The sequence below is a fragment of the Pseudomonas sp. IT-232MI5 genome, from assembly GCF_949767845.1.
Taxonomy (GTDB): domain Bacteria; phylum Pseudomonadota; class Gammaproteobacteria; order Pseudomonadales; family Pseudomonadaceae; genus Aquipseudomonas.
Genome location: NZ_CATKQE010000001.1, coordinates 227,359 through 308,603, shown reverse-complemented (window position 1 = coordinate 308,603; position 81,245 = coordinate 227,359). Strand labels below are relative to the sequence as shown.

71 protein-coding genes and 1 tRNA gene (1 of these 72 running past the window's edge) are annotated in these 81,245 nt (G+C 58.8%); 41 read left to right on the top strand and 31 right to left on the bottom strand.

Annotation, left to right across the window (positions count from 1 at the left end):
* Positions 1-116: 116 nt before the first annotated feature.
* A complete protein-coding gene (gene tyrS / locus ACM6JQ_RS01410; RefSeq protein ID WP_007918909.1) occupies positions 117-1,316 on the bottom strand; it encodes a tyrosine--tRNA ligase in 1,200 nt (399 codons plus the stop codon).
* A gap of 212 nt (positions 1,317-1,528) precedes the next feature.
* On the opposite strand from tyrS, the gene ACM6JQ_RS01405 reads away from it, so the two are divergent.
* Together ACM6JQ_RS01405 and ACM6JQ_RS01400 are read left to right on the top strand one after the other, a co-directional pair.
* A complete protein-coding gene (locus tag ACM6JQ_RS01405) occupies positions 1,529-2,947 on the top strand; it encodes a peptidoglycan DD-metalloendopeptidase family protein (RefSeq protein ID WP_095112694.1) in 1,419 nt (472 codons plus the stop codon).
* 3 nt (positions 2,948-2,950) lie between these two features.
* On the top strand, positions 2,951-4,042 hold the full coding sequence (locus ACM6JQ_RS01400; protein ID WP_095112695.1) for an anhydro-N-acetylmuramic acid kinase: 1,092 nt from the start codon (positions 2,951-2,953) through the stop codon (positions 4,040-4,042).
* A 73-nt stretch (positions 4,043-4,115) separates the two neighbouring features.
* Here ACM6JQ_RS01400 and erpA read toward each other — a convergent pair whose 3' ends face one another.
* Together erpA and argC are read right to left on the bottom strand one after the other, a co-directional pair.
* On the bottom strand, positions 4,116-4,466 hold the full coding sequence (erpA, locus tag ACM6JQ_RS01395; RefSeq protein ID WP_007918905.1) for an iron-sulfur cluster insertion protein ErpA: 351 nt from the start codon (positions 4,464-4,466) through the stop codon (positions 4,116-4,118).
* A gap of 168 nt (positions 4,467-4,634) precedes the next feature.
* Positions 4,635-5,669, bottom strand: a complete 1,035-nt coding sequence (argC, locus tag ACM6JQ_RS01390; protein ID WP_007918900.1) for an N-acetyl-gamma-glutamyl-phosphate reductase — start codon at positions 5,667-5,669, stop codon at positions 4,635-4,637.
* Between the two features lie 133 nt (positions 5,670-5,802).
* Here argC and hemJ point away from each other — a divergent pair, with 133 nt between their 5' ends.
* The 6 genes from hemJ to coq7 all read left to right on the top strand — a co-directional run bounded on the left by hemJ (position 5,803) and on the right by coq7 (position 10,380).
* Positions 5,803-6,231, top strand: a complete 429-nt coding sequence (gene hemJ / locus ACM6JQ_RS01385; protein WP_007918898.1) for a protoporphyrinogen oxidase HemJ — start codon at positions 5,803-5,805, stop codon at positions 6,229-6,231.
* A 33-nt stretch (positions 6,232-6,264) separates the two neighbouring features.
* The gene (locus tag ACM6JQ_RS01380; protein WP_095112696.1) at positions 6,265-7,233 is read left to right on the top strand and encodes an NAD(P)H-dependent flavin oxidoreductase; all 969 of its coding nucleotides are present in this window, start codon (positions 6,265-6,267) and stop codon (positions 7,231-7,233) included.
* 78 nt (positions 7,234-7,311) lie between these two features.
* Positions 7,312-8,262 carry a DUF805 domain-containing protein gene (locus ACM6JQ_RS01375; RefSeq protein ID WP_007918894.1) on the top strand — a complete coding sequence of 317 codons (951 nt, stop codon included), beginning with the start codon at positions 7,312-7,314 and terminating at the stop codon, positions 8,260-8,262.
* Positions 8,263-8,323: 61 nt separating this feature from the next.
* Entirely contained in the window at positions 8,324-9,112 is a 789-nt protein-coding gene (locus ACM6JQ_RS01370; protein WP_042704868.1) for an SDR family NAD(P)-dependent oxidoreductase, read from the top strand.
* 81 nt (positions 9,113-9,193) lie between these two features.
* Positions 9,194-9,532: a histidine triad nucleotide-binding protein gene (locus ACM6JQ_RS01365; protein WP_003228789.1), complete on the top strand. Its 339-nt coding sequence runs from the start codon at positions 9,194-9,196 to the stop codon at positions 9,530-9,532.
* A gap of 200 nt (positions 9,533-9,732) precedes the next feature.
* Positions 9,733-10,380 (top strand): 2-polyprenyl-3-methyl-6-methoxy-1,4-benzoquinone monooxygenase, encoded by a 648-nt coding sequence (gene coq7 / locus ACM6JQ_RS01360; RefSeq protein WP_414893114.1) that lies wholly within the window; start codon positions 9,733-9,735, stop codon positions 10,378-10,380.
* A gap of 110 nt (positions 10,381-10,490) precedes the next feature.
* On the opposite strand, the gene speD is transcribed toward coq7, so the two are convergent.
* Together speD and ACM6JQ_RS01350 are read right to left on the bottom strand one after the other, a co-directional pair.
* Positions 10,491-11,285 (bottom strand): adenosylmethionine decarboxylase, encoded by a 795-nt coding sequence (gene speD, locus ACM6JQ_RS01355; protein ID WP_007918883.1) that lies wholly within the window; start codon positions 11,283-11,285, stop codon positions 10,491-10,493.
* 237 nt (positions 11,286-11,522) lie between these two features.
* Positions 11,523-11,945 carry an OsmC family protein gene (locus ACM6JQ_RS01350; protein WP_003228794.1) on the bottom strand — a complete coding sequence of 141 codons (423 nt, stop codon included), beginning with the start codon at positions 11,943-11,945 and terminating at the stop codon, positions 11,523-11,525.
* Between the two features lie 236 nt (positions 11,946-12,181).
* On the opposite strand from ACM6JQ_RS01350, the gene crp reads away from it, so the two are divergent.
* Positions 12,182-12,826: a cAMP-activated global transcriptional regulator CRP gene (gene crp, locus ACM6JQ_RS01345; RefSeq protein WP_007918881.1), complete on the top strand. Its 645-nt coding sequence runs from the start codon at positions 12,182-12,184 to the stop codon at positions 12,824-12,826.
* 9 nt (positions 12,827-12,835) lie between these two features.
* Here crp and ACM6JQ_RS01340 read toward each other — a convergent pair whose 3' ends face one another.
* The 4 genes from ACM6JQ_RS01340 to ACM6JQ_RS01325 form a co-directional block, all read right to left on the bottom strand.
* Positions 12,836-13,537 carry a biotin/lipoate A/B protein ligase family protein gene (locus tag ACM6JQ_RS01340; protein ID WP_414893113.1) on the bottom strand — a complete coding sequence of 234 codons (702 nt, stop codon included), beginning with the start codon at positions 13,535-13,537 and terminating at the stop codon, positions 12,836-12,838.
* Between the two features lie 135 nt (positions 13,538-13,672).
* Entirely contained in the window at positions 13,673-14,509 is an 837-nt protein-coding gene (gene trpC / locus ACM6JQ_RS01335; protein ID WP_095112700.1) for an indole-3-glycerol phosphate synthase TrpC, read from the bottom strand.
* Entirely contained in the window at positions 14,506-15,555 is a 1,050-nt protein-coding gene (trpD, locus tag ACM6JQ_RS01330) for an anthranilate phosphoribosyltransferase (protein WP_007918805.1), read from the bottom strand. Before trpD ends, trpC begins: the two co-directional genes overlap by 4 nt.
* A gap of 9 nt (positions 15,556-15,564) precedes the next feature.
* Positions 15,565-16,158: an aminodeoxychorismate/anthranilate synthase component II gene (locus ACM6JQ_RS01325; RefSeq protein WP_007918806.1), complete on the bottom strand. Its 594-nt coding sequence runs from the start codon at positions 16,156-16,158 to the stop codon at positions 15,565-15,567.
* A 408-nt stretch (positions 16,159-16,566) separates the two neighbouring features.
* Here ACM6JQ_RS01325 and estP point away from each other — a divergent pair, with 408 nt between their 5' ends.
* Positions 16,567-18,474 carry an esterase EstP gene (estP, locus tag ACM6JQ_RS01320; protein WP_414893112.1) on the top strand — a complete coding sequence of 636 codons (1,908 nt, stop codon included), beginning with the start codon at positions 16,567-16,569 and terminating at the stop codon, positions 18,472-18,474.
* A 173-nt stretch (positions 18,475-18,647) separates the two neighbouring features.
* Here the strand turns inward: estP and trpE are convergent, their stop codons facing one another.
* From trpE to ACM6JQ_RS01270, 10 genes are all read right to left on the bottom strand, one after another.
* Positions 18,648-20,129, bottom strand: coding sequence for an anthranilate synthase component I (gene trpE, locus ACM6JQ_RS01315; protein WP_414893111.1), 1,482 nt, complete (start codon positions 20,127-20,129; stop codon positions 18,648-18,650).
* Positions 20,130-20,200: 71 nt separating this feature from the next.
* Positions 20,201-21,019, bottom strand: coding sequence for a phosphoglycolate phosphatase (locus tag ACM6JQ_RS01310; protein ID WP_095112703.1), 819 nt, complete (start codon positions 21,017-21,019; stop codon positions 20,201-20,203).
* Complete coding sequence (gene rpe / locus ACM6JQ_RS01305; RefSeq protein ID WP_258603886.1) at positions 21,016-21,690, bottom strand: ribulose-phosphate 3-epimerase; 675 nt, start codon at positions 21,688-21,690, stop codon at positions 21,016-21,018. The genes ACM6JQ_RS01310 and rpe overlap by 4 nt, the downstream gene beginning before the upstream one ends.
* A gap of 114 nt (positions 21,691-21,804) precedes the next feature.
* Positions 21,805-22,953, bottom strand: a complete 1,149-nt coding sequence (locus ACM6JQ_RS01300) for an iron-containing alcohol dehydrogenase (protein ID WP_007918817.1) — start codon at positions 22,951-22,953, stop codon at positions 21,805-21,807.
* Between the two features lie 294 nt (positions 22,954-23,247).
* Positions 23,248-24,072: an ABC transporter permease gene (locus ACM6JQ_RS01295; protein WP_007910157.1), complete on the bottom strand. Its 825-nt coding sequence runs from the start codon at positions 24,070-24,072 to the stop codon at positions 23,248-23,250.
* 12 nt (positions 24,073-24,084) lie between these two features.
* Positions 24,085-25,332: an ABC transporter permease gene (locus ACM6JQ_RS01290; protein ID WP_007910155.1), complete on the bottom strand. Its 1,248-nt coding sequence runs from the start codon at positions 25,330-25,332 to the stop codon at positions 24,085-24,087.
* A 200-nt stretch (positions 25,333-25,532) separates the two neighbouring features.
* Positions 25,533-26,576 (bottom strand): ABC transporter substrate-binding protein, encoded by a 1,044-nt coding sequence (locus tag ACM6JQ_RS01285; protein WP_038363355.1) that lies wholly within the window; start codon positions 26,574-26,576, stop codon positions 25,533-25,535.
* A gap of 48 nt (positions 26,577-26,624) precedes the next feature.
* Entirely contained in the window at positions 26,625-27,749 is a 1,125-nt protein-coding gene (locus tag ACM6JQ_RS01280; protein WP_007910151.1) for an ABC transporter ATP-binding protein, read from the bottom strand.
* 352 nt (positions 27,750-28,101) lie between these two features.
* Positions 28,102-28,731 (bottom strand): response regulator transcription factor, encoded by a 630-nt coding sequence (locus ACM6JQ_RS01275; RefSeq protein WP_007910149.1) that lies wholly within the window; start codon positions 28,729-28,731, stop codon positions 28,102-28,104.
* 84 nt (positions 28,732-28,815) lie between these two features.
* Entirely contained in the window at positions 28,816-31,212 is a 2,397-nt protein-coding gene (locus ACM6JQ_RS01270) for a PAS domain S-box protein (RefSeq protein WP_414893110.1), read from the bottom strand.
* A 73-nt stretch (positions 31,213-31,285) separates the two neighbouring features.
* Between ACM6JQ_RS01270 and ACM6JQ_RS01265 the strand changes: the two genes are divergently transcribed.
* Positions 31,286-32,275, top strand: a complete 990-nt coding sequence (locus ACM6JQ_RS01265; RefSeq protein ID WP_095112707.1) for an alpha/beta hydrolase family protein — start codon at positions 31,286-31,288, stop codon at positions 32,273-32,275.
* A gap of 122 nt (positions 32,276-32,397) precedes the next feature.
* On the opposite strand, the gene ACM6JQ_RS01260 is transcribed toward ACM6JQ_RS01265, so the two are convergent.
* From ACM6JQ_RS01260 to ACM6JQ_RS01250, 3 genes are read right to left on the bottom strand one after another with little or no spacing between them, the layout of a single operon-like run.
* Positions 32,398-33,165 (bottom strand): TerB family tellurite resistance protein, encoded by a 768-nt coding sequence (locus ACM6JQ_RS01260; protein WP_414893109.1) that lies wholly within the window; start codon positions 33,163-33,165, stop codon positions 32,398-32,400.
* Between the two features lies 1 nt (position 33,166).
* Entirely contained in the window at positions 33,167-33,838 is a 672-nt protein-coding gene (gene murU, locus ACM6JQ_RS01255; protein ID WP_007910138.1) for an N-acetylmuramate alpha-1-phosphate uridylyltransferase MurU, read from the bottom strand.
* Positions 33,835-34,854, bottom strand: coding sequence for an aminoglycoside phosphotransferase family protein (locus ACM6JQ_RS01250; protein WP_414893108.1), 1,020 nt, complete (start codon positions 34,852-34,854; stop codon positions 33,835-33,837). Before ACM6JQ_RS01250 ends, murU begins: the two co-directional genes overlap by 4 nt.
* Positions 34,855-34,984: 130 nt before the next feature.
* Between ACM6JQ_RS01250 and ACM6JQ_RS01245 the strand changes: the two genes are divergently transcribed.
* The 11 genes from ACM6JQ_RS01245 (at position 34,985) to ACM6JQ_RS01195 (ending at position 49,099) form a co-directional block, all read left to right on the top strand.
* Complete coding sequence (locus tag ACM6JQ_RS01245) at positions 34,985-37,804, top strand: LPS-assembly protein LptD (RefSeq protein ID WP_414893107.1); 2,820 nt, start codon at positions 34,985-34,987, stop codon at positions 37,802-37,804.
* Complete coding sequence (gene surA / locus ACM6JQ_RS01240; protein ID WP_045121567.1) at positions 37,785-39,101, top strand: peptidylprolyl isomerase SurA; 1,317 nt, start codon at positions 37,785-37,787, stop codon at positions 39,099-39,101. Before ACM6JQ_RS01245 ends, surA begins: the two co-directional genes overlap by 20 nt.
* Complete coding sequence (gene pdxA / locus ACM6JQ_RS01235; RefSeq protein ID WP_414893106.1) at positions 39,098-40,087, top strand: 4-hydroxythreonine-4-phosphate dehydrogenase PdxA; 990 nt, start codon at positions 39,098-39,100, stop codon at positions 40,085-40,087. Before surA ends, pdxA begins: the two co-directional genes overlap by 4 nt.
* Positions 40,084-40,902, top strand: a complete 819-nt coding sequence (gene rsmA / locus ACM6JQ_RS01230) for a 16S rRNA (adenine(1518)-N(6)/adenine(1519)-N(6))-dimethyltransferase RsmA (RefSeq protein WP_007910128.1) — start codon at positions 40,084-40,086, stop codon at positions 40,900-40,902. Before pdxA ends, rsmA begins: the two co-directional genes overlap by 4 nt.
* Positions 40,903-41,015: 113 nt before the next feature.
* Positions 41,016-41,396, top strand: coding sequence for a Co2+/Mg2+ efflux protein ApaG (gene apaG / locus ACM6JQ_RS01225; RefSeq protein WP_007910127.1), 381 nt, complete (start codon positions 41,016-41,018; stop codon positions 41,394-41,396).
* Entirely contained in the window at positions 41,396-42,277 is an 882-nt protein-coding gene (locus ACM6JQ_RS01220; RefSeq protein ID WP_007910125.1) for a symmetrical bis(5'-nucleosyl)-tetraphosphatase, read from the top strand. Before apaG ends, ACM6JQ_RS01220 begins: the two co-directional genes overlap by 1 nt.
* 33 nt (positions 42,278-42,310) lie before the next feature.
* Positions 42,311-42,640, top strand: a complete 330-nt coding sequence (glpE, locus tag ACM6JQ_RS01215; RefSeq protein ID WP_016983139.1) for a thiosulfate sulfurtransferase GlpE — start codon at positions 42,311-42,313, stop codon at positions 42,638-42,640.
* A gap of 297 nt (positions 42,641-42,937) precedes the next feature.
* Positions 42,938-44,860 (top strand): PrkA family serine protein kinase, encoded by a 1,923-nt coding sequence (locus ACM6JQ_RS01210; RefSeq protein WP_007910115.1) that lies wholly within the window; start codon positions 42,938-42,940, stop codon positions 44,858-44,860.
* Positions 44,861-44,981: 121 nt separating this feature from the next.
* Entirely contained in the window at positions 44,982-46,253 is a 1,272-nt protein-coding gene (locus ACM6JQ_RS01205; protein WP_414893105.1) for a YeaH/YhbH family protein, read from the top strand.
* Entirely contained in the window at positions 46,250-47,812 is a 1,563-nt protein-coding gene (locus tag ACM6JQ_RS01200) for a SpoVR family protein (protein WP_007910113.1), read from the top strand. Before ACM6JQ_RS01205 ends, ACM6JQ_RS01200 begins: the two co-directional genes overlap by 4 nt.
* Positions 47,813-47,875: 63 nt before the next feature.
* Entirely contained in the window at positions 47,876-49,099 is a 1,224-nt protein-coding gene (locus ACM6JQ_RS01195; protein ID WP_095112711.1) for a multifunctional CCA addition/repair protein, read from the top strand.
* A gap of 89 nt (positions 49,100-49,188) precedes the next feature.
* Here the strand turns inward: ACM6JQ_RS01195 and folK are convergent, their stop codons facing one another.
* Both folK and folB read right to left on the bottom strand, forming a co-directional pair.
* Positions 49,189-49,704, bottom strand: coding sequence for a 2-amino-4-hydroxy-6-hydroxymethyldihydropteridine diphosphokinase (gene folK, locus ACM6JQ_RS01190; RefSeq protein ID WP_007910111.1), 516 nt, complete (start codon positions 49,702-49,704; stop codon positions 49,189-49,191).
* On the bottom strand, positions 49,695-50,051 hold the full coding sequence (gene folB / locus ACM6JQ_RS01185) for a dihydroneopterin aldolase (protein ID WP_007910104.1): 357 nt from the start codon (positions 50,049-50,051) through the stop codon (positions 49,695-49,697). The genes folK and folB overlap by 10 nt, the downstream gene beginning before the upstream one ends.
* A gap of 74 nt (positions 50,052-50,125) precedes the next feature.
* On the opposite strand from folB, the gene plsY reads away from it, so the two are divergent.
* A complete protein-coding gene (plsY, locus tag ACM6JQ_RS01180) occupies positions 50,126-50,695 on the top strand; it encodes a glycerol-3-phosphate 1-O-acyltransferase PlsY (protein WP_007910103.1) in 570 nt (189 codons plus the stop codon).
* A gap of 23 nt (positions 50,696-50,718) precedes the next feature.
* On the opposite strand, the gene tsaD is transcribed toward plsY, so the two are convergent.
* Positions 50,719-51,744, bottom strand: a complete 1,026-nt coding sequence (gene tsaD / locus ACM6JQ_RS01175; RefSeq protein WP_007910097.1) for a tRNA (adenosine(37)-N6)-threonylcarbamoyltransferase complex transferase subunit TsaD — start codon at positions 51,742-51,744, stop codon at positions 50,719-50,721.
* Positions 51,745-51,943: 199 nt separating this feature from the next.
* Here tsaD and rpsU point away from each other — a divergent pair, with 199 nt between their 5' ends.
* From rpsU to ACM6JQ_RS01090, 17 genes are all read left to right on the top strand, one after another.
* The gene (rpsU, locus tag ACM6JQ_RS01170; RefSeq protein ID WP_002551877.1) at positions 51,944-52,159 is read left to right on the top strand and encodes a 30S ribosomal protein S21; all 216 of its coding nucleotides are present in this window, start codon (positions 51,944-51,946) and stop codon (positions 52,157-52,159) included.
* A 485-nt stretch (positions 52,160-52,644) separates the two neighbouring features.
* Positions 52,645-54,609 (top strand): DNA primase, encoded by a 1,965-nt coding sequence (gene dnaG, locus ACM6JQ_RS01165; RefSeq protein WP_095112712.1) that lies wholly within the window; start codon positions 52,645-52,647, stop codon positions 54,607-54,609.
* 67 nt (positions 54,610-54,676) lie between these two features.
* Entirely contained in the window at positions 54,677-56,521 is a 1,845-nt protein-coding gene (gene rpoD, locus ACM6JQ_RS01160) for an RNA polymerase sigma factor RpoD (protein WP_007949604.1), read from the top strand.
* 126 nt (positions 56,522-56,647) lie between these two features.
* Positions 56,648-60,394 carry a bifunctional diguanylate cyclase/phosphodiesterase gene (locus ACM6JQ_RS01155; RefSeq protein ID WP_007910089.1) on the top strand — a complete coding sequence of 1,249 codons (3,747 nt, stop codon included), beginning with the start codon at positions 56,648-56,650 and terminating at the stop codon, positions 60,392-60,394.
* A 15-nt stretch (positions 60,395-60,409) separates the two neighbouring features.
* Positions 60,410-60,486: transfer RNA gene (locus tag ACM6JQ_RS01150), tRNA-Ile, on the top strand.
* 231 nt (positions 60,487-60,717) lie between these two features.
* Positions 60,718-61,818, top strand: a complete 1,101-nt coding sequence (locus tag ACM6JQ_RS01145) for an acyltransferase family protein (protein WP_414893104.1) — start codon at positions 60,718-60,720, stop codon at positions 61,816-61,818.
* A gap of 176 nt (positions 61,819-61,994) precedes the next feature.
* Positions 61,995-63,089, top strand: a complete 1,095-nt coding sequence (locus tag ACM6JQ_RS01140; protein ID WP_414893103.1) for a pyridoxal phosphate-dependent aminotransferase — start codon at positions 61,995-61,997, stop codon at positions 63,087-63,089.
* A 145-nt stretch (positions 63,090-63,234) separates the two neighbouring features.
* On the top strand, positions 63,235-63,696 hold the full coding sequence (locus tag ACM6JQ_RS01135) for an Lrp/AsnC family transcriptional regulator (RefSeq protein WP_007910086.1): 462 nt from the start codon (positions 63,235-63,237) through the stop codon (positions 63,694-63,696).
* 223 nt (positions 63,697-63,919) lie between these two features.
* Positions 63,920-65,602 (top strand): flavin monoamine oxidase family protein, encoded by a 1,683-nt coding sequence (locus ACM6JQ_RS01130; protein WP_414893102.1) that lies wholly within the window; start codon positions 63,920-63,922, stop codon positions 65,600-65,602.
* A gap of 12 nt (positions 65,603-65,614) precedes the next feature.
* Entirely contained in the window at positions 65,615-66,409 is a 795-nt protein-coding gene (locus ACM6JQ_RS01125; RefSeq protein WP_007910081.1) for a carbon-nitrogen hydrolase family protein, read from the top strand.
* A gap of 38 nt (positions 66,410-66,447) precedes the next feature.
* Positions 66,448-68,862, top strand: a complete 2,415-nt coding sequence (gene pqqF / locus ACM6JQ_RS01120) for a pyrroloquinoline quinone biosynthesis protein PqqF (protein ID WP_414893101.1) — start codon at positions 66,448-66,450, stop codon at positions 68,860-68,862.
* A gap of 156 nt (positions 68,863-69,018) precedes the next feature.
* Entirely contained in the window at positions 69,019-69,093 is a 75-nt protein-coding gene (gene pqqA / locus ACM6JQ_RS01115; protein ID WP_003422658.1) for a pyrroloquinoline quinone precursor peptide PqqA, read from the top strand.
* A gap of 81 nt (positions 69,094-69,174) precedes the next feature.
* A complete protein-coding gene (pqqB, locus tag ACM6JQ_RS01110; RefSeq protein ID WP_077574781.1) occupies positions 69,175-70,086 on the top strand; it encodes a pyrroloquinoline quinone biosynthesis protein PqqB in 912 nt (303 codons plus the stop codon).
* 134 nt (positions 70,087-70,220) lie between these two features.
* The gene (gene pqqC / locus ACM6JQ_RS01105) at positions 70,221-70,973 is read left to right on the top strand and encodes a pyrroloquinoline-quinone synthase PqqC (RefSeq protein ID WP_007949605.1); all 753 of its coding nucleotides are present in this window, start codon (positions 70,221-70,223) and stop codon (positions 70,971-70,973) included.
* Positions 70,970-71,245, top strand: a complete 276-nt coding sequence (pqqD, locus tag ACM6JQ_RS01100; RefSeq protein WP_007910068.1) for a pyrroloquinoline quinone biosynthesis peptide chaperone PqqD — start codon at positions 70,970-70,972, stop codon at positions 71,243-71,245. Before pqqC ends, pqqD begins: the two co-directional genes overlap by 4 nt.
* Positions 71,238-72,377: a pyrroloquinoline quinone biosynthesis protein PqqE gene (pqqE, locus tag ACM6JQ_RS01095; RefSeq protein WP_409212656.1), complete on the top strand. Its 1,140-nt coding sequence runs from the start codon at positions 71,238-71,240 to the stop codon at positions 72,375-72,377. Before pqqD ends, pqqE begins: the two co-directional genes overlap by 8 nt.
* Positions 72,343-74,154, top strand: coding sequence for a prolyl oligopeptidase family serine peptidase (locus tag ACM6JQ_RS01090; RefSeq protein WP_414893100.1), 1,812 nt, complete (start codon positions 72,343-72,345; stop codon positions 74,152-74,154). Before pqqE ends, ACM6JQ_RS01090 begins: the two co-directional genes overlap by 35 nt.
* 111 nt (positions 74,155-74,265) lie before the next feature.
* Here the strand turns inward: ACM6JQ_RS01090 and ACM6JQ_RS01085 are convergent, their stop codons facing one another.
* The 4 genes from ACM6JQ_RS01085 to ACM6JQ_RS01070 form a co-directional block, all read right to left on the bottom strand.
* A complete protein-coding gene (locus tag ACM6JQ_RS01085) occupies positions 74,266-74,424 on the bottom strand; it encodes a YqaE/Pmp3 family membrane protein (RefSeq protein WP_003228885.1) in 159 nt (52 codons plus the stop codon).
* 108 nt (positions 74,425-74,532) lie between these two features.
* A complete protein-coding gene (locus ACM6JQ_RS01080) occupies positions 74,533-74,853 on the bottom strand; it encodes a helix-turn-helix domain-containing protein (RefSeq protein ID WP_007910062.1) in 321 nt (106 codons plus the stop codon).
* Positions 74,846-75,202, bottom strand: coding sequence for a type II toxin-antitoxin system RelE/ParE family toxin (locus ACM6JQ_RS01075; protein WP_095112718.1), 357 nt, complete (start codon positions 75,200-75,202; stop codon positions 74,846-74,848). The genes ACM6JQ_RS01080 and ACM6JQ_RS01075 overlap by 8 nt, the downstream gene beginning before the upstream one ends.
* A gap of 253 nt (positions 75,203-75,455) precedes the next feature.
* Entirely contained in the window at positions 75,456-76,739 is a 1,284-nt protein-coding gene (locus ACM6JQ_RS01070) for an aspartate aminotransferase family protein (protein ID WP_095112719.1), read from the bottom strand.
* A 169-nt stretch (positions 76,740-76,908) separates the two neighbouring features.
* Here ACM6JQ_RS01070 and ACM6JQ_RS01065 point away from each other — a divergent pair, with 169 nt between their 5' ends.
* Complete coding sequence (locus ACM6JQ_RS01065) at positions 76,909-77,823, top strand: LysR family transcriptional regulator (RefSeq protein WP_007910057.1); 915 nt, start codon at positions 76,909-76,911, stop codon at positions 77,821-77,823.
* A gap of 227 nt (positions 77,824-78,050) precedes the next feature.
* Here ACM6JQ_RS01065 and ACM6JQ_RS01060 read toward each other — a convergent pair whose 3' ends face one another.
* On the bottom strand, positions 78,051-79,829 hold the full coding sequence (locus ACM6JQ_RS01060; RefSeq protein ID WP_007910055.1) for an acyl-CoA dehydrogenase C-terminal domain-containing protein: 1,779 nt from the start codon (positions 79,827-79,829) through the stop codon (positions 78,051-78,053).
* A 196-nt stretch (positions 79,830-80,025) separates the two neighbouring features.
* Positions 80,026-81,245: the 3' portion of an acyl-CoA dehydrogenase C-terminal domain-containing protein gene (locus tag ACM6JQ_RS01055; RefSeq protein ID WP_414893099.1), read on the bottom strand. Its footprint extends 577 nt past the window's final position; 1,220 of the gene's 1,797 nt are visible here — the last part of the coding sequence; the start codon falls outside the window, past its right edge; its stop codon occupies positions 80,026-80,028.

The following is an 81,245-nucleotide window of genomic DNA, read 5'->3' as shown; positions in this document are numbered from 1 at the left end:
CTGCTGCCGAAACCTACATAACTCATTGAATCTCAAGGAGTTTTCCGTTTCGACTGCGCCGGAAGTGGGGCGAATTATAGACATCTAAAATTCGCCGTCAACACTTATTTTCAGAATCACTCAGATTTCAGAGTGATGCGTGCAAATGCCTTCTTGCCTGCCTGGCAAACGTGGGTCGCGCCCAGTACATATATAAAGGAGCGATCAACCACTTCACCATCGATGCGCACCCCACCAGACGCCAGCAGATCGCGCGCCGCCGCCGAGTTCTTCACCAGGCCTGCCTTATTAAGGACAGCCGCGATCGGCATATCTTCAGTAGAAGCCAGTTCGACCTCCGGCAGATCATCCGGCAACTCTCCATCCTTCATACGGTTACCCGCCGCACGATGAGCGTTGGCCGCTGCCTCTTCACCATGGAAGCGCGCAACGATCTCTTCAGCCAGCTTGATTTTGACGTCGCGCGGATTGGCGCCCGCTTCTACATCGGCACGTAACGCATTGATCTCATCCATCGAGCGGAAGCTGAGCAGCTCGAAGTAACGCCACATCAACGCATCCGGAATCGAAACCAGCTTGCTGTACATGACGCCCGGCGCTTCCTGAATGCCGACGTAGTTGCCCAATGACTTGGACATCTTCTTCACGCCATCCAGCCCCTCAAGCAGCGGCATGGTCAGAATGCATTGAGCCTCTTGACCATAACCGCGCTGCAGCTCGCGCCCCATCAGCAAGTTGAACTTCTGATCAGTGCCACCCAACTCCACATCCGCGCGCAGGGCCACCGAGTCGTAACCCTGAACCAGCGGATAGAGAAACTCGTGAATCGCGATTGGCTGGTTAGTCGTGTAGCGCTTGTCGAAGTCATCACGCTCAAGCATGCGCGCGACGGTGTACTGTGAAGTCAGACGAATGAAGTCCGCCGGCCCCATCTGATCCATCCAGGTGGAGTTGAATGCAACTTCAGTTTTCGCCGGATCAAGAATCTTGAACACCTGAGTCTTGTAGGTCTCGGCGTTTTCCAGAACCTGCTCACGAGTCAGCGGAGGACGAGTGGCGCTCTTGCCGCTCGGATCACCGATCATCCCGGTGAAGTCACCTATAAGGAAGATTACCTGATGCCCCAGCTCCTGGAACTGGCGCAGCTTATTAATAAGCACGGTATGACCCAGGTGCAGATCCGGAGCGGTCGGGTCAAAACCAGCCTTGATCCGCAGCGGCTGGCCGCGTTTGAGCTTCTCGATCAGCTCGGACTCGACCAACAGTTCTTCCGCACCACGTTTAATCAGCGCTAGCTGCTCTTCAACCGACTTCATAACAGACCCGCAAGGCTCAGATTCAAAGGGAACCAACCATACAAGATCGCGCACCAATTACAAGTTTTGCCCGGCGCACGGACACCAATCCACAGACGTGCTGTCTGTAGACTTGCTTCAGAGATGATTTGGTTATATTTTATACAGTTATTTCATCTTCATCATGTCATTCATCTTTTCCAATTCATCATTTTTCAAAGTCAAAATTACCTATGACCACAGAACCGTCTAAAGCGCCTCCGCTTTACCCGAAGACCCACCTGCTCGCCGCAAGTGGAATCGCCGCCCTTCTCAGCCTGGCTCTCCTGGTATTTCCTTCCAGTGATGTAGAAGCCAAAAAGACGACCCTGAGCCTTGAACTGGAAAGTCCTGCTGAACAACTGACACAAGATCAAGACGCAGCTGATGCGACTCAAGCCACAAATGAGCCAGTAACTTCGCCGTTTGCTCAAATCGAAAACAGTAACGAAAACACCCCGCAAACCGCCGAAGCAGCACCTGCGCCAGCCGCCGAAAAGCCAAAGTCACCTGGCCACCGTGAAGTCATCGTTGCCAAGGGCGATACGCTGTCGACCCTGTTCGAAAAGGTCGGCCTGCCTGCCGCCTCCGTTCACGAAGTCCTGGCCAGCGACAAGCAAGCCAAACAATTCAGCCAGCTTAAACACGGCCAAAAACTCGAATTCGAATTGAACCCTGAAGGACAGCTGACCAGCTTGCACAGCAAGGTCAGCGACGTCGAAACCATTACCCTGACCAAGAATGACAAGGGTTATGCCTTCAACCGGGTTACCGCAAAACCAACCGTTCGTACCGCTTACGTGCACGGCGTCATCAATAGCTCACTCTCGCAATCAGCGGCCCGTGCCGGCCTCTCGCACAGCCTGACCATGGATATGGCCAGTGTCTTCGGCTACGACGTCGACTTCGCTCAGGACATCCGTCAGGGTGACGAATTCGACGTGATCTACGAGCAGAAAGTGGTCAACGGCAAAGCCGTCGGCACTGGCCCCATCCTGTCCGCACGCTTCACCAACCGCGGCAAGACTTACACCGCCGTGCGTTACACCAACAAGCAAGGCAACAGCAGCTACTACACCGCTGATGGCAACAGCATGCGCAAGGCGTTCATCCGTACGCCGGTGGACTTCGCCCGCATCAGCTCGAAGTTCTCCATGGGCCGCAAGCACCCGATCCTCAACAAGATCCGCGCCCACAAAGGTGTCGACTACGCAGCGCCACGCGGCACGCCGATCAAGGCTGCCGGCGACGGTAAAGTACTGCTGGCCGGCCGCCGTGGCGGTTACGGCAACACCGTGATCATTCAGCACGGCAACACTTACCGTACCCTCTACGGCCACATGCAAGGCTTCGCCAAAGGCGTGAAAACCGGCGGTACCGTCAAGCAAGGCCAAGTGATCGGTTACATCGGCACTACCGGCCTGTCCACCGGCCCGCACTTGCATTACGAATTCCAGGTCAATGGCGTTCACGTCGATCCACTGGGCCAGAAACTGCCAATGGCCGATCCGATCGCCAAAGCCGAACGCGCTCGCTTCCTCGCACAGAGCCAACCGCTCATGGCACGCATGGATCAAGAGAAGGCCACCATGCTGGCTTCGAGCAAGCGTTAAGTCATGGCCCTGTATATCGGCGTAATGTCCGGAACCAGCCTCGACGGTCTGGACATTGCCCTGATCGAACAGTCCTCGGCGATCAACTTGATCGCCACGCACTACATTCCCATGCCTGAATCCCTGCGCGCCGAGCTGCTCGGCTTGTGCGCCAGCGGCCCTGACGAAATCGCCCGCTCGGCGATTGCCCAACAGAACTGGGTGACGCTCGCTGCGCAGGGCATTCACACCCTCCTCGCTCAGCAACAACTCAAACCCCAAGACATTCGAGCGATTGGCAGCCACGGCCAGACCATTCGCCACGAACCGGCGCGCGGCTTCACCGTGCAGATCGGCAACCCGGCCCTGCTGACCGAACTGACCGATATCACTGTCGTCAGCGACTTCCGCAGCCGCGATGTCGCAGCTGGCGGCCAAGGTGCTCCGTTGGTTCCTGCATTCCATGAAGCTTTGTTCAAAGAGCGTACCGGCAATCAGGCCGTCTTGAATGTCGGCGGTTTCAGCAATTTGAGTCTGATAGAGCCGACCAAGCCTGTAGCCGGTTTCGACTGCGGCCCTGGGAATGTGCTGATGGACGCCTGGATTCAGCAGCAGCGTGGTGAAAACTATGATCGTAATGGCGAATGGGCAAAAACCGGTACGGTAGAACCGATGTTGCTGGAAGCACTGCTCAGCGATCCGTTCTTTATTACCAAGGGCCCAAAAAGTACCGGCCGCGAAGTATTCAACCTGCCATGGCTGGAGCAACATCTGTCACGGCTCCCAGCCTTCGCTGCGGAAAACGTGCAGGCCACGTTGCTTGAGCTGACTGCGCTGACCATCGTCGAGTCGCTGCACAGCGCTCAATCCGACACCCAAGAGTTGTTGGTCTGCGGCGGCGGCGCACACAACAGCACACTGATGAAACGCTTGGCCGAACTGCTACCCAACACGACGGTAGCCAGCACCCAGACTCACGGCGTTGATCCGGACTGGGTAGAAGCGATGGCTTTCGCATGGCTGGCCCATTGCTGCCTCGAAGGGATCGCCGCCAACCGCCCAAGCGTCACCGGCGCACGCGGTCTGCGGATACTTGGCGCCATCTATCCAGCCTGATCAACTCGCACACAGCAAAACGCCGCAGAACCGTAAGGCTCTGCGGCGTTTTGTTGTCTGTAACGAAGAGCGATCAGATCGAGAACGAAGACCCGCAACCACAGGTTGTGGTGGCATTCGGGTTCTTGATCACGAAGCGCGAACCTTCCAGACCTTCCTGGTAATCCACTTCAGCACCGGCCAGGTACTGGAAGCTCATCGGATCAACCACCAGACTCACGCCTTCGCGCTCAACGATCGTGTCGTCATCGGCCACGTCTTCATCGAAGGTGAAACCATATTGAAACCCTGAACAACCGCCGCCCGTAACGAATACGCGCAGCTTCAAGCGATCATTCCCCTCTTCATCGACCAGGCTCTTCACCTTGTGCGCAGCACCTTGAGTGAATTGCAAAGCCGTGGGGGTGAAGGATTCGACGCTCATGCTGACTATCTCCCGGCGTTACGCCGCCATAATGCGTGATGACGCGCATTATCCGCTTGTCCTAGAAAATCGGTCAACTATTGTTACGGTATATCAATAAAGCCGACGAGCTGTTCACAATGCAAAAAGGCCCGCTTGACGGGCCTTTTCGCTGTGCGGCTTAAAGTGTTACGGCAGCATACCGGCGTGGGACAGGCCGAAACGCTCGTCCAGCCCGAACAGAATGTTCATGTTCTGCACCGCCTGACCCGACGCGCCTTTGACCAGGTTGTCGATCACCGACAGTACGACCACAAGATCGCCATCCTGCGGACGGTGAACGGCGATACGGCAAACGTTGGCACCACGCACGCTACGGGTTTCCGGATGGCTGCCGGCAGGCATTACATCGACGAACGGTTCGTTGGCATAACGCTTTTCGAACAGCGCCTGCAGATCCACCGAGCGATCAACCACGGTCGCGTAGAGCGTCGAGTGAATGCCACGGATCATCGGGGTCAGGTGCGGAACGAAGGTCAGGCCAACGTCCTTACTCGCTGCGCGACGCAGACCTTGGCGAATTTCCGGCAAGTGACGGTGACCCTTTACCGCATAGGCCTTCATGCTTTCCGACGTCTCGGAGTACAACGAGCCTACAGCCGCACCACGACCGGCACCACTGACACCGGATTTGCAGTCGGCGATCAGACGCGAAGTATCGGCCAGTCCAGCTTCAAGCAGCGGTAGGAAACCCAGCTGCGTCGCGGTTGGATAGCAACCTGGCACAGCGATCAGGCGAGCTTTCTTGATCTGCTCGCGATTGACTTCCGGCAGGCCATAAACCGCCTCGTCCAGCAATTCAGGCGCGCCGTGCGGCTGGCCGTACCATTTGGCCCACTCTTCAGCGTCTTGCAGACGGAAGTCTGCCGACAGGTCGATGACCTTGGTGCCCGCCGCCAGCAATTCACCGGCCAATGCGTGAGCCACACCGTGCGGCGTGGCGAAGAACACCACGTCGCAAGCGCCGAGGGTCTTGATGTCCGGCACGCTGAAGGCCAGGCCGTCGTAGTGACCGCGCAGGTTCGGGTACATGTCAGCCACGGCCAGCCCGGCCTCGGATCGGGAAGTGATCACAACCACTTCTGCTTGCGGATGCTGCGCCAACAGACGCAGCAGTTCGACACCGGTGTACCCCGTGCCGCCGACAATACCGACCTTGACCATAACCTGCCCTCAAAGAACCCACTGGAAAGCCGTCGATAATAGGGGCCGCGCACGTCTGCGACAACCGTCAAGGTGACGTGCGGACGCTCAAGCCTCTACTATCCGGCTTACCGTGAATTAGGAATAACTAAAAATGCTCTATCTGTGGGTAAAAGCGTTTCACATTGTCAGCGTCGTTTGCTGGTTTGCCGGGCTGTTCTACTTGCCGCGTCTGTTCGTGTATCACGCGCAAAGCGAAGACACGATCAGCAAAGAGCGCTTCAGTGTCATGGAGCGCAAGCTGTATCGCGGCATCATGGGCCCGGCGATGATCGCCACGCTGATCTTCGGCGGCTGGCTGATCTATCTGAACCCGAGCCTCTTCAGCATGGGCGGCTGGATTCACGCCAAGCTGACCCTTGTCGTCTTGCTGATCGGCTACCACCACATGTGCGGCGCGCAGGTAAAACGTTTTGCCCGTGGCGAGAACACCCGCAGCCATGTCTTTTATCGCTGGTTCAATGAAGTACCGGTTCTGATATTGCTGGCTATCGTAATTCTGGTCGTGGTCAAGCCGTTCTAACTTCAACAACTACAGATCTTTGGGGTATCCATAATGTCGCTGCCCGCTTTGCTCGAACAACGTCTGCGTCTGCCCGTGGTGGCCGCGCCGATGTTTCTGATTTCCAACCCGGAACTGGTACTCGCCTGCTGCCGTAATGGCGTCGTTGGCAGCTTCCCGGCGCTGAACCAGCGTGAAAGTAGCGGGTTCAAGGCCTGGCTGGAACAGATCGAAGCGGGACTGGCGACACTGGAGAGTCCGGCCCCCTATGCAGTGAACCTTATCGTGCACAACAGCAACCCGCGCTTGCAGGCGGACCTGAATATCTGCGTCGAACATAAAGTGCCGATCGTCATCACCAGCCTCGGCGCGGTAAAGGAATTGGTCGATGCGGTACACAGCTACGGCGGTCTGGTCTTCCATGACGTCACCACTCGCCGGCATGCAGAGAAAGCGGCCGAGGCCGGTGTCGACGGCTTGATCGCCGTTGCTGCGGGCGCCGGGGGCCATGCCGGGACCTGGAGCCCATTCGCGCTGATCGCGGAGATCCGCCAGTTCTTCGATAAAACCCTGTTGCTTGCAGGATGTCTTAACCACGGTCATGAGATTCTCGCCGCGCAACTGCTCGGCGCGGATTTGGCCTACTTCGGTACGCGATTTATCGGCACCACCGAAAGTCATGCGCCTGACGCCTACAAGGAGATGCTGCTGACAGCCAAGGCTGCAGACATCATCCATACTCCAGCGGTGTCGGGGGTACCGGCGAGTTTTATGCGCCAGAGTCTGGAGGCGGCCGGCTTCGATATGGCGGCTCTGCAAGGCAAAGGCGAAGTGAATTTTGGTGACAAGCTCAAGCCGATCAGTGATGAAGCCAAAGCCTGGAAAACCGTGTGGTCTGCCGGTCAAGGCGTAGGGCAGATCGATGATCTGCCGAGCGTGGATGATTTGATCGCACGACTGGATGCCGAGTATCGCCAGGCACAGGAACGCGCGGCACAATTGCCGAAACGCTGGCCACGCTAAGAAAAACCAGGCCGGCCGCAATGGACTGGCCTTACACTGCTGACCTTTCAATTCATTCGCGACAAGGATGCCTCGGCCATGAGCGAACCCCGTTACAAGATCGTGTTCGACGGTGCTCTACAGCCCGGTGTCGATATCACCACTGCCAAACTCAATCTGGCGGATCTGTTCAAAAGCGATGTGACCGCGATTGAGCGCCTTTTTAACGGCAGCGTCGTCGCACTCAAGCGCGAACTCTCCCACAGTGATGCTCAAACGTACCTGCAGGCTCTGAACAAAACCGGGATTGCTGCGCGAATCGAAACGGAAACAGCCATTGAGCTGAATCTGGCCGATGTCCATGAGCAGGCTCAGGTTGTTGCCGAACCTGACTCGCCTTACGCGGCACCTCGCGCCAACGTCGGTGAAAATCTGCCGGAGTTCGCCACGCTCAAGCCGTTCAGCGTCGAAGGGCGGATCGGACGCCTGCGTTTTCTGGCCTGGACAATGGTGCTGAGTCTGGTGACATTGCCCATTGTCGGCGTGTTCGCCCTGTTGGCTCTGGGGCTGGTCAGCGGTGATTCCACTACCGGCCTGATCATCGGCGGGATCTTCGCGTTTTTCCTGTTTATCGCTTTCCTGATTGTCAGCATTCTGTTCAGCGTTCAGCGTCTGCACGATATCGGCTGGTCGGGCTGGCTCTGGCTATTGAACCTTGTACCCTTTGTGGGCAGCTTCTTCCCGCTGGTGATCATGGTCGTACCGGGCAACACCGGCGCCAATCGCTATGGCCCTCCCCCTCCGGCAAACAGTACCGCAGTAAAAGTGCTGTGCTCCCTGTGGATTGTGTTCTTCGCGCTGATTTTTGCGGGTGGAATGCTGGGCGGGATCTCGGCGATCCAGCAGGAATACGAAAGCAACCTGGAAAGCAGCTACGAAAGTGGCTCGGTGACCACCGATGAAGTCGAAGTAGAAGTCGAATCACCCGTGGATTCCGCCGACGAAGCAGCCGAAGCGGCGCAGGCCCCTGTAGACTCTGCGAAAGAATGAACAGCGCTCCCCGCCGTGACACCCGCGTCGCTGGCGCGGAGCTGTTGCGATGGAGAATTGCATGACCCGTTACGCACTGATCACCGGCGCTTCCAGCGGCATTGGCTTGGCCATGGCCGAAGCGCTGGCCCGGCGCGGCCGCAGCCTGATTCTGGTGGCCCGACAGCGTGATCAGCTGGAAAGCATTGCGATCGAACTGACCCAGCGTTTTGGCGTCGAGGTGCTGTTCCGCGCCTGCGATCTGGGCGAGCCGCTGCGCTTGTCCGGTTTCTTGCTGGAGCTGGAAGAAGGCGACCGGCAGATCGACTTGCTGGTGAACTGTGCAGGCATTGGCACCTGCGGCCCGTTTCTCGCGCAGGACTGGATGACCGAGCAGGACCTGATCGAAGTGAACATCCTCGCCCTCACCCGCCTGTGCCACGCGATCGGCAACAGCATGGCGCTGCAGGGTGGCGGGCAGATTCTCAACGTTGCTTCGGTGGCCGCGTTCAATCCCGGCCCGTGGATGAGCACTTATTACGCCAGCAAAGCCTATGTTCTGCACTTCTCCGAAGCCTTGCGAGTAGAACTCAAGCAAAGTGCTGTGAAGGTTTCGGTGCTTTGCCCCGGCCCGACGCGCACGGCATTTTTCCGCACGGCGCAACTCAACAGCGACAAAATCAAAGACAGCAAATTGCTGATGAGCCCGGAGGAAGTTGCGCTGTACACCGTGCGCGCCCTCGACAAGAACCGGGCGATCATCATCCCGGGGCGCCGCAACCGCTGGTTCGCCTTTTTGCCGCGACTCGGTTCGCGCTGGCTCAATCGCACCATTGTCGGCATGGTCAACAAGGCTTACTGCCCGCGCTGAAATGCCCTACAGGTAAAACACTGGGCGGGATAAGCCGCCCTGCGTACACTCAGACCAGCCCAAACAACGGAGAAAACAGCAGTGGATACTCTGTTCACCAAGATCATCAACCGGGAGATCCCGGCCAAGATCATTTACGAAGACGACCAGGTTCTGGCGTTTCACGACATCGCCCCTCAGGCACCGGTGCATTTCCTGGTGATCCCGAAGAAACCGGTGCGCACCCTCAATGACCTGACCGAAGACGACAAGGCACTGGCCGGGCATATTCTGTTCACTGCACAGCGTCTGGCGCTGGAGCTGGGTTGCGAAGAAGGTTTCCGCGTGGTGATGAACTGCAACGAGAAGGGTGGCCAGACGGTCTACCACATTCATATGCACGTCCTCGGTCAGCGTCAGATGAACTGGCCACCGGGCTAATACCCAGCAAACCTGTGTAGGAGCTGCCGAAGGCTGCGATCTTTTGATCTTCGAGTATCAAAAACAAGATCAAAAGATCGCAGCCTTCGGCGGCTCCTACATAAAGCAAAAAGCACATCCAGTGTGACTGATGACCCAGCGCAAACCTTCCTCGGCCGATTCGGTTAAACTGGTCGCCGAGATTCTTCCCGGAGGTCAGCATGACTACCCAACGTCACTACTCGCCGATTGACCGTATTCTGCTGCAAGCCGATGCCGCGATGCGTACCCTGCTGCCCTTCAGCGGCCAGCCGTACCGTCCGTCGCCAGCCATTCTGCAGCCGGATACGCAAATGAGCGACGAAGACACCCGCCACGTCGCCGGTCTGATGCGCATCAACCATACCGGTGAAGTCTGCGCCCAGGCGCTGTATCAGGGGCAGGCGCTGACCGCCAAGCTACCGCAGGTGCGCGCAGCCATGGAGCACGCGGCCGAAGAAGAGATTGATCATCTGGTGTGGTGCGAACAGCGCATTCATCAGTTGGGCAGCCATACCAGCGTTTTGAATCCACTGTTTTACGGTCTGTCGTTCGGTATTGGCGCGGTAGCCGGGTTGATCAGCGACAAGGTCAGCCTCGGGTTTGTCGCGGCGACCGAGCATCAGGTGTGCAAACATCTGAATGAACATCTGGAACAACTGCCGGCCGAGGACGAGAAATCCCGGGCGATTCTCGAGCAGATGCGCATTGATGAAGAACATCATGCCGAAAGTGCTTTGGAGGCTGGTGGGTTCCGTTTTCCGGCACCGGTGAAATTCGGGATGAGTATTCTGGCCAAGGTGATGACCAAGAGTACTTATCGGATCTGAGAACGGTATTGCTGCAGAGGGCACCTTCGCGAGCAGGCTCGCTCCCACAGGGGTTCGTGCCAGGAATGAAAAAGGCGACCGAAAGGTCGCCTTTTTTGTGCCCGGGAATCTTAGGTCGGCATGTTGCGCGCGTAGAAGATTTCGAGCATTTCGTGTTTCACCCGGTCGGTCACCTGAGCGCGTTGCTCCGCAGACAGGTTGCTGGTGGCGTCGCCAAACAGGTAGTTATCCAGTTCGAAGTTCTTCAGCAGCATTTTGGTGTGGAACAGGTTTTCCTGGTACACGTTCACGTCGGTCATCTGGTACGCGTCGCGAGTGTCTTCGGACAAGTAGTTCTGGATCGAATTGATCTCGTGGTCGATGAAGTGCTTGTTGCCTTCAACGTCACGGGTGAAGCCGCGCACACGGTAATCCACAGTCACGATGTCCGAATCGAACTGGTGAATGAGGAAATTGAGCGCTTTCAGCGGTGAAATGACACCACAAGTCGACACATCGATGTCCACACGGAAAGTTGCAATACCGTCGTCCGGATGGATTTCCGGGTAGGTGTGCACCGTGATATGACTCTTGTCGAGGTGGGCCAGGATAATTTCGGGCAACGGGCCCGGCGATTCTTCGATCTGGCTTTCAGTCGGGGTTACCGGCTCTTCAGAAATCAGAATCGTGACGCTGGCGCCCTGAGGTTCATAGTCCTGACTGGCAATATTCAGGATGTTGGCACCAATGATCTCGACAACTTCTGTGAGAATCTGCGTCAGGCGTTTCGCGTTGTACTCTTGATTGATGTACTCAACGTAAGCCTGCTGGTCTTGCGGGGTTTCCGCGTAGCAGATGTCATAGATGTTGAAGCTCAAGGTCTTTGTCAGGTTATTGAACCCGTGGAGCTTGAGTTTGCTTTTCACCGTTAAAAACTCTCTATGTATGCGGCCCGGCCGCGTGATCAAGCATGCCCGTCAAGTGCGAACAACGCACCTGCGTAGGACGGTTAACACCTCTTCGCGATGGCGATTTTGGTTATCTGTTCAGGCGGCTGATCCGTCGGCTGACCGATCACTGCCCTGAAAAAAGTGGCGCATTATGCAGACGTCAGCGAGGGATCGCCAGAGTCTGCACTGCTTTTATGATAGTTGAATGTCGGTTCAACCGAGTTCGACGATTTCGTAATCGTGAGTGATTGCCACGCCAGCGGCGCCGAGCATGATCGAGGCCGAGCAATACTTCTCGGCGGACAGCTCGATCGCGCGTTTGACCTGGGCTTCTTTCAGACCACGACCCTTGACCACGAAATGCATGTGGATCTTGGTGAACACCTTCGGATCTTCGGTCGCGCGCTCTGCTTCGAGAAAGGCTTCGCAGCTTTCAACAGCCTGGCGGGACTTCTTCAGAATGCTGACCACGTCGAAGTTACTGCAACCGCCCACGCCCAGCAGGAGCATTTCCATCGGGCGAACACCCAGATTACGACCACCGGCGTCCGGCGGACCGTCCATCACCACGACATGACCGCTACCGGATTCGCCGAGGAACATGGCTTCGCCAGCCCATTGGATGCGTGCCTTCATCGCCCAGACTCCACTGTAAAAAAAGGGTCGCCAGCTTAGCACAGGGCTTTGCCCGGACAGCGAGCCACGTTCCTAGGACAGATGCTTCTGCCCTGTAGGTAATTTCTCGAATTTGCGACGAAGTGTCTGTTAAGCTGGCGCCAATTCGCTGGCGCCCATGCCGGCTGTGTAGCGACCGCCTTCAGCGCCTCATAAAAAAATCAAACATCACCGTGCAGTCTTTTCGGGATACAACCATGGTTGCTATTACCCCCACACCCAAAATCAAGAACCTCGACAAGCTGTTGATGCATTGTCAGCGCCGTCGCCATGCGGCCAAAAGCAATATCATCTGTGCGGGCGATCGCTCGGACACGCTGTACTTCATCATCAAGGGCTCGGTGACAATCCTGATCGAGGATGACGACGGCCGCGAGATGATCATCGCTTACCTTAATGCCGGGGATTTCTTTGGCGAATTGGGCCTGTTCGAGCAGGCGGGACAGGAACAGGAACGCAGCGCCTGGGTGCGGGCCAAGGTTGAATGCGAAACTGCAGAAATCAGCTACGCCAAGTTCCGCGAATTGTCGCAGCAAGACCCGGACATTCTTTACGTGCTTAGCGGACAAATCGCACAACGCCTGCGCAACACCACGCGCAAGGTTGGCGACTTGGCGTTCTTCGACGTGACCGGTCGTGTAGCCCGCTGCCTATTGGAGTTGTGCAAGCAGCCGGACGCGATGACGCACCCGGACGGCATGCAGATCAAGGTGACCCGTCAGGAAATCGGCCGGATTGTCGGTTGTTCGCGGGAGATGGTCGGTCGCGTGCTCAAGGATCTTGAGGAACGCAACCTGGTCGATGTGAAAGGCAAGACCATGGTGGTCTACGGTACGCGGTAAGCCCGAATATCAGGCGCTGTAGATCTGCGCCAGCATCAGACGAAACAACTCATCGAGACGCGCCAAGGCCTGTGGCGCGTTGAATTTCTCATGCAGGGCAATGTGGCTTTCAGCCCGCACCCGTTGCTCCAGGCCGCATGCTTCGTTGAAGCGATTGACCGCCGCAACCATCGACTCGCGCTCGTTATCCATCAGCATCGCACCGTGTACCAGACCGACCGGACGCTGTCCGCCCTGGCTTTGGCGCCAGCGCTGGGCCGTGCCGACCATTTTGCGGCCATCGAGGTTGACGTTGAAGCGACCGTCGCAGAATGCGCCATCGATTTCGCCCAATGATGATGCGCCACCCAACTCGTCGAGCAACTGGCAGATCGGATCGCAGAGACGGTGGTAGCCGGTTTCGATGCGGTTCAGATCGCCTTCTCTGCGCGGTGGCGCATAGACGAGTGCGATATTGATTGTGGCGGCGGATTGCGGGACGGGCTCGCCGCCAGTTTCGCGCAAGAGCACCGGCCAGCCAGCGGCGGCAGAGACTTCGCAGGCACGGTCGAAACCGGGAAGACGATTGAGGCGGCGCGGCATGACCAGGGCGCGATCGCGGGGTTGCCAGAACAGCAGGCCGAATTCAGAGTCGCCGGCGCAGACCGAGGCCAGCAAATCCTGTTCGGCTTGCAGGCCGGCTTCGATGGTCAGGGGGGTTGGCAGCGACATGGAAGGCTCCGGCAGATCTGGAATCTTTGGGGTTTTCAAGTACCTCATCGCGAGCAGGCTCACTCCTACAATTGGAACGCGTTCCCCTGTAGGAGTGAGCCTGCTCGCGATGGCGTCGACTCGGTCTGGAGCGAATCAGTCGAGGGTCGAACCGCTGATGGAAGTGCCACGCTCCGGGAAGAACAGTCGCTGCAGTTCAGTGCCCGGATTTTCCGCGCGCATGAACGCTTCACCGACGAGGAACGAATAGACGTCGCTGATTTCCATCAATTCGACATCGGCGCGATTGAGAATACCGCTCTCGGTAATGACCAGACGATCGCGCGGAATGCGCGGCAGCAGGTCGAGGGTGGTTTCCAGGCTGACGTCGAAGGTGTGCAGATTGCGGTTGTTGACCCCGACCAGTGGTGTGTCGAGGGTTTTCAACGCGCGCTCCAGCTCATCGCCATCGTGTACTTCGACCAGCACATCGAGACCGACGCTTTTGGCGACGGCGGCCAGCTCGGCCATTTTCACGTCATCCAGTGCGGAGACGATCAACAGCACACAGTCGGCGCCCAGCGCACGGGCTTCAACGATCTGGTAAGGATCAATCATGAAGTCCTTGCGGATCACCGGCAGGCTGCACGCGGCACGAGCCTGTTGCAGGTACGCATCGGCGCCCTGGAAGTAATCGATATCGGTCAGTACGGAAAGACAGGTCGCCCCACCCTTCTCGTAGCTTTTGGCGATGTCGGCCGGAACGAAGTTCTCGCGAATCACGCCTTTGCTCGGCGAGGCCTTTTTGATTTCGGCAATCACCGCAGGCTGCTTCTTCTTCGCCTGCGCCAGCAATGCCTGGGCGAAACCACGGGGTGCATCGGCCGCCTTGGCCAGACTTTCCAGCTCGCTCAGGCTGACGCGAGCGCTACGCTCGGCGACTTCCTGGACTTTACGCGCCAGAATGTTTTCCAGAACCGTCGGTACACTCATCCCTCATTCTCCACTCTGAATACCGCGGTAAAGGCACCCAGCTCCTCAAGTTTTTCCCGAGCGAGACCGGTGTGCAAGGCGTCGTGCGCAAGCTCGACGCCCTGTTTCAAACTACTCGCCACGTCGGCGGCGTACAGCGCGGCACCGGCGTTGAGCACAATCATTTCGGCGGCTTTCTGACCGTTTTCGGTCTTGCGCTTGCCGAGAGCATCGCGGATCAGTGCCAGCGACGCCTCCGGGCCTTCGACCGACAGACCGTGCAGGCTCTGGCTCTTCATGCCGAGATCTTCTGGCTCGACCCAATACTCGGTGATTTCGTTGTTCTTCAGTTCCGCCACAAAGGTTGGTGCGGCGAGACTGAACTCGTCCAGGCCGTCCTTCGAATGCACCACCAGCACATGCTTGCTGCCCAAGCGTTGCAAGACTTCGGCCAATGGCCGGCACAGTGCCTGGGTGAACACGCCCACCACCTGATGTTTCACCCCGGCCGGATTCGTAAGCGGGCCGAGCATGTTGAACAGCGTACGCAGGCCGAGATCGCGGCGCGGGCCGGCGGCGTACTTCATGGCTTTGTGATGGGTCTGGGCGAACATGAAACCGATACCGACGTTGTCGATGCAACGCGCTACCTGAACCGGAGTCAGGTTCAGATAGATGCCGGCAGCTTCGAGCAAGTCGGCGCTGCCGCTCTTGCCCGAGACTGCGCGGTTGCCGTGCTTGGCGACAGTGCAACCGGCAGCGGCAACAACAAACGAAGAAGCCGTCGACACGTTGAAGATATTGGCACCGTCACCGCCGGTACCGACCACATCGACCACGCCGTCGAGGGTCTTCAGTTCAACCTGATCGGCCAGCTCACGCATCACCGACACCGCGCCAACGATCTCGTCGATGCTCTCGCTCTTCATGCGCATGGCCATCATGAACGCGCCTATCTGCGCGTCAGTGCATTGGCCGGTCATGATTTCGCGCATCACATCGCGCATCTCATCGGTGCTGAGGTCGAGGTGATCGACGATACGGCTCAGGGCTGTCTTGATATTCATGGGAAGTCCTTAGCGCGTGCCGCCGGTTTGTTTGAGGAAGTTGGCAAACAGTTCATGACCCTGCTCGGTCAGGATCGACTCGGGGTGGAACTGTACGCCCTCAATGTTCAGGGTCTTGTGACGCAGGCCCATGATTTCGTCGACCGAACCGTCATCGTGCTGGGTCCATGCGGTCAGTTCCAGGCAATCGGGCAACGTGTCGTGCTTGACGATCAGCGAGTGGTAACGGGTGACCGTCAGCGGATGGTTCAGGCCAGCGAAAACGCCCTTGTCCTCGTGGAATACCGGACTAGTCTTACCGTGCATTACCTGACGCGCGCGCACTACATCGCCGCCAAAAGCCTGGCCGATGGACTGGTGACCCAGGCAGACGCCGAGGATTGGCAGTTTGCCGGCAAAGTGCTTGATGGCTTCGATGGAGATACCGGCCTCGGTCGGCGTGCACGGGCCTGGGGACACCACGATGCGCTCAGGCTTGAGTGCTTCGATTTCGGCGACGGTCAATTCGTCGTTGCGCACGACTTTGACGTCGGCACCCAATTCGCCAAGGTATTGCACAACGTTGTAAGTAAAGGAGTCGTAGTTGTCGATCATCAGCAACATGGCGTTTCGAACCTCTTGAATTCTGATTTGAAAACAGCCTTCAGATCACTTGCCCGCAGGGCGCTGCACGATGTCGGACGCAGATAGACGCGGCGGCACAGCGGCATTTCAAACAGGCAAGGAAGGCAAAGCGATACAGATCCGGCGGGGCCGGCAGAAAAGATTCAGGCGCGCCAACGCCAGCGGGCGTGTGCCTTGATGACTTGATCCAGAAGTTTGCTGGTGATCAACACGGGGAAGGTCTCGTTCATACGTTCCAGCACAGTAACTTAGCTGGGCGGGGCGTGCAATATGGCCGGGGCTTTGGGGAATAAATCCAGGGGAGGATTCGCGACCGATGGCAAAACGCCGGGAGTTTTTGGTACTGTCGTTTCGTTCACCTACAACAATAAATAAACGGACTTGCTCATGATCAAACAGACGTTGTTTGTACCGCTGGCCGGCTGCCTGCTCGCACTGGCCTGCACCCAGGCCAACGCAGCGCCCAATCCTTATTCCAGTTTCATTGTGTTTGGCGACAGCCTCAATGATGCCGGCACCTTCACCGACACTGGCGGACCGGCCGGCTCCACCGAGCGTTACACCAACCGGACCGGGCCGGTGTATCAGGATGGCAGCGGGGAACTGTATTCATTGAACTCCACGCAGTTGCTCGGCGGACGCCTTGGCTTTTCGCCAGACCAGACAGCCTCTTCCAGCTCCGCCGTGCGCGCCGAAAACGGCCAGCCGGACGGCAACAACTGGGCGGTTGGCGGTTATCGCACCGACCAGATCCTCGACTCGATCACGACGCAATCCGCCACCGGTGAACGCACCCGTGCCGGTTACCTGCCCTCAAACGGCTTCCGCGCCGACCCGAATGCGCTGTATTACATTTCCGGCGGCGGTAACGACTTCCTGCAAGGACGAATTCTCAGCCTGCCGCAAGCCAACGCCGCCGCCGACCGGCTGGCCGACAGCGTGCAAACCCTGCAAACCGCCGGTGCCAAATACGTGATGGTCTGGCTGTTGCCTGATGTTGGCCTGACGCCAGCGATCAACGGTACGCCACTGCAAACCTTCAGCAGTCAACTCGCCACCCAGTTCAACAGTCAGTTGGTCACACGCCTGCAAGGCATCAACGCCGAAATCATTCCGCTGAACATTCCGGTACTGCTCTCGGAAGTGTTCGCCGATCCTGGGCGCTTTGGCCTCGCGACCGATCAGAACCTGACCGCGACCTGCTTCAGCGGCAATAGCTGCACCGAGAACGCCCGTTACGGGATCAACAGCGCGACACCCGATCCGAGCAAGCTGATCTACAACGACGGCGTGCATCCAACCGAGGCCGGACAAAAACTGATCTCCGATTACGCCTACTCCCTGCTCGCCGCGCCGTGGGAACTGACGCTGCTACCAGAAATGGCCCACGCCACAGTGCGCGCGCATCAGGATGAACTGCGCAACCAATGGCAGGCGGATTGGGAGAATTGGCAAGCGGTCGGTCAATGGCGCGCCATTGTCTCGGCGGGCGGCCAGCATCTGGATGTCGACAGCCAAAGCAGCGGCGCCAGCGCTGATGGCAGCGGATACAACCTCAACGTCGGTGGCAGCTATCGCTTGAATGAAGCCTGGCGCGTTGGTGTGGCGGGCGGTTTCTACCGGCAGAATCTGGAGGCCGGTCATAACGATTCGGACTACAAACTCAACAGCTACATGGCCACGGCATTTGCCCAGTACCAGCAAAACCGCTGGTGGGCTGACGCGGCGTTGACCGGTGGCAAACTCGACTACGACAACCTCAAGCGCAAGTTTGATCTGGGCGCCAGCGAAGGTGCGGAGAAAGGCGACACTGACGGCAGCCTCTGGGCCTTCAGCGCGCGTGTCGGTTACGACATTGCCCAGCCGGGCAGCGAGTGGCACCTGTCACCATTCGTCAGCGCCGATTACGCCAGCGTTGATGTCGATGGCTACTCCGAGAAGAGCAATCGCGCCACGGCGCTGACCTTCGATGATCAGACCCGCGACTCGAAACGCCTGGGGCTGGGCTTGCAGGGCAAGTACAACATTACTCCGCAAACCCAAGTGTTCGGCGAATACGCCCACGAGCGTGAATACGAAGATGACGTACAAAAGGTCAACATCGCGCTCAATACCTTGCCGGCCAACGACTTCACACTTGAGGGCTATACGCCGCAAAGTCATTTGAACCGCTTGAGTCTGGGTGTGAGCCACAAACTCACGGCGGATCTGGCGCTGCGTGGCGGTTATTCGTTGCGCAAGGATGATGATTTTACCCAGCAGGGCGTTAACGTCGGGGTAGTGCTGGACTTTTAAACCCCTGGCACAAAAAAAGCGGCGCCCTCGCAGGCGCCGCTTTTTTATTGCCGAACACAGATCAAAATGCAGGAGTGAGCCTGCTCGCGATTGCGGTGATTCACTCAACAAATCCGTTGAATGTTAATCCGCTATCGCGAGCAGGCTCACTCCTACAAGGGTTTTGTGTTGGCTCAGCTTTCCGGGGTTTGCTCGGCCAGGGCGACGGCGCGGAACATCGCACGGCGTTTGTTCAGGGTTTCTTCCCATTCCAGCGCCGGCACCGAGTCGGCAACGATGCCGCCACCGGCCTGCACGTGCAGCTCGCCGTTCTTGATCACCGCCGTGCGAATCGCGATTGCAGTGTCCATGTTGCCGTTCCAGGCGAAATAACCGACCGCGCCACCGTACACACCACGCTTGACCGGCTCCAGTTCGTCGATGATTTCCATCGCGCGAATCTTCGGCGCACCCGACAAGGTGCCCGCCGGCAGAATCGCCCGCAGTGCGTCCATCGCCGTCAACCCGGCCTTCAACTGGCCGGTAACGTTGGAGACGATGTGCATCACATTGGAATAACGTTCGATGACCATTTTCTCGGTGAGCTTCACCGAGCCGATTTCCGAAACACGACCGGTATCGTTACGGCCCAGATCGATCAGCATCAAGTGCTCGGCGATCTCTTTGTCGTCCGACAGCAGATCTTCTTCCAGCGCCACATCGGCTTCTTCGGTGGCGCCACGTGGGCGAGTACCGGCAATCGGGCGCACGGTGATCAGATTGTCTTCAACCCGCACCAGCACTTCCGGCGAACTGCCAACGACGTGGAAGTCGCCGAAATTGAAGAAGTACATGTAAGGCGTCGGGTTGAAGCAACGCAGGGCGCGGTACAGATCGATGGGTGCAGCCTTGAAGTCGATCGACATGCGTTGCGACGGCACGACCTGCATGCAGTCACCGGCCAGGATGTATTCCTTGATGGTGTCGACGGCTTTTTCGTAATCGTCCTGAGTGAAACTGGAACGGAATACCGGATCAGCCGCCTGCTGCTTGCTGAAATCCAGGCCACGGCGCGGGGTGATCGGCTGACGCAGTTTTTCCAGCAATGCCTGCAATTGCGCCTGACCTTGTTCGAAGGCATCCGCCTGCGCAGGGTCGGCCAGGACGATCGCGTGCATCTTGCCGGCGAGGTTATCGAACACCACGACCGCGTCGGAGACCATCAGCAGAATGTCCGGCACACCCAGCGGATCCGGGTTCGGGCATTTGCCCAAGCGCTTCTCGACATAACGTACGCAGTCATAACCGAAGTAACCGACCAGACCACCGTTGAAACGCGGCAGACCGGCGATGGTCGGCACGTTGTAGCGCGCTTTGAAGGTTTCAACGAAGGCCAGCGGGTCTTCAACATCGTGGCTTTCGGTTTCAACGCCATCAACGGTGATGCTGACGTGATGGTCGTGAACCCGCAGCACGGTGCGGCACGGCAGGCCGATGATCGAGTAACGGCCCCACTTCTCGCCGCCCTGCACCGATTCAAGCAGGTAGGAGTTGGGCTGGTCGGCCAGTTTCAGGTAGATCGACAGCGGCGTGTCGAAGTCGGCCAGGGTTTCGCAGGCCAACGGAATGCGGTTGTAGCCGTCAGCGGCCAAGCGCAGGAATTCTTCGCGGATCATAAGGTGCCTCGTGGTGTGAGGGGCAAATCAGTCAGGTATGCAAACGCGCCGGCAGGCCGGCCAGGAACAAGTCAGGCGCGCCAACGCCAGCGGGCCAGGGCCTTGATGACTTTCATCCAGAGTTTGCGAGTGACCACCACGATGGCGTTTCCAGAATGGGATTGAGCAGCGTCGGGCAACGTTATCTCAGCGGCCGAACCGAGGCAACCGGGAATTAGCTTGCGCAGATCGTCGATCACCAGCGCCGGCGATTCTTCGGCAATCGGTCGGCCATGGTTGTAGCCGTAACTCAACGCCACGCATTTGACCCCCGCCGCTTTCGCTGCCAGTACATCGCTGCGCGAGTCACCGACGAACAACGATTGCGAGGCCGGGATGTTGGCCATTTTCATTACAAAAAACAGCGCGGCTGGATCCGGTTTCTTCTGCGGCAAGGTATCGCCGCCAATGATCCACTTGAAGTAGCGGCCGATTTTCATCTGATCCAGCAACGGCGCGACGAAGCGCTCCGGCTTGTTGGTGATCAGCGCCATGGCCACGCCCTGCTTGTGCAGCCATTTGAGGGTGTCGCGCACGCCGGGATAGACCACGGTCAGCTCATGGCTGGCGCCGTAGGCTTGCATGAACACTTCCAGTGCATGCTCGGCCTCAACGTCATCCACCGCCGAATGATCGATGCCACCGGCCAACGCACGGCGCACCAGTACCGGCGCGCCGTTGCCCACCCACTCGCGCACCGATTCGATGCCCGCAGGTTGGCGGCCAAGTGAGAGCAGCATGGTGTCCACCGCCGCTGCCAGGTCTGGAACCGAGTCGATCAGTGTGCCATCCAGATCGAACATCACCAGCCGTGGCAGTTTCCCCGGGAACAGCTGCTCAAACCCGCTCATAGGCGCGCCAGCGCCAGTTCGGAGCGCATCTTGTCGATGACTTCCTGATAGTTCGGCGCATTGAAGATCGCCGAGCCGGCAACAAAGGTGTCAGCGCCCGCAGCGGCGATTTCGCGGATGTTGTTGACGTTGACGCCGCCGTCGATTTCCAGACGGATGTCACGGCCCGAGGCATCGATGATCGCTCGCGCTTCGCGCAGTTTGTCGAGGGTGCCGGGAATGAATTTCTGCCCGCCGAAGCCTGGGTTGACGCTCATCAGCAAGACCATATCGACCTTGTCGATCACGTACTTGAGCACGTCCAGCGGCGTCGCCGGGTTGAACACCAGACCGGATTTGCAGCCGCCTTCACGGATCAGTTGCAGCGAACGATCAACGTGCAGCGTGGCTTCCGGGTGGAAGGTGATGTAGGTGGCGCCGGCTTCGATGAAGTCGCCAACGATACGATCCACCGGGCTGACCATCAGGTGCGCATCGATCGGCGCGGTGACGCCGTACTTGCGCAATGCCGCGCAGACCATCGGACCGATGGTCAGGTTTGGCACGTAGTGGTTGTCCATGACGTCGAAGTGGACGAAGTCGGCGCCAGCGGCAAGAACGTTGTCTACTTCCTCGCCGAGGCGGGCGAAGTCGGCGGAGAGAATCGACGGAGCAATTACGAAGGGCTGCATGACGCACCTTTTCTGAGCTAAATCACGATGGCGCGCATTGTATACCTCAAGTTTCCAAGCGCGCACCGTGACCGCGATGATTGGGTTGTGCCATGACGGAGGACGGGCGCTGACTCAATACGCCGCGCGGTAGATCTTCTCGATGTCCCCAGCGCTGAGTTTGCGCGGATTGTTGCGCATCAGCCGCTCAATGCCCGCCGCTTCCACGGCCATCGCCGGGATCGCTTCTTCCGGCACGCCGAAACTACGCAGCCCGGCCGGGATTTCCACGGCTGCGCACAGATCGCTCATCGCCTGCACGGCTTTGTCCGCTGCTTCGGCGGCACTCAGATGAGCGGTCTTCACCCCCATGGCTTCGGCGATATCCTGCATGCGTTCAACGCAGGCCATTTTGTTCCAGGTCATGACATACGGCAGCAGCAAGGCATTGCTGACGCCATGGGCAATATTGAAACGCCCGCCCAGCGGATACGCCAGCGCATGCACCGCGCCGACCCCGGCATTGCCGAACGCCATGCCGGCCATCAGGCTGGCGGTGGCCATGTCTTCGCGGGCTTGCAGGTTGGTGCCGTTGGCGTAGGCCTTGGGCAACGCGTTGGCGATCAGCTTGATGGCGCCGATGGCCAGCGAGTCGGTGATCGGCGAGGCATTCACCGACAGATAGGATTCGATGGCGTGCACCAGCGCGTCGACACCACTGGCGGCGGTGACGCTGCGTGGACAGGTCAAGGTCATCTGCGGGCTGACCAGCGCCACGTCCGGTAATAGAAAGTCGCTGACGATGCCTTTCTTCAACTGCGCGACTTTGTCCGAGAGGATCGCGACGTTGGTAACTTCGGAACCGGTGCCGGCGGTGGTCGGGATGGCGATCAGCGGCGGGCCTTTGCGCGGCACCTGGTCGACGCCGAACAGGTCCTCCAGCGCGCCGTGGTAACCGGCGTAGGCGGCGACGCTTTTGGCGATGTCGATGGCACTGCCACCACCGAGACCGATCAAGCCGTCATGCCCGCCCTCACGGTAAACGCGCATGCAGTCTTCGACGATGGCAATTTCCGGGTCTGGCAAAACGCGGTCAAAAATCTCGTAGTCGCGACCACCGAGTTGCACCAGCGCCAGCTCTACCGTGCCGGATTTGACCAGCGCGGCATCGGTGACGATCAATGGGTTGTCGATGTCGAGGCGTGTGAGTTCGGCGGCCAGTTGCTCGATGGCAGCGGCGCCGGTGATCAGTTTGTGAGCGATTTTGAACTGGGACAGACTCATCGTGCGCAGCCTCTTATAGATGTGGGAGCTGGGCACAAGATTAGCTGGGGATTTGGGGTTGTCTGCTATTCATCTGGTGAATGTCCCCTCGCAGGCGAGAGCAAGAGCAAGAGCCCCTCACCCTAGCCCTCTCCCCGAGGGAGAGGGGACTGACCGCGTTGTAATCTCGAAGTACACCGACCTGAAATACCGAGTCGAACTCAGGCCTCGAAAGCCATGAAGATCTGCTCCCTTTCCCCCTCGCCCCCCTGGGGGAGAGGGCTGGGGTGAGGGGGTAAGCTTTTGATCTGGCCCTTAAACCTGAGCAGTCCGCAGTTTTTCGCTACGACCACGCAGCCATTCCAGGGTCAGCAACAAGATGACCGAGAAAGCAATCAGCAACGTAGCAGCAGCCGCAATCGTCGGGCTGAGGTTCTCGCGAATCCCGCTGAACATTTGCCGAGGCAACGTCGCCTGCTCAGGTCCCGCAAGAAACAGCGTCACCACCACCTCATCAAACGACGTCGCAAAGGCAAACAGCGCCCCGGAAATCACCCCCGGCGCAATCAGCGGCAAGGTCACCCGACGGAACGCGGTCAAGGGCGATGCACCGAGACTCGCCGCCGCCCGCACCAGATTGTGATTAAACCCCTGCAACGTCGCCGACACCGTGATGATCACAAACGGCACACCCAACACCGCGTGCACCACGATCAGCGAGAAGAAGCTGTTACCCAAACCCAGCGGCGCAAAAAACAGATAACTCGCCACACCAATGATCACCACCGGCACCACCATCGGCGAAATCACCAGCGCCATCACCAGCGCTTTACCGGGGAAGTCACCGCGAGTAAGACCGATCGCCGCCAGCGTACCGAAGACCATCGCCAGTACCGTCGCCGCCGGGGCAACAATGATGCTGTTCTTCAGTGCGCGCATCCATTCCGCCGAGGCGAAGAAGTCGTGGTACCACTGCAGCGAGAAACCCTGCAGCGGATAGACCAGAAAACTCCCCGAGTTGAACGACAGCGGAATGATCACCAGCACCGGCAGAATCAGGAACAACAGAATCAAGCCGCAGAGAATCCGCAGGCTGTAGAACCACACCCGTTCGATGGGCGACATGTAAGGACTCAGCATTTCGAATTCCCCTTAGCTCAGGCGCAGGCGACTGGCGCCGACCAGCCAGCTGTAAATCAGATAAAGCACCACAGTCGCCAGCAGCAACAGCCCGCCCAGCGCAGTAGCCATGCCCCAGTTGATGCTGGTGTTGGTGTAAAAGGCGACGAAGTAGCTGACCATTTGATCGTTCGGGCTGCCGAGCAGCGCCGGGGTGATGTAGTAACCAATGGCAAGGATGAACACCAACAGGCAACCGGCGCCAACACCGGCGTAGGTCTGCGGGAAGTACACCCGCCAGAAACTGGCGAACGGATGGCAGCCGAGGGAAATCGCCGCGCGCATGTAGGTCGGCGAGATGCCTTTCATCACGCTGTAGATCGGCAGAATCATGAACGGCAGCAGAATGTGCACCATCGAGATGTACACGCCGGTGCGGTTGAACACCAGTTCCAGTGGTTTATCGATGATGCCCATGGCCATCAGGCCGCTGTTGATCAGCCCGCCGGATTGCAGAAGCACGATCCACGCGGCGACGCGCACCAGGATCGAGGTCCAGAACGGCAGCAGCACCAGAATCATCAGCAGGTTGCTTTGCCGCGATGGCAGGTTCGCCAACAGGTAGGCCAGTGGATACGCGAGCACCAGACAGATCACGGTGATGACCAGGCCCATCCAGAACGTGCGGGCGAAGATGTCGAGATAGATCGCCTGATCCGGCGTGGCCGGGGCGATTTCGCCGAGGTCGTCGATGCGGTGATCGACTGCCGCCAGCAGGTAATACGGGGTGATGCTGCTGGTGTTGCGTTTGACCGCTTGCCAGTAGGCCGGGTCGCCCCAACGTTCGTCGAGTGCTTCCAGCGCTTCTTTATAAGAGGCCGGTTCGCTGGCGAACGGCAGCGCCCGAGCGGTTTTGGTCAGCAGGCTGCGATAGCCGGCCAACTCCATGTTCAAGCGCTTGGACAGATCGCCCAGCGTCTGGTTTTTGCGCGCTTCGGCGAGGTCTTCGCCGGCGGCTTTGTAGACCGGTTCAGCGGGCAGGCCGCGGCCGTCCCAACTGGCGATGGCCGCCACGGTGCGCGGCATGCCGCCGACCACTTCGGGGTTGCCGACGCTTTTGTAGAGCAGCGCCACGATCGGCACCAGAAACACCAGCAACAGAAACAGCACCAGCGGCGCAATCAGCGCTTGAGCCTTCCAGCGGTTGACCCGCTCGGCGCGCTTGAGCTTCTGCTTCAAGGTGGGGCTGTTGCCCTCGTTCAGGGGAACGGCGATGGCCATGACGTACTCCGCAAATCTTTGATCGTTACAGAGGTGGTGAATACCACCTCGAACTTTTGCTACTGATCGTTCCCACGCTCTGCGTGGGAATGAATCCAGTGACGCTCTGCGTCACACGGGGACGCGGAGCGTCCCGGGCGGCGTTCCCACGCAGAGCGTGGGAACGATCATCCGGAAAGCCGTCGGCCCGTATGCTCGGGTTACTTCGCAGCCCAGGAGTTGAAGCGCTGCTCCAGTTGCTCGCCGTTGTCAGCCCAGAAGCTGACGTCGATCTGCACCTGGTTGGCGATGTTTTCCGGGGTGGTCGGCATGTCTTTGAGGACGTCCTTGGCCAGCAGCGGTACGGCTTGGGTGTTAGCCGGGCCATAGGCGATGTTTTCCGAGTAGGTCTTCTGCTGCTGCGGCTGTACCGAGAAGGCGATGAACTTCTTCGCCGCTTCCGCGCGTTTGGCGTCCAGACCTTTCGGGATGGCCCAGGCGTCGAAGTCGTAGATACCGCCGTTCCACACCACTTTCAGGTTGGATTCCTTCTGCACCGCCGCGATGCGACCGTTGTAAGCCGAGCTCATCACCACGTCACCGGAAGCGAGGTATTGCGGCGGTTGCGCGCCGGCTTCCCACCACTGAATGCTTGGCTTCAGCTCATCAAGCTTCTTGAACGCGCGATCCTGGCCGCCCTTGCTCGCCAGCTCTTTGTAGACGTCTTTCGGCGCTACGCCATCGGCCATCAAAGCGAATTCGAGGGTGTATTTGGCGCCTTTGCGCAGGCCACGTTTACCCGGGAATTTCTTGGTGTCCCAGAAATCCGCCCAACTGGTCGGCGCGGTTTTCAGCTTGTCGGCGTTGTAAGCCAGTACGGTCGACCAAACGAAGAAGCCCACGCCGCACGGCTGAATCGCGCCTTTGACGTAATCTTCAGTCTTGCCGAACAGCGCCGGGTCGAGTTGTTCGAACATGTCTTCGTCGCAGCCACGGGACAGCTCTGGCGATTCAACTTCGACCAAGTCCCACGACACGCTCTTGGTGTCGACCATGGCTTTGACCTTGGCCATTTCGCCGTTGTACTCGCCAGCGACGATCTTGCCGTTGCCCGCCGCTTCCCACGGTGCATAGAAGGCTTTGACTTGCGCGGCCTTGTTCGCCCCGCCAAACGACACCACGGTCAAATCCGGGCCGGCGGCCATCGCGCTGGCCGCACCCATCAGGCCCAGGGTCAGGGCGGTGAACTTCAGGGATCTCAACATTTATTGTTCTCTCCACGTGCAGGGTTGGTGTTGGTATTGCCGGGGCGATCAGTTCGCCTCTAGAAGAGGATCGAGTGCGCGTACGTGCTCGACCTGCCAGCCAAGCGGAACCACGTCACCGACCGCGAGCGCTGGATCGAGCTCGGCAATCGGCTGTTTCACGAAGAAGTCGGTCTTGCCGCAGACTTCCAGGCGCACCCGGACGTGGTCGCCCAGATAGATGAATTCCGCCACCCTCCCTGAGAAGCGGTTAACGCATTGATCACTGGAACCGTTGAGACTGATGCGCTCCGGACGGATCGACAAAGTCACCGGTTCGCCGGTCTGGCCGACGTTGACCGCCAGCGCCTCGACCTTTTCGCCACGGCCCAACTCGACCACGCAACGCTCGCCGTTCTGGCTCAACAGGCGACCGTTAAGGCGGTTGTTTTCACCGATGAAGTTGGCAACAAAGGTATTTTTCGGTTCTTCGTAAAGTGTGCGCGGCGGGGCGATCTGCTGGATTTCGCCCTGATGGAATACCGCAACGCGATCGGACATGGTCAGCGCTTCGCCCTGATCGTGGGTCACGTAGACCACGGTTACGCCGAGGCGCTGGTGCAGGTGTTTGATTTCCATCTGCATGTGTTCACGCAGTTGCTTGTCGAGGGCACCGAGGGGTTCGTCCATCAGCACCAGTTGCGGTTCGAACACCAGCGCGCGGGCCAGCGCCACACGCTGCTGCTGACCACCGGACAACTGCGCCGGGTAGCGCGAGGCAAACGCATCGAGCTGGACCATGCTGAGGACTTTCTTGACCTTGTCGTTGACGTCGCTCTTATTCAGGCCACGCACGCTCAGCGGAAACGCAAGGTTTTCGGCGACGGTCATGTGCGGGAACAGCGCGTAGTTCTGGAACACCATGCCGATGTCACGCTTGTGTGGCGGCACGTTGTTGATCGAACGCCCGGCCAGGAGGATCTCGCCAGCGGTCGGCGTTTCGAAACCGGCGAGCATCATCAGGCTGGTGGTCTTGCCGGAACCGGACGGCCCGAGCAGGGTGAGAAATTCGCCTTTGCGAATGTCCAGGTTGAGGTCTTTGACGATCAGGTTCTCGCCGTCGTAGCTCTTCTGCACTCCACGAAAGCTGACCAGCACATCACTGGCCCCTGCGTTTGTATCGACCTGGCTCATACCCACACCTTTGTTGTTGATGACTGCTTGTGGGTTAAGCCTAGTGGCTGCTGACAGCCACGCAAATCGGGGCGCAGGAGAGAATCGCCTCAGCCGGATGGAAGGTTGGGGGTAGGGATTGCCCTACAAGGATGGCGCTAATGGATAAGGCAGTGGCGAGGGTTGAGCTGCAAGCTGCAAGAACAAGCAAAAGCGCCTGTCGCTCATGGATATGTCCATAATCCCGAAGGCTGCGCAGCCCCCCTGTAGGAGTGAGCCTGCTCGCGATGGCGTCTGCTCAGTCAACACTGCAGTGACAGATCTACCGCTATCGCGAGCAGGCTCACTCCTACAATTTTGATCACGGTGACTGTTAGAGGAGTTTGTGTTCCATCGCGTATTTGACCAGTTCGGCCAGCGAGGTGATGTTGAGCTTCTGCATCAGCCGCGCCTTGTGGGTGCTGATGGTTTTGCTGCTCAGCGCCAGTTGCTGGGCGATGTCGTTGACGTTGGCGCCCTGGGCCAGGCGTTCGAACACCGAGAACTCGCGTTCGGACAGCAACGAATGCAGGGGCCGTGCATCGGTCAGGCCGACTTCAAACACCATGCGATCCGCCAGATCCGGATCAATGTATCGCCCACCCGCCGCGACTTTACGAATGGCGGTGAGCAACAGCGCCGGGTCACTGTCCTTGGTCGCATACCCGGCGGCGCCGACCTTCAGCGCCCGCGCAGCCATCTGCGCTTCGTCGTGCATAGATAGCACCAGGATCGCCGGTGGATTGTTCAGCGCGCGGATTCGCGGGATCGCCTCCAGGCCATTGACACCGGGCATGGAGATGTCCAGCAGCACCACTTCGCATGGCACGCTGCGCAGGGCCTCAAGCAATTGCTCGCCATTGCTCGCCTCGCCCACTACTTGCAGATCCTTGGCCAGGCCGATCAATTGCTTGATGCCTTCACGGACGATGGTGTGGTCTTCGGCTACCAGTACACGGATCACGTTTTTCTCCAGATTTCAGGTACACAGCAATCCCTGTGGGAGGGAGCCTGCTCGCGAAAGCGTCAGCCCAAACACCACATATCTTCAAACCTCACTCACCGGCACCCAAACATTCAGACTGGTGCCCTCCCCCGGCTCACTCTCCAGCACCAACCGCCCGCCCATGATCAGCACCCGCTCACGCATGCCGACCAGGCCAAACGAAGTCGGTCGACCGCTGGCGGGAACAAATCCTACGCCATCATCACTGACCGTCAGACATAACTCATCGCCTTCCAGCGCCAACGTCAGTTCCACAGTATGCGCCTGAGCATGGCGCATCACATTGGTCAGCGCCTCCTGCAAGATCCGGAACAAGCCAATTGCCTTGGCATCACTGAGTACCGGCAGATTATCCGGTACCTGCACCAGACACGGGATCTGCGTGCGCGCCTCGAAGCGCCGCGCCTGCCACTCGATCGCCGAGGCAATCCCGGCATCGAGAATCGGCGGTCGCAGCGCCGTGGCCACGTCGCGCACCAACTGGAACAACTGAGCGATCAGGCGTTTCATGCTGTTCAACCGCTCGTTCAACCCCGGATCGAGTTGCGCGTAGGCTAACTCGCACATCGATGTTTCCAGCTTCAGCACGGTCAACATCTGCCCCAGTTCATCGTGAACCTCGCGGGCAATGCGCGCCTTCTCTTCTTCACGCACGCTCTCAAGGTGCGCCGACAGTTCGCGCAGTTGCTCACGGGAGGCCGCCAACTCCAGCTCGATACGCTTGCTCTCGGTGATGTCCCAGACGATGCCGTCCCAGACATAGGCGCCATCCTCCAGTTGCCGGGTGATCGCCTTGATCTCGGCCCAGCGCTGCTGGCCTTGACGCGTGAGGATCCGGCCCTGCCACGACCAGTCACTGTCGGTGTCCAGCGCCTGATCCTGAGTGCGGTGATAACTCGCCTTATCGTCGGGATGCACCAGGCTGCGCAGACCCATGTCGCGATGGGCTATGGTGGCCGGGGCGTAACCGACCAGGCTTTCGCTGCCCTCGCTGATGTAGGCAAAGTCGATCTGCCCGGTCACCGGCGCGCGCTCCAGACGAAACACCAATCCCGGCACGTTGGCGGCGATGCCTTGCAGACGCGCCTCGCTTTCCTGCAACGCGGCGAGGGCGCGACGGCGCTCGGTGACGTCGGTGAGGTACACCACCAGGTATTCACTGTCGCGAAAGCGCAGGAAACTCAGCGAGACATCCGCCGGCAAAATACTGCCGTCAGCCCGCACGCAACTGGTTTCGAAACTCAGCGGACCTTCTTCACTGGCCCGCGCGCGCTTCCACAGATTGAGCCAGCGGTCCATGTGCAGACCCGGTTCGAAGTCGATCAATGGCCGTTCGATCAGTCCGCCCGAGGGATAACCGAGCATGATTTCCGCCGCGCGATTGGCGTAGCGCACATGGCTGTCCCAGTTGACCCAAAGGATGCCGACGGTGCTTTGGTCGATGGAGAACTGCGTCAACCGCAGCGCTTCTTCGTTGGCCGCGCGCAAGGCGATGTCTTCCCGGGCGGCCAGCAATCGCTGTTCGAGGCTGTGCTGTTGGCGACGCTGCCAGAACACGATCGCGACACAACTGAGCAGCATCACTGCAAACAACAAGCTGAGGTTTTGCCAGAACCCCGGCGACTCCGAGAGTCGCGGATATTTCGGTTGCAGCCACTGGTTGTGTAACTGCTCCAGATCCTTGGCCGGGATGGCACGCAGCGCACTTTGAAGGATGCCGGCCAACTCAGGCCAATCGCGGCGCGAGCCGACGCGCAGCAGTTGTGGCAGGCCGATATCGCCGACCACCACCAGCCCGGCGAACTCAGGCTCTACCGACAAGCGCCCGAGTTGCGCCTCATCGACCACGGCGTAGGCGGCCTGCTGACTCAACAGCAACTGCAACGCCTGACGCTCCAGTGGTACACCTTGCAGATTCAGATGGGGGTAGTTGCCGCGCAGGTAATCAGCCGTGCTGCTGGGCATGCGCACGGCGACGCGGATCTGGCTGTCGAGCTTCTCCAGATCGACCACACCACTGGCCTTCTGGTCGCTGACCACCAGTTGCGGCACGCGCATGTACGGATCAGAGAACTGCCACAGACGCAGGGCACTCGGGGTCTGGCTCAGGCCCGGAGCGATATCGATCTCGCCCTCGCGCATGGCGGCGTCCAATTGCGCGAGATCCTGAAAGTTGCGCCAGCTCAGTTCGACATTGAGCACCTTGGCCAGCAACTTCATCAGCTCGACGTTGGCCCCCGACAGCCGTTGCAAGCGCCGGTCGTATTGCGCATACGGGGCTTGCAACACCAGGCCGACGCGCAATTCATTGTGTTGCGCCAGCCATTGCTGCTGGCTTGCCGACAACTGTGCGAGATGAGAAGGCGGCGCAGGCGCCGCCCAGCCCATCAAGGGAAACCACAAACAGCCGATAACCCACAGGCAGCAAAATCGCTTCATTGAAGTCTCATACACTGACAAATTCTGACCAACCCATTAGGCTGCCGGGATACTTTCTGGCCTGGAATAACCGATGCCCTCTGTCTACCGCCTGGCAATGCCAGCATTGTGCCTGTCGCTGCTCCTGCCTTGTGCGTTTTCCGTCGAAGCCGCCGATCCGGCACCCGCCGCCACAGCGGAAAAACCGGCCGAAGAAAAACCGGCCGAACGCCAGCCACTGCTTGAGCGTAGTCAGGAAGAGGCCGCCGCACTGGAACGTAAAGTCCCGGCGCAAGAACAGCAACAGTTGCAGGCCGGTACCGACACCTTCCTCGCCCTGTGGAAACCGGCCAACACTGCCGAACCGAAAGGCGCAGTGATCATCGTCCCCGGCACAGGCGAAACCGCTGACTGGCCGCAGGCAATCGGCCCGTTGCGGCGCAAACTGCCGGATGCAAAATGGAGCAGCCTGAGTATTACGCTGCCCGACTTGCAAAGCGACGCCTTTGCACCGCGCGTGGTCGAGGCACCCGCTGTGCCGAAAGCCCCGGAGTCCGGCAGCAAGGACTCCACCACCGCGCAGCCGATCGAGCAAGCCGCTGGCGGTGAAGCAGAAGTGGCGGATCAGGTGGTCGCCGAAACCACTGAAGAGCAATCCAAGGCCGACGCCGAACGCATCTTCGCGCGCATCGACGCCGCGATTGCTTACGCCGAGCAGCAGAGCGCGCGCAGCATTGTCGTGCTTGGGCACGGCACTGGCGCCTATTGGGCCGCGCGATACCTGAGCGAGAAACAAACGGCGCAGGTAGAAAAGTTCGTCATGGTCGATGCGCAGATGCCAGCCAAGGCCAAACCGCCACTGGCCGAAGTGACGCCGACACTGAAGCTGCCGACCGCCGATATTTTCTATATGGACAAGCCGCTGGATCGCAACGCCGCGCTGGAGCGCATGCAGGCGAGCAAGCGTTTGAAGACCTCGGCGTTCAGCCAGGTCGCGCTCAAGGCTTTGCCGGATAACAAGGCTGAACAGGAACAGTTGTTCCGCCGGGTGCGTGGCTGGCTGAACCCGCAGAACACGGACTGACAGAAAGACCGAGTCGCCCCCTTCGCGAGCAGGCTCGCTCCCACATGGATCTGCGTACACAGTCCATGGTGGGAGCGAGCCTGCTCGCGAAGAGGCCAGCGCAGTCGCTACACATCTAACGGTTAGCGAAAATCCCGCCGCTCACGAATCAACGTGTAGGCGTTGTGCAGCTCACGGGTTTTTTCGGTGGCTTCACGCACCTGCACTGGCGTCGCCCCCGACCCGGCAATCTTGTCCGGATGATGACGACTGAGCAGGCGCCGATAGGCGCGCTTGATCTGCGCCGGTTCACTGGACGCCGACACGCCCAATAAACGCATCGCCTCCTGATAACTCACAGCAGCGCTGACGATCGGTCGTTTGCCCGGTTCGTAATCATTGGCCAGTGCCTGCACCTGATGCGTCGTCCAGCCCAGCCACTTGCCCCATTGCGCCAGCAGTTCACGCTCACTGACACCCGCGCGACCATCGGCCCAGACCATCCGCCAACAGGCGCGCAACACACCTTCGGCGGCATGCGGCTGCGCACTCAGGCGCCGTAGATAACCGCGCAGATTGTCGCTGCCGGACTTGCCGCGATTGAACGCGGCAATCGCCCGACGCGTCGCCGGCTCACTCATTTCCAGCGCACGCATTTCGTTACGCGCCTGCTGGATATGCCCGTCAGTGACCCGACCGTCACTTTTGGCCAGACGCCCGAGCAGCACAAACAACAGTTCGTCGTTGCGCAGCATCGGCCGCCCGCCGAGTTTTTCCCGCAGATGTCCAAAGCTTTGCAGGTTCAGACGCCGATCCAGCGCCTGTCCCAACAATGCCCCAAGCATGGCCCCCGGAATGCTGGCAATCGCAAAACCCGCTCCGGCTCCAATCAGAGTCCCTGGCCACAACATGTCAGCGACTCGCTTCTATCAATGCTTCAGCTTCGGCCAGACGCTCGTGCGTGCCGACGTCCACCCAGTGACCTTTCAGACGTTCGCCCGTGACTTCGCCAGCCGCCATGGCGTTACGCAACAGCGGCGCCAGTTTGAAGGCACCGTCGGTACAGCCGTCGAACAGTTGCGGATGCAATACGGCAATGCCGCTGTAAGTCAGGGTCGCAGCGTCCGGCTGACCGTCGTGCACTTCGCCGTCGACCAGTGTGAAATCACCGCGCGGGTGGTGCGCCGGATTGTCCGCCAGTACCAGATGCGCGAGCCCGTTGATCGGCTGGTGCAGGACGCTGAAGTCGTAATCGGTCCAGATATCGCCGTTCACCACCAGAAACGCATCATCGCCGAGCAACGGCAGCGCACGGAAAATCCCGCCGCCGGTTTCCAGTGGCTCACCTTCCGGCGAATACTGAATGCTCACGCCAAATTGCGAGCCGTCGCCCAGATAATCTTCGATCTGCTGACCGAGCCAGGCGTGATTGATCACGATCTCGTTGAACCCTGCGGCAGCGAGAGCCCGCAGGTGATATTCGATCAGTGGGACACCGCCGGCACGCACCAGTGGTTTCGGCGTAGTCAGGGTCAGCGGGCGCATGCGCTCGCCTTTGCCTGCCGCCAGAATCATTGCCTTCATGCTGTTGCTCCACCCCGCAGGCTGGTGAACAGCGCTTGCAGTTCTGCCAATTCAGGACGACGCGCAATCACCGCCTCTATATAAGAGAAGAAACGCGGTACGTCGGCCAGATAACGCGGCTTGCCATCACGATGACAAATGCGCGCGAAGATGCCGATGACCTTCAGGTGGCGCTGTACGCCCATCAGGTCACTGGCGCGCAGGAAGTCTTCGAAGTCCGGCTGCACCGGGATATTCAGTGCCGAGGCTTGCTGCCAGTAGCTTTCCAGCCAGCCGCGCACACGCTCTTCAGGCCAGCTGAGAAAGGCATCCTTGAACAGACAGGTCACGTCGTAGGTCACCGGGCCGTAGACCGCATCCTGGAAATCCAGCACACCGGGGTTCGGCTCGCTGAGCATCAGGTTGCGCGGCATGTAGTCGCGGTGCACCAGCACTTTGGGCTGCGCGAGTGCGCTGTCGATCAGCAGATCGCTGACCTGCTGCCACTGCTGTTGCTGGGTCGCGTCGAATTCGACACCGAGTTCACGCTTCACGTACCACTCGGGGAACAGTTCCAGCTCTCGGCGCAGCAAGGCAACGTCGTAGCTCGGTAACGGTGCGACCATCGGCAATTGCTGAAAAGCCAGCAGCGCTTGCAGGGCATCACTGAATAATGCGTCGGCATTTTCGCCATCGATCACGTCGAGATAGGTCTTGTTACCCAGGTCATTGAGCAAAAGAAATCCACGCTCAAGGTCCTCGGCATAAATTTTCGGCACATTTATTCCGGATTTCGCCAGCAAAAAAGCGATATCCACGAACGGTTTGCAGTTTTCCTGGGGCGGCGGCGCGTCCATCACGACGAAGCTGCGACCCTCGCCTTCCCAACGGAAGTAGCGGCGGAAACTCGCGTCGCTGCTGGCCGCGGTCAACGTGGCCGGGGGCACGGTGCCCCAGCCCTGATCTGCAAACAGGATTGCCAACTGCTCATTGAGCCAAACTTTCAGGTGTTGCAAGCGTACATCTTGGTCAGGCATTGCAAGGGTCTCCGACGGCGCTAGCCGTCAAGCGGGTCATGCTTTATTATCCAGCATCTTTTTCAGACCATCGAGAGGCGTGCGGCCCACACCGCGGGCAGATGGCACGCAGGAAGCCCGGACTAATAAGATGGCATTGAAATCCCCCGCGTTTCGTAAAAAATTTCCGTTGTTGGTAACCGGCAGTCTGCTGGCTATGCAACCTCTGGCCAGTCAATTCGTTGTTGCCGCCGAGCAGTATGACTGCTCCGTCTCGGCTTCGGGTGGTTGGGCCTGTGCGCCCAAATCAACCGCTGCTGCGTTGCCGCCGCGCCCAGTGCATGACGGCAGTGCCGTCAGTGCCGCTGGCGAAGCGCCAACCGAGAACGGTTCGACCAGCGACACTGGCCCTAAAACCGTACTGGTTACCGAAGCCAAGGGCCGCGGTCTGAAATCCCGTAGCGAAGACTTCAGTCACCTCGACTGGGTTCCGCGCGAGAAGCTCACCGCCGCCCAATTGGCCGAGACCGGGCCTTACTGCTCTGGTGCCTATATCGAACCGATTCGTCCTGGCATGAATGACAAGACGAATAAAAGCGATGCACCGACCTTTATCGGCGCAAAAGCCTCGCGCTATAACACCGATGATCAAGTCGGTACGCTGGCCGGCGATGTCGTCCTGCGTCAGGGCAGCATGCAGGTCGAATCCGACGAGGCCAGCCTGTATCAGGCCGAGAGCCGCGCCGAACTCAATGGCGATGTACGCATCCGCGACAACGGTGCGCTGATCGTCGGCGACCACGCCGACGTGCAGCTCGACACCGGTGAAGCGAAAGTCGACAACGCCGAATACGTGATGCACAAATCGCGTATCCGCGGTAATGCGCTGTACGCCAAACGTGCCGAGAACGCGATCATTCGCTTGAAGGACGGCACGTACACCACGTGCGAACCGAACAGCAATGCCTGGCAGCTCAAGGGCAACAACATCACCTTGAACCCGGCCACCGGTTTCGGTACCGCGACCAACGTGACGTTGCGCGTTAAAGACATTCCGATTCTGTACACGCCGTACATCTATTTCCCGATCGACGACCGTCGTCAGTCGGGCTTCCTGCCGCCGACCATCGGCAGCGGCAGCGATACCGGCTTCATGCTGGTCACGCCGTACTACTTCAACCTGGCGCCGAACTACGACGCCACGTTGTACCCGCGTTACATGAGCAAGCGCGGCATGCTGGTGGAAGGCGAATTCCGTTACCTGACCAAGTCGAGTGAAGGTCAGTTCGGTGCCGCGTATCTGAACGATGACGATACCGAGCGCAGCAAGCAGACCGACTACGAAAAAACCCGCTACATGTACAACTGGCAGCACAAGGGCGGTCTCGACTCCCGTGTGTTCACTGAAGTCGACTACACCAAGATCAGCGATCCGTATTACTTCCAGGATCTGCAGACCGATCAGATTGGCGTGAAGTCCAGCGACTTCGTGAACCAGCAAGGTTCGATCAGCTATCGGGGTGACAGCTACACCGCTCGCTTGAATGCCCAGCAGTACCAATTGGCGACCGTTGCGAGCATCACACCGTATGGCCGTCTGCCGCAGATTACCTTCAATGGTCAGCTGCCATATCATCCGCAAGGCCTGGACTTCGATTACGAGACCGAGCTTGTTCGGTTTGATCGTGATCTGAAAACCGGCAACTTCCTCGACGAAAACGGCGGTCCGATCAATGCGGACGGAACCATCGGTACCCCGCGCCTTGATACCAACGTCGCAGGCCTGGCTCGCGCCAACGGCAACCGCTTGAACCTGAAACCGGGTGTCAGCCTGCCGATGAACTGGACCTATGGCTTCCTGAAGCCATCGCTCAAGTATCAGTACACCCAGTACGATCTGGATCTCGACGGGCAAGGCAAAGACGACCTGGTGAAAAACCGCAACGGTGCTTCGGCGCTGGGCGAGAAGTACAGCAGCTCGCAAAACCGTGGCGTCCCGATCGCCAGTATCGACAGCGGCCTGTACTTCGACCGCAACACGTCGTTCTTCGGCAAGAACTATCGCCAGACCCTGGAACCGCGCCTGTTCTATCTCTATGTACCCGAGAAAGACCAGAACGATATCCCGGTGTTCGACACCAGCGAATACACCTTCAACTATGCGTCGCTGTTCCGTGATAACCGCTTCGCAGGCTCCGACCGTGTCGGCGACGAGAACAAACTGTCGCTGGGCGTGACCAGCCGCTGGATCGAAGACGACGGGTTCGAGCGTCAACGCATCAGTGTCGGCCAGGCCCTGTACTTCAAGGATCGTGAAGTTCAACTGCCAGGTATCGACGCGAAAACCCGCGACGACGCGCACTCCAATGTGTCTCCGTATGCGCTTGAATACGAATACCGCTGGAACCGCGACTGGCGCACCACTGCCGACTACAACTGGGATCCGGACAGCCGCAGCCCGCGTTCCGGCAGTGCGATGTTCCACTATCAGCCTGAAGACAACCCGAACAAGGTTATCAATGCCGGCTATCGCTATCGCAACGACCAGATCCGCTACGACCAGACAACGGGCAAGTGGCAGATGGGTGGCGACTACGGCACACCTGGCACAGCTGGCTACGTGAAGGACTACTACAAGATCCAGCAGCATGACTTCTCGGTCATCTGGCCGATCGTTCCGCAGTGGAACGCGATCAGCCGCTGGCAGTACGACTACAACCGCAACCGTACCCTGGAAGCCTTCGGTGGTTTCGAGTACGACAACTGCTGCTGGAAGTTGCGCCTGATCAACCGTTACTGGGTTTCCTATGACGAGTTCAGCCAGGATGCTCCGCAAAACGAAAAAGGCGACCATGGCGTCTTCCTCCAAATTGTTCTGAAGGGACTCGGCGGCCTCACCGGCGCCAAGGTAGAGAGCTTCCTCGACAAAGGCATTCAAGGTTATCGTGAACGTGAAGACCAAGCTTTCTGATTGTCTGCGCCCGCTGATGCTGGGCGCGCTGTTCCTGGGTACTGCGGCTAACGCCGCAGTTCAATCCATCGACAAAGTGGTAGCGATCGTCGACAACGACGTGGTCATGCAGAGCCAACTGGACCAACGTGTCCACGAAGTTCAACAGACCATCGCCAAGCGTGGCGGTGGCCTGCCGCCTCCTGGCGTACTGGATCAACAGGTGCTCGAGCGCCTGATCGTCGAAAACCTGCAACTGCAGATCGGCGAACGCTCTGGCATCCGCATCACTGACGAAGAGCTGAACCAGGCGGTCGGCACCATTGCTCAGCGCAACAACATGACTGTTGAGCAGTTCCGCTCCGCCCTGGCTCGCGACGGTCTGAACTATGACGACGCCCGTGAGCAGATCAAGCGCGAGATGGTCATCAGCCGTGTGCGTCAGCGTCGCGTGGCAGAACGCATTCAGGTTTCCGAACAGGAAGTGAAAAACTTCCTCGCCTCCGACCTGGGCAAAATGCAACTGTCCGAAGAACTGCACCTGGCCAACATCCTGATCCCGACGCCGGAAAGCGCCAACTCTGAAGCCATTCAAAGTGCAGCCCGTCAGGCCATGGAGGTTTACCAGCAGCTCAAGCAAGGCGCTGACTTCGGCCAGATGGCCGTTGCCAAATCCGGCAGCGACAACGCGCTGGAAGGCGGCGACATGGGCTGGCGTAAAGCCGCGCAACTGCCACCGCCGTTCGACCGCGAGTTGAGCAGCATGGCCGTCGGCGACATCACTCAACCTGCCCGCACACCGGGTGGCTTCATCATCCTCAAGCTGCTGGCAAAACGCGGTGGCGAAGCGCAGATGCGCGATGAAGTGCATGTACGTCACATTCTGGTCAAGCCGAGCCCGATTCGCGATGAAGCGAAGACCAAGGCGCTGGTTCAATCCTTGTACGAGCGCATTCTGGCCGGTGAAGATTTCGCCACTCTGGCCAAAAGCTACTCCGAAGACCCAGGCTCGGCGCTTAACGGCGGCGACCTGAACTGGATCGACCCGAACGCACTGGTTCCGGAATTCCGCGAAGTGATGGCCAAGACCCCACAAGGTCAGCTGTCCAAGCCGTTCCAGACCCAATATGGCTGGCACGTTCTCGAAGTCCTTGGCCGTCGCGCCACCGACAGCACCGAACAGGCCCGTGAGCAGCAAGCCATGACCGTACTGCGTAACCGCAAATACGACGAAGAGCTGCAAACCTGGCTGCGTCAGATCCGTGACGAAGCGTACGTAGAGATCAAACTCCCTGGTGCAGACCAGGCAGCGCAGTGAAACCCCAGCGTTTCGCGCTGACACCCGGCGAACCAGCCGGCATCGGTCCCGACCTGTGCCTGCTGCTCGCCTCGCAAGCCCAGCCACATCCCCTGATTGCCATCACCAGCCGCGACTTGCTCCTTGAGCGGGCCGCGCAGTTGGGGCTGGCTATCACTTTGCTGGATGTTGCGCCTGATCACTGGCCGGACGCTCCGGCGCCCGCCAACAGCCTGTATGTCTGGGATACGCCGCTCAGCGCCCCCGTGGTTGCCGGGCAACTGGACAAGGCCAACGCTGCGTTCGTCCTCGAAACCCTGACCCGCGCCGGCAACGGTTGCCTCAACGGCGACTTCGCCGGGATGATCACCGCCCCAGTGCACAAGGGCGTGATCAACGAGTCAGGCATCGCCTTTTCCGGGCACACGGAATTCCTCGCCGACCTGACTCATACCGCACAAGTGGTGATGATGCTCGCCACGCGTGGTTTGCGCGTGGCACTGGTCACCACTCACCTGCCCCTGCGCGAGATTGCCGACGCGATCACACCAGAACGGCTGGAGCGCGTGACGCGGATTCTGTACAGCGACCTGCAACACAAATTCGGCATCGCCCAGCCACGCATCCTGGTCTGCGGGCTCAACCCGCACGCCGGTGAAGGCGGCCACCTGGGCCATGAAGAAATCGACATCATTGAACCGACATTAGAGCGCCTGCGCGGCGAGGGCATGGACCTTCGTGGCCCGCTGCCTGCCGACACTCTGTTTACCCCCAAATATCTGGAGCACTGCGACGCAGTGCTGGCGATGTACCATGACCAGGGCCTGCCTGTGCTCAAGTACAAAGGCTTCGGCGCTGCCGTCAACGTGACCCTGGGTCTGCCGATCATCCGCACGTCGGTCGACCACGGCACCGCCCTGGATCTGGCCGGCAGCGGCAAGATCGACACCGGCAGCCTGCAAGTCGCCCTGGAAACCGCCTACCAGATGGCCGAGACCCGTTTATGACCGAGCAATACCAACACAAGGCGCGCAAACGCTTTGGCCAGAACTTTCTGCACGATGCCGGCGTTATTGACCGCATCCTGCGCTCCATCAGCGCCAAGTCTGAAGATCGCCTGCTGGAAATCGGCCCGGGCCAGGGCGCATTGACCGCCGGCCTGCTCAGTTCCGGCGCGCAACTCGACGTGGTGGAACTGGACAAGGACCTGATCCCGATCCTCAACCAGCAGTTTGCCGGCAAGAGCAATTTCAACCTGCATCAGGGCGATGCGCTGAAGTTCGACTTCAACACGCTCAATGCGGCGCCGAACAGCCTGCGAGTGGTCGGCAACCTGCCGTACAACATTTCCACGCCGCTGATTTTTCACCTGCTGAACAACGCCGGCATCATTCGCGACATGCACTTCATGCTGCAGAAAGAAGTGGTCGAGCGTCTGGCCGCAGGCCCGGGTGGCGGTGACTGGGGTCGCCTGTCGATCATGGTTCAGTACCACTGCCGTGTAGAGCACCTGTTCAACGTTGGCCCGGGCGCGTTCAATCCTCCACCGAAAGTCGACTCGGCGATCGTCCGTCTGGTGCCTCACGCCGTACTGCCGCACCCGGCCAAGGATCACAAGCTGCTGGAGCGCGTGGTGCGCGAAGCGTTCAACCAACGCCGCAAAACCTTGCGCAACACCCTCAAGCAATTGCTCAGCAACGCTGAAATCGAAGCCGCCGGCGTCGATGGCAGCCTGCGTCCGGAGCAACTGGATCTGGCCGCGTTCGTACGCCTCGCCGACCAGCTCGCCATTCAGGTTCCGGCCTCCCCCGCCGCTGACTGATAAACGATGAACGCTATCGGGCAGGACGCCACTCTGGTTTACTGCCCGATACTTGCCTAGACTGACTCCCCATCAGCTACGCCCCGCGTTCCGCTTCGTTTAAGGCCTCTTGCATGTCCGATTCCCGTTACCAGGTCGATGTCAGCGTCGTTACCCGCTATCTGGCAGACCAATCGCAACCCGAGCACGACCGCTTCGCCTTCGCCTACACCATCACCGTGCAGAACAATGGCGAGCAACCCGCACGCCTGATGTCGCGGCATTGGGTAATCACCGACGGTGACGGCCATGTCGAAGAAGTGCGCGGTGCAGGCGTGGTCGGTCAGCAACCGTTGATTGATGCCGGCCAGAGCCACACTTACAGCAGCGGCACAGTGATGACCACCAAGGTCGGCACCATGCAGGGCACCTACGAAATGGTTGCCGACGATGGCAAACATTTCGACGCCATCATCAAACCTTTCCGTCTGGCGGTGCCCGGAGCCCTGCACTGATGACGACGTATGCCGTCGGCGACCTGCAAGGCTGCCTCGAACCGCTCAAGTGCCTGCTCAAGCAAGTGGCATTCGACCCGACACTCGATCGTCTGTGGCTGGTCGGCGATCTGGTCAACCGTGGCCCGCAATCGCTGGAAACCCTGCGCTTTCTATATGGCATGCGCGAGTCGCTGGTCTGCGTTCTGGGCAATCACGACCTGCACCTGCTGGCTGCGGCTAGAAACATCGAGCGCCTGAAGAAGTCCGATACCCTGCGCGAGATTCTCGAAGCGCCGGACAGCGCCGAACTGCTGGAGTGGGTGCGGCAACAAAAGCTCATGCACTACGACGAGCAGCGCGATGTCGCCATGGTCCACGCTGGCATTCCACCCCAGTGGTCGCTGCGCCGGGCCTTGAAGTGCGCAGACGAAGTCGAGACCGCCCTGCGTGACGACAACATGTTGCCTGCCTACCTCGACGGCATGTACGGCAACGAGCCGGCGAAGTGGGACAACGACCTCAAGGGCGTAGCCCGTCTGCGCGTCATCACCAACTATTTCACGCGGATGCGCTTCTGCACCGCCGAAGGCAAGCTGGACCTCAAGAGCAAGGAAGGCCTCGACACCGCCCCGCCCGGCTACAAACCGTGGTTCCAGCACCGGGACCGCAAGACCAAAGGCTTGCGCATCATTTTCGGCCACTGGGCGGCACTCGAGGGCAATATCCATGAACCGGGTATTTCGGCGCTGGATACCGGTTGTGTCTGGGGCGGCAGCCTGACCCTGATGAACGTCGACAGCGGTGAACGCCTGTCGTGCAAATGCGATGAACATGGCGGCCTCGCCCCGACCGTCGCACCACTTATCTCCGAAACTTCGCCAGTCAGCGTCCCGCGTTAGACTGCGCTTTCAGCCGAGCAACAGGAACCCGCCATGAGCGAATTCAAACGAATCCCCCCGGAACAGGCCCAGGCCCTGCGTGAACAAGGTGCTGTCGTGGTCGACGTGCGCGACCCGGCGACTTTTGCCGCCCTGCACATCAGCGGCTCGAAGCATCTGGACAATCATTCGCTGCACGCCTTTATTCAAGGCGCCGACCTTGATGCACCGACCGTGGTCGTCTGCTATCACGGCAATTCCAGCCAGGGCGCAGCGGCGTACCTGATCAGCCAAGGCTTCTCCGACGTCTACAGCATGGACGGTGGCTTTGAGTTGTGGCGTACGACTTATCCTGCGGAAACGGCCCAAGGCACCGCCGAATAATTTTTTTGCAACGCGCAGGCCCCGGCTGCCGTGGGCCTGCGCGGGCAGACGAACGGTCTTGCCACACATAATTACGTATCTCGCCTTTACCTCCCGAATTCCCAACTATCCTTAAGCCCAGGCCATCCAAAACAGGGGAGAGCCGGTACACCGGCGCACGGGTCATCGGGAGTGACTTTCACGATTGTCGATCGTGAAAGTGTTCTGGGGGGTAAACAATCGGCTGCTACTGCGGCTGCTTGCCAGCATCGACTGAGTGATCCGGCGTCGGCTCCACGTATCGAGCGAGGTGACGTCATGAGTATCTTTAGCCACTTCCAACAACGCTTCGAGTCCACACGCCAGGAAGAACTCTCGCTGCAAGAGTACCTGGAGCTGTGCAAGAAAGACCGTAGCGCCTACGTTTCCGCTGCCGAGCGTCTATTGCTGGCCATCGGCGAACCGGAACTGCTCGACACCTCGACCAATTCGAGGCTGTCACGCATCTTCTCCAACAAGGTGATCCGCCGCTATCCGGCCTTTGAAGACTTCCACGGGATGGAAGAATGCATCGACCAGATCGTCTCGTATTTCCGCCATGCCGCCCAAGGCCTGGAAGAGAAGAAACAAATCCTCTATCTGCTCGGCCCTGTCGGCGGTGGTAAATCGTCGCTGGCCGAGAAGCTGAAACAACTGATTGAAAAAGTGCCCTTCTATGCGATCAAGGGCTCGCCGGTATTCGAATCGCCACTGGGTCTGTTCAACGCCACCGAAGATGGCGCGATCCTCGAGGAAGACTTCGGCATTCCACGGCGCTACCTGAATACCATCATGTCGCCATGGGCCACCAAACGCTTGGCCGAATTCGGTGGCGACATCAGTCAGTTCCGCGTGGTCAAGCTGTACCCGTCGATCCTCAACCAGATCGCCGTGGCCAAAACCGAACCGGGTGACGAGAACAACCAGGACATTTCCGCCCTGGTCGGTAAGGTCGACATCCGCAAACTCGAGGAATACCCACAGAACGACGCCGACGCCTACAGCTACTCCGGTGCGCTGTGCCGGGCCAACCAGGGCCTGATGGAATTCGTCGAAATGTTCAAGGCACCGATCAAGGTGCTGCATCCGTTGCTGACCGCGACCCAGGAAGGCAACTACAACAGTACCGAAGGTCTCGGCGCGATTCCGTTCACCGGGATCCTGCTTGCCCACTCCAACGAATCGGAATGGCACACCTTCCGCAACAACAAGAATAACGAAGCGTTCATCGACCGGATCTACATCGTCAAAGTGCCGTACTGCCTGCGCGTCAGTGACGAGGTGAAGATCTACGACAAATTGCTGTTCAACAGCTCCCTGGCCAAGGCGCATTGCGCGCCGGACACCTTGAAAATGCTCGCGCAGTTCACTGTGCTGTCACGCCTCAAGGAGCCGGAAAACTCTAACATCTATTCGAAAATGCGCGTCTACGACGGCGAAAACCTCAAAGACACCGATCCGAAGGCCAAGTCGATTCAGGAATACCGCGACTCAGCCGGTGTCGATGAAGGCATGAACGGTCTGTCGACCCGCTTCGCCTTCAAGATTCTCTCCAAGGTGTTCAACTTCGATCCGCATGAAATCGCCGCCAACCCGGTGCACCTGCTCTACGTACTTGAGCAACAGATCGAACAGGAACAATTCCAGGCCGAAACCCGCGAGCGCTATCTGCGCTATCTGAAGGAATACCTGGCACCGCGTTATATCGAATTCATCGGCAAGGAGATCCAGACCGCGTACCTCGAGTCTTACAGCGAGTACGGCCAGAACATCTTCGACCGCTACGTGCTCTACGCGGACTTCTGGATTCAGGATCAGGAATACCGCGATCCGGAAACCGGCGAGATCCTCAACCGCGTCGCCCTGAACGAAGAACTGGAGAAAATCGAAAAACCGGCCGGCATCAGCAATCCGAAGGATTTCCGCAATGAAATCGTCAACTTCGTCCTGCGCGCCCGGGCCAACAACAACGGCAAGAATCCGACCTGGCTCAGCTACGAAAAACTGCGGGTGGTCATCGAGAAGAAAATGTTCTCGAACACCGAAGATCTGCTGCCAGTCATCAGCTTCAATGCCAAGGCCAGCAAAGAGGATCAGCAAAAGCACAACGACTTCGTCACTCGAATGGTCGAACGCGGCTACACCGACAAACAGGTACGGCTTCTTTCCGAATGGTACCTGCGGGTCCGGAAGTCGCAGTGAAGCAGCTGCAAGCTTCTAGCTACAAGCTGCAAGAACAAAGCGCGTAACCCACTGATGCCCGGGAACCTGCTTTTACTTGCAGCTTGAAGCTCACAACTTGAAGCTGCCCGGAGGGCTTCCTATGAGTTATGTGATCGACCGACGTCTCAATGGCAAGAACAAGAGCACGGTGAACCGCCAGCGTTTTCTGCGGCGTTACCGTGACCACATCAAGAAGGCTGTCGAAGAGGCGGTCAGCCGGCGTTCCATTACCGATATGGAGCACGGTGAGCAGATCAGTATTCCCGGTCGCGACATCGACGAACCGGTGCTTCACCACGGCCGTGGCGGCAAACAGACCGTGGTTCATCCCGGCAACAAAGAATTCACCGCTGGCGAACACATCGCCCGGCCACCGGGCGGTGGAGGCGGACGAGGTCCGGGCAAGGCCGGCAACTCCGGCGAGGGCATGGACGAATTCGTCTTCCAGATCACTCAGGAAGAATTCCTCGAATTCATGTTCGAAGACCTCGAACTGCCGAACCTGGTCAAACGCAACCTCAGCGGCACCGACACCTTTAAAACCGTGCGCGCCGGGATCAGCAACGAAGGCAACCCGTCGCGCATCAACATTATCCGCACCCTGCGTTCGGCCCATGCACGGCGCATCGCCCTTTCCGGCAGCAGCCGGGCGAAGCTGCGCGAAGTCAAAGTAGAACTTGAACGTCTGAGACGTGAAGAGCCAGACAACTTCGGCGATATTCAGGAACTCGAGGCCGAAGTCGAAAAACTCAGCGCGCGTATCCATCGTGTGCCGTTCCTCGACACGTTCGACTTGAAATACAACCTGCTGATCAAACAGCCCAACCCTAGTTCAAAAGCGGTGATGTTCTGCCTGATGGACGTTTCCGGCTCCATGACCCAGGCGACCAAGGACATCGCCAAACGCTTTTTCATCCTGTTGTACCTGTTCCTGAAACGAAACTACGACAAGATCGACGTGGTGTTCATCCGCCATCACACCAGTGCCCGGGAAGTCGATGAAGAGGAGTTTTTCTACTCACGAGAAACCGGCGGTACCATCGTTTCCAGCGCCCTGAAGCTGATGCAGGAGATCATGGCCGAGCGCTATCCGAGCAATGAATGGAACATCTACGCGGCGCAGGCTTCCGACGGCGACAACTGGAACGATGATTCGCCGATCTGCCGTGACATTCTGATCAACCAGATCATGCCGTTTGTGCAGTACTACACTTACGTGGAGATCACCCCGCGTGAACATCAGGCCTTGTGGTACGAGTACGAACGCATCGCCGAAGCTTTCTCTGACACTTTTGCCCAGCAGCAACTGGTCTCGGCCGGGGATATCTATCCGGTCTTCCGTGAACTCTTCCAGCGCAGGTTAGTGACATGACCGCCAAAGAGCAGAAGCGCCAACCCATTTCCACCGGCTCCGAATGGACGTTCGAGCTGATCCAGACCTACGACCGCGAAATTGCCCGGATCGCGGCCCGCTATGCGCTGGATACCTACCCCAACCAGATCGAAGTGATCACCGCCGAGCAGATGATGGACGCGTACGCCTCGGTGGGCATGCCGCTGGGCTATCACCACTGGTCTTACGGTAAACATTTTCTCAGCACCGAAAAATCCTACAGCCGTGGGCAAATGGGCCTGGCCTACGAAATCGTGATCAACTCCGACCCTTGCATTGCCTATCTGATGGAGGAAAACACCATCTGCATGCAGGCGCTGGTGGTAGCGCACGCGTGCTATGGCCACAACAGCTTCTTCAAGGGCAACTACCTGTTTCGCACCTGGACCGACGCGAGTTCGATCATCGATTACCTGGTGTTCGCCAAGCAGTACATCATGCAGTGCGAAGAGCGCCATGGCATCGATGCGGTGGAAGACCTGCTCGACTCCTGCCATGCGTTGATGAACTACGGCGTCGATCGCTACAAACGTCCGTATCCAATTTCCGCCGAAGAGGAGCGCCGGCGGCAGAAAGACCGCGAAGAACACCTGCAGAAACAGATCAACGATCTGTGGCGCACCATTCCCAAAGGCGCAGACAAGTACAGCGACAGGGACAACGCGCGTTTCCCGGCCGAGCCGCAGGAAAACATCCTGTATTTCATCGAGAAACATGCGCCGTTGCTGGAGCCGTGGCAGCGTGAAATCGTGCGGATCGTGCGCAAGATCGCTCAGTATTTCTATCCACAACGTCAGACCCAGGTGATGAACGAAGGCTGGGCGACGTTCTGGCACTACACGCTGATGAACGACCTGTACGATGAAGGGCTGGTCACCGATGGCTTCATGATGGAGTTCCTGACGTCGCACACCAGCGTGGTGTTTCAACCGGGTTTCGACAGCCCCTACTACAACGGGATCAACCCCTACGCGCTGGGCTTCGCGATGTATCGGGACATCCGGCGCATGTGTGAAGAACCTACCGAAGAAGATCGTCACTGGTTCCCGGAAATTGCCGGGAGCGACTGGCTGTCGACCATCAAATTCGCCATGAGCAGCTTCAAGGATGAGAGTTTCATCCTGCAGTATCTGTCGCCAAAGGTGATCCGTGACCTGAAACTGTTCAGCATCATGGATGACGATCAGAAGGACGACTTGTTGGTGCCTGCGATTCATGACGAACCCGGCTACCGGATCATTCGCGAAACCCTTGCTGCGCAGTACAACCTCGGCAATCGTGAGCCGAACGTGCAGATCTACAGCATCGATCGACGCGGTGATCGCTCACTGACCTTGCGTCACCAACAGCACGACCGCAAACCATTGGGCGACTCCACCGAAGAAGTGCTCAAACACTTGCATCGCCTGTGGGGCTTCGACATTCATCTGGAAACCCTGCAAGGCGACCAGATCATGAAAACCCATCACGTTCCGCCACGCAGCGAACACAGCGAAGGGGATTACGGTCGACTGGATCTGGCCGTCATTCATCTTTGATCCGGTTCCGGCCTCCGAAAGTCCGACGCAAGGGTTATCCTGTCGGGCTAACGGAGGTTTTTTATGCAGATTTTCAAGGTTGGCGGCGCAGTACGTGATCGCTTGCTGGGCAAACCGGTTACTGACATCGATTGGGTGGTGGTCGGCGCTACCACGGAAGAAATGCTCGCCCAGGGATACCGCCCGGTCGGCGCAGATTTTCCGGTGTTTCTTCACCCAAAAAGCGGCGAGGAATATGCCCTCGCCCGCACTGAACGCAAGAGCGGGCGTGGCTATGGCGGCTTCACCTTTCACGCCAGCCCTGAAGTGACGCTCGAAGAAGACCTGATTCGCCGTGACCTGACCATCAATGCCATGGCCGAGGACGATCAGCACAATCTGACTGATCCGTACCATGGCCAGCGCGATCTTCAAGCCCGAATTCTGCGCCATGTATCTCCGGCGTTCGCCGAGGATCCCCTCCGTGTCTTGCGCGTAGCCCGATTCGCTGCGCGTTATGCCGGACTCGGTTTCACCGTGGCACCCGAAACACTCGAACTGATGCGACAGCTCAGCGAATCCGGAGAACTGGAGGCGCTGACCGCCGAACGCAGCTGGAAAGAAATCTCCCGTGCACTGTTGGAAGAACAGCCGCAGGTGTTCATTCAGGTGCTTCGCGACTGTGGCGCGTTGAAGGTATTGATGCCGGAAGTCGACGCACTTTTTGGTGTGCCACAGCCGGAAGCGCATCACCCGGAAATCGATACCGGCCTGCACACGCTGAGCGTTTTGGAGCAATCGGCGCTGCACAAACAACCGCTGACGGTTCGTTGGGCTTGCCTCTTGCACGACCTTGGCAAAGGCTTGACCCCGGAAGACCAATGGCCACGACATATCGCCCATGAGCACACGGGGTTGAAGCTGATCAAAGCGGTCAACGAGCGCTTCAAGGCGCCGAAGGATTGCCAGGAATTGGCGTTGCTGGTTGGCAAGTACCACACCCACGGGCACCGCGCCCTGGAGCTGAAGGCTTCGACGTTACTGGAGTTGTTGCAGAGTTTTGACGTGTATCGCCGGCCGCAGCGCTTTGAAGAATTTATCGCCGCATGCGAAATGGACGCCCGAGGCCGTAAAGGGCTGGAGCAGAGAAGTTACCCACAGGCGGATTACTTGCGCGGTGCGGCAAAGGCAGCGCGGGAAGTTGCGGTGCAACCGTTGCTGGAGAAGGGATTCAAAGGGCCGGAACTGGGCGAAGCGCTCAAGCGTGAACGGCTAAAAGCGCTGAAAGCCTACAAAGAGAACGCTTGAAGCAAGATCAAAAAATCGCAGCCTGCGGCAGCTCCTACACGGGATTATGTTTCTCCTGTAGGAGCTGCCGCAGGCTGCGATCTTTTGCTTTAAAGGTTCTCAGGCGTGAGTTGCTCACCCCGCCATTCGAACGCCACCGGCGCCAGCACCTGATCAATCTGCGCCTCAGCCCACAACGTGGCGAAGCTTTTTCCCACACCGGGATGCACGCGATCCGGTGCAATCAGCGACAACGGCCACAGCACAAACGCGTTTTTCAGAATCTCGGCCCGCGGCAAAACCAGACCGTCGAAATTCCCCACCAGATCGCCATACAGCAGCACGTCGATATCCAGCGGCAACCCCTTGCGATCCGGCGCGTAACGGCCATTATCCGCCTCGATGAATTTCAAGCGTCGGTCCAGCTCCATCAACGGCAGATCGGTATACGCCGACACCACGAAGTTGAAGAACGGCCCGCTCTTGATTCCCACAGGTGCGCTCTCGAACACCGCCGAACAGCGGATATCCACCAGAAACGTCGCCAAAGCATCGAGCCCGGCGCGCAAATGGGTTTCGCGCTCGATATTGCTACCGAGCCCGAGGTAGACCTGAGTCAGCGACATCCGCGCTCGATCTCCACACCCACGCCACCTTTGGCAGCCGGTACGGCGCCTGGCTTGGTCAACTTCAGACGAACCCAAGTAATCTTGAATTCATTCATCAGCACCTCGACAAGGCGCTCGGCGAACGTTTCGACCAGCTGGAACTGCGCCTGCTCGGCAAACGCCTGAATTCGGCTGGACACGCTGGCGTAGTCAAGCGCCAGGGTCAGGTCATCACCGGCGGCGGCCGGGCGATTGTCCCAGGCGAAGCTCAGATCAAGTCGCAGGCACTGTCGGATGCCGCGCTCCCAGTCGTAGGCACCGATCACGGTGTCGACTTCCAGGCCCTCGATAAACACTCTGTCCAAGCACTTCTCTCCGCTGCACGACAAGGGCGCAATGCGCCGTTAGAATCAGGGCGTCCTCGCCCGGAATAGTTAGCATGTTTTGGTTACTGGCGACTTTCGCCTACCTGCTCGGCTCGCTGTCCTTCGCCATTTTGCTCAGCCGCCTGACCGGAAATCCGGATCCGCGAATGAGTGGCTCGGGCAATGCCGGTGCCACCAACATGCTGCGCCTGGCCGGCCGCAAACTCGCGATCCTGACCCTGCTGGGTGATTTGTGCAAAGGCTTGGTGCCGGTGCTGATCGCCTCGGCTGCAGGCCTTTCGCTGCAGGATCAGGCATGGATCGGCGTGTGCGCCGTGATCGGTCACCTGTTCCCGCTGTACTTTCGCTTTCGTGGCGGCAAGGGCGTCGCCACCGCCGCCGGCATGCTGCTCGGCCTGTATCCCCCCGCCGCGCTGCTGGCAGTATGCACCTGGTTGCTGACGTTTTACCTGACCCGCACCAGTTCGCTCGCAGCGCTGATCGCCACGCCTTTGACCCTGCCGTTGTTGGCCTGGCAGGAGCCGGAGGCGTTGTTGCCGATGAGCGCATTGACCTTGCTGATCGTCTGGCGCCACCGCGGCAATTTACGCGACCTGTTTGCCGGGCGCGAACGGCATTTTTAAATGGCGCCCGTGAGCGCCTCTCATCACAGCGGCGACAATTGCTCCATCGGCCAGCGCGCCTGCACGCTGATCGCCAGACTTTCCTGCTGACCGGCCTGCAAGCGCTGGCAACCGGCGAACGCGATCATTGCGCCATTGTCGGTGCAGAACTCCGGGCGGGCGTAAAACACATCGCCCTTCATGTCGCCGAGCATCTTCTCCAGCGAAACACGCAAGGCCTTGTTGGCACTGACGCCGCCAGCGATCACCAGACGCTTCATGCCCGCCTGTTTCAGGGCTCGCTTGCACTTGATGGTCAAAGTCTCCACCACGGCCTGCTGGAACGCCAGCGCGATGTCGCAACGGGCTTGCTCGTTGTCGTCCCCGGCGCTGACGCACTGCTGCCAGGCGTTGAGAGCAGAGGTCTTCAGGCCACTGAAGCTGAATTGCAGACCTGGGCGATCACACATCGGACGCGGAAAGGTGAAACGTCCCGCGACGCCCTTCTCCGCCAACTTGGCGATTTCCGGTCCGCCCGGATAATTGAGGCCCATCATCTTTGCAGTCTTGTCGAACGCTTCGCCAGCGGCATCGTCGAGCGTCTCGCCAAGCAGGCTGTATTGACCGATGCCATCGACCTGAACCAGTTGCGTGTGACCTCCGGAGACCAACAAAGCGACGAACGGGAATTCCGGCGGTTTTGGCTCCAGCATCGGCGCCAGCAAATGCCCTTCCATGTGGTGCACGCCGAGTGCCGGAATGCCCCAGGCAAACGCCAGCGCCTGAGCGCAGGAAGCACCAACCAGCAGCGCGCCAACCAGGCCAGGACCCGCGGTATAGGCGATCGCATCGATCTCGGTCGGCACGCAGTCGGCCTCGGCCAACACCTGACGAATCAAGGGCAGCATGCGTTTGACGTGGTCACGCGAGGCGAGCTCCGGCACCACGCCGCCATAGGCGCGGTGCAGGTCGATCTGGCTGAACAATGCATCGGCCAGCAAGCCGCGTTCACTGTCATATAATGCGACGCCGGTTTCGTCGCAGGAGGTTTCTAATCCCAGTACTAGCATGGGTTTGCGCCTTGTTTAGGCTGAATTCGAAGGCGCGCATAATAGTCGCCGCGTGATGCCCCGACCAGCGGTTTTCGATCAGAGGCTTTGCATTCCGAGCGATGAGGGGTTAACATCCGCAACCCTTAAAAACCGACGTCTTCAAGTGCTCTTTTGCCGCGAGGATGTTGACCCCGGTAATGAATGAAGGTAGCTCTGGATGCCAGCCGTCAAAGTTAAAGAGAACGAACCCTTCGACGTAGCTCTGCGTCGTTTCAAGCGCTCCTGCGAAAAAGCCGGTGTACTGGCTGAAGTTCGTAGCCGCGAATTTTACGAGAAGCCAACTTCTGAGCGTAAGCGCAAAGCAGCAGCCGCTGTTAAGCGTCACGCCAAGAAAGTTCAGCGCGAACAGCGCCGCGCCGTTCGTCTGTACTAATACACAGACGTTCGTAGCAAGCTTCTTGCCTAAGCCCGGCTCTCAGCCGGGCTAATGGCATTTGCGTAAAACGCTTGATGCTTCACCGTCGAAGCCGCACACGCGACCGAGACAAATCTGCTTCACGCGTCAGACCTGGCTCTTTTGCCAGCGGTGCACGTCTTTTCTGACGAGCCTTTCAAGGCTACTGACGAGCACACCCACTGATTCCTCTCACGACGATCAGCCCAAGGCACCTGCATGCGTGCCCGCTTTATTGAGCTATCCGAGGCCCTTAACCGGCCGTCAGCGGATTCAGCGCAACACTTTCAAATAGTCGAAGGCTGATGAGTACTAACGTCAGTGGATTTTCGGCAGATACAATTCCCGACAGCGATTACGCAGACGACACCGGTCGAGCCGCATATTTTGCGCGCTTCAAACAATGACCCGCGTCCGCCAGCCTTACGCATCGGACTTATTACAGCGCAGACGACGAGAACGCCATGGCCGGGCTGATTCCCCAGAGCTTCATTGACGACCTGCTGAACCGCACCGACATTGTCGACGTGGTCAGTTCGCGCGTGCAATTGAAGAAGGCCGGCAAGAACTACACCGCCTGTTGCCCGTTCCACAAAGAGAAAACCCCGTCTTTCAGCGTCAGCCCCGACAAGCAGTTCTACTATTGCTTCGGCTGCGGTGCCGGCGGTAACGCCCTCGGCTTTCTCATGGATCACGACAACCTGGATTTCCCCCAGGCCGTTGAAGATCTGGCGAAAGCCGCCGGCATGGAAATCCCCCGCGAAGAAAGCGGTCGCCCGCACAAACCGCGCCAGCCGACCGATTCGCCGTTGTATCCGCTGCTCAGCGCTGCCGCCGATTTTTATCGTCAGGCGCTCAAGAGTCATCCTTCGCGCAAAGCCGCAGTGGATTACCTCAAGGGCCGCGGACTGACTGGCGAGATCGCCCGGGATTTCGGGCTCGGCTTTGCGCCGCCCGGCTGGGACAACCTGTTCAAGCACTTGAGCAGCGACACCCTGCAGCAGAAGGCCATGATCGACGCCGGCCTGCTGATCGAGAACGCTGAAACCGGCAAACGCTATGACCGCTTCCGCGATCGCGTGATGTTCCCGATCCGCGATACCCGTGGGCGCATCATCGCTTTCGGCGGCCGCGTACTCGGCGACGACAAGCCGAAATACCTGAACTCACCGGAAACCCCGGTTTTTCATAAAGGCCAGGAACTCTACGGCCTCTATGAAGCACGCAAGAACAACCGCAACCTCGACGAAATCATCGTCGTCGAAGGCTATATGGACGTCATTGCTCTCGCCCAGCAGGGGTTGAAAAATGCCGTCGCGACGCTGGGCACTGCGACCAGCGAAGAACACTTGAAGCGCCTGTTCCGGGTAGTGCCGAACGTACTCTTCTGCTTCGACGGTGACCAAGCCGGCCGCAACGCTGCGTGGCGCGCCTTGGAAGCAACGCTATCGAGCCTGCAAGACGGGCGCCGGGCGCGCTTTTTGTTTCTGCCCGAAGGCGAAGACCCGGACACCCTGGTGCGCGCCGAAGGCACTGACGCGTTCAAGGCACGGATCAATCAGCATGCTCAACCGCTGGCGGACTATTTTTTCCAGCAACTGACTGAAGAAGCCGATCCGCGTTCGCTCGAAGGCAAGGCCCATATGGCCACCCTTGCCGCACCGTTGATCGACAAAGTGCCGGGCGCCAACCTGCGCATCCTGATGCGTCAACGCCTGACCGAAATTACCGGCCTGAGCAGTGAAACCGTCAGCCAACTCGCACAAAGTGCGCCGCAGGAAGCGCCGCCCGCCTACGATCCGGGCATCGATTACGACGCAATGCCGGACTACAGCGACTACCATCAGCCGCAGGCACAGGACATGTATGTGCCGCAGCAGGAGTGGACGCCGAAGAAACCCGGCGCTGGCGGCAAAAAGTGGGACAAGAAGCCCTGGGACAAAAACGGCAAGCGTGGCGGTGATCGCGATCAGCAACGCCCGCGCACGCCGATTGGCGTCGAGTCGCCGACCCTGACCGCCCTGCGCACACTGCTCCATCACCCGCAATTGGCCGAGCGCGTCGAAGATGCCGGGCACATAGCGGACGAGAATCAGACCAACGCCCAGTTACTTGTGGCGCTGCTCGAAGCTGTACAGAAGAATCCCAAGCTAAACTCATTTCAGTTGATCGCGCGATGGCACGGCACTGAACAGGGACGCTTGCTCAAGGCACTGGCAGAAAAGGAATGGCTGATTGACGGAGATAACCTTGAACAACAGTTTTTCGACACCATTACTAGCTTGTCAGCCCGCCAACGCGAGCGAAATCTGGAACAGTTGCTCAGGAAAGCGCGTCAAAGCGAACTGAGCGTTGAAGAGAAAAATCAACTGCGCGACCTTTTAAGTCGCAATGTTTCCGCATCAAACCCGACCTCAACTGGCGCGTGAGGTCATAGCTCAGGTATAATCCTCGGCTTGTTTTTTGCCCGCCAAGACCTTCAGTGGATAGGGTGTTATGTCCGGAAAAGCGCAACAGCAGTCTCGTATTATTGAGTTGATCAAACTGGGTCGTGAGCAGAAGTATCTGACTTACGCCGAGGTCAACGACCACCTGCCCGAGGATATTTCAGATCCAGAGCAGGTGGAAGACATCATCCGCATGATTAACGACATGGGGATCCCCGTACACGAGAGTGCTCCGGATGCGGACGCCCTTATGTTGGCCGACGCCGATACCGACGAGGCCGCTGCGGAAGAAGCAGCGGCTGCGTTGGCCGCGGTGGAGACCGATATCGGTCGCACCACTGACCCAGTGCGCATGTACATGCGTGAAATGGGTACGGTCGAGCTTCTGACTCGTGAAGGCGAAATCGAAATCGCCAAGCGTATCGAAGAGGGCATCCGTGAAGTGATGAGCGCAATCGCGCACTTCCCTGGCACGGTTGACCACATTCTCTCCGAGTACACTCGCGTCACCACCGAAGGTGGTCGCCTGTCCGACGTCCTGAGCGGTTATATCGACCCGGACGACGGCATTGCGCCGCCTGCCGAGGTGCCGCCACCGGTCGAAGCGAAAGCGGCGAAGGCCGACGACGAAACCGATGACGATGAAGCCGAATCTTCCGATGACGAAGAAGAAGCCGAAAGCGGTCCGGATCCGGTCATCGCTGCCCAGCGCTTTGGCGCCGTGGCTGACCAGATGGAAATCACCCGCAAGGCGCTGAAAAAGCACGGTCGCAACAACAAGGCAGCGATTGCCGAGTTGCTGGCACTGGCCGAGCTGTTCATGCCGATCAAACTGGTACCGAAGCAATTCGAAGGCCTGGTCGAGCGTGTTCGTGGTGCCCTGGATCGTCTGCGTCAGCAAGAGCGCGCGATCATGCAACTGTGCGTACGTGATGCACGTATGCCACGCGCTGATTTCCTGCGTCAGTTCCCCGGCAACGAGGTCGACGAAAGCTGGTCCGACGCCCTGGCCAAAGGCAAGAGCAAGTACGCCGAAGCCATCGGTCGCGTGCAGCCGGATATCATTCGTTGCCAGCAGAAACTGATCGCGCTGGAAACCGAAACCGGTCTGACCATCGCAGAAATCAAGGACATCAACCGTCGCATGTCGATCGGTGAGGCCAAGGCCCGCCGCGCGAAGAAAGAGATGGTTGAAGCCAACCTGCGTCTGGTGATCTCGATCGCCAAGAAGTACACCAACCGCGGCCTGCAATTCCTCGATCTGATCCAGGAAGGCAACATCGGTCTGATGAAAGCGGTGGACAAGTTCGAATACCGTCGTGGTTACAAGTTCTCGACTTATGCCACCTGGTGGATCCGTCAGGCGATCACTCGCTCGATCGCCGACCAGGCCCGCACCATCCGTATTCCGGTGCACATGATCGAGACGATCAACAAGCTCAACCGCATTTCCCGGCAGATGTTGCAGGAAATGGGTCGCGAACCGACCCCGGAAGAGCTGGGCGAACGCATGGAAATGCCTGAGGACAAGATCCGTAAGGTATTGAAGATCGCTAAAGAGCCGATCTCCATGGAAACCCCGATCGGTGATGACGAAGACTCCCATCTGGGTGACTTCATCGAAGACTCGACGATGCAGTCGCCAATCGATGTCGCCACTGTTGAGAGCCTGAAAGAAGCGACTCGCGAAGTGCTGTCCGGCCTCACTGCCCGTGAAGCCAAAGTACTGCGCATGCGTTTCGGTATCGACATGAACACCGACCATACACTCGAAGAAGTGGGCAAACAGTTTGACGTAACGCGTGAGCGGATCCGTCAGATCGAAGCCAAGGCGCTGCGCAAGCTGCGCCACCCGACGCGAAGCGAGCATCTGCGCTCCTTCCTCGACGAGTGATACCAGAACCCCCGGCCCAGGCCGGGGGTTTTGTTTATATGGCAGATTAAATCCTTCGCAACGCCCCTCCCCCGCATACCCCGTCTACACTCGAAACAATCATCCCCGAGCCATAACGAGAGCGTTATGCCCAGATTGGCGTCCGTGCTTTTTTTGCTGTCACTGATGATCTGGACCGCAACGGCTGACGCGCTGACTCTGACCGATGAAGAACGTAGCTGGCTGGCGGCTCACCCGGACTTGCGCCTGGGTGTCGATGCGTCGTGGCCGCCCTTTGAATTTCGCGATGACCAGAACCGTTATCAGGGCCTGGCGGCGGACTATATCGACGTGATTCGCCAACGCTTGGCGATCAAATTGACGCCCATCGAACCGGTGAGCTGGACGGTGGTGCTCGAACAGGTCAAATCGGGCAAGATCGACCTCCTGCCCGGCATCATGTCCACCCCGGAGCGCCAGACCTACCTGTCGTTCACCCGCCCTTATCTTGATTTCCCGATTGTCATCCTTGCCCATATCGGCGGCGCGCAACCACGCAAGCTCGACGACCTGTACGGTTTGAAGATCGCCGTAGTGGAGAACTACGCGCCCCACGAACTGCTGCGCACTCACCACCCCGATCTGAATCTGGTCGCCATGCCCAATGTCAGCTCGGCATTGCAGGCGCTGGCGACCGACGAAGTGGACGCCGTTGTCGGTGACCTCGCGTCCAGCGTCTGGAGCCTGCGCCAGCTCAAGCTCGACGGCCTGTACGTCAGCGGCGAAACCCCATATCGCTACCAACTGGCGATGGCCGTACCCCGCGACAACAAGGTATTGGTGGGGATTCTCGACAAAGTCCTCGCGGACATGAGCCCTGATGAAATCAGCAGCATTCAGGAGCATTGGGTCGGCAACGTCCTTGATCATCGGACATTCTGGTCGGACCTGCTGATCTACGGCTTGCCCGGGCTGTTGCTGCTGGTGACGATCCTCGCCGTGGTGATCCGCATCAACCGACGCCTGAGCTCGGAAATCGCCCGACGCATCGACCTCGAACAGGAACTGCGCAGCAGCGAGTATCACTACCGCGGCCTGGTCGAGAGCCTGTCGGCCATCGCCTGGGAAGCGCGGATGAGCGACTTCACCTACAGCTATGTCTCGCCCCACGCCGAAGACTTGCTCGGCTATCCACAATCGCACTGGCTGATCCCCGGTTTCTGGCACAACATCATTCACCCGGCCGATCTGACCCGTACGCAGAGTTACTGCAAAGAAGCACTGCGCGAGGGTCGCGATCACATCGTCGATTATCGCGTGATCACCGCGGATGGCCGCTGTTTGTGGGTACGCGACATCGTCAGTCTGATCGAACATGGTCACGAGCCGGTGATGCGTGGTTTGATGATCGACATCAGCGAAATCAAGCGCACAGAAGAGGCGCTGCGGCTCTCGGAGCAAAAATTCGCTTCGGTCTTCCAGCAGTGCCCGGACATCCTGGTCATTGCACGGCTGTCCGATGGCTGCCTGCTGGAGGTCAATGAAGCATTTGAAGAACAGATCGGGCTGAAAGCCGAGGAAGTGCTTGGGCAAACGGCCACCGACTTGAATATCTGGGGAATTCCCGGCGTCGGTCCGGGACTGCTGCAACGTTTGCAGGCGGGCAGTATTCGCAATCTGGAGATGCCTTTTCGCCGCAACAACGGCCAACTGTTCACTGGTCTGATTTCCGCCGAACCCTTCGATCTGGACACAACGCCAGCCCTGGTCGTCGTCGTGCGTGATATCACTCAGCTCAAGGAAACCCAGCAGCAACTGCAAACCTCCGAAGAAAAGTTCGCCAAAGCCTTCCATGCCTCGCCGGATGGTTTGTTGTTGTCACGCCAGAGCGATGGCCTGCTGCTGGAGGTCAACGAAGGTTTCAGCCGCATCACCGGTTTCAATAGCGCCATGTCGGTGGATCGCTCGGCGCTGGATTTGGGCATCTGGGTGAACCTCAACGAGCGCAAACAGATGCTCGACCTGTTGCACCGCGATGGCTTCGTGCGTGACTTCACCTGCCATATCCGGCGCAGTGACGGGCAGATTCGCCTCTGCGAAGTGTCCAGCCGTCCGCTGCCGATCGGTGAAGAAGACTGCATGCTGACCATCGCCCGCGACATCACCGAGCGCCATCTGATGCAGGAAAAACTGCAACAGGCCGCCACCGTGTTCGAAAGCACCGCCGAGGGCGTGCTGATCACCGACACCCAACAGCACATCAGCGCAGTCAACCGCGCCTTCACCGAAATCACCGGCTACAGCGAAAGCGAAGCGCTCGGGCATACACCGCGCCTGCTTGCCTCCGGCCTGCACGACAGCGCGTTCTACGCGGCAATGTGGCACCAATTGACCGACGAAGGACACTGGCAAGGCGAGATCTCCAACCGGCGCAAGAACGGCGAGTTGTACCCGAGCTGGCTGACCATCAGTGCCGTACGCAATCGCGACAAGTTCATTACTCACTTTGTCGCGGTGTTTGCCGACATTTCCAGCCTCAAGCATGCACAAGCCAAGCTCGACTATCAGGCGCACCACGACCCACTTACCGGTCTGCCGAACCGCACGCTGTTCGAAAACCGTTTGTTGATGGCGTTGAACAGTCAGCAGGAAAACGGCGGACAGGGTGCCGTGCTGTTTCTCGATCTCGACCGTTTCAAACATATCAACGACAGCCTCGGCCATCCGGTCGGCGACCTGCTGCTCAAGGGCATCGCCGTGCGCCTGAAAGAGCAACTGCGCGACATCGATACCGTGGCGCGCCTGGGCGGCGACGAATTCATCATTCTGTTACCCGGCCTGCAACAGGCCAGCGACGCGGATAACATCGCCACCAAACTGCTCAACTGCTTCGGTGCACCGTTCCAGGCGGGCGAGCATGAGTTTTTCATCAGCGCCAGCATCGGCACCAGTCTCTATCCTCGGGACGGCAACGACGTCGCCACACTGGTGAAAAACGCCGACGCGGCGATGTACCGCTCCAAGGCCAAGGGCCGCAATCGTGTCGAAAGCTACACCCGCGACCTCACGGCCCAGGCCAGCGAGCGCATAGCGCTGGAACACGAATTGCGCCGCGCCATTGAGCGTGACGAACTGTTCCTCTACTACCAACCGAAAATAAGCCTCGATGACCATCGTCTGGTCGGTGCCGAAGCGTTGATCCGTTGGCGTCACCCGACTTTCGGCGACGTACCGCCAGAGCACTTCATTCCGCTGGCCGAAGAAAACGGCATGATCCTGCAGATCGGTGATTGGGTGCTCGAGACCGCGTGCCGGCAAATGTTCGAATGGAATCAGATCTACGACAGCCTCGGCCCGCTGTCGGTGAACCTCGCCGGCGCACAGCTGCGTCAGCCGAATCTGCTCGGACGCATCGAACAACTGCTCAAGGACAACCGCCTCCAGCCAGACTTACTGCAACTGGAAATTACCGAGAATTTCATCATGAGTCAGGCCGAAGAGGCGCTGGCGGTGTTGCACCAGCTCAAACACCTCGGCGTGCAACTGGCGATCGATGACTTTGGCACCGGATATTCTTCGCTCAGTTACCTCAAACGCCTGCCGCTGGACATCCTCAAGATCGACCAGTCATTCGTTCGCGGACTGCCCGACGACCCCCACGATGCGGCGATTGTCCGGGCCATCATCGCACTCGGGCGGAGCATGCAATTCACGGTCATCGCCGAGGGCGTGGAAACCCAGGCACAACAACAATTTCTCGCCGCCGAAGGCTGCGAACAGATCCAGGGCTACATCGTCAGCCTGCCGCTACCACCGGAAGAATTCGCGGCAACGTTTCTTCGTGTAACCGTATCGGATTATTCGGATAGCACAGCCGAGAAACCGTCGCTATAATCCGCGACCTACTGAGGGCCTATAGCTCAGTTGGTTAGAGCAGAGGACTCATAATCCTTTGGTCCACGGTTCAAGTCCGTGTGGGCCCACCAAACCTGAAAGCCGCGCAAATGCGCGGCTTTCGCGTTTCTGGCGCGAGAGCGGGCCAAGTGTCGAAGCAAAACGGCATCCGCTTCACTCAACACCCGCCGCAACGTTGCAATTTTTTGAAATCGATTGCCGTATGGTAAATGGCAGTTTCCGCGCTTCGCCCTTGCGTCAAAGATGCGTTACTTTCAAACTGCCAACACAGGATGTCTAGCCAGTTCGAAGGACGAAATCAGGTGCATAAACTTACCTCGCTACAAGCTGCTAGAGGCCTGGCGGCTCTTCTGGTTGTTGCGTTCCATTCTATTTTTATCAATACAAAATACCTACAGAGTGAGTTGATCATTCCCGAGCTGTTTGTATTCGGACAAACAGGCGTCGACCTGTTCTTCGCACTCAGTGGCTTCGTAATGATCATCGCCTTTCGCAAAAAATTTGGGCTGCGCGGCGAGACATTAAACTTTCTCAAGGGCCGCTTTCTTCGAATCTACCCGACCTACTGGGTTTATTTTCTGGCAGTCCTATTGGTCTTCATCATCAGGCCAGAACTGGTAAACAACTCTCAGAGCGGCCATTCAAATATCCTTTCGTCCTTTCTATTACTACCTGAAGAGTCAGCTCCCCTGGTGATGGTTGCGTGGTCACTCACGCATGAAATATGGTTTTACCTGGTCTTCGCCTTAATATTGAAGCTGCCAGTACAGTACGTTTCGGCTGCCTTGCTCGTGTGGTTGCTTGCAATTGTCTTCGCTTCTTTTTTCATGACCACAACGGGCGCTCCTTATCTGCGGATTATCACCCACGAATTTTCAATCGAATTCATACTCGGCGCGCTGTCGGGCGTCGCTTATCTGAAGCTTGCGAAACGCGGCCTGAAAACGATACCCCCCGTGTTACTTGCAGCGGTGGGGATGAGCAGTCTGCTCTACGCGTTTTTCGATAAAACAGTGGGCAATGCTGATGTTATTCAGGCGATATCACTGAAAAGGGCATTCCTGGTCGGCGGTGGCTACGCTCTATTGTTATTGGCTTGTGCCTTGCAAGAAGTCATAAGCAAAAAACACGCTCCCCGCCTGTTAGCATTTATCGGCGACATTTCCTATTCAATGTATCTGTCGCACATCCTCACATTAAGTGTCTGCGGCCGCATTTGGAGCATGCTCGGTTACTCCAACGGTGGGCTGTGGAGCGCCATACTTTTCTGGACCATTTCTTATAGTGCGGTCATTCTCGTTTCATTCATCAGTTACCAACTTGTCGAGCGCCGCGTAATGCAGGTATCTCGTCGAGCCAGAAGGCCTTTGCCACGATCACTAGAAAACGCAAAGACCCTCTGAAGAGTGCAGATGGCAAACGCCTTGTATCCAGAAAACTGCATAGATCTATTTCAGGGCTGAGTGTGCCATCGCTTTTCACAGTGCCTCAACGGTAAATCAACCATTAACCATTTCGTTACTTCATTAAAGGGGCCACACAGCAGTGGCGCATCTGATGATCCGAAAAGGGAGTTCTCATGGTTGATGTCACTCGACGCTCATTCGTTGGATTTGCCGCGACGCTGCCACTGCTGGCGCACAATCCTTGGGCTCAGGCTCAAATTGAAACAGCCTCTGTAGCGGCAACTTCTGACGAGGTGCTGATCAACTTCAACGAAAGCCCTTGGGGACCCTCGACGGCTGCTCGACAAGCGATGCAGGAAGGTATTGCCCTGTCGGGACGTTATCCCTACAAGATCCAGTACCGGCTCAATGCACTGTTTGCCCGCCAGCAAGGCATTCCCGAAGATTTCGTGCAGACCTACAGCGGCTCCAAGCAGGCCCTGCAGCACGCCGTGCATGCCTTCACGCAACAGGGAAGTCTGGTGGTTGCCGCACCGTCCTATGAAGATCCCGTCCAGGCTGCGCGCGGTAGAAATGTCGCCGTCCACGAAGTACCGCTGAACGCTGAGCATGCTCACGACCTGCCGCGCATGCTGGCTGCCGACCATCAGCCGGGGTTGATCTACATCTGCAATCCGAATAATCCGACCGGCACCCTCACTGCCCGCAGCGATATTGAACGCGCGTTGAAGGACAAACCCAAAGGCTCGATTCTGTTGGTGGATGAGGCTTACATCGATTTCTCGCAGGCCATCACCTGCATCCCACTGGTCAAGGATCACCCCGACCTGCTGGTGCTGCGTACCTTTTCGAAAATCTACGGCATGGCGGGTGCAAGGCTCGGCATCGCAGTAGGTAACCCTGCGCTGTTGGAACAATTGGAAGTGTTCGGCAACTACAACGTCCCGGCCGCTTCGTCTTTGCTGGGAGCAATCGCCAGCCTTGAGGACGCTTCGTTGCTGGCGCAAAGGAAACAGAACAACACGCGTCTGCGAGAGGAAACCATCGCCTGGCTGAGTGCGCGAGGCTTTCGTTGCACAGCGTCCCAGGCCAATTGCTTCATGATTGATGTCAGACGCCCTGCGGCTGCTGTGGTAAAGGCATTGGCCGAGCGCCACATTCATGTTGGTCGCGTATGGAAAGAATGGCCGACCTGGGTTCGAGTGAGTGTCGGCACGGACGATGACATGCGCCGATTCCGGGAGGCATTTGCCAAGGTACTGGCGTAAGAAACACGGGCTCGAATCAACGGTCAGGTTTCAGCAGGACAATAGCGTCGACATGCGGATGAAACCCAATCATCGCCTGCAAGCGTCCCGGCAATTGAGCCTGTAACATGCGCCAACCACCGATCCGCGCCAATGGAGCCGCCCCTTGCCAGACATCCGCCCGCCCGTGCTTGATGAAATCGATCGTCAGTTGATCGCTGCCCTGCAGATCAATGCTCGTGAGAGCGTGGCCATGCTTGCCCGGCAATTGGGCATTGCGCGCACCACCGTGACGTCGCGTCTGGCGCGCCTGGAAAAAGCCAAAGTGATCACCGGCTATGGCGTACGCCTGGGTCAGCGGGTGGTCGATGGCGGGTTGCAGGCGTATGTCGGGATCAAGGTGCAGCCGCGCTCAGGCAAAGAGGTGTTGCGCCGGTTGAGTGCGATGGCACAGGTGCAGCAACTGTGTGCCGTGAGTGGCGAGTTTGATTATGTGGCGTGGTTGCGTACGGACTCGCCGGAGCAACTGGATCAGTTACTCGATCAGATTGGCAGCGTGGACGGGGTGGAGAAGACCACGACTTCGATCATATTGAGTAGCAAGATTGATCGGGGACAGCCGGTTTAAGATTTTGATCGGGCTTCTCGGGTGGATTTCAGAGCTTCTTCGCGAGCAGGCTCCCTCGCAAATTTTGGTCGGTGTGTAGCCACTGCTCGTCATATTGATCGCTAATCTGGCAAAACGACGACACTTTGCGTCTTATTAACGTGTTCTACGCTCCCTAGAATGGCTGGCATCTTTTCCTATACTCAGACGCGCATCCCGCGTCGGGTCGCCAGCAAGGTCAGCCATGAACAAGAACAATCGCCATCCTGCAGACGGTAAGAAACCAGTCACCATTTTCGGCCCGGACTTTCCGTTCGCGTTTGACGACTGGATCGAACACCCGGCCGGTCTCGGCAGCATTCCTGAGCACAATCACGGCGCTGAAGTGGCGATCGTCGGCGCAGGCATCGCCGGCCTGGTGGCCGCTTACGAGTTGATGAAGCTCGGCTTGAAACCCGTGGTTTACGAAGCATCAAAACTCGGTGGCCGTCTGCGTTCGCAGGCCTTCAACGGCACTGACGGCATCGTCGCTGAACTGGGCGGCATGCGCTTCCCAGTATCGTCCACCGCGTTCTATCACTATGTCGACAAGCTCGGCCTTGAGACCAAACCCTTCCCGAACCCGCTGACGCCTGCCTCCGGCAGCACGGTGATCGACCTGGAAGGCAAAACCCATTACGCACAAAAACTGGCGGATCTTCCTGCACTGTTCCAGGAAGTGGCTGACGCCTGGGCGGATGCGCTGGAGGCCGGTTCGCAGTTCGCCGATATCCAGCAAGCTATTCGCGACCGCGATGTGCCGCGCCTGAAAGAGCTGTGGAACACGCTGGTGCCGCTGTGGGACGACCGCACGTTTTATGACTTCGTCGCCACCTCGGAAGCCTTCGCCAAACTGTCGTTCCATCATCGCGAAGTGTTCGGCCAAGTCGGATTCGGCACCGGCGGCTGGGATTCGGACTTTCCTAACTCGATGCTGGAAATCTTCCGCGTGGTGATGACCAACTGCGACGATCATCAGCATCTGGTGGTCGGCGGCGTCGAACAAGTACCGCAGGGCATCTGGCGGCATGTGCCGGAACGTTGCGTGCATTGGCCTGAAGGTACCAGCCTGAAATCCCTGCACCGTGGTGCGCCGCGCTCCGGCGTGAAGAAAATTGCCCACGCGGCGGATGGTCGTTTCGCGGTCACCGACAATAATGGCGACACCCGCGAATACGCCGCCGTGCTGACCACTTGTCAGAGCTGGCTGTTGACCACCCAGATCGAATGCGACGAAAGCCTGTTCTCGCAGAAAATGTGGATGGCCCTCGACCGCACCCGCTACATGCAATCGTCGAAGACTTTCGTGATGGTCGACCGGCCGTTCTGGAAGGACAAGGACCCTGAAACCGGCCGCGACCTGATGAGCATGACCCTCACCGATCGCCTGACCCGTGGCACTTACCTGTTCGACAATGGCGACGATAAACCGGGCGTGATCTGCCTGTCTTATTCGTGGATGAGCGACGCGCTGAAGATGCTGCCGCATCCGGTGGAAAAACGCGTTGAGCTTGCGTTGAATGCGTTGAAAAAGATCTACCCGAAAGTCGACATCGCTGCGCGGATCATCGGCGATCCGATCACCGTGTCGTGGGAAGCCGACCCGCATTTCCTCGGTGCGTTCAAAGGCGCCCTGCCCGGCCACTATCGCTACAACCAGCGCATGTACGCGCACTTCATACAGGACGAAATGCCAGCCGAGCAGCGCGGGATTTTTATCGCTGGCGACGATGTTTCGTGGACGCCGGCATGGGTCGAAGGCGCAGTGCAGACGTCGCTCAACGCGGTGTGGGGGATCATGAAGCATTTCGGCGGTTCGACACATAAAGCGAACCCGGGCCCGGGTGATGTGTTCAAAGACATCGGCCCTATCGCCCTGCCCGAGTAAGAGGAATTCCTGATGCGTGTAGCCCTTTACCAATGTCCACCGCTGCCACTGGAGCCCGCCGCCAACCTGCAACGCCTGCATCAACTGGCGATGGAGGCCAAGGGTGCCGACCTGTTGGTGCTGCCGGAGATGTTCATGACCGGCTACAACATCGGCGCCGAAGCGGTCAGCACCTTGGCCGAGGTCTATAACGGAGAATGGGCGCAGCAGATCGGCCGGATCGCCAAGGCTGCGGGTCTGGCGATTGCTTACGGTTATCCGGAGCGCACCGCCGACGGGCAGATTTACAACGCGGTGCAGTTGATCGATTCGAGCGGTGAGCGCCTGTGCAATTACCGCAAGACGCATCTGTTCGGTGATCTGGATCGCTCGATGTTCAGCCCCGGCAATGATGATTTTCCCATCGTCGAACTCAACGGCTGGAAGCTCGGTTTCCTGATTTGTTACGACCTGGAGTTTCCGGAAAACACCCGACGTCTGGCGCTCGCCGGCGCCGAATTGATTCTGGTGCCGACGGCGAACATGATCCCGTTTGATTTTGTCGCTGACGTCACCGTGCGTTCACGCGCCTTCGAAAATCAATGCTACGTGGCTTACGCCAACTACTGCGGCCACGAAGGTGACATCCATTACTGCGGGCAAAGCAGCATCGCCGCACCGGATGGCAGCCGCATCGCTCAGGCCGGACTCGACGAAGCGCTGATCATCGGCAAGCTCGATCGACAGTTGATGCTCGACTCCCGCGCCGCCAATCGCTACCTCAGCGACCGTCGCCCCGAACTTTACGACGCGCTCAACCAGCGCTAATCCGCTAGCATTGGCACTTCACTGTTCTGGAAGTGCCCATGCCTGCGCCGACTCACCCCCGCCTCCACTCTGAAACCCTGGCCAACGGCTTGCGCGTGACCCTGCGTCATGTGCCCTGGCTGAAGCGCTGTGCCGCTGCGTTGCGCGTGGCTGTCGGTAGCCATGATGTGCCGCTGGCATGGCCGGGACTGGCGCACTTTCTTGAACACTTGCTGTTTCTCGGCACCGAGCGTTTTCCTGCCGGAGAAGGGCTGATGGCCTACGTACAGCGTCACGGTGGGCAAGTGAATGCCAGCACACGCGAACGTACTACTGACTTTTTCTTTGAATTGCCGACGCGCTCATTCAGCGACGGGCTGGAGCGTCTGTCAGACATGCTCGCTCAGCCGCGTATGAATCTGGACGATCAGTTGCGGGAACGGGAAGTGTTGCAGGCAGAATTTGTCGCATGGACGCAGGATTCTGCGGCGCAGCAGCAGTTTTCCTTGTACGAAGGTTTACCGGCAGATCATCCGTTGCGCGGATTTCATGCGGGGAATCGCGACAGCCTGCCAGTCGAACAATCTGCGTTTCAACAGGCGTTGAAAGCCTTCCACCAGCAGTTTTATCGGACTGGGCAGATGACGCTGAGTCTGGTCGGACCGCAGAGTCTTGAGGAACTGAAAGCACTGGCTGAACAATTTGCAGCGGATTTGCCAGCTGGGGATAAAGTTGCGCAGGCGGCATCCATACCGCTGGCGGTAAAAAGTTATCAACAGGTGGCTGAGCGACGCGGCAACCTGATGTTTGCGTTCGATGCCTTGCCTGAGTCGTCTGGCGAGGCTTTGGCATTCCTTTGCCATTGGTTGAACAGCGCCAAACCCGGAGGCTTGCTGGCGCATTTGCAGCAGCAGAATCTGGCTGATGGATTAAAAGCTGCGCCGGTCTATCACTTTGCCAGCCAAGCGTTGCTGCATCTGGAGTTCAGCGCAGCGTCCGAATCGTTAAACGCCATTGCCGAGCGGGTGCTGGATTGGATGAGTTTCTTTGCTCAACAAGATTGGGCGCCACTGCAAAAAGAATACGCGGCGCTGCTTCAGCGTCAGCAACAAGTCAGCGGCGCGCTGCAACTGGCGCGGCTCGATAGTGAAGCGTTGGAAGTCGGGTTGTCTGATTCCGGCGTTAAAGCCCTTACACAGATTCTCAGCGAAATCGGCACTGTGGATAACTTCAGCGATCACTGGAGCCTGCCTGCTGCCAATCCTTTTCTGAGAGCCAGCGAACCCTTGGCCAACGCCGGGCTGATTCGCGGCCAGACCAGTGCCCACCGAGGGCTGCGCACGTTCGCTCAGGATCGTTCGCGCGGCCGTCGTGAACGCTCGCCGATGCAGTTCAGTCAGGCGTTGCCGGACAACACGGATGAAGGCGCAGTTTATCTGCGCTGGCAGGTGGAAGTTGCAGCCAGCGCTGACCTGCAATCGAGGTTGCAGCGTAGTCTTCGGCAAACGCAGCAAGACGCCCGAGAAGCCGGCGTCGACCTGTCTTTCAGCGCCTCTGGCAATCAATGGCTGCTGAAGCTCACCGGGCTGCAAGAGCCAATGCCCAGCGTCCTTGAACATGCGCTGAAATCTCTGACGCAAGTTGACCCCGATTCGCCGCGCAGTGAACCGCAAGCGCCGTTGAACCCCATCCGCCAACTGTTGAAAACGTTGCCGGAACAGACGCTGGAATCAGCCAAAACCGGCGACGACGCCCAACACCTGTGGACAACTTCACGCTGGGACGGCCTCGCCCTGGGCCTGAATCAACAGACTCAATCTGCCATGGGCTTGGCCCTGAGCCGGATTCCCGGGATTGCGGACAATCAGTTGCCAGCGCCGACGACGATCACCGCGCAAAAACACTGGCGACATATCGATACCGCCTCCAGCGAATACGCCTTGCTGCTGTTCTGCCCGACTGCCAGCCGCAGCCTCGCCGACGAAGCCGCGTGGCGGCTGTTGGCGCAGTTGTGCCAGACACCTTTCTACCAGCGCCTGCGGGTCGAATTGCAATTGGGTTATGCAGTTTTCAGCGCACTGCGCCAGATTCACGGCCAGACGGCCATGCTGTTCGGCGTGCAATCCCCGAACACCCCACCCGTGGAACTGCTCGGCCACATTCGGCAGTTCTTCGAAAGCCTGCCAATGCTGGTCGAAAAGAATGATGAGTCGAGCTTCGAGCAACAACGCCAGAGCCTCGCTGATCAATTCGACGACGCCAACCTGTCCAGCAAAGACGCCGCCGCACTGCTTTGGCAGGCCAGGCTTGCAGGTCACTCGTCGGATTATCTTGAGCAATTGATCGCCGCCATCGGCCAACTGGATCGCCAGACATTGCTCAGCGCTGCGCAGCGCTTGAGCAACGCCGAAGGCGGCTGGCTCTGCCTCGCCAGCGATCCGGCACCCGAGACCTCATGGCAAGCAGCAAATTGATCATTACCAAGGCTGCAAGGAGCTTTCTCAAAGATTCACGGGCATTTACCCGGAAATTTTGAGTAACATAGCAGCCTAACTATTTGGAACATCTTTGCGCTGCCGTGGACTATAACTATGGACAGCGCTATCCCACCCACCCTGAGGAGACACACCATGTCCTGGACAAAACCGGCTTACACCGACCTGCGTATCGGCTTCGAAGTCACCATGTACTTCGCCAGCCGCTGAGTTCTGCTTACGTAGAATTGCAGTGCAACGCCTCGGCTCGCCGAGGCGTTTTATTTTCCGCGTTGAAATGATGGAGTGTTCATGTTCGTCCAGATTCTGGGTTCGGCCGCTGGCGGCGGTTTTCCGCAGTGGAACTGCAACTGCGTCAACTGTGCAGGTTTTCGCGACGGCAGCCTGAATGCCAAGGCCCGCACCCAATCGTCCATCGCGATTTCCGACGACGGCGTGAACTGGGTGCTGTGCAACGCCTCGCCGGATATCCGCGCGCAACTGCAAAGCTTCGCCCCGATGCAACCGGGCCGGGCCCTGCGCGACACCGGCATCAGCGCGATCATCCTGATGGACAGCCAGATCGACCACACCACCGGCCTGCTCAGCCTGCGCGAAGGCTGCCCGCATCAGGTCTGGTGCACGGACATGGTTCATGAAGATCTGAGCACTGGTTTTCCGCTGTTCAAGATGCTCACCCACTGGAACGGTGGACTGGACTGGAACCGCATCGAACTCGACCAAAGTTTCACCGTGGCCGCGTGCCCGAACCTGCGCTTCACTCCGCTGCCGTTGCGCAGCGCGGCGCCGCCGTATTCGCCACACCGCTTCGATCCGCATCCGGGCGATAACATCGGTTTGATCGTTGAAGACCTGAACACCGGCGGCAAACTGTTCTACGCGCCGGGGCTGGGCAAGGTCGATGCACCGTTGCTGGAGATCATGGCGGGCAGTGATTGCCTGTTGGTCGACGGCACGATGTGGGACGACGATGAAATGCAGCGCCGTGGCGTCGGCACGCGCACCGGTCGCGAGATGGGTCACCTGGCACAGAACGGGCCTGGCGGCATGCTCGAAGTGCTGGAACAACTGCCAGAGCAGCGCAAGGTGCTTATCCACATCAACAACACCAATCCGATTCTCGATGAGGATTCGCCGGAGCGTGCCGAGTTGGCGCGGCGTGATGTTGAAGTGGCGTATGACGGCATGAGTATTGTGCTGTAGCGGATGGCCCCATCGCTGGCAAGCCAGCTCCCACAAGGTTCTGTGGTGTACACAAAACCTGTGGGAGCTGGCTTGCCAGCGATGACGTCCTGACAGACACCACAGAATCCAACGGTTGTTCCCGGAGAACAGACATGACTGACACGCCAATGTCCCCCACCGAATTCGAAGCGGCCCTGCGCGCCAAAGGCGCCTACTACCACATCCACCACCCCTACCACGTGGCGATGTACCAAGGCCGAGCAACTCGCGAACAGATTCAGGGCTGGGTCGCCAACCGCTTCTACTATCAGGTGAACATCCCCCTGAAGGACGCGGCGATCCTCGCCAACTGCCCCGATCGGGAAATCCGCCGCGAATGGATTCAGCGCCTGCTCGACCACGACGGCGCTCCCGGTGAAGACGGCGGTATCGAAGCCTGGCTGCGCCTCGGTCAAGCGGTCGGTCTCGATCCGGATCAACTGCGCTCCCAAGAACTGGTATTGCCCGGCGTACGCTTTGCCGTCGACGCCTACGTCAACTTCGCCCGCCGCGCCAGTTGGCAGGAAGCCGCCAGCAGCTCGTTGACCGAACTGTTTGCACCGCAGATCCACCAGTCGCGCCTCGACAGCTGGCCGCAGCATTACCCGTGGATCGACCCGGCCGGTTACGAATACTTCCGCACCCGCCTCGGTCAGGCACGGCGTGATGTCGAGCACGGTCTGGCAATCACGCTTGAGCACTACAAGACGCGTGAAGGCCAGGAGCGCATGCTGGAAATTCTCCAGTTCAAACTGGACATTCTTTGGAGCATGCTCGATGCCATGAGCATGGCCTACGAACTGAACCGCCCGCCGTATCACAGCGTCACCGAACAACGCGTCTGGCATAAAGGAATCACCTTATGAGTTTCGACCGCAGCAAAGTCCCGACCTGGCGTCCCGGCTACCGCTTCCAGTACGAACCGGCGCAGAAAGGTCACGTGCTGCTCTACCCCGAAGGCATGATCAAACTCAACGACAGCGCCGCGCTGATCGGTGGGCTGATCGACGGTGAACGCGATGTCGCGGCGATCATCGCCAAACTCGACGAGCAGTTCCCCGGCGTGCCTGAGCTCGGTGATGACATCGAGCAATTCATGGAGGTTGCCCGTGCGCAGCACTGGATCGAACTTGCCTGATCTGCCGGCCAAGCCTGAAATCGGCCTGCCGTTGTGGCTGCTCGCCGAGCTGACCTACCGCTGCCCGCTGCAATGCCCGTACTGCTCCAATCCGCTGGATTTCGCCGAGCAGGGCAAAGAACTGACCACAGAACAATGGGTCAAGGTGTTCCGCGAGGCGCGGGAGATGGGCGCGGCGCAACTGGGTTTTTCCGGCGGCGAGCCGCTGGTGCGTCAGGATCTCGCCGAGCTGATTCATGAAGCGCGGCAGTTGGGTTTCTACACCAACCTGATCACCTCCGGCATCGGCCTGACCGAGCAGAAAATCAGCGACTTCAAGAAGGCCGGCCTCGATCATATCCAGATCAGTTTCCAAGCCAGCGACGAGCAAGTGAACAACCTGCTCGCCGGTTCGAAAAAGGCTTTCGCGCAGAAGCTGGAAATGGCCCGCGCAGTGAAGGCCCACGGCTATCCGATGGTGCTGAACTTCGTCACCCATCGGCACAACATCGACAAGATCGACCGCATCATCGAACTGTGCATAGCGCTCGAAGCCGACTTTGTCGAACTAGCCACCTGCCAGTTTTACGGTTGGGCGCAGCTCAATCGTGTCGGCCTGTTGCCGACCAAGGAACAACTGGTGCGCGCCGAACGCATCACCAACGAATACCGCGCCAAGCTGGAAGCCGAAGGGCATCCGTGCAAACTGATTTTCGTCACCCCGGATTACTACGAAGAACGCCCGAAAGCCTGCATGAACGGCTGGGGCAGTATCTTTCTGACGGTCACCCCGGACGGCACCGCGCTGCCCTGCCACGGCGCCCGACAGATGCCGGTGCAGTTTCCCAATGTGCGCGATCACAGCATGCAACACATCTGGTACGACTCGTTCGGCTTCAACCGCTTCCGTGGTTACGACTGGATGCCCGAGCCGTGCCGCTCTTGTGACGAGAAAGAAAAAGACTTCGGCGGCTGCCGCTGCCAGGCGTTCATGCTCACCGGCGATGCGAGCAATGCCGACCCGGTGTGCAGCAAGTCCGAACATCACGGTGTGATTCTCAAGGCCCGCGAAGAAGCCGAGACCGCCACCCAAACCATCGAACAACTGGCCTTCCGCAATGAACGAAACTCGCGCCTCATCGCCAAGGGCTGAGCCTTTCAGCGCCTCGCAAGCCGTCGCTGCCGGTATGGACTTCGCCGAGTTGCAGCTCGGCGCCAACGGGTTGTTCTGGAATGAATATCGACCGGAGGATGCCGCGTGCCGGATCTGGCATTGGCGCGATGGCATGGCGAATTGTCTTACGCCAGACGGTTTCAGCGTGCGCAGTCGGGTGTACGAATATGGCGGTGGTGCGTTTTGTCTGACGCCGAACGGGGTGGTTTTCGTTGCTGAGGCGGATCAGCAGTTGTATCGCCAAAATCTCGATGGCGAGCCTGAAGCATTGACGTCGGGCGAGTGCCGTTATGGCGATCTGCATTTTGCTTCCGGCCAGGTGCTGGCGGTCGAAGAACAGCAAGATCAGCATCGGCTGGTAGCAATCGGTCTCGCTGACGGGACGCGGCATTTATTGGCTGAAGGCGCGGATTTTTATGCGGCGCCAATCCTCAGTGTGGATGGCCAGCGTTTGGCCTGGATCGAGTGGAGTCGGCCGCATCAGCCGTGGACGTCGACCCGGTTGATGGTGGCAGAGCGTTTGACTGACGGTGCATTTGGTTCGCCGCAATGTGTCGCTGGTGTCGAGCTTGAAGAGTCGATCCAACAACCTCGATTCGGTGCCGACAATCGCCTTTGTTGCCTGACCGATCGTGGTGGATTCTGGCAGCCATGGGCTGAGACTTCCGACGGTTTGGCGCCATTACCCGCTGCGCAAGCCGATCACGCTCCGTCGCCTTGGCAATTGGGCGGCTGCACTTGGTTGCCTGTTGAAGATTCGGTTTTAGCCAGTTGGAGTGAAGGCGGCTTTGGCCGTCTGACATTAGGCGATGACGACTTCACCGGTGACTACAGTCGTTTCCGGCATTTGGCTTTGGATGCGCAATTTATCTACTGCATCGCCGCCTCGCCGATCAGTCCTTCGGCGGTCATCGCCATTGATCGAACCACGCGCGAAGTGAAGGTGTTGGCCGGTGGCGTAGCGCCCCTGCCTGCCGAACGCATCAGTCGCCCGCAAACCCTGCGTTACCCGAGTGGATCGGGTGAGGCTCACGGTTTTTTCTACCCTGCCATGAGCGGTGAGACGAAACCGCCGTTGGTAGTATTCATCCACGGTGGCCCGACGTCAGCCTGCTATCCGATGCTCGACCCGCGCATTCAATACTGGACGCACCGCGGCTTCGCCGTCGCCGATCTCAACTATCGCGGCAGCAGTGGATATGGCCGGGAATATCGACAGGCACTGCATCTGAGCTGGGGCGAGGTGGATGTCGAGGATGCTTGTGCGGCGGTGAGTTATCTCGCCGAACAGGGTTTGATCGACGGTGAACGCGCATTCATTCGAGGTGGCAGCGCAGGCGGCTACACCACGTTATGTGCGCTGGCGTTCAAACACGTCTTCCGCGCCGGAGCGAGTTTGTACGGCGTTAGCGACCCGGTTGCATTGGCTAGGGCAACGCACAAATTCGAGGGTGATTATCTGGACTGGCTGATCGGCGATCCCGAGCAAGACGCCGAACGCTACGCCGCCCGCACGCCGTTGTTGCACGCAAACAACATCCGCGTACCGGTGATCTTCTTTCAAGGTGAACTGGACGCCGTCGTTGTCCCGCAACAGACCCGCGACATGGTCACGGCGCTGGAGCAAAACGGCGTCCCGGTCGAAGCGCATTACTACCCCGACGAACGCCACGGCTTCCGTCGCGCCGCCAATCAGGCGCATGCGCTGGAGCAGGAGTGGAAGTTCTATCGGCGGGTGATGGGATTTACAGACTGAAACCCTCTTCCTGTAGGAGCTGCGGCACGCTGCGATCTTTTGATCCTGATCCTCGAATTAAAATCAAAAGATCGCAGCGTGGCGCAGCTCCTACAGGTTTATGCCGCTGACTCAGCGCTTGGCGATGATATACACCGCATGCACGATCCCCGGAATATACCCGCACAACGTCAGCAGAATGTTCAACCAGAACGCCCCGCCAAATCCGACCTGCAGAAACACGCCCAGTGGTGGCAAAAGAATAGCGATGATGATGCGAATGAAATCCATGGGGCAGCTCCTGTATGGGGTTGGCTCATTTGAGCCATACAAGCTAATCGACCCGCGCCGTTCGTCAGGGTTCAGTGCTAATCACCGTGTCGGTATCAAACTGATAGCTCAGCTAAGAATTTGCAGTCCGTGCTTCTGCACGATGCTCAGTAACTTCAGCGCCATTCCGCTGGGGTGTTTGTCTCCCGACTCCCATTGTTTGACTGTCGACGCGCTAGTGTTCAAGTAGCGAGCGAATACCGGCTGGCTGACGTTATTGCGTTCGCGCAGAGCCTTGATCTGTTCCGCCGGGATCGCTTCAGGAACCGTTGCCAGACACGACTCATCAAACTCCCGCATTGTTGCCTTGCTGATTGCTCCGACAGCCAGTAGAGCGCTGGCTGATTCGTGTATCGATTCAAAAACTTCACTTTTGAATTTCTTACTCATGAAATATCTCCACAAACTCCTTCATTGCCAACAAATCCCGGATCTGCTCCTCGGTCAGTTGAGCATAGGTTTTGGCTAACTTTCGTAAATCCTTCAATTCGGATGTTGTGATGTTGCTCTGATCTTTCTTGGCGAACAGCACTTGATAGATCCAGTAACGCCCGCCCTTAGCCAAAACAATCGAACGATGACGGTTGGCGTTCAACCGCTTCTTCCAGACGCCACCACCAAGATCGTCAGCCTGACCTTCAAGCATCTCGCAAAATGCTTCCCGGAGCTCCGCGTCGCTGATCCAAGCCTTGCCGGCTCGTATCGCAAAACCCTTGGTTTTGAACAGCCTGAATGACATCGGTATCCCTTCCAAAAAACATACCACCCAGTGGTATAGATTACAAAGCCATCCGTCTCGAAAATATCGATCGGTCTGCCCCCGCATTCCCTGCAGGGACTTTCTAAAAAACCATTCGCACAACGAACTCTCAAGCACTAAACGCCATCTGCAAAACCCGGCCACAAAAAAAACGCCCCACGCCAAAAGAATCAGGCGTGGGGCGTGCGTTATACCGCGAGACGGTTCTGGAAATCGGGTGGGAAACTTCAGCTCAGACGGCAATCCCTTTGCGGCATTGCAGTTGCGCGGTGCGCACTCGCGAGAAGGAGCGGCCTAGGCGCAGGAGCATTTCATCGATGTTGGTTTTGCTGACGGTGAGGGCCGGGGTGAAACGCAGGCAGTTGGCTTGCGGCGCATTGAGCAGCAGGCCTTCGTGCAGGGCGGCGTGGACCACGGCCTCTGCGGAATCGTCTGACAGGGTCAGTCCGAAGAAGAGGCCTTGACCGCGCAGTTCGCCGTGGTAATAGCGGTGTGCCAATCGGACCAGGCCTTCGCGCAGGTACTGGCCGTTGTCGTTGACCTGCTGGAGGAAACTGCGGTCGTGCACGCTGTCGAGCACTACCAGACCGGCCGCCGTCATCAATGCATTGCCGTGATGGGTGCCGCCCAGTTCGCCGGCCTCGAAACAGCACGCTTTGCCCCGCGCCAGCAGCGCCGCCAATGGCACACCGCCGCCAAGTCCTTTGCCGAGCACGACGATATCGGCGCGCACGCCGTAGGACTGTTCCGCGAGCAGAGTGCCGCAGCGGCCGATACCGGTTTGCACTTCGTCGAGGATCAAGAGAATGCCCAGTTCACGACAGAGTCGTTCGACGCCCTTGAGGTAATGTTCGGTGGCCGGAATAACGCCGGCATCGCTCTGGATCGGCTCCAGCATGATCGCGACGGTTTGTGCATCGACCGCAGCGTGCAGGGCCGGCAAGTCGTTGAACGGCACCAGATCGAAACCCGGCAGCAGTGGCGCAAAACGGTTGTGCAGGTTGCAGCTGTCCGAGGCGGAAATCGTCGCCAGGCTGCGACCGTGACAACCCTGCTTCGCGACAATGATCCGCGAGGCGCCGCCGCGATGCAGCTGCCCCCATTTGCGCGCGAGTTTGATCGCCGCTTCACAGGCTTCGCTGCCGCTGTTGAGCAGGTAGGCCTGATCGCTGGAGGTAGCGGCGCACAGACGCTCGGCAAGGCTGAGCATGCCTCGATTGTGCAGATTGAAGCCGGGATTGATCAGCGCCTGCGCCTGACTGCTGATGGCTTTGACCAGCGCCGACGGGCTGTGGCCGAGGCTGTTGGCGCCGCCGGCCTGAGAAAAGTCGAGATACGCGCGGTCGTTACTGCCCCACAGCCACGACCCCTGACCACGGACAAACACCTGTTGCGGCCGTTCGACGCTAGGCATCAGGCGCTCGGCGCTGAGACTTTCGCTGATGTCTGAAGGGTTGGCCTCGAAAGCGAGGTCATCAAGACTCGGCGTCTGGCGCCGCAAACTGAACAGATTCATTGAAAAAACCCTCGTTCGAGGTTTTTTGAACTGCCTATGCAAACACTGTCGAAGCGATCGCTATTCATCGCGCTTTCTGGCCCTGTAAGCCTTGTGAATGCGGTTAGACTAGGCGCACTGACGGCTTCGGGCCATTTCGATTTATCAGCATTTTCGATAAGCGTTACTTATGGATTTCAAGCAACTGCGTTATTTCGTCGCGGTCTACGAAGAAGGTCATGTCGGCCGGGCGGCTGAACGCCTGTCGATCTCGCAACCGGCGCTGTCGCAGCAGATCCGCCAGCTCGAACAGAACCTCGACGTCACCTTGTTCGAGCGCAGCAGCAAGCGCCTGCTGCCGACCCTCGCCGCGCACACGTTGTACAACCATGCGTTGCCGCTGCTCGATGGCTTGCAACGGGCGCGCGAGGCGCTGGGCAACTTCAAGGGCCAGGCCTTGCGCACGCTGGCGATCGGCGTGCTGCAAACGGTGCACACCAGTCTGGTCCCGCAAATGCTTGAGCGGGTGCGCAAGGCACAGCCACATCTGGTGGTGCAGATCTATGAATTGACCGGACTTGAGATCGAACGGCGGCTGCTCAACGGTTCTTTGGACATCGGCATCAGTTACCTGCCGCCGCGCCAACCGGGCCTGCACGGTGTGATGCTTTACGAAGATGAGCTGACGCTGGTCATCCCGGCGGATCATCCATTGCGTGAATTCAAGAAAGTCTCGATGCGTCAGGCTGCCGAATTGCCGATGTTGCTGCTGGGCGAAGAGTTCCAGATCCGCCAGATATGGCAGGCGCAACTGACCGCCCTCGGGCGCCGTCCGCAGGTACAAGCCGAGTTGAACAATATGGTGGGTATTCTCGACAGCCTTCCACACACCAAACTGGCGACAGTGCTGCCGGGGCGTTCGCAGAAGGAATACGACGATCAGGATCTGTTGTGGAAACCGCTGAGCGAACCGCGCGTGCCGCTGAAGGTTGGCCTGGTGTGTCGCGATGTGCAGCGCCAGCAGGCCTCTTTGGCGCTGTTGCGGACGTTGCTGGAAGAAGTGATGGAGCGAGAAGTAAAGCCGCCGCTCGATCCTTTGGTCTGAGCACTTTTCTTCAGGCAAAAGAAAACCCCGCCGAAGCGGGGCTTTGCAGACTGTTTCCCTGACATCCATTTCACTCCGCCACCCTGGCAGAATCCTACGTGTCCGTGTTGTTGCTTTGCGCTTCCTGCGCGACGTCCATGAAATGTAGATTAGCTGTGGATCCAATCTTCGCCTATGGGAGAACAGCAGCACGTCATGTAAGAGAATGCTTACATGACGTCATCGCATCAGAATTGCGCTGCATCCAGCAGGAACAGCGACTCGCTACCGGCCTTTACTGACGCACTCAACGAGTGAATCCGCGGGAGCAAGCGGGCGAAATAGAAGCGCGCAGTGCCCAACTTGCTGGCATAGAAATCGTCCTGCGCTTCTTTGCCCAGCGAAGCTTTGGCCATCAATGCCCACATGTAGGCATACGCCGTGTATCCGAATGCTTGCAAATATTCGACCGAAGCCGCGCCAATTTCGTTCGGGTTGTTTTTTGCCCGATCCAGCAACCACGAGGTCAGCTCGTCGAGCGTGTCGACGGCATCGTTCAGCGGTTTGGTGAATTCGCCCAGATCGGCACTGGCTGTCGCGGTGAAATGGCGGATCTCGTCGGCGAACAGCTTGTAGAACGCGCCGCCGCTGCCGACGATCTTACGACCGACCAGGTCCAGCGCCTGAATGCCGTTGGTGCCTTCGTAGATCTGAGTGATACGCACGTCGCGCACCAGTTGCTCCTGGCCCCATTCGCGGATGTAGCCGTGGCCGCCGAAAATCTGCTGGCCGTGCACGGTGGTTTCCAGACCCAGGTCGGTGAGGAATGCCTTGGCTACCGGCGTCAGCAACGCGACCAGATCTTCTGCACGCTTGCGGGTGGTGGCGTCTTCGCTGAACTTGGCGGTGTCGAGTTGCATCGCCACGTAGGTGGAGAACGCACGGCCGCCTTCGTTCGAGGCTTTCATGGTCAGCAGCATGCGCCGCACATCCGGGTGGACGATGATCGGGTCAGCGACTTTGTCTTTGTTCTGCGCGCCGGTCGGCGAACGGCTTTGCAGACGGTCGCGGGCGTATTCAACGGCGTTCTGATACGAACGCTCGCCGGTGGCCAGGCCTTGGATGCCGACGCCGAGGCGCTCGTAGTTCATCATGGTGAACATCGCGGCCAGGCCTTTGTTCGGCTCGCCAACCAGATAACCCACGGCTTCGTCGAAGTTCATCACGCAGGTCGCGGACGCCTGAATGCCCATCTTGTGTTCGATCGAACCGCAGTTCGCCGGATTGCGTGCGCCCAGACTGCCGTCGGCATTGACCATGAACTTCGGCACGAGGAACAGCGAAATGCCTTTCGGACCCGCCGGGGCGTCCGGCAGTTTCGCCAACACCAGATGAATGATGTTTTCGGTGAGATCGTGTTCGCCACCGGTAATGAAGATTTTGGTGCCGCTGACTTTGTAGGAACCGTCGGCCTGAGGCTCGGCTTTTGTCCGAATAATCCCCAGGTCGGTGCCGGCGTGCGGCTCGGTCAGGCACATGGAGCCGGCCCAGACGCCGGCATACATGTTCGGCAGGTACGCGGCTTTCAGCTCTTCGCTGGCATGGGCGTTGATCGACAGGCAGGCGCCAGCGGTCAGCATCGGGTACAGACCGAACGACAGGCTGGCGGAGTTGACCATTTCTTCAACCTGCGCCGATACGGCTTTGGGCATGCCCATGCCGCCGTATTGCGGATCGCCACCGACGCCAACCCAGCCGCCCTCGGCGTAAGTCTGATAAGCCTGTGGAAAACCGGCTGGAGTGGTGACGGCGCCGTCAGCCCAGTGACAGCCTTCTTCGTCAGCGGCACGGCTCAGCGGCGCGATGCTTTTGCTGGTGACCTTGCCGGCCTCTTCGAGAATGGCTTCAACGGTTTCGGCGTCGACAGTCTCAGCCAGCGCCGGCAGTTCGGCCCAGAGTTTGGCGACTTCGAACACTTCATTGAGGACGAAGCGCATATCGCGCAGCGGCGCTTTGTAGTCAGCCATGGCAAACCTCGCAAGATCTAAACAGGTGATTCGTGGAATGATGTTTTCTGAGCCCGAGTGTACCTCAACAACTTTTGCGACACATAGGGTCAACCGGTGACTGATTTGTTATTTTTAGTCACCACAAAAAATCGCAGCCTCGACAACGCCCGATTCCCTGTAGGAACTGCCGAAGGCTGCGATCTTTCTATCTTCTCTAAAGTGCAAACAACTCCGCAGACAGTTTCATCAGGCAATCACTCCCCGCCTCGATCGCCGCCCGATGCGCCGCCGTACGCGGCAACAAACGCTTGAAGTAGAACTCGCACGTCGCCAATTTCCCGCGCAGGTAATCCGCCTCACCCTCGCCCGACTCCAGCTGCGCCTGCGCCACCAACGCCATGCGCAACCACAGATAACCGAGAATGATGTAACCGCTGTACATCAGGTAATCCACCGACGCCGCGCCCACTTCATCCGGGTTCTTCATGGCCGCCATGCCGACCTTCATGGTCAGGTCGCCCCACTGCTGGTTCAGCTCATTGAGCTGCGCAACGAAACTGCCCAGCTGCGGGTGCTCAGCGTTGGCCGCGCAGAACTTATGGACGATTTTGGTGAAACCGCGCAGCAACTTACCCTGACTGCCCAACACCTTGCGCCCGAGCAGGTCCAGCGCCTGAATACCGTTGGTGCCCTCGTAGATTGGCGCGATCCGACAGTCGCGAACCAACTGTTCCATGCCCCATTCACGAATGAAGCCGTGGCCACCGAATACCTGCATGCCGTGGTTGGTCACTTCCAGGCCGGTGTCGGTCATGAACGCTTTGCAGATCGGCGTGAGGAACGCCAACAAATCCTCGGCCTCCTGCCGTGCTTCGGCATCAGTGCTCAGATGCGCGACATCGAGCAACTGCGCGGTGAAGTAGGTCAGCGCCCGATTGCCTTCGTTAAAGGCTTTCATGGTCAACAACATGCGCCGCACGTCCGGGTGGACGATGATCGGGTCGGCGGCTTTGTCCGGGGCTTTGGCGCCCGTCAGTGAACGCATCTGCAAGCGGTCGTTGGCGTATTTGATGGCGCCCTGGAAACTCGCTTCACCCAAACACAAACCCTGCATCCCGGTGCCGAGCCGTGCGTGGTTCATCATGGTGAACATGCAGTTCAGGCCCTTGTTCGGCTCGCCGATCAGGTAACCCTTGGCGCCGTCGAAGTTGAGCACGCAAGTGGCCGAGGCCTTGATGCCCATCTTGTGTTCGATCGAACCGCAGGACACGCCGTTGCGCTCGCCTGCCTCACCCGCCGCATTCGGCAAGAATTTCGGCACGATAAACAGCGAAATCCCTTTGGTCCCGGCCGGCGCATCCGGCAACTTGGCCAACACCAGATGGATGATGTTATCGCTCATGTCGTGCTCGCCGGCGGAGATGAAAATCTTGC

Coding starts and splice junctions, on each gene's coding strand:
- glpE (WP_016983139.1), top strand. CDS start 42,311: ATGAGCGAATTCAAACGAATCCCCCCGGAACAGGCCCAGGCCCTGCGT.
- ACM6JQ_RS01130 (WP_414893102.1), top strand. CDS start 63,920: ATGAACAAGAACAATCGCCATCCTGCAGACGGTAAGAAACCAGTCACC.
- ACM6JQ_RS01405 (WP_095112694.1), top strand. CDS start 1,529: ATGACCACAGAACCGTCTAAAGCGCCTCCGCTTTACCCGAAGACCCAC.
- ACM6JQ_RS01290 (WP_007910155.1), bottom strand. CDS start 25,332: ATGGCCATCGCCGTTCCCCTGAACGAGGGCAACAGCCCCACCTTGAAG.
- ACM6JQ_RS01205 (WP_414893105.1), top strand. CDS start 44,982: ATGAGTTATGTGATCGACCGACGTCTCAATGGCAAGAACAAGAGCACG.
- rpsU (WP_002551877.1), top strand. CDS start 51,944: ATGCCAGCCGTCAAAGTTAAAGAGAACGAACCCTTCGACGTAGCTCTG.
- dnaG (WP_095112712.1), top strand. CDS start 52,645: ATGGCCGGGCTGATTCCCCAGAGCTTCATTGACGACCTGCTGAACCGC.
- ACM6JQ_RS01200 (WP_007910113.1), top strand. CDS start 46,250: ATGACCGCCAAAGAGCAGAAGCGCCAACCCATTTCCACCGGCTCCGAA.
- ACM6JQ_RS01265 (WP_095112707.1), top strand. CDS start 31,286: ATGCCCTCTGTCTACCGCCTGGCAATGCCAGCATTGTGCCTGTCGCTG.
- pqqB (WP_077574781.1), top strand. CDS start 69,175: ATGTTCGTCCAGATTCTGGGTTCGGCCGCTGGCGGCGGTTTTCCGCAG.
- ACM6JQ_RS01280 (WP_007910151.1), bottom strand. CDS start 27,749: ATGAGCCAGGTCGATACAAACGCAGGGGCCAGTGATGTGCTGGTCAGC.
- ACM6JQ_RS01195 (WP_095112711.1), top strand. CDS start 47,876: ATGCAGATTTTCAAGGTTGGCGGCGCAGTACGTGATCGCTTGCTGGGC.
- ACM6JQ_RS01380 (WP_095112696.1), top strand. CDS start 6,265: ATGTCGCTGCCCGCTTTGCTCGAACAACGTCTGCGTCTGCCCGTGGTG.
- ACM6JQ_RS01210 (WP_007910115.1), top strand. CDS start 42,938: ATGAGTATCTTTAGCCACTTCCAACAACGCTTCGAGTCCACACGCCAG.
- hemJ (WP_007918898.1), top strand. CDS start 5,803: ATGCTCTATCTGTGGGTAAAAGCGTTTCACATTGTCAGCGTCGTTTGC.
- ACM6JQ_RS01075 (WP_095112718.1), bottom strand. CDS start 75,202: ATGTCATTCAGGCTGTTCAAAACCAAGGGTTTTGCGATACGAGCCGGC.
- crp (WP_007918881.1), top strand. CDS start 12,182: ATGGTTGCTATTACCCCCACACCCAAAATCAAGAACCTCGACAAGCTG.
- ACM6JQ_RS01060 (WP_007910055.1), bottom strand. CDS start 79,829: ATGGCTGACTACAAAGCGCCGCTGCGCGATATGCGCTTCGTCCTCAAT.
- ACM6JQ_RS01080 (WP_007910062.1), bottom strand. CDS start 74,853: ATGAGTAAGAAATTCAAAAGTGAAGTTTTTGAATCGATACACGAATCA.
- ACM6JQ_RS01325 (WP_007918806.1), bottom strand. CDS start 16,158: ATGTTGCTGATGATCGACAACTACGACTCCTTTACTTACAACGTTGTG.
- murU (WP_007910138.1), bottom strand. CDS start 33,838: ATGAAGGCAATGATTCTGGCGGCAGGCAAAGGCGAGCGCATGCGCCCG.
- ACM6JQ_RS01070 (WP_095112719.1), bottom strand. CDS start 76,739: ATGAATCTGTTCAGTTTGCGGCGCCAGACGCCGAGTCTTGATGACCTC.
- ACM6JQ_RS01085 (WP_003228885.1), bottom strand. CDS start 74,424: ATGGATTTCATTCGCATCATCATCGCTATTCTTTTGCCACCACTGGGC.
- ACM6JQ_RS01125 (WP_007910081.1), top strand. CDS start 65,615: ATGCGTGTAGCCCTTTACCAATGTCCACCGCTGCCACTGGAGCCCGCC.
- apaG (WP_007910127.1), top strand. CDS start 41,016: ATGTCCGATTCCCGTTACCAGGTCGATGTCAGCGTCGTTACCCGCTAT.
- ACM6JQ_RS01400 (WP_095112695.1), top strand. CDS start 2,951: ATGGCCCTGTATATCGGCGTAATGTCCGGAACCAGCCTCGACGGTCTG.
- trpE (WP_414893111.1), bottom strand. CDS start 20,129: ATGATCCGCGAAGAATTCCTGCGCTTGGCCGCTGACGGCTACAACCGC.
- ACM6JQ_RS01340 (WP_414893113.1), bottom strand. CDS start 13,537: ATGTCGCTGCCAACCCCCCTGACCATCGAAGCCGGCCTGCAAGCCGAA.
- trpC (WP_095112700.1), bottom strand. CDS start 14,509: ATGAGTGTACCGACGGTTCTGGAAAACATTCTGGCGCGTAAAGTCCAG.
- ACM6JQ_RS01270 (WP_414893110.1), bottom strand. CDS start 31,212: ATGAAGCGATTTTGCTGCCTGTGGGTTATCGGCTGTTTGTGGTTTCCC.
- tsaD (WP_007910097.1), bottom strand. CDS start 51,744: ATGCTAGTACTGGGATTAGAAACCTCCTGCGACGAAACCGGCGTCGCA.
- pqqF (WP_414893101.1), top strand. CDS start 66,448: ATGCCTGCGCCGACTCACCCCCGCCTCCACTCTGAAACCCTGGCCAAC.
- ACM6JQ_RS01295 (WP_007910157.1), bottom strand. CDS start 24,072: ATGCTGAGTCCTTACATGTCGCCCATCGAACGGGTGTGGTTCTACAGC.
- rsmA (WP_007910128.1), top strand. CDS start 40,084: ATGACCGAGCAATACCAACACAAGGCGCGCAAACGCTTTGGCCAGAAC.
- ACM6JQ_RS01370 (WP_042704868.1), top strand. CDS start 8,324: ATGACCCGTTACGCACTGATCACCGGCGCTTCCAGCGGCATTGGCTTG.
- ACM6JQ_RS01375 (WP_007918894.1), top strand. CDS start 7,312: ATGAGCGAACCCCGTTACAAGATCGTGTTCGACGGTGCTCTACAGCCC.
- ACM6JQ_RS01140 (WP_414893103.1), top strand. CDS start 61,995: ATGGTTGATGTCACTCGACGCTCATTCGTTGGATTTGCCGCGACGCTG.
- rpoD (WP_007949604.1), top strand. CDS start 54,677: ATGTCCGGAAAAGCGCAACAGCAGTCTCGTATTATTGAGTTGATCAAA.
- ACM6JQ_RS01245 (WP_414893107.1), top strand. CDS start 34,985: ATGGCATTGAAATCCCCCGCGTTTCGTAAAAAATTTCCGTTGTTGGTA.
- plsY (WP_007910103.1), top strand. CDS start 50,126: ATGTTTTGGTTACTGGCGACTTTCGCCTACCTGCTCGGCTCGCTGTCC.
- ACM6JQ_RS01285 (WP_038363355.1), bottom strand. CDS start 26,576: ATGTTGAGATCCCTGAAGTTCACCGCCCTGACCCTGGGCCTGATGGGT.
- pqqD (WP_007910068.1), top strand. CDS start 70,970: ATGAGTTTCGACCGCAGCAAAGTCCCGACCTGGCGTCCCGGCTACCGC.
- ACM6JQ_RS01220 (WP_007910125.1), top strand. CDS start 41,396: ATGACGACGTATGCCGTCGGCGACCTGCAAGGCTGCCTCGAACCGCTC.
- tyrS (WP_007918909.1), bottom strand. CDS start 1,316: ATGAAGTCGGTTGAAGAGCAGCTAGCGCTGATTAAACGTGGTGCGGAA.
- ACM6JQ_RS01310 (WP_095112703.1), bottom strand. CDS start 21,019: ATGAGCGGGTTTGAGCAGCTGTTCCCGGGGAAACTGCCACGGCTGGTG.
- coq7 (WP_414893114.1), top strand. CDS start 9,733: ATGACTACCCAACGTCACTACTCGCCGATTGACCGTATTCTGCTGCAA.
- ACM6JQ_RS01155 (WP_007910089.1), top strand. CDS start 56,648: ATGCCCAGATTGGCGTCCGTGCTTTTTTTGCTGTCACTGATGATCTGG.
- ACM6JQ_RS01350 (WP_003228794.1), bottom strand. CDS start 11,945: ATGAAGGCACGCATCCAATGGGCTGGCGAAGCCATGTTCCTCGGCGAA.
- trpD (WP_007918805.1), bottom strand. CDS start 15,555: ATGAATATCAAGACAGCCCTGAGCCGTATCGTCGATCACCTCGACCTC.
- rpe (WP_258603886.1), bottom strand. CDS start 21,690: ATGCAGCCCTTCGTAATTGCTCCGTCGATTCTCTCCGCCGACTTCGCC.
- argC (WP_007918900.1), bottom strand. CDS start 5,669: ATGGTCAAGGTCGGTATTGTCGGCGGCACGGGGTACACCGGTGTCGAA.
- estP (WP_414893112.1), top strand. CDS start 16,567: ATGATCAAACAGACGTTGTTTGTACCGCTGGCCGGCTGCCTGCTCGCA.
- folK (WP_007910111.1), bottom strand. CDS start 49,704: ATGTCGCTGACTCAGGTCTACCTCGGGCTCGGTAGCAATATCGAGCGC.
- ACM6JQ_RS01300 (WP_007918817.1), bottom strand. CDS start 22,953: ATGAGTCTGTCCCAGTTCAAAATCGCTCACAAACTGATCACCGGCGCC.
- erpA (WP_007918905.1), bottom strand. CDS start 4,466: ATGAGCGTCGAATCCTTCACCCCCACGGCTTTGCAATTCACTCAAGGT.
- pqqC (WP_007949605.1), top strand. CDS start 70,221: ATGACTGACACGCCAATGTCCCCCACCGAATTCGAAGCGGCCCTGCGC.
- ACM6JQ_RS01065 (WP_007910057.1), top strand. CDS start 76,909: ATGGATTTCAAGCAACTGCGTTATTTCGTCGCGGTCTACGAAGAAGGT.
- ACM6JQ_RS01250 (WP_414893108.1), bottom strand. CDS start 34,854: ATGCCTGACCAAGATGTACGCTTGCAACACCTGAAAGTTTGGCTCAAT.
- ACM6JQ_RS01260 (WP_414893109.1), bottom strand. CDS start 33,165: ATGTTGTGGCCAGGGACTCTGATTGGAGCCGGAGCGGGTTTTGCGATT.
- ACM6JQ_RS01090 (WP_414893100.1), top strand. CDS start 72,343: ATGAACGAAACTCGCGCCTCATCGCCAAGGGCTGAGCCTTTCAGCGCC.